This window comes from Bacteroides congonensis, from assembly GCF_900130125.1.
GTDB classification, from domain to species: Bacteria; Bacteroidota; Bacteroidia; order Bacteroidales; family Bacteroidaceae; genus Bacteroides; species Bacteroides congonensis.
The window spans coordinates 922,745-1,038,087 of record NZ_FQXY01000009.1 but is presented as its reverse complement, the minus strand read 5'-3'; the positions used below and the strand labels follow the sequence as shown (position 1 = coordinate 1,038,087).

General features: G+C 40.6%; 98 protein-coding genes and 2 pseudogenes (2 of these 100 running past the window's edge). 64 read left to right on the top strand and 36 right to left on the bottom strand.

What is annotated here, in order from left to right:
- Positions 1 to 447, bottom strand: partial view of an anthranilate synthase component I family protein gene (locus BQ7997_RS10995; RefSeq protein WP_073346233.1) — the 5' portion only. The gene continues 960 nt to the left of window position 1, outside the view; 447 of the gene's 1,407 nt are visible here — the first part of the coding sequence; the start codon lies at positions 445 to 447; the stop codon falls past the left edge of the window.
- A 48-nt stretch (positions 448 to 495) separates the two neighbouring features.
- A complete protein-coding gene (trpB, locus tag BQ7997_RS10990) occupies positions 496 to 1,683 on the bottom strand; it encodes a tryptophan synthase subunit beta (protein WP_073346231.1) in 1,188 nt (395 codons plus the stop codon).
- Between the two features lie 360 nt (positions 1,684 to 2,043).
- On the opposite strand from trpB, the gene BQ7997_RS25725 reads away from it, so the two are divergent.
- Positions 2,044 to 2,184: a hypothetical protein gene (locus tag BQ7997_RS25725; RefSeq protein WP_022137877.1), complete on the top strand. Its 141-nt coding sequence runs from the start codon at positions 2,044 to 2,046 to the stop codon at positions 2,182 to 2,184.
- 79 nt (positions 2,185 to 2,263) lie between these two features.
- Entirely contained in the window at positions 2,264 to 3,409 is a 1,146-nt protein-coding gene (locus tag BQ7997_RS10980) for an iron-containing alcohol dehydrogenase (RefSeq protein WP_073346228.1), read from the top strand.
- Between the two features lie 73 nt (positions 3,410 to 3,482).
- On the opposite strand, the gene BQ7997_RS10975 is transcribed toward BQ7997_RS10980, so the two are convergent.
- Positions 3,483 to 5,108, bottom strand: coding sequence for a sensor histidine kinase (locus BQ7997_RS10975; protein ID WP_073346227.1), 1,626 nt, complete (start codon positions 5,106 to 5,108; stop codon positions 3,483 to 3,485).
- Between the two features lie 273 nt (positions 5,109 to 5,381).
- Between BQ7997_RS10975 and BQ7997_RS10970 the strand changes: the two genes are divergently transcribed.
- Together BQ7997_RS10970 and BQ7997_RS10965 are read left to right on the top strand one after the other, a co-directional pair.
- Complete coding sequence (locus BQ7997_RS10970; RefSeq protein WP_073346224.1) at positions 5,382 to 7,241, top strand: SLC13 family permease; 1,860 nt, start codon at positions 5,382 to 5,384, stop codon at positions 7,239 to 7,241.
- 156 nt (positions 7,242 to 7,397) lie between these two features.
- Complete coding sequence (locus tag BQ7997_RS10965) at positions 7,398 to 9,758, top strand: LruC domain-containing protein (protein WP_073346222.1); 2,361 nt, start codon at positions 7,398 to 7,400, stop codon at positions 9,756 to 9,758.
- Positions 9,759 to 9,987: 229 nt separating this feature from the next.
- On the opposite strand, the gene BQ7997_RS10960 is transcribed toward BQ7997_RS10965, so the two are convergent.
- Together BQ7997_RS10960 and BQ7997_RS10955 are read right to left on the bottom strand one after the other, a co-directional pair.
- Positions 9,988 to 10,929: a Ppx/GppA phosphatase family protein gene (locus tag BQ7997_RS10960; protein WP_073346219.1), complete on the bottom strand. Its 942-nt coding sequence runs from the start codon at positions 10,927 to 10,929 to the stop codon at positions 9,988 to 9,990.
- The gene (locus BQ7997_RS10955) at positions 10,926 to 13,016 is read right to left on the bottom strand and encodes an RNA degradosome polyphosphate kinase (protein WP_073346216.1); all 2,091 of its coding nucleotides are present in this window, start codon (positions 13,014 to 13,016) and stop codon (positions 10,926 to 10,928) included. The genes BQ7997_RS10960 and BQ7997_RS10955 overlap by 4 nt, the downstream gene beginning before the upstream one ends.
- A 171-nt stretch (positions 13,017 to 13,187) precedes the next feature.
- Here BQ7997_RS10955 and BQ7997_RS10950 point away from each other — a divergent pair, with 171 nt between their 5' ends.
- Positions 13,188 to 13,763, top strand: coding sequence for an HdeD family acid-resistance protein (locus BQ7997_RS10950; protein WP_022139217.1), 576 nt, complete (start codon positions 13,188 to 13,190; stop codon positions 13,761 to 13,763).
- A gap of 103 nt (positions 13,764 to 13,866) precedes the next feature.
- Here the strand turns inward: BQ7997_RS10950 and BQ7997_RS10945 are convergent, their stop codons facing one another.
- From BQ7997_RS10945 to BQ7997_RS10925, 5 genes are read right to left on the bottom strand one after another with little or no spacing between them, the layout of a single operon-like run.
- Positions 13,867 to 16,845 (bottom strand): M60 family metallopeptidase, encoded by a 2,979-nt coding sequence (locus BQ7997_RS10945; protein ID WP_073346552.1) that lies wholly within the window; start codon positions 16,843 to 16,845, stop codon positions 13,867 to 13,869.
- A 37-nt stretch (positions 16,846 to 16,882) separates the two neighbouring features.
- On the bottom strand, positions 16,883 to 18,151 hold the full coding sequence (locus tag BQ7997_RS10940) for a discoidin domain-containing protein (protein WP_073346214.1): 1,269 nt from the start codon (positions 18,149 to 18,151) through the stop codon (positions 16,883 to 16,885).
- A gap of 34 nt (positions 18,152 to 18,185) precedes the next feature.
- The gene (locus BQ7997_RS10935; protein WP_073346211.1) at positions 18,186 to 20,138 is read right to left on the bottom strand and encodes a RagB/SusD family nutrient uptake outer membrane protein; all 1,953 of its coding nucleotides are present in this window, start codon (positions 20,136 to 20,138) and stop codon (positions 18,186 to 18,188) included.
- 41 nt (positions 20,139 to 20,179) lie between these two features.
- Complete coding sequence (locus BQ7997_RS10930; RefSeq protein WP_073346209.1) at positions 20,180 to 23,560, bottom strand: TonB-dependent receptor; 3,381 nt, start codon at positions 23,558 to 23,560, stop codon at positions 20,180 to 20,182.
- 43 nt (positions 23,561 to 23,603) lie between these two features.
- Complete coding sequence (locus BQ7997_RS10925) at positions 23,604 to 24,539, bottom strand: FecR family protein (protein WP_083589210.1); 936 nt, start codon at positions 24,537 to 24,539, stop codon at positions 23,604 to 23,606.
- 215 nt (positions 24,540 to 24,754) lie between these two features.
- Here BQ7997_RS10925 and BQ7997_RS10920 point away from each other — a divergent pair, with 215 nt between their 5' ends.
- Positions 24,755 to 25,315, top strand: coding sequence for an RNA polymerase sigma-70 factor (locus BQ7997_RS10920; protein WP_022139223.1), 561 nt, complete (start codon positions 24,755 to 24,757; stop codon positions 25,313 to 25,315).
- A 125-nt stretch (positions 25,316 to 25,440) separates the two neighbouring features.
- On the opposite strand, the gene BQ7997_RS10915 is transcribed toward BQ7997_RS10920, so the two are convergent.
- The 6 genes from BQ7997_RS10915 to dapF form a co-directional block, all read right to left on the bottom strand.
- Complete coding sequence (locus tag BQ7997_RS10915; protein WP_073346207.1) at positions 25,441 to 27,630, bottom strand: glutamine synthetase III family protein; 2,190 nt, start codon at positions 27,628 to 27,630, stop codon at positions 25,441 to 25,443.
- A gap of 153 nt (positions 27,631 to 27,783) precedes the next feature.
- Positions 27,784 to 29,223: an ammonium transporter gene (locus tag BQ7997_RS10910; RefSeq protein ID WP_073346204.1), complete on the bottom strand. Its 1,440-nt coding sequence runs from the start codon at positions 29,221 to 29,223 to the stop codon at positions 27,784 to 27,786.
- A 73-nt stretch (positions 29,224 to 29,296) separates the two neighbouring features.
- The gene (locus BQ7997_RS10905) at positions 29,297 to 29,653 is read right to left on the bottom strand and encodes a P-II family nitrogen regulator (RefSeq protein ID WP_010538423.1); all 357 of its coding nucleotides are present in this window, start codon (positions 29,651 to 29,653) and stop codon (positions 29,297 to 29,299) included.
- A 148-nt stretch (positions 29,654 to 29,801) separates the two neighbouring features.
- Positions 29,802 to 30,563 carry a hypothetical protein gene (locus BQ7997_RS10900; protein WP_073346202.1) on the bottom strand — a complete coding sequence of 254 codons (762 nt, stop codon included), beginning with the start codon at positions 30,561 to 30,563 and terminating at the stop codon, positions 29,802 to 29,804.
- Between the two features lie 129 nt (positions 30,564 to 30,692).
- Complete coding sequence (locus BQ7997_RS10895; protein WP_073346199.1) at positions 30,693 to 31,925, bottom strand: LL-diaminopimelate aminotransferase; 1,233 nt, start codon at positions 31,923 to 31,925, stop codon at positions 30,693 to 30,695.
- Positions 31,926 to 31,989: 64 nt separating this feature from the next.
- Complete coding sequence (dapF, locus tag BQ7997_RS10890; RefSeq protein WP_073346197.1) at positions 31,990 to 32,802, bottom strand: diaminopimelate epimerase; 813 nt, start codon at positions 32,800 to 32,802, stop codon at positions 31,990 to 31,992.
- Between the two features lie 315 nt (positions 32,803 to 33,117).
- Between dapF and BQ7997_RS10885 the strand changes: the two genes are divergently transcribed.
- Positions 33,118 to 33,414: a thioredoxin family protein gene (locus BQ7997_RS10885; protein ID WP_073346194.1), complete on the top strand. Its 297-nt coding sequence runs from the start codon at positions 33,118 to 33,120 to the stop codon at positions 33,412 to 33,414.
- A gap of 239 nt (positions 33,415 to 33,653) precedes the next feature.
- Here the strand turns inward: BQ7997_RS10885 and BQ7997_RS10880 are convergent, their stop codons facing one another.
- From BQ7997_RS10880 to gltB, 4 genes are all read right to left on the bottom strand, one after another.
- Entirely contained in the window at positions 33,654 to 34,418 is a 765-nt protein-coding gene (locus tag BQ7997_RS10880; RefSeq protein ID WP_044656260.1) for a glycerophosphodiester phosphodiesterase family protein, read from the bottom strand.
- A 173-nt stretch (positions 34,419 to 34,591) separates the two neighbouring features.
- On the bottom strand, positions 34,592 to 36,259 hold the full coding sequence (asnB, locus tag BQ7997_RS10875; RefSeq protein ID WP_073346192.1) for an asparagine synthase B: 1,668 nt from the start codon (positions 36,257 to 36,259) through the stop codon (positions 34,592 to 34,594).
- Between the two features lie 4 nt (positions 36,260 to 36,263).
- Positions 36,264 to 37,610, bottom strand: coding sequence for a glutamate synthase subunit beta (locus tag BQ7997_RS10870; protein WP_073346189.1), 1,347 nt, complete (start codon positions 37,608 to 37,610; stop codon positions 36,264 to 36,266).
- 141 nt (positions 37,611 to 37,751) lie between these two features.
- Positions 37,752 to 42,344 carry a glutamate synthase large subunit gene (gene gltB, locus BQ7997_RS10865; protein ID WP_073346187.1) on the bottom strand — a complete coding sequence of 1,531 codons (4,593 nt, stop codon included), beginning with the start codon at positions 42,342 to 42,344 and terminating at the stop codon, positions 37,752 to 37,754.
- A 362-nt stretch (positions 42,345 to 42,706) separates the two neighbouring features.
- Between gltB and glmS the strand changes: the two genes are divergently transcribed.
- The 25 genes from glmS to BQ7997_RS10745 all read left to right on the top strand — a co-directional run bounded on the left by glmS (position 42,707) and on the right by BQ7997_RS10745 (position 72,313).
- The gene (gene glmS, locus BQ7997_RS10860) at positions 42,707 to 44,551 is read left to right on the top strand and encodes a glutamine--fructose-6-phosphate transaminase (isomerizing) (protein ID WP_073346184.1); all 1,845 of its coding nucleotides are present in this window, start codon (positions 42,707 to 42,709) and stop codon (positions 44,549 to 44,551) included.
- A 60-nt stretch (positions 44,552 to 44,611) separates the two neighbouring features.
- Entirely contained in the window at positions 44,612 to 46,495 is a 1,884-nt protein-coding gene (locus BQ7997_RS10855) for an amidophosphoribosyltransferase (RefSeq protein WP_073346181.1), read from the top strand.
- A 27-nt stretch (positions 46,496 to 46,522) separates the two neighbouring features.
- Entirely contained in the window at positions 46,523 to 47,602 is a 1,080-nt protein-coding gene (carA, locus tag BQ7997_RS10850) for a glutamine-hydrolyzing carbamoyl-phosphate synthase small subunit (RefSeq protein WP_073346179.1), read from the top strand.
- Positions 47,603 to 47,611: 9 nt separating this feature from the next.
- Complete coding sequence (gene carB, locus BQ7997_RS10845; RefSeq protein ID WP_073346177.1) at positions 47,612 to 50,839, top strand: carbamoyl-phosphate synthase (glutamine-hydrolyzing) large subunit; 3,228 nt, start codon at positions 47,612 to 47,614, stop codon at positions 50,837 to 50,839.
- Positions 50,840 to 51,086: 247 nt separating this feature from the next.
- Entirely contained in the window at positions 51,087 to 52,034 is a 948-nt protein-coding gene (locus BQ7997_RS10840; protein ID WP_073346175.1) for a tyrosine-type recombinase/integrase, read from the top strand.
- Between the two features lie 352 nt (positions 52,035 to 52,386).
- Positions 52,387 to 52,965 (top strand): UpxY family transcription antiterminator, encoded by a 579-nt coding sequence (locus tag BQ7997_RS10835; protein WP_044657167.1) that lies wholly within the window; start codon positions 52,387 to 52,389, stop codon positions 52,963 to 52,965.
- Positions 52,966 to 52,987: 22 nt separating this feature from the next.
- Positions 52,988 to 54,121: an MraY family glycosyltransferase gene (locus BQ7997_RS10830; RefSeq protein ID WP_073346172.1), complete on the top strand. Its 1,134-nt coding sequence runs from the start codon at positions 52,988 to 52,990 to the stop codon at positions 54,119 to 54,121.
- Between the two features lie 42 nt (positions 54,122 to 54,163).
- Positions 54,164 to 55,132 carry an SDR family oxidoreductase gene (locus tag BQ7997_RS10825; RefSeq protein ID WP_073346170.1) on the top strand — a complete coding sequence of 323 codons (969 nt, stop codon included), beginning with the start codon at positions 54,164 to 54,166 and terminating at the stop codon, positions 55,130 to 55,132.
- Between the two features lie 26 nt (positions 55,133 to 55,158).
- Positions 55,159 to 56,424, top strand: a complete 1,266-nt coding sequence (locus BQ7997_RS10820; RefSeq protein WP_073346167.1) for a nucleotide sugar dehydrogenase — start codon at positions 55,159 to 55,161, stop codon at positions 56,422 to 56,424.
- Positions 56,425 to 56,563: 139 nt separating this feature from the next.
- On the top strand, positions 56,564 to 57,907 hold the full coding sequence (locus tag BQ7997_RS10815) for a lipopolysaccharide biosynthesis protein (RefSeq protein WP_159436759.1): 1,344 nt from the start codon (positions 56,564 to 56,566) through the stop codon (positions 57,905 to 57,907).
- Positions 57,895 to 59,106, top strand: a complete 1,212-nt coding sequence (locus BQ7997_RS10810; RefSeq protein ID WP_073346162.1) for a hypothetical protein — start codon at positions 57,895 to 57,897, stop codon at positions 59,104 to 59,106. Before BQ7997_RS10815 ends, BQ7997_RS10810 begins: the two co-directional genes overlap by 13 nt.
- A complete protein-coding gene (locus BQ7997_RS10805; RefSeq protein ID WP_073346160.1) occupies positions 59,084 to 60,286 on the top strand; it encodes a glycosyltransferase family 4 protein in 1,203 nt (400 codons plus the stop codon). Before BQ7997_RS10810 ends, BQ7997_RS10805 begins: the two co-directional genes overlap by 23 nt.
- A 7-nt stretch (positions 60,287 to 60,293) precedes the next feature.
- Entirely contained in the window at positions 60,294 to 61,367 is a 1,074-nt protein-coding gene (locus BQ7997_RS10800) for a polysaccharide biosynthesis protein (RefSeq protein ID WP_073346154.1), read from the top strand.
- Positions 61,368 to 61,396: 29 nt separating this feature from the next.
- On the top strand, positions 61,397 to 62,557 hold the full coding sequence (locus BQ7997_RS10795; RefSeq protein WP_073346151.1) for a capsular polysaccharide biosynthesis protein CapF: 1,161 nt from the start codon (positions 61,397 to 61,399) through the stop codon (positions 62,555 to 62,557).
- A gap of 7 nt (positions 62,558 to 62,564) precedes the next feature.
- Entirely contained in the window at positions 62,565 to 62,963 is a 399-nt protein-coding gene (locus BQ7997_RS10790; RefSeq protein WP_073346149.1) for a WbuC family cupin fold metalloprotein, read from the top strand.
- A gap of 15 nt (positions 62,964 to 62,978) precedes the next feature.
- On the top strand, positions 62,979 to 64,163 hold the full coding sequence (locus BQ7997_RS10785; protein WP_073346146.1) for a UDP-N-acetyl glucosamine 2-epimerase: 1,185 nt from the start codon (positions 62,979 to 62,981) through the stop codon (positions 64,161 to 64,163).
- Between the two features lie 72 nt (positions 64,164 to 64,235).
- Complete coding sequence (locus tag BQ7997_RS10780) at positions 64,236 to 64,793, top strand: acyltransferase (RefSeq protein WP_073346144.1); 558 nt, start codon at positions 64,236 to 64,238, stop codon at positions 64,791 to 64,793.
- Between the two features lie 58 nt (positions 64,794 to 64,851).
- Positions 64,852 to 66,018, top strand: coding sequence for a glycosyltransferase (locus BQ7997_RS10775; protein ID WP_073346142.1), 1,167 nt, complete (start codon positions 64,852 to 64,854; stop codon positions 66,016 to 66,018).
- 11 nt (positions 66,019 to 66,029) lie between these two features.
- Positions 66,030 to 66,365, top strand: a complete 336-nt coding sequence (locus BQ7997_RS25785; RefSeq protein WP_210436303.1) for an LbetaH domain-containing protein — start codon at positions 66,030 to 66,032, stop codon at positions 66,363 to 66,365.
- The gene (locus tag BQ7997_RS25780) at positions 66,331 to 66,483 is read left to right on the top strand and encodes an LbetaH domain-containing protein (RefSeq protein ID WP_317045012.1); all 153 of its coding nucleotides are present in this window, start codon (positions 66,331 to 66,333) and stop codon (positions 66,481 to 66,483) included. The genes BQ7997_RS25785 and BQ7997_RS25780 overlap by 35 nt, the downstream gene beginning before the upstream one ends.
- A gap of 1 nt (position 66,484) precedes the next feature.
- Entirely contained in the window at positions 66,485 to 67,543 is a 1,059-nt protein-coding gene (locus BQ7997_RS10765) for a glycosyltransferase family 4 protein (protein ID WP_073346140.1), read from the top strand.
- 45 nt (positions 67,544 to 67,588) lie between these two features.
- Entirely contained in the window at positions 67,589 to 68,707 is a 1,119-nt protein-coding gene (locus BQ7997_RS10760; protein ID WP_073346138.1) for a glycosyltransferase family 4 protein, read from the top strand.
- Between the two features lie 55 nt (positions 68,708 to 68,762).
- Entirely contained in the window at positions 68,763 to 69,566 is an 804-nt protein-coding gene (locus BQ7997_RS10755) for a polysaccharide biosynthesis/export family protein (protein ID WP_073346136.1), read from the top strand.
- 7 nt (positions 69,567 to 69,573) lie between these two features.
- Positions 69,574 to 71,994 (top strand): GumC family protein, encoded by a 2,421-nt coding sequence (locus BQ7997_RS10750; RefSeq protein ID WP_073346133.1) that lies wholly within the window; start codon positions 69,574 to 69,576, stop codon positions 71,992 to 71,994.
- Between the two features lie 85 nt (positions 71,995 to 72,079).
- Positions 72,080 to 72,313, top strand: coding sequence for a DUF4248 domain-containing protein (locus BQ7997_RS10745; RefSeq protein WP_073346131.1), 234 nt, complete (start codon positions 72,080 to 72,082; stop codon positions 72,311 to 72,313).
- A 295-nt stretch (positions 72,314 to 72,608) separates the two neighbouring features.
- On the opposite strand, the gene BQ7997_RS10740 is transcribed toward BQ7997_RS10745, so the two are convergent.
- The 4 genes and pseudogenes from BQ7997_RS10740 to BQ7997_RS10730 all read right to left on the bottom strand — a co-directional run bounded on the left by BQ7997_RS10740 (position 72,609) and on the right by BQ7997_RS10730 (position 76,099).
- Positions 72,609 to 73,055 (bottom strand): N-acetylmuramoyl-L-alanine amidase, encoded by a 447-nt coding sequence (locus tag BQ7997_RS10740; RefSeq protein ID WP_044655627.1) that lies wholly within the window; start codon positions 73,053 to 73,055, stop codon positions 72,609 to 72,611.
- 12 nt (positions 73,056 to 73,067) lie between these two features.
- A complete protein-coding gene (locus BQ7997_RS25500; protein WP_156150088.1) occupies positions 73,068 to 73,166 on the bottom strand; it encodes a smalltalk protein in 99 nt (32 codons plus the stop codon).
- A 46-nt stretch (positions 73,167 to 73,212) separates the two neighbouring features.
- Positions 73,213 to 73,698 carry an HU family DNA-binding protein gene (locus BQ7997_RS10735; RefSeq protein ID WP_394333728.1) on the bottom strand — a complete coding sequence of 162 codons (486 nt, stop codon included), beginning with the start codon at positions 73,696 to 73,698 and terminating at the stop codon, positions 73,213 to 73,215.
- Positions 73,699 to 73,956: 258 nt separating this feature from the next.
- Positions 73,957 to 76,099, bottom strand: a pseudogene (locus BQ7997_RS10730) (DUF3987 domain-containing protein).
- Between the two features lie 175 nt (positions 76,100 to 76,274).
- Between BQ7997_RS10730 and BQ7997_RS10725 the strand changes: the two are divergent.
- From BQ7997_RS10725 to BQ7997_RS10695, 7 genes are all read left to right on the top strand, one after another.
- Positions 76,275 to 76,622, top strand: coding sequence for a hypothetical protein (locus BQ7997_RS10725; RefSeq protein ID WP_073346126.1), 348 nt, complete (start codon positions 76,275 to 76,277; stop codon positions 76,620 to 76,622).
- A 78-nt stretch (positions 76,623 to 76,700) separates the two neighbouring features.
- Positions 76,701 to 77,747 (top strand): mannose-1-phosphate guanylyltransferase, encoded by a 1,047-nt coding sequence (locus BQ7997_RS10720; RefSeq protein WP_073346123.1) that lies wholly within the window; start codon positions 76,701 to 76,703, stop codon positions 77,745 to 77,747.
- 107 nt (positions 77,748 to 77,854) lie between these two features.
- Positions 77,855 to 79,114 carry a TolC family protein gene (locus BQ7997_RS10715; protein WP_073346120.1) on the top strand — a complete coding sequence of 420 codons (1,260 nt, stop codon included), beginning with the start codon at positions 77,855 to 77,857 and terminating at the stop codon, positions 79,112 to 79,114.
- Positions 79,115 to 79,130: 16 nt separating this feature from the next.
- Positions 79,131 to 80,042, top strand: a complete 912-nt coding sequence (locus BQ7997_RS10710; protein ID WP_073346118.1) for an HlyD family secretion protein — start codon at positions 79,131 to 79,133, stop codon at positions 80,040 to 80,042.
- Positions 80,043 to 80,057: 15 nt separating this feature from the next.
- A complete protein-coding gene (locus tag BQ7997_RS10705) occupies positions 80,058 to 81,536 on the top strand; it encodes an ATP-binding cassette domain-containing protein (protein WP_073346115.1) in 1,479 nt (492 codons plus the stop codon).
- A gap of 2 nt (positions 81,537 to 81,538) precedes the next feature.
- Positions 81,539 to 82,642, top strand: coding sequence for an ABC transporter permease (locus tag BQ7997_RS10700; protein ID WP_073346111.1), 1,104 nt, complete (start codon positions 81,539 to 81,541; stop codon positions 82,640 to 82,642).
- A 25-nt stretch (positions 82,643 to 82,667) separates the two neighbouring features.
- Complete coding sequence (locus BQ7997_RS10695) at positions 82,668 to 83,783, top strand: ABC transporter permease (RefSeq protein ID WP_073346109.1); 1,116 nt, start codon at positions 82,668 to 82,670, stop codon at positions 83,781 to 83,783.
- A gap of 106 nt (positions 83,784 to 83,889) precedes the next feature.
- Here the strand turns inward: BQ7997_RS10695 and BQ7997_RS10690 are convergent, their stop codons facing one another.
- The 5 genes and pseudogenes from BQ7997_RS10690 to BQ7997_RS10670 form a co-directional block, all read right to left on the bottom strand.
- Positions 83,890 to 84,318: an Hsp20/alpha crystallin family protein gene (locus BQ7997_RS10690; protein ID WP_052662111.1), complete on the bottom strand. Its 429-nt coding sequence runs from the start codon at positions 84,316 to 84,318 to the stop codon at positions 83,890 to 83,892.
- Between the two features lie 272 nt (positions 84,319 to 84,590).
- Positions 84,591 to 85,067 carry an alanyl-tRNA editing protein gene (locus tag BQ7997_RS10685; protein ID WP_073346547.1) on the bottom strand — a complete coding sequence of 159 codons (477 nt, stop codon included), beginning with the start codon at positions 85,065 to 85,067 and terminating at the stop codon, positions 84,591 to 84,593.
- A gap of 54 nt (positions 85,068 to 85,121) precedes the next feature.
- Positions 85,122 to 85,508, bottom strand: coding sequence for a GxxExxY protein (locus BQ7997_RS10680; protein ID WP_010538400.1), 387 nt, complete (start codon positions 85,506 to 85,508; stop codon positions 85,122 to 85,124).
- 61 nt (positions 85,509 to 85,569) lie between these two features.
- Positions 85,570 to 85,872 (bottom strand): annotated as a pseudogene (locus BQ7997_RS10675) (KilA-N domain-containing protein); the annotation flags it as partial.
- A gap of 50 nt (positions 85,873 to 85,922) precedes the next feature.
- Positions 85,923 to 86,570, bottom strand: coding sequence for a SanA/YdcF family protein (locus tag BQ7997_RS10670; protein ID WP_073346108.1), 648 nt, complete (start codon positions 86,568 to 86,570; stop codon positions 85,923 to 85,925).
- A gap of 301 nt (positions 86,571 to 86,871) precedes the next feature.
- On the opposite strand from BQ7997_RS10670, the gene BQ7997_RS10665 reads away from it, so the two are divergent.
- Positions 86,872 to 87,576, top strand: a complete 705-nt coding sequence (locus BQ7997_RS10665; protein WP_073346106.1) for an SGNH/GDSL hydrolase family protein — start codon at positions 86,872 to 86,874, stop codon at positions 87,574 to 87,576.
- A 323-nt stretch (positions 87,577 to 87,899) separates the two neighbouring features.
- Here the strand turns inward: BQ7997_RS10665 and uvrB are convergent, their stop codons facing one another.
- Positions 87,900 to 89,933, bottom strand: coding sequence for an excinuclease ABC subunit UvrB (uvrB, locus tag BQ7997_RS10660; protein ID WP_073346544.1), 2,034 nt, complete (start codon positions 89,931 to 89,933; stop codon positions 87,900 to 87,902).
- Positions 89,934 to 90,067: 134 nt separating this feature from the next.
- Between uvrB and BQ7997_RS10655 the strand changes: the two genes are divergently transcribed.
- From BQ7997_RS10655 to BQ7997_RS10635, 5 genes are all read left to right on the top strand, one after another.
- A complete protein-coding gene (locus tag BQ7997_RS10655; protein WP_073346105.1) occupies positions 90,068 to 91,366 on the top strand; it encodes a phenylacetate--CoA ligase family protein in 1,299 nt (432 codons plus the stop codon).
- A gap of 31 nt (positions 91,367 to 91,397) precedes the next feature.
- Entirely contained in the window at positions 91,398 to 91,823 is a 426-nt protein-coding gene (locus BQ7997_RS10650; protein ID WP_022139273.1) for a hypothetical protein, read from the top strand.
- A gap of 250 nt (positions 91,824 to 92,073) precedes the next feature.
- A complete protein-coding gene (locus BQ7997_RS10645; protein ID WP_022139274.1) occupies positions 92,074 to 92,877 on the top strand; it encodes an outer membrane protein assembly factor BamD in 804 nt (267 codons plus the stop codon).
- A 14-nt stretch (positions 92,878 to 92,891) separates the two neighbouring features.
- Positions 92,892 to 93,227 carry a DNA-directed RNA polymerase subunit omega gene (locus tag BQ7997_RS10640; RefSeq protein WP_022139275.1) on the top strand — a complete coding sequence of 112 codons (336 nt, stop codon included), beginning with the start codon at positions 92,892 to 92,894 and terminating at the stop codon, positions 93,225 to 93,227.
- 107 nt (positions 93,228 to 93,334) lie between these two features.
- Positions 93,335 to 93,778, top strand: coding sequence for a DUF4293 domain-containing protein (locus tag BQ7997_RS10635; RefSeq protein ID WP_073346103.1), 444 nt, complete (start codon positions 93,335 to 93,337; stop codon positions 93,776 to 93,778).
- Between the two features lie 79 nt (positions 93,779 to 93,857).
- Here the strand turns inward: BQ7997_RS10635 and BQ7997_RS10630 are convergent, their stop codons facing one another.
- Together BQ7997_RS10630 and BQ7997_RS10625 are read right to left on the bottom strand one after the other, a co-directional pair.
- Entirely contained in the window at positions 93,858 to 94,592 is a 735-nt protein-coding gene (locus tag BQ7997_RS10630) for a porin family protein (protein ID WP_044655033.1), read from the bottom strand.
- A 7-nt stretch (positions 94,593 to 94,599) separates the two neighbouring features.
- A complete protein-coding gene (locus tag BQ7997_RS10625) occupies positions 94,600 to 96,363 on the bottom strand; it encodes a LysM peptidoglycan-binding domain-containing protein (protein ID WP_073346102.1) in 1,764 nt (587 codons plus the stop codon).
- A gap of 157 nt (positions 96,364 to 96,520) precedes the next feature.
- Between BQ7997_RS10625 and uvrA the strand changes: the two genes are divergently transcribed.
- From uvrA to BQ7997_RS10610, 3 genes are all read left to right on the top strand, one after another.
- Entirely contained in the window at positions 96,521 to 99,346 is a 2,826-nt protein-coding gene (gene uvrA, locus BQ7997_RS10620) for an excinuclease ABC subunit UvrA (RefSeq protein ID WP_073346541.1), read from the top strand.
- Between the two features lie 82 nt (positions 99,347 to 99,428).
- The gene (gene ybaK / locus BQ7997_RS10615) at positions 99,429 to 99,908 is read left to right on the top strand and encodes a Cys-tRNA(Pro) deacylase (RefSeq protein WP_073346101.1); all 480 of its coding nucleotides are present in this window, start codon (positions 99,429 to 99,431) and stop codon (positions 99,906 to 99,908) included.
- 107 nt (positions 99,909 to 100,015) lie between these two features.
- On the top strand, positions 100,016 to 101,683 hold the full coding sequence (locus tag BQ7997_RS10610) for a peptide MFS transporter (RefSeq protein ID WP_022139281.1): 1,668 nt from the start codon (positions 100,016 to 100,018) through the stop codon (positions 101,681 to 101,683).
- A 75-nt stretch (positions 101,684 to 101,758) separates the two neighbouring features.
- On the opposite strand, the gene BQ7997_RS10605 is transcribed toward BQ7997_RS10610, so the two are convergent.
- The 4 genes from BQ7997_RS10605 to BQ7997_RS10590 all read right to left on the bottom strand — a co-directional run bounded on the left by BQ7997_RS10605 (position 101,759) and on the right by BQ7997_RS10590 (position 104,521).
- Positions 101,759 to 102,256: a GNAT family N-acetyltransferase gene (locus BQ7997_RS10605; RefSeq protein WP_044653893.1), complete on the bottom strand. Its 498-nt coding sequence runs from the start codon at positions 102,254 to 102,256 to the stop codon at positions 101,759 to 101,761.
- Positions 102,257 to 102,547: 291 nt separating this feature from the next.
- Entirely contained in the window at positions 102,548 to 103,042 is a 495-nt protein-coding gene (locus BQ7997_RS10600; RefSeq protein WP_073346099.1) for a DNA-deoxyinosine glycosylase, read from the bottom strand.
- A 46-nt stretch (positions 103,043 to 103,088) separates the two neighbouring features.
- On the bottom strand, positions 103,089 to 103,547 hold the full coding sequence (locus tag BQ7997_RS10595) for a DUF6808 domain-containing protein (RefSeq protein ID WP_073346098.1): 459 nt from the start codon (positions 103,545 to 103,547) through the stop codon (positions 103,089 to 103,091).
- A gap of 47 nt (positions 103,548 to 103,594) precedes the next feature.
- Positions 103,595 to 104,521, bottom strand: coding sequence for a hypothetical protein (locus tag BQ7997_RS10590; RefSeq protein ID WP_073346096.1), 927 nt, complete (start codon positions 104,519 to 104,521; stop codon positions 103,595 to 103,597).
- A 189-nt stretch (positions 104,522 to 104,710) separates the two neighbouring features.
- On the opposite strand from BQ7997_RS10590, the gene BQ7997_RS10585 reads away from it, so the two are divergent.
- The 16 genes from BQ7997_RS10585 to BQ7997_RS10510 all read left to right on the top strand — a co-directional run.
- Positions 104,711 to 105,322: a hypothetical protein gene (locus tag BQ7997_RS10585; RefSeq protein ID WP_073346095.1), complete on the top strand. Its 612-nt coding sequence runs from the start codon at positions 104,711 to 104,713 to the stop codon at positions 105,320 to 105,322.
- A 1,037-nt stretch (positions 105,323 to 106,359) separates the two neighbouring features.
- Positions 106,360 to 106,866, top strand: a complete 507-nt coding sequence (locus tag BQ7997_RS10580; RefSeq protein WP_073346094.1) for a hypothetical protein — start codon at positions 106,360 to 106,362, stop codon at positions 106,864 to 106,866.
- A gap of 20 nt (positions 106,867 to 106,886) precedes the next feature.
- Positions 106,887 to 107,057, top strand: a complete 171-nt coding sequence (locus tag BQ7997_RS25490) for a hypothetical protein (RefSeq protein ID WP_159436757.1) — start codon at positions 106,887 to 106,889, stop codon at positions 107,055 to 107,057.
- A gap of 45 nt (positions 107,058 to 107,102) precedes the next feature.
- Positions 107,103 to 108,131 carry a hypothetical protein gene (locus BQ7997_RS10575; RefSeq protein WP_073346092.1) on the top strand — a complete coding sequence of 343 codons (1,029 nt, stop codon included), beginning with the start codon at positions 107,103 to 107,105 and terminating at the stop codon, positions 108,129 to 108,131.
- A 474-nt stretch (positions 108,132 to 108,605) separates the two neighbouring features.
- On the top strand, positions 108,606 to 108,941 hold the full coding sequence (locus BQ7997_RS10570) for a hypothetical protein (RefSeq protein ID WP_139260899.1): 336 nt from the start codon (positions 108,606 to 108,608) through the stop codon (positions 108,939 to 108,941).
- Positions 108,934 to 109,638, top strand: a complete 705-nt coding sequence (locus BQ7997_RS10565; RefSeq protein WP_073346089.1) for a BspA family leucine-rich repeat surface protein — start codon at positions 108,934 to 108,936, stop codon at positions 109,636 to 109,638. Before BQ7997_RS10570 ends, BQ7997_RS10565 begins: the two co-directional genes overlap by 8 nt.
- Positions 109,639 to 109,661: 23 nt before the next feature.
- Positions 109,662 to 109,919: a hypothetical protein gene (locus tag BQ7997_RS10560; protein ID WP_073346087.1), complete on the top strand. Its 258-nt coding sequence runs from the start codon at positions 109,662 to 109,664 to the stop codon at positions 109,917 to 109,919.
- Positions 109,920 to 109,951: 32 nt separating this feature from the next.
- A complete protein-coding gene (locus BQ7997_RS10555; protein ID WP_139260898.1) occupies positions 109,952 to 110,287 on the top strand; it encodes a hypothetical protein in 336 nt (111 codons plus the stop codon).
- On the top strand, positions 110,287 to 111,315 hold the full coding sequence (locus tag BQ7997_RS10550; RefSeq protein WP_073346084.1) for a BspA family leucine-rich repeat surface protein: 1,029 nt from the start codon (positions 110,287 to 110,289) through the stop codon (positions 111,313 to 111,315). Before BQ7997_RS10555 ends, BQ7997_RS10550 begins: the two co-directional genes overlap by 1 nt.
- Positions 111,316 to 111,342: 27 nt before the next feature.
- The gene (locus BQ7997_RS10545) at positions 111,343 to 111,564 is read left to right on the top strand and encodes a hypothetical protein (RefSeq protein ID WP_073346082.1); all 222 of its coding nucleotides are present in this window, start codon (positions 111,343 to 111,345) and stop codon (positions 111,562 to 111,564) included.
- 112 nt (positions 111,565 to 111,676) lie between these two features.
- Complete coding sequence (locus tag BQ7997_RS10540; protein ID WP_073346081.1) at positions 111,677 to 111,988, top strand: hypothetical protein; 312 nt, start codon at positions 111,677 to 111,679, stop codon at positions 111,986 to 111,988.
- A 416-nt stretch (positions 111,989 to 112,404) separates the two neighbouring features.
- Positions 112,405 to 112,722: an HNH endonuclease gene (locus BQ7997_RS10530; RefSeq protein ID WP_073346078.1), complete on the top strand. Its 318-nt coding sequence runs from the start codon at positions 112,405 to 112,407 to the stop codon at positions 112,720 to 112,722.
- 27 nt (positions 112,723 to 112,749) lie between these two features.
- The gene (locus BQ7997_RS10525) at positions 112,750 to 113,133 is read left to right on the top strand and encodes a hypothetical protein (RefSeq protein WP_073346076.1); all 384 of its coding nucleotides are present in this window, start codon (positions 112,750 to 112,752) and stop codon (positions 113,131 to 113,133) included.
- Between the two features lie 6 nt (positions 113,134 to 113,139).
- Positions 113,140 to 114,822: a terminase large subunit gene (locus BQ7997_RS10520; protein WP_073346074.1), complete on the top strand. Its 1,683-nt coding sequence runs from the start codon at positions 113,140 to 113,142 to the stop codon at positions 114,820 to 114,822.
- Between the two features lie 42 nt (positions 114,823 to 114,864).
- Positions 114,865 to 115,287, top strand: coding sequence for a DUF5675 family protein (locus BQ7997_RS10515; protein ID WP_073346073.1), 423 nt, complete (start codon positions 114,865 to 114,867; stop codon positions 115,285 to 115,287).
- 25 nt (positions 115,288 to 115,312) lie between these two features.
- Positions 115,313 to 115,343: the beginning of a phage portal protein gene (locus BQ7997_RS10510; protein ID WP_073346071.1), read on the top strand. It continues 1,226 nt past the right edge of the window; only the first 31 of its 1,257 coding nucleotides appear in the window; the start codon lies at positions 115,313 to 115,315; the stop codon falls past the right edge of the window.

Sequence of the window (115,343 nt, the reverse complement as noted above, 5' to 3'; positions counted from 1 at the left end):
GATGATATACTTATATAATATGTATAGCAAATCCGGTGCGTCGTTCTCTTCATCGTGACTTTCTTTCACCGGGATATGCTCGAAATACTTCACGGCGTTGAAAGTGGTATATCCATAAAGCCCGCATACATTTTTGTTTTCTCCACTCACTTGGAACTGGCTGATAAAGCGGTTCATGGCTTTTTCCACGGTGAATGTTTTAGTCAGCGGCTCTTCTGTACGGCTGCCGTCCGGGTAATTAGCTGTAACGATACCGCAATTCACGCCGATATTTGCCAATGGACAAAGGGCGATAAATGATAGAGAGTTCTCTCCGGCATGATAATCGGAACTTTCCATTAATGCAGATTGCGGATACATATCGCGCACTTTCAGGTAGATGCTGACGGGAGTATGCATATCTCCGAGCACCTGTTTGCTATGGGTAGTATAATTAAATGTTTTCATCTCTGCTTTTATTAATTACAAGTTATAAATTCGATTTGGCTGGTTCTCCTATTGCTCTTCGTTGAAAGATAAATACGTCTCGATATCCTTATCACCTCGTCCCGAAACCGTGAGTACGACTACATCTTCCGGTTTGAACTTCAGCTTTTTCAAGGCACCCAGTGCATGAGCCGATTCGAGTGCAGGGATAATCCCTTCCAGTCTGGTCAACTCGTAGGCGGCTTCTATGGCTTCGTCATCGTTGATGGCCAACACGTTGGCGCGTCTTTGTGCGGCGAGATTGGCATGTATCGGGCCAATTCCCGGATAATCCAGTCCGGCAGAAATAGAGTAGGGCTCTTCAATCTGTCCATCCTCGTTTTGAATGACGTAAGTACGTGCACCGTGGATGATTCCCATTTTTCCGAGTTGGATGGTGGCGGCAGTCATTCCTGTCTCTATCCCCTTACCCCCGGCTTCCGCTAGGATGATGCCTACCCGTTCGTCATTGATATAGTGATAGATCGTTCCGGCAGCATTGCTTCCGCCGCCTACACAGGCTATCAGATAGTCGGGAAAATCGCGTCCTTCCTTTTCTTGCAGTTGCTTTTTGATTTCTTTGCTGATGACGGATTGCAGACGTGCCACCATATCAGGATAAGGATGAGGACCGACGGTAGAGCCGATGATGTAATAAGTGTCAGCGGGATGGCAGCACCAGTCGCGGATAGCTTCGTTTGTGGCATCTTTCAGAGTCATGTTTCCTGAAGTGACGGGAATCACGGTTGCTCCCAACATCTTCATTTTCTCTACGTTGACGTGCTGGCGTTCTATGTCCAGTTTTCCCATATAAACGATACATTCCATATCCATTAGCGCACATACGGTAGCGGTTGCCACACCATGTTGCCCGGCTCCTGTTTCGGCGATGATACGTTTCTTTCCCATGCGACGCGCCAACAGAATCTGCCCGATTGTATTGTTGATTTTGTGAGCGCCCGTATGGTTCAGGTCTTCCCGTTTCAGATACAGTTTGCAACCATATTTTTCAGAAAGGCGTTTCGCCGGATAGAGTGGGGAAGGGCGTCCTACGTAGTCACGCAGCAACTGGTCGAATTCTTTCTTGAAGTCTTCACTTTCAATTACTTCGAGGTACTTATTCTTCAGTTCCTCTACACATTTGTGGAGAATCTCCGGTACGTAAGCACCACCGAATTCTCCGTAATAGCCATCCTGGTCAACTAAAAAACTTTTCATAATCCTATCTATTTTTATGTTACTATTTGATTTTGTTCGAAGACGGGCAAATAAAAAGAGCCCTGTCGCAAGCTGCGACAGGGCTCTTTCAAATCTGTTATATCTTTAATGAGGTATATACATACGAGCACTGCTCCCTTACGACTGTCGGAGTTGTAACGGGCGCCACCACCAATATGTATTTACTAACATTGTTCTCATTGTCTTTTGTTATTTTATGGGGACAAATATAGACACTTTGTTTGAAACTGCAAACAAAATATTACTTTTTTTCTCTTTTGCCTTCATTTTTCTGATTATAGAAACAATTTCAAGCCTGAACTGTTCTTATAAATATTGAATTTTTAAACAAAAACAAGTATGAAACAGAGAAAAGTCTTAGTAGGCATCGCTATTGCCATTTTTGTTATATTATTGCTTTATTGGTTACTAGTGGCAGAGGATATGAAACCTTGGCTGTCGGCTATGGTTCCTTCCATTGCGCAACAATTTGTAGCTTGATTCTGAAAGGTTTCGGATAATTCGAGTATCTTTGCAAGGATAGTAACTGATAAAACCAAATAAGAACAAGAGACAAGATATGGAAAATTTTATTTTTCAAAATCCCGTGAAACTGATGGTGGGTCATGGGATGATTGCCCGGTTGGCTAAAGAAATTCCGTCCGACAAACGTATTATGATTACTTTCGGTGGCGGAAGCGTGAAGAAAAATGGTGTGTACGACCAGGTAAAGGAAGCATTGAAGAATCATTTTACCGTAGAGTTTTGGGGGATTGAACCCAATCCTGCCATTGAAACGCTCCGTAAGGCGATTGCTTTGGGCAAAGAAGAGAAAGTAGATTATTTATTGGCTGTTGGCGGCGGTTCCGTGATTGACGGTACGAAATTGATTTCCGCAGGTATCCTGTATGACGGTGATGCCTGGGACTTGGTGCTTGCCGGACGTCCTGCCACTCATACAGTGCCGCTTGCTACTGTATTGACTCTTCCTGCTACCGGCTCCGAAATGAATAACGGAGCAGTGATTTCCCGTCGTGAAACAAAGGAGAAATATCCTTTCTATGCCAATTACCCGGTATTCTCCATCCTTGACCCGGAAGTAACTTTTACGCTGCCACCCCATCAGGTAGCATGCGGACTGTCAGACACCTTTGTTCATGTGATGGAACAATATATGACTACTCCCGGACAGAGCCGTATCATGGATCGCTGGGCGGAAGGAATTCTGCAAACATTGGTGGAAATAGCCCCCAAAATCCGTGAGAATCAGCATGATTATCAACTGATGGCAGACTTTATGCTTTCGGCTACAATGGCACTGAATGGATTTATTGCCATGGGAGTATCCGAGGATTGGGCGACTCATATGATTGGTCACGAAATCACCGCATTGCACGGACTGACACATGGTCATACACTGGCAATCGTTCTTCCTGCTACCCTGCAAGTGCTTCGTGAAGCAAAAGGCGATAAGTTGGTACAATACGGTGAAAGAGTATGGGGAATCACTTCCGGCACGAGAGAAGAACGTATTGACAAAGCGATTTGTTGTACGGAAGACTTTTTCCGTTCACTGGGGCTGACTACCCGCCTGCATGAAGAAAACATAGGGCAGGAGACTATCCTCGAAATTGAACGCCGCTTCAATGAACGTGGCGTTAAATATGGAGAGAATGGAACTGTGACGGGAACTGTTGCCCGTGAGATATTGGAGACTGCACTTTAATCGCCTTCCCTGTCTGTTAAGAGAATAAATGACTGTCCTGCAAGTTTCATAAGAAAAGTGCAGGACAGTTTTATTATTTCACAATAATCTCCCGTATCGGAATCCTGAACCAAAAACAAGAACCTTCCCCTTCTTTGGAATCTACGCCGATCACTCCGCCCAATCGTTCCACAATAATACGGCAGATAGCCAATCCGAGTCCCGTTCCTTTTATGAAAGAGTTCAATTTGACAAAGCGTTCAAATACCTTGTCTGTCTTATCAGCAGGAATTCCGATTCCTGTATCTTTTACATAAAAATATATATCACCTTTTTCCTCTTCAATCCGGTATCCCATTTGGATACTTCCCTTCGGGGTAAACTTCATGGCATTGTTGGTGAAGTTTATAATCACTTGCGATAAGCGAACGCGGTCAGTGTTGAGAATGCACTGCTCTGCCTTTTCCGTAAACATGATTTGTACGTCCGGCGAGGGATTCTTTTCCTGCATTTGCCGGCAGATACCGTCCATCAATTCATTGATATCAGTCGGGGCTAATGTAAACTCCATAGTACCCGCTTCAATTTTCGACAGGTCGAGAATATCATCAATCAACTGCAATAGCAATATATTGTTACTGGAGATGATTTTCATGAATTCCTGTTTTTCTTCCTCTTCCTGCGACTGGCAAATCATTTCAGAGAATCCGACGATAGCGTTCAGTGGTGTACGTATTTCATGGCTCATGTTGGCAAGGAAAGCTGATTTCAGCCGATTGGATTCCTCTGCTTTTTCCTTTGCCTCTTGTAGCATCCTGTCTATTTTTAATTTCTCGGTGATATTTTCGAAACGGAGTAATCCGCCGATGATTTCAGTATTGTTTTTATCATTGAATACGGGAGTTGCCGTTACCTCAAAGTCTACATTGTCCACTCTGATTGTATGCCGGATAATTTTTCCTTGTTCAATTGCCTTTTTGAAAGCACATTGCCCGCAAGGTTCATTTCGGAGCGCACTGGTCTGGTAGCAGATTTTTCCCGGAATATATCGTCTTCCTTTTACCAGACTGGTGATTTGTGTTGTCTCTTCCCATTGCACACGGTAATTTTTGTCAATATAGATAAGCCCGAAGTCGATACTTTTCAGAGCAAGTTTCTGCTTTCTCAATGCTTTCTCCAATTGCTCTTTGGCAGCCTCCAGTTCTCTTTCGTAATTCTTGAGTTGGGTAATGTCCCAACGGATTGCCAACAACCATTTTTTCTCCCCTTCCCACGAGATGACTGATTTCACGACAATAGTGTCGTGTACTATCCCGTCCGGAGTGAGATATTTCTCTTCTCCGCGATAAATTTTACCTTCTTTTACTAGCTCATTGTCAATGTTGCGGTATCTTTCTCCCTGTTCTTCTCCGTATATTTCATAGTCAGTACGCCCTATAGCGTCTTCACTGCTGATTCCTGATTCGATACTCGACTCTTTGTTCCAATAGTAGTATCGAAAATCATTTGTAATGTCTTTTACTATGATAGGAAAGGGAAGATTATCGAGAATGTCGAATGAGAAGCGATAAGAGTGATTTGTTTTTTCTATAGCTTTGCGTAGTTTGTAAATTCTGTGTAACAAGATGCAGATAATAAGGAGTAAAATTATTATCAGTAAATAATTAAGACCCCAATGGGAACCGCTAATCCAGTAAACTAATAAACTATTGTTTGCCATAAAATGTTTGTTATAAATAGGCTGTAAAGATATGAATTCTTACGTAATTCTCAAAATATTATACATAAATATATTATGGTTCAGCGATATATTGTATGGCTGTAATAATATAATATCAGCAATTCCGTTACTTATGGTGTTGTTTTTTTCTTGTTTGGTATTACGAACTAAAAACTTATCTAATTTGTTTTCATCGAGTGGAAGTATTTTCTATTTTTGTCTATCCAAATTGATTTTTGATAAAGTCAGAATAAAACAATCATTTAATTACTTATGTTAATAACCATTATTATTCTCGTTCTTTCGGCTATCTTTTTCGTGAATGGCAAGATTCGTTCGGATATTGTGGCACTTTGTGCGTTGGTGGCCTTACTTATTTTTCAGATATTAACCCCTGATGAAGCCCTTTCCGGTTTTTCCAATTCGGTAGTCATTATGATGATCGGATTGTTTGTGGTAGGCGGGGCTATTTTCCAGACAGGGCTGGCAAAAATGATAAGTTCCCGTATTCTTAAACTTGCGGGAACGAGTGAAACCCGCCTGTTTCTACTGGTGATGTTGGTGACTTCTGCCATCGGTGCGTTTGTCAGTAATACCGGAACGGTGGCGTTGATGCTTCCTATTGTAGTCAGTTTAGCAATGAGCGCCGGAATGAATCCGAGCCGGCTGTTGATGCCGTTGGCTTTTGCAAGCAGCATGGGTGGTATGATGACCTTAATCGGTACTCCCCCGAACCTTGTGATACAAAACACACTGACTTCGGCAGGACTCGAACCGCTCTCTTTCTTTTCATTCTTGCCGGTAGGTCTTGTTTGTGTAGCTGTCGGTACGTTGGTACTGATGCCGCTTAGCAAATGGTTTCTTTCTAAGAAAGGAAAGAAAAACGACAATTCACGCTTAGGCAAATCCCTGAAGCAATTGGTAAATGAATATGGGCTTTCGAGCAATTTGTTCCGTTTGCAGGTGATAGGAGATTCCCGCCTTTTAGGAAAAACAATCATTGATTTGGATATCCGACGCAAATATGGGCTGAATATTATAGAAGTCCGTCGTGGGGATGCATCGCAACATCGCTTTCTGAAAACGATTACACAGAAGTTTGCGGCGCCGGATACAGTACTCCAGGCAGAAGATATTCTATATATAACAGGCGATTTTGAGAAGGTTCAACTGTTTGCCGAAGAATACCTGCTGGAAATATTGGGCGACCATGCAACGGAGGAAACGAAGAACTCTGCTAATTCTCTTGAATTTTATGATATCGGAATTGCGGAAATAGTCTTGATGCCGGCGTCCAATCTGATAAATCAGACTATTAAAGAAGCGGGATTCCGTGATTTGTATAATGTAAATGTATTGGGTATTCGTCGTAAGAAAGAATATTTATTGCAGGATTTAGGCAATGAACGGATTCATAGCGGTGATGTTCTTTTAGTGCAGGGCACATGGAACAACATAGCCCGCCTTAGCAAAGAAGATTCCGATTGGGTTGTTTTAGGACAGCCTTTGGCAGAAGCGGCTAAAGTTACTTTAGACTATAAGGCTCCGGTAGCTGCCTCTATCATGGTGTTGATGGTGGCAATGATGGTATTCGACTTTATTCCTGTTGCTCCGGTCACTGCGGTTATGATAGCAGGCATATTGATGGTACTGACCGGATGCTTCCGTAATGTAGAAGCCGCTTATAAAACAATTAATTGGGAAAGTATCGTGCTGATTGCCGCCATGCTTCCCATGTCCTTGGCTTTGGAGAAAACAGGGGCTTCGGAGTATATATCCAATACGTTAGTCAGTGGTTTGGGTTCTTATGGGCCTCTAGCGTTAATGGCAGGTATCTATTTTACAACCTCATTGATGACTATGTTTATCAGTAATACCGCTACGGCAGTACTGCTTGCGCCGATTGCTTTGCAAAGTGCCCTACAGATAGGGGTTAGTCCGCTTCCTTTCCTGTTTGCTGTGACGGTGGGAGCAAGTATGTGCTTTGCTTCTCCGTTCTCTACACCACCTAACGCGTTAGTGATGCCTGCCGGGCAATATACCTTTATGGATTATGTCAAAGTAGGATTGCCGTTACAGATTATTATGGGAATTGTGATGATTTTCGTTTTACCTTTACTTTTCCCTTTTTGATGCGAACGTGAAAAAAAGATGGAGGCTGTATTGAAAAATACAGCCTTTTTTTATTTAATATCTGCAAATACGACTATCTTTGCAAGCAGATTACCAGCGTATTAAGGGTAATAGATTTTTTCGCATAAATAAAACGAACTAAAGAATTAAGGGATTATGAAACAAAACATTGCAAAAGCACTAACTTTTTCGTTATTGGCAACCTCTGCCGTTTTTACCAGTTGTGTGGATAATGAGAAAAACTTGTTTAACGCAGACCAACTGAGACAGATTTACGAAGAAACTTTTCCTGTAAAGAATATCGATCCTGACGGAGACTGGACTATGTCCCGCAGTGTAACTGCACACGTGGCGGTGGACGCTGACTTGGGAAAAGATTATCCGATACGGATATTTGATGCAAATCCGTTAAATCCGGAAAGCAATGCCAAACTGTTAGCGGAAGGTAGCGTGAATCAAAGTACCTCTTTTGATGTTGTGATGGACTGTGCGACTGCACTCGATAAAGTATTTGTTGCGCGTGTAGATACGGAAGGACATTATCTTGTGCAGCCGGTAACCATTCAAAATGGAGAGGTAAGAGCATATTTTGGAGATAAGGATATATCTGCACGTTCTGCGTCTCGCGGTGTAATAATGGGGACAATACCTACTATGGAAGCTCCTTATATAGCAGAGTTTATTAGTAGTAAAAAGGAAACTGCCACTGAAATTCAATCAGGGTGGGATCTTGGTGCAAGCTCCGGATGGGGTGATAACTATAAGCAACACCCTGTTTTCGGGCAGAGTGAGCGTTGGTTTAAGATTGAGGAAGAGAAAACTTTCAAGGCAGGATTTAAGAATAGCGGAACTAGCGGGGGAGCTCAGGCCGTGAAAGTAATTATTCCCAATGGCAGTACATGGGTAATTAATAATTCTGTTCAGTTTGATAATATCACAGAGATTATAGTAGAAGATGGAGGAAAAATAGAAATAGATAATGATGCAAGTTTAATATTAACTGCCGCTTCATATATAACTGTGTTGAAAGGTGGAAGTATCAAAGGTGATGGAGATATTCGAATAACAAACGGATCTGCCGGATGCAAGAACTACAATGCGGGAAAGATTGATTGTTCGGTTTTAGATTTTAATGGAGGGGTAGGTGAATTTTATAATTATGGAGAACTTGAACTAGATAAGTATATGGCTTCTACCAATGGCATGGTGCTGGTGAATCATGGAACTATTGAAGCTGAAGACATAGAGGGTAACAATAATACATCTATCAAAAATGGCTGTCACATCAAAGTCGAAAATAGATTCCAGTTTGGAGAACTTCTGATGGGACATACTTCTGAGGCTATCTGCGGGGAACTGAGCAGAAATGGGAGTAATGGCAAGATTGAGATGGAAGCACAATCCATGTTGGTTTGTGAGAAGGCTGATTTATGCAAATATATCTTTGGCCCTACTGTTGGGAAGGCTTTATTGAAGATTGATGAAATAATAGGTAATGTTTCAGAATTGCCATATTCAGATTTTAAAATAACGAATAATATTATTTGCGAAATAAAAGACCAGACCTCTCATGGAACGGCACCGTGGGAATGGTCTGCTTTTGATTGGCTGGTGTATAAGGGACTGCAAAACTCCGCTACCTATTGCAATCCGGGAAAAGCGGATTTTCTGCTTCCTGCTGATGAGGATGAAAATGGATGCATAAAAGAAGGTTATGGCTCTGATGATAATCCCGACGATGTGGAGATTAGAAAAGCCGTATATTCATATGCTTTTGAAGATAACTACCCCAAAGCAGGTGACTATGACTTCAATGATATTGTATTGAATGTGGCTTTACCCGCTGCCGGCAATGAGGTGAAAGAATTAAAATATACAGTTGACCTTCGTGCTGTGGGTGCCGTGAAGCAATTGGGAGCCGGATTAAGAATACTGGGAATAAATAAGAGCAATGTGGAAGCGGTGGACTTTGGTGCAGGCGCAACTCAACGGGCCGGCTCTTTGTCTGCTTCACGTATATTTGAAAATGCGTCTTATGAAACGAATGGCAGTGAACTTGTCATACCTTTGTTTGGAGATGCGCATTATGTCTATGGATATACAGGTGCACAACGTCCTATGTTGAATACAGGAAATGCAAGTACGTCTCTTACAGATATATATACCCTTGAAGTGACGGTAAAACTTAAAAATGCCGTATCCATTCCCAGTGTAACAAATAATTTGGATTTCTTCATAGCTTATCAGGGGATTGGTGAAAAAAGAACGGAGGTTCATTTGAACCAATTTAATTCGGCAACAGCGAATGGTCAGTTGGCAGATAGTAATGTACTTGAGGTTATCAAGGCAGTCAATAACACGTGGGCTCTTTGTGTCCCCGATAAATTTGCTTATCCGATGGAAAGAACTGTGATAACGGACGCCTATGCTAAGTTTGCGGACTGGGCACATGATCAGAGTACCAATGCCGATTGGTATAGTACGCCTTCGAGCAGTGATAAGGTAATAAAATACTAATCTTCTTTTTTAATATGAGTCGACAGCCGGAGAATGAACTATTTTCCGGCTGTTTTCTCTATGAACTAATCCTTAGGTTGCGAAGAATTAATATTCATTATGCAAGACTTTATTCGTCTGACAGTTGTATTTTTTTCGTCTAACAGCTGTCAGACGAAAGAAACACAACTGTCAGACGGAAGTTTGACAACTGTCAGACGAATAAGAGTATGTAATATAAGGGATAAATTCATTTAATCGGAGACGTAGAATTATGCGAAGCAGGTGGTAAATTCATATGTTGTGTGTATAGGCTGTCAATGATACCATCGGACAATCCGATAGTAGGTACAATGATATCGGTAGCTTTTACATAAGTCGCTACTTCAAGAAATATCTCTGCTGCCGGAACAATTACATCTGCCCGATCCGGTTTCAGTTTGTATTGCTTGATGCGCTGCTCGGTAGGGAGGGCTTGTAAAGCCATATAAACTTTACGCAGCGATTCAACGGGCAGGAGAGAAGCCTTTTTGTCCTTTTTTTCAGCGAGACGGAAGAGTTTATTGATATTTCCGCCCGAACCGATAATGCTGACTGGCGCATATTCCGTGGCAATACCAATCAGGTCGGTACGTAGCGCTTCCTTTTCCTCTTCTTTCACCATGCCGCTAAGCATACGGACTGTACCTATATTATATGAACGGGAGTTTTTCAATTCTCCGTTACTGATAAGGTTAATTTCCGTACTACCGCCGCCAACATCTACATATAGATAATTCTGTCCGGATGCAAACAGTTGTTCGATGTGATTGTCATATACAATATGCGCTTCTTCCTGTCCGTCGATAATGTTCACGCGAATTCCTGTTTTCCTCGCTATCTGTCGGACGATATCCTTGCCGTTTCGGGCGTCGCGCATAGCGGATGTGGCGCAGGCGCGGTAATCCACTACATCATATATTTTCATCAATTGCTTGTAGGCTTTCATCAGCCGTACCAGCTTCTTCTCTTTTTCTGCCGAAATAACACCTGTTGTGAAAGCGTCTTCTCCCAGTCGCAACGGGATACGGATGAGTTGTACCTTACTCATAAGTTCGGGCGCATTTTCTTCGTTTACGCATTTTATCAATAATCGTACAGCGTTGGAACCGATGTCGATTGCTGCATAATTAACTTTCTTCATATTTATCATAATGTGTTCTTGTATTCGTTATATAATTTTTCTTGTGAACGGAAAGGTGATATCGTTTTCTCGTCTAGTGGAGGAGTGAACGGAAAATTCCATGCCTGGTTGGTTCCCATCCCGTCTACTATGCGTCCTTTGGCTGTATCCTGAAATCCGTAACAGACGATTCGTTTTAAATCCGCCTGTATCTCTTTATCATACACAGGAGCCAGCACTTCAATGCGGTTGTCCAAGTTTCGTGGCATCCAGTCTGCCGAACCGATATAATATTTCTCTTCTCCGCCATTGGCGAAAATGAAAATGCGTGAGTGTTCAAGATAACGGTCTATAATTCCATTGATATGTATATTCTCACTGACGCCCGGAACAGCCGGTACCAAAGAACAGTTGCCGCGTACAACCAATTCTATCTTAACTCCTGCTGCTGAGGCTTCGTATAACTTTTCGATGAGTGCGCGGTCCGTTATGTGATTTACTTTGGCAAGGATATAGGCATCTTTTCCCTGTTCCTTGTTCTTTATCTCCTTATTGATAAGAGTAATCAGCCGTTTACGCATATCATTGGGAGAAACGAGCAACTCTTTGAAATTAACGGGCGTGTATGGCTTCTCGATAAAGTCAAATACGGCATTTACTTCCCGGACAATGGGACGGTGGGCGGTCATAATGGTATAATCGGTGTACATGCATGCGTTTCCTTCGTGGAAGTTCCCCGTACTGATGCAGGCAATGTCTCCGTGGCGCGTTTCGATGTGTACGAGTTTGGAGTGAATTTTCAGCCCTTCCACTCCGAAGATTACATGGATTCCTGCATCCTGCATCCTTTTGCTCCAATTGATATTCGAAGCTTCGTCAAAACGTGCCAGTAATTCGATGACTACCGTCACCTTCTTGCCGTTCTTTGCTGCACAAATCAATGCCTTAATTACTTTGGAGTCTTTAGCCAGCCGATAAAGTGTTGTCTTGATGCTTTTCACTTCTTTGCTGATAGCAGCTTCGCGCAGTACGCGGATGAAGGTATCAAAACTATGATAAGGATAATGCAGCGAGCGGTCTTTCTGACGAATCAGAGTCAGCAGGCTTTCCGCACCATTAAGCTCGGGCTTGAAAATAGGTTCCCAAACAGGGTATTTCAGATGATTGTGACCACAGACCGGAAATTTCATTAAATCTTTGAAATTATGATAACGCCCACCCGCTACACGGGTATCGTTCTTGCCTATATTCAGACGGTCAGTCAGCCTTTTTAGCAAGTCCCTGGGCATTTGCTCGTCATACACAAAACGGAGAGGTTCACCTTTCTTGCGACTTTTCACTCCTTTGGAGATTTTCTGAAGTACGCCCGTCCGCAAATCACTGTCTATTTCCATTTCGGCATCTTTGGTGAACTTAAAGGTGTATGCTTCATAATCGGTATATTTCATTCCGACAAAAATCATAGGCAGGCAGTAGCGGATGACGTCATCGAGAAACATAAGATAAGTCTTTCCTTCCGATTCGGGCAGTTGGATGAAGCGCCCGAATTCTCCGACCGGCAACTGGATGACTGCATAATCCTTCTCTTTTATTTTTCCTGTCTCATCTTTGCGCAGCAAGCGGATGGCGAGATAAATATCCTCATCTGTCTGGTCGTCCAGTTGGCGGGGACCGTTAAGGAAAAGCGGGGTGGTGGAACCATTCAGCTTGTTGCGATAGAAAGAAGTGATGAAGGTTTTCTGTTCATCGTTCATTTCCGTTTCTTTGATAACGTAAATATTTTCTTTTTTCAGTTCTTCCATGATAGAGGCGAACGTTTCTTCAAACTGTTCGTAGTAACGGTTGTGCAGTTTGCCTATCTGTTTCAGGGTGTGTGCGGCGATTTCCTGTTCTTTCTGTATATTCTTATCGTTGTACTCTATAATCCGGTTTAAGGTAGCGACACGGACACGGAAGAACTCGTCGAGATTGTTTGAATAGATGCCAAGAAAAGTCAGCCGTTCCAGTAAAGGAACTTCCGTACGGGCAGCTTCGAGTAAGATACGTTGGTTGAAATACATCCAACTGATGTCACGCTCAACATAAGGACACTTCTTTTTTGTTTCGCTTGATTTCATGATGAAGAATCTGTTTTTAATTTTCTGCAAAAATATCTAAGTGAGATGTAATAGCTATAACGGATTTGTTACGAACTTATTACAATGTTTATTTGTTATTTTTATATATCAGTAGAAACACTTATATTCGCAAAAGTATTGGAACTGACTTGGTTAAAAAATATAGAATTTATGAAAACAATGAATTATTCCCTTATTCGCATTCTCTTTGCACTCGTGATAGGTTTGGTCTTGGTGATTTGGCCGAATGCGGCTGCCAGTTATATCGTTATCACGGTAGGAGTCGCTTTTTTGATTCCCGGTGTTATCAGTCTTTTCAGCTTTTTCGGGCGGAAAAGGACGAAAGATGAAATCGCCCCCCGTTTCCCGATTGAAGGAATCGGTAGTTTATTGTTCGGGCTTTGGCTGATTATGATGCCGGAGTTCTTTGCGGATGTGCTGATGTTCCTGTTAGGATTTATCTTGATTATGGGTGGTGTGCAACAGATTGCTTCTCTGTCTGCCGCTCGTCGTTGGATGCCTGTTCCGGGAGCATTTTATCTGATTCCTTCCCTGATTCTTATTGCGGGTATCGTTGCTTTGTTCAATCCGACGGGAGCACGTAATACTGCTTTTATTATTATCGGTATCAGCAGTTTGGTTTATTCGCTTTCCGAGTTGATAAACTGGTTTAAGTTTGCACGTCGCCGTCCACAGACTCCGATATCACATGATGACGATATTGAGGATGCAAAGATTATCGAATGATTTTGATATTATTCTAAAGAGGCTTAAAAACAAAGGACTATTCCATCTTTTAAATGGAGTAGTCCTTTGTTTATATAATAGTGTCTTGTGTTAGTCGGGTATTCTAATTCACTTTAATACTCTTTCGGGCACCATCCGCCTGAACAGCCCATAGTCTCACTTCACTCGTTTTAATATTGTCGGGGAGAGTGAACTTGAAGTCATTGGAGAAATAAACGAGTTCCCCATCACTGCTGTTTCCTTTTCTGGCCTCAAATGCCACAGCTTTGCTTCCTACATTTGAAGCTACGGTGATTTCCTTTCCTGATATAGTAGCGGTTACCTCATCGTTATTGAATGTAGCGCTTGTTCCCTGGAACTGCGTATAATAACCGACATCACCAGATTCCTTATCACGATATTCGTTAGGACCCGGTTCGAACCACTCTTTCTTCCGGTCTTCGATATACTGGATGGGAGCCGCTTTCTTATACTTGGAAATGCTCGATTTCGTTGTACTTATCATACTTTCTGTAACCGTGTAGGTGAATGTACCGTACTGCTCGATTTTTAGATCATCTACTGGTGTGAAGAATCCCCAAAAGTCAAAGAAATCGGTTAGGTCTTCCTTAGCTGTTTCACATACGGCTTCTACAAACATCATTTGTGATTTACCCGGATTACTTTCCGTATAAACTCCGGCATATTTCTCGCGCATCTTGGCAAATACCTCAGGCCAGAAGTTTTTATTGTCTTTGCATAGATGATAATAGATGAATAATTGCCAGTACATACGCATATGTATTTCCGTATCCTCATTTTGATGCGTAGCTTCTCCGAATGTAACCCATGGAGCATTGTCTACGAATCGTGTCTTTGCGACACGGCAAAGTCCGTACCCCCGTGAATGATATTGACCCATTTTGTGGATGACATAATTGGAGAATAAGTTGTTGGATGATTCGGAACATCCCGGCCAGTTAATTGCTTTTTGATGGATATGTCCGATTTCATGCGCAGGTCCCCAGGCATTGTCTTCTTTTGCTTTTACGTTTTCAGGTAACAGAATGTTTTCGAGATAGGTATATACAAATCCTACCCTGTATTCAGACTGCCACATATAGCTGCCTTCGGGTGAAATGGCAAAGATATGATTATTATATCTTTTGCGTAAGTCACCGTTAAAGCCCATAATCTCATGCTCCCAGCCGACAATATCGTCCCATAGGTTAATAGCTGCCACAATATTGTTAGGTGCTACTTTCCTTAGTTCTGATGTATGGAAGTAGAATATGATTTCTTTTCCTCGTACACCGAAGTATTTGTAATCTGCCTTATCAAGTAGTTCTGTATATTTAGCGTCTGTTTTATCCGTATCCAAATCGAAGAATCCACTGACCTTTCCACTTGCATAAGGGATATGTACACGGATAGGTTGGTTTTGTACATTGGTAGGATCGGCTGTATATAAGATAAAGAGCATACCTGCTTTATCTATTGCGACCTTATTGACTCCTTTGGTCAGTTGAATTGTTTGAGCCGATGTTGGCGATTCTGTCTGTACATACGCTCCGTTATCACTATTGACGGTTTCTTCTCCAAGTACCTGAAGAGAGATTTCATTATTATGTGTATCGCCTACCAATACAATGATGTTGTCTCCCGCCTCTACATGTATACCTGTAATGTTATCCTGGTTACCATATTTTTTTATTAACATGGCATCGGCTGTTTGGAATACATCGCTGTATGGACTGTAATCCTGGATGCGGAATTTCTTTTCCCAGTCGGTATAAGTTCCTTCCTTGATTTGGAAAGCCAGTTGTGCAAAGTATCCGGGCAGGCTGTTGATGTCATCGTCTGTAACATTGTCATTCAACTCGCAACAAGTGATGTCTTTGAAAACGGCCAATAGTTGTGCATCAAGGAATGAGGCGTTGCTACGACAGAATTCCATTTCATTACAAGCAGCTTTATCACCACTGTATGTAGAATTTACGACAAATCGGATACCAAGTACATTTGTCAGTCGTTCGGGAAACATTATTTTTTGCTCACTTGATATGTTTTGGAGCTTATATGACTTGATTTTCACCCAGGTTCTGCCTGTTGACGGACAGGTTTCAGGCCGAGAATCTTGATTGAAAGTGATAGGTGAACCACCATCAAGGTAATATAAATCTATATTTTCGAATTTGCCATTTCCGTTAGGGTAAAATAGGGCGTAGTCCATATCCTGTGTCCCATCAAAATAGAATTCCAGATTTAAAGGGAAGATATTTTCAGCGTTTGCACCCCATTGGGTATGGTAGCAATGATTGTCGTCTGTATAGCCATCGAAAGCATGTGAGATTGCTTGAGGGTCCGTCTGTTCCGAACTTGCCCATCCATTGTTTGGCTTGATTTTAATATCTTCTCCAACTTCAACGTCGCCCGCATCTGTAGAACGTTTCTTTTGAGTAATGGGAAGCTCTGCCGTAGGATGTTCCTCTTCATTTCCTGTACCTGTGAATATGATGGTAGAAGAACGTTTTTTCATTTCGATATTACTTTGTACAGTAAGTATGTACTTGCTGTCTATCATGGCACGTGTAAGGTCTTCCACCGGTGCTTCACTTATTGAAAGCCAGGTTTTGTCTTCTTCAGGAATATCCCATTTGAAACTGGATACATTGGTAGTGATTACCAATTCATAATTATTTTTTGTGTCGGATAGATTGTCCAGTTTTTCGGGGCTCACGAGGATAGCCGGTTGGGTTCCGAGTTGCTTCACTGTAATCGTTTCCGTAATTCCGCTTGCTTTCAGGGTAAGTTTGGCTTCACGCAGGTTCAGTTCATTGTTTTCGTCCAATGCCAAACGGAACATCTGCGGGTTACTGCTGATACGGTGCGCATCGCACCAGTCTTTATCAGATGTGATAGTCCAGTCTTCACAGTTCGTTTCTATTTTTATGTTTTCCCTTTGAACGTCTTTCAAGTAATGTAGCGATTGCGCTATCTCCGGTATTCGGAGATAGGGGGCTGCTTCACTTCTTTCATCGTCATCGGAGCAGGCGGTGAAAAGAAAGAGGGAGCATAAAAGAGTGAATAAAATTTTCTTCATTGTGTTTTGATTAATTAGTTTATTATAATATTCAAGGTTACTCATCGTTTTTAGCAGGGTCTTTTATGAGGATACCAAATTCGCCCATGCAAAGATTTTGTGGATTTTCTGTAAATTCCCTGTTCAGCGGATCCCATAGGCATAAACGAATTTGTCTGGTGCGGTAAATCTGTTCAAGATCGAAGTTCTGTTTTGCCAGATAAGCAGTTCCTAAATTATCTTTATCTGTTGCTCCTTCATTCGTTAAAGTTCCTTCCGGAATGACCATTGTATATTCTTCGGAACCTTCTGTTTTCACTTCAATAGAAAAGTGCTGAACCAAGCGCCAATAACCCATAGAATTGCTTTGTCTTTGTTGTAGGATTACTCCTACCATATCTTGCTCTTCCGGTAGTGTGATGTCAATTATGTATTTATCGAGGAAGATTGCGGGATTCCAGCTACATGCCCAGAAAGTATTAATATTCCCGTCTATCAATGAGCTGACAGGACCTTCACTTTCTTGTACGGATTCGCAAGTGGCTGTCCAGCCCTCTTTATCCTTGGCTTCCCACAACTCCTGAGTGTAGAACTTGACCACATTGAGAGTACCGTTATACTTTTTCACCCATTCTTTTCCGATAACTGATACCGTACCATATTCTACGGTACATTCACCGGAATTTTCCAAGATAAATTCTGCATGACGTATTCCCAAATCAATGTTTTGGGTTTCCACAATATCCTCTCCGAATTTGAATCTGAAAAAGACCTTGTCGGAAGTGGAACTGGTTTTGACCTGAGGCTCTTTCCATTCCAGTATCACTTTACGTCCACCTTTTGCAGATATGCTCACTGCAAAAATAGAATCGGGAGTACATTGCTTGTAATCCAATGGAGTAATTGAACGGCTTCCCAGATCAATGCGGTTATTGTCATTATTGTAAGCATAGAAATGCAATGTATATTCCTGGTTTACTAAATCTTTGATAACCATCTTTACCGATTCGCCATTTTCGTTGAGAACCGGGTTTCCGTCTTCGTCTTTTACGAATGGAGTAACCAGTTCGCTTCCGTAACGGCTGACGTTGTAAGAACGGGGTTTGTTATCATGGTCTGTAAACTCTATGTGCAGGAAGACAAAGTTATTGTCTTCCGGGTCAGGGGTCCATTCCAATTCGCATCCGCCGTTGATAGGAGTGAGTGCGATGTCGTTGATGTCGATTGTCTGAGGTTTGTTTTTGAAATCATCGTCAGAACAGCTGGCTATTGACAATATTCCCAGACAGGATAAAGCCAAAGCGGTCATATAAATGTATTTTTTCATAACTGATTTTCTTTTCATCTAAATCGTTTAAAGATTAATATCCCGGTGCTTGTATCAGGTTCTCGCTTTTATCCGCTTCTTCATAATAAAGAGGCATTAGGTACAAACGGTCGTCCCATGATACTTCTGTGTATTCGGGCATTATTGTCTCTTGGTTGAATTGTGTAAAAGTCGGCCCTACATAGCCTACCATATTCAATCCGTGAAGTCCCTTGCCCATAATTTCCTTGCCTTTCAACCAGCGTCTCATATCGTAGAAACGGATACCTTCGCCATAGAACTCAACGAATCGTTCCCTGCGTACCCACTCTGTCATGTCGTCTTTGCCCTTGGTTACATCACTTGTTTTTAAGGCATTGATACCTGCGCGGGTACGTACCGGATTGATTGCTTCTAAGAATTTATCTTCTTCTCCTAAGGCTGCATAACACTCTGCCAGGTTCAGATATAGCTCTGCCATACGGATAATGGGACGTGGGGCAGTTAACGAACCGTTGTTGTCCGAGCCGTTTTCGCTATATGCAAGTCCGGGATGAGCCCATTTTTGGCAAAGGAAACCTGTACGGCAATAATCTCTGCTTGAGATGCTGGGATTATATCCTTGTGCTTCCGAATCTCTCATTTTCAGTATGATTGGCGCGTTCTTTACAAGTTTGGTTCCGTATTCTCCGCCGCTGAAAGCCATCCAGGCGTAGAAACGTGGTTCGCGATGGGTATTTAACTTAATGATTTCATTGGCATTGAGTTCTCCTGAGTAAGAGGGTTCACTGTTTATAATGCTTTGTCCGGCAACGTCGTACCATTCGTCCTGAGGATAGAAGCGGCTCTCGTCGGTAATGGGATACCCATCTTTGGTATAGAATTGTTTGATAGCCTCAAGTGTCGGAGATACTCCTGACCATCCGTCCTGCCATGTGTTATCTGTCTTTTTAAACATCCGGCGTGGAAGACAACCATTGACAATGCTGCTTTGGTCGGCAAGCCCCCAGACAACTTCCTGGCATTTGCCGGTAGCATTGGCACGTGATAGCAAGGCATAACGCATGCGGAATACGTATTTCATAAAGTCCTTTTGGCTGGCATCTACATTTTTCAGTTCGTCGAAATTGGATTCCTGGTAGAGTTCGAGATTCTGGCGCAGGGCGAAATCCAATGCTTCCTTGCAAGCGTCTCTGGCGTCTATCCATTTTTGCTCGCTGTATACAGGGCTGACAAGCTGTTTCCCATACCCAGGAGTTTCCCAACGGGTGTTTTCCCATTTTAACCGTCCTGATTCGTACAGTGTGTTTCCGTTCCATTGAGGGGATGCTGCATAAAGAAGTACCCGTGCTTTGATTGCTTTTGCCACCACTTTATCTACACGTCCCCAGTCTCCACCTGTCCAGCGGTCGGGCAGGTTAGGGATTGCCTTATCTATCTGGTCGGTAATGAACTTCGTCACAGCGTCATAGTGCGAGCGTCCCGGCATATCGTCACCCGTCACGTCTGACGGATATGCATGATCCATGATGGGGCAGGGGCCATATTTGCGTAATACCATAAAATGGTAGTAACCTATAAGGAATTCCGCTTCCGCTCTCCATGTGGTTCGTTGTTCGTCTGTCAGGTTGGGGGCTTTGTCCACTATTTCTAAAAATAAGTGGCATGTACGGATAGGGTCATATCCGCAATAACGCCAGGTCCAACCGCCGCCGGTAGCTGACGAGCGTTGGTTGGTTTGTATATTATAGGCGTCTCCGTTCCAGTTGGGCGGAAGTACATATTCGTCGGTGGATGCTACATCTTCGTTGTAGTAGTCCACCGGATTCCATTTTTTCAATCCGCTATAACAAGAATATAGGTAGGCTAATGTAAGTTCCGGCTTTTTGTAAGCGTCGTCAAGGGTAGCTTGTTCTACAGGCACTACATCCAGGTAATTACATGATGTAAGGCTGGTTGTCACTACGGCTGCTCCGATAATGAATTTATAAAGTATATTTGATTTCATATATAGATTACTTATATTTTATACTATTTGAAAAACTTTTCTTAGAAATTGAGTTGCATGCCTATGCTGAAGGTACGTGACAGCGGGTAAGCGTTCCAGCTCAATTCCGGATCCCATAATTTGAATTTACTGAATGTCAGCAGGTTATTCCCAATCAGATAGATACGTCCGTACTTGAAATTATAACCGAGTTCGGCATTTTTAAGGCGCATATATGAGCCGTCGCGCAACCAGTAGCTGCTGTTTTGGCGGTTATTGTTTGCGTCGTCACGGTATTCGAGACGGGGATAAGCTGCATCGGGATTGGGATTGGATTCACTCCAATAATCATCCGCTATAAATTGCAGGACATTCTTGCGGGTGTTTCCGAACGGGTGGATACCGCTGATCATGATTTTCCGCTGTGCCGCCCCCTGGAAGAAGAAACCGAGGTCGAATTTTTTGTAGCGTATGGTGGAACCGAAGCCATACATGATGCCCGGAGTAGAACCATAAGGAGAAAGTTCGCATTGGTCGGAACCGTCTATCATTCCATCTCCATTCATGTCCTTATATTTAATATCACCCGGCATTGGTGAGTTACCGAATTTTTGTGTCGGGCTGTTATCAATATCTGCCTGGTCAACGAAAAGGCGTTCGGCAACGTATCCCCATGTGCCGTTCAGAGATTTTCCGTCATGGCGGCGATATTCTTCTGCACGATATGCTTCGTCAGAATATATCTGGGTGGCACGGTTATATGTAAACGTACCCCTCAAGTCGAAACTCCAGTTTTTACCAATTTCTTGTACATAATTCATGGCAAGTTCCAATCCTTTGTTTTCCACTTTACCGATAGATGCCCATGGTTTGGCGTTTTCGTATCCCAGATATTCAGGAAAACGTTCACGACGGAGCAGGATATTGCTTCTGTTATCTTTAAAGATATCGACAGTCAAAGATAGTTTGCTGAATAATTCGAGGTCAACCCCTAAGTTTAGTTTTTCCGCCCGTTCCCAGGTTGCATTCGTTACGCCATATTGTGTAACGGCAGGACCTTTGTAAGTAACATTCATATCTACTCCAGTAGTGTATTGGTGATTGTCATCATTCAGATTTACATTAGTCAGATAAATGAAGTGGGGACCTTCAGCTCCGGTACGTATATCTTTCGTTCCCGTTTCATCGTTACCAACCAATCCCCACGAACCTCTGATTTTAAGGTTTGTGATAATTCTATTTATTGGTTCAAAGAATTTTTCATTGCTGATGACCCAGCCTGCTGCAAAGGAAGGGAACATCTCGAAGCGGTGACCGGAAGCCAAACGTTCCGTTCCGTTATAACCGAAATTAGCCTCGAACAAGTAACGCTGGTCATAAGCATAGGTGAAACGACCGGATATTCCCTGATTACGGGTTGGCAATGGATTGACGCGGTATTCACGTTGTAGGTAGAGTAACATCGCTGATAAGTCGTGGATGCCTTTGAAATTGCGTGACCACTCCAAGGCTGCCTGAAACTGGAAAGTACGGTCGGCAGATTTCTCTGGATCCGATTGAGTGATGAAATCCTTTCCGCTAGTACCTACACGTTCCAGGGTATAGTTTGCTGCTTCAGAGTCATATGGATCATAAGAACCTGGTTTTGCCATGTAATAATAAGGTTCGATCGTACGGGTGAAGTAAGACTTCGACCAGTTTTTAAAACTAATTAATCCGGTCAGCTTAAGTCCTTTGGTGATAAAGTCCAACTCCTGTTCTGCTTTGACTGTGGTTAGGATGGTTGATTGAAAATCTTCTCCATAAGTGGTCATTAAGTCTGCATATGGATTTTTGTATAACAAGTCACCTGTATAGAATGCATTACCGAATAACATATGATCAACTCCGGAAGGAGCGACACTACTTGGATAGTAAGCGGGGAAGTTAACAGGATTGGCCGATAACATTTCTGCAAATAAATCGGTTGTACTGGTTTTCGGACCGCCGCTATTGCGGAGTTGAGCATTCATTCGTAATTGTATTTTTGTAGTAGGAGTGAGTTTATAATCCACGTTACTTTGGAAAGTATAACTCCATACGTTTACGTTATTGTCAAATGAATAAAGTTTCTTGTTATTCAAGACACCGGAGTCGTGGTTTGCTTGCAAACTCAAGTAGTAGTTTGCCTTTGAACCACCGCCGCTGACATTGATGTTTGCCCGTTGGCTCATAGACATATTCTTGAACATCAGGTCTTTCCAGTTGACATTGGGATATACGTACGGATTCTTGTTGGCACGGGTGTTGTTGATCTGCTCCTGTGTGTAAAGCAGGCCGTCATAAGTTCCGGTACGGGTATAACGTGCTTCGTTGGCCATTTCCATGTAGGTGACTCCGTCTACAAAGTCAGGGAAGCTCATAGGCACATTGAATGAGTTTTCCACACTGACATTGATACGGGTCTTTTCGTTTTCCTTTCCGGATTTTGTCGTCACCAGCATTACACCGTTTGCACCGCGTGCACCATAGATTGCCGTGGCGGAAGCATCTTTCAGAATAGAAAAGCTTTCAATGTTTTCGGCAGGAATATAATTCAGGTCTGTGGAACTGATTTCCACTCCATCTAGCATAATTAATGGAGTGGCACGTCCGCCAAATGTTCCGATACCGCGAATATAGAACTGTGAAGCGTCTTTGCCAGGTTCACCACTGGAAGTAGTGGCGATTACACCTGCCAGACGTCCGCCGAAAGAGTTGGTTAGCGAAGATGTAGGAACTTTCAGCGAAGCGGCCTTGATGTTAGTGATAGAGCCTACTACAGATACCTTTTTCTGCGTTCCGAATCCTACGACCACTACTTCATTCAGTAACTCGCTGTCGGATGGTAATTCGATTTTTATGACTCCCATGTCCTCAACGGCTTGTTCTACTGTCTTATACCCCATATATGATACTACCAACACATCTTTACTGCTGTTGACGCTGATACTGAAATTACCGTCCAGGTCAGTGATAGTACCGACATCGGTTCCTTTTATTTTTACGTTTGCGCCGACTAAGGTTTCTTTTGTGTTCGCATCAAATACTGTGCCCGTCACAGTACGCTTCTTTTGTTTGGTTTGCTGAGGTGTTACCGGAGCGCTTTTTACTTTTAAAACGACTTCATTGCCATTAATCATATATTCTACATTCGTATTCTTGAATATTTCATTCAAGACTTTCTCAATAGAACCCTTACAATCAATGTTCTTTTTACTCATTTCTTTGAGCAATGTCGCGTTGTAGAAAAAGACGTAATTACTGTGTCTTTCAATTTGTTGAATTGCTTCTTTGACACTGAGGGATTCTCCTTTCACTGCTATTTGCCCATAAGCGGCAAACAAAGTAATCGGATAAAGCAACAGTGCCAAGATGATACATTTTACGTACCGTTGCTTGGTTGAGAATGTTTTGTTCTCCATGCTTTTAGATTTTTAGTTATTTAAATGATTAATAAAAAAGATATTAGTAAATGAGAATTTCTTCTCCTTTTTTCTCGACTTTCAAGCTCATGCTGTAACATAGTTTCTTGATTACATTTTCTAAAGGCTCATCATGGTAGAGGCTTCCCGAATATTTATATTTCTTATTTACATTTTTACCAAGAATGATTTGCGAATCATATCTGTCGTTGATAATTTCTATTAATTGCGCCAGTGTGATGTCCGTAAACAGATACCGTCCGTTCTCCCAATTCATATGTTCTACTTTTTCCATTGTTATGTCTGCAGTCTCCGGGTCATAGATTATTTTATCCAACGGATTCATGGCGATACATTGGTTGGTGGACTGGATATTGAATTCTACTTCTCCTTCAAACAGGGTTATTTCATTTTTATTGTACTTGTTCTTTTTGATTTGGAAGGAAGTGCCTTTTACTTCGATAAATGCTTTAGGAATATGTACTATAAAATGTTGTTTCTTTCCTTTGGTCACATCGAATAATGCTTCGCCTTCCAACCAAACTTCCCTTTGGCTTCCGAAGTTTTGTGCGTAGCGTATATTGCTGCCTGTTTTCATCCATACTTTCGAACTGTCAGGAAGCATATACATCAGGGCTTTGTCGGCAGTGAAACTGATATATTCGGTTGTACTTTCCCAATTTTGTTTTAAAAGCCATAAACTTCCCGCCATAACAAACAAGATGATGGAAGCGGCAGCAACAAAGCGTTGGAAGGAGAGTTGATAGCGGGGTGGTTTTGCCGGCTTTCTACATTCTTCCAGACGTTTCCATACCCGTTCTCCCATTTCCCGGTCTTCGGGATTTTCCGCGGCGTGTCTCCATTGCCGTTTCATCCTTTCTTCTACCGATTTGTGTCGGGACAACTTTTCTTTTTCTTCCCAACTGAGTTGGTCAGTCAGTAAGCCTTTAATTAATCTGTTTACCTCTTTTTTTTCCATTCTTTTTCTGCTTATCTACATTAAATACTCGCAACTATATTTTAACCCTCCCTTAAAAAGAACTTTTTTTTCGGAAGGGTGAATTTTATGTTTGAATTGGGGACTTTTGGTATGGTATAGAGGAATAATTGGGGATGAGCGTATAATAATTTTAGCGTTTATATACTCATATTTAATATTAGTACTTATATTTGCGCCTGTAATTAATAAATCTTATGACAGACCGTGAATTGATAGCTGCACTGAAAAAAGGTGATAATGATGCGTTTTCCATTATTTATAAAAGGTATTGGGGGAAGGTTTGTAACTTTTCACGGCTTTATATTACTTCGGATGCCGATATTGAAGATATTGTCCAACAGGTATTTCTGAAACTCTGGAATTATCGTGAATCTTTAAAAGAAAATGAAAGTTTTGAGGGATTTCTTTTTATAGCCACCCGCAATCTTATCTTTAGCCATATGCGGAAAAGCTTTAATGAGAACGCTTATAAACTTACCGTTTTGGATACTATCACTGAAAATGATAATGATTGGCATGGGATTCAAGAGGAGATAGAGGCGCATGAATTGGGAGAATACATTGAACAATTGTTGAAGGAGCTTTCTCCCCGCCAACAGGAAATATTCCGATTGAGCCGTAAGGAAGGGTGCACCAACCGTGAAATCGCAGAGAAACTCGCTATTTCAGAAAAGACGGTGGAAAAGAATATGACTATCACTCTGCGTTTCTTAAAAGAGAACATACGCTTGTTGATTATCTTCTTGAGTGTATAGGGTATAAAAAGAAGAGGACTGCCTCACGGCACCCCTCCACTGCAAACTTAAAACAACCAACAAAAGAAATAGATAATCTCTATTCCATGCCCGATGATTTTTTCTTCATCGGGCATTTTCTTTTTTTATCTTACGAATAATAGTTCCCTGTATTTCGGAAGCGTCCACATTTGATTGTCGACAATGAGTTCCAACTTGTCGATGTGGTAACGGATTTCTTCCAGTGCCGGAGCGATGGTGTCATGGTAGGCAATGGCTTTCTCACGTTCGCTTTCAATTTTGTTCGCCACTTTACGAGCTTCCACCATGGCGTCCACATGCTCTTTGATGAAGGCTGTACGGTCGGCAATCTCTTCGATAAGTTCCAAGTTCTTGGCAGATAACCTGGCTGCCTTTTCTGCCGGGAACAGGGATTGCATCTTATAGACGTTATTAATCAAATCCGTTTGATACTGAGTTGCTACCGGGATGATATGGTTCATTGCCAGGTCACCCAATACACGGGCTTCAATCTGAATCTTTTTCGTGTAAGTTTCCCATTTCACTTCGTTACGGGCTTCCAGTTCTTTCTTTGTCATTACACCGGTAGCTTCGAACATGGCAATCGTTTCCGGTTTCAGATAGTTGTCGAAGATGACAGGAACACTCGTTTCACAATCCAGACCGCGGCGGGCAGCTTCTTCTTTCCATTCGTCACTGTAACCGTTGCCGTCAAAGTGGATGGCTTTACACTCTTTGATGTATCCGCGGATAATCTCAAGGATGGCGGATATTTTCGGTTCTCCTTTTTCAATCAGGGCGTCTACATCTTTCTTGAATTTCGTCAACTGATGAGCTACGGCAGAGTTCAATGCAATCATGGCGGAAGCACAGTTTGCTTCGGAACCTACGGCACGGAACTCGAAACGGTTGCCGGTGAAGGCGAAAGGAGAGGTGCGGTTACGGTCGGTATTGTCAATCAGCAATTCGGGTATCTGCGGAATATCCAGCTTCATGCCTTGCTTGCCGCTGAGGCTGATTAGGTCATCCTTTGTACTGTTTTCTATATGATCCAATACCTGAGACAACTGTTTGCCCAGGAAAGAGGAAATGATTGCCGGCGGCGCTTCATTCGCTCCCAGACGGTGGGCGTTGGTGGCACTGGAGATGGATGCTTTCAGTAATCCGTTATGATGATAAACTGCCATCAATGTGTTTACTACAAACGTAACGAAACGCAGATTGTCTTCAGGGGTCTTGCCCGGTCCCATTAATAAGATGCCTGTGTCAGTTCCCAATGACCAGTTATTGTGCTTACCGGAACCGTTGACGCCTTTGAACGGCTTCTCATGAAGCAGTACACGGAAACCATGACGACGGCTTACTTTGCGCATCAACGACATAATCAATAAGTTATGGTCATTGGCTAAGTTACATTCTTCGAAGATAGGAGCCAGTTCAAACTGGTTGGGTGCAACCTCGTTGTGACGGGTCTTTACAGGGATACCCAATTTCAAGGCTTCAATTTCGAGGTCTTTCATAAATGCTGCTACACGGGTAGGAATAGCACCGAAATAATGGTCTTCCAACTGCTGGTTCTTGGCGCTGTCGTGCCCCATTAATGTACGGCCTGTCATTAATAAGTCCGGGCGTGCGGCGTATAAACCTTCGTCCACTAAGAAATATTCCTGTTCCCAACCCAGGTAGGCGACTACTTTCTTCACTTCCGGATTGAAATAGTGGCAAACGTCTACGGCTGCCTTATCTACGGCACGAAGTGCTTTCAATAGGGGAGCTTTGTAGTCGAGGGCTTCACCGGTATATGCGATGAATACGGTCGGGATACAAAGAGTGTCGTCGACGATAAATGCAGGAGATGAAGGATCCCAGGCACTGTATCCACGGGCTTCGAACGTATTGCGGATACCGCCGTTCGGGAAAGAGGAAGCATCCGGCTCCTGCTGTACAAGCAGCTTGCCTGTGAATTCTTCCATCATACCGCCTTTGCCGTCATGTTCAACAAAGGCGTCATGCTTTTCTGCCGTGCCTTCGGTCAGCGGTGCAAACCAGTGTGTGTAATGAGTGACACCCATTTCGATGGCCCATTTCTTCATACCGGCCGCTACCTCATCGGCAATGCTGCGGTCTAGCGGAGCACCATTGTCAATAGCGTCAATCAGTGCATTGTACACCTTACTCGGAAGGTACTTGAACATCTTTTCCTTGTTGAATACGTACTTGGCGAAATACTCCGACGGACGTTCTGCAGGGGTTGCTACCTCAACCGCTTTCTTCTTGAAAGCAGTTTCTACTACTCTGAATCTTAGTTTTGACATAATACCTAATTTGATTTGTTGTTAAATATGTTAGAGCAAATAATCTTTCTCTGTATGGTTCCCGGGAAGGCGACCAAACCCGCCCGGGATAGAAATCTGTTTTTAAATCTATATAGTCTGTGTCATTCGTATGTGAACAGACGTTCTTTGTTTTTAGTTGTAAGCGGATTCTCCGTGTTCGTAAATATCCAGACCTTCTTCCTCGATACGTGCCGGAACGCGCAGACCGTGAATTTTATCGAGAGCCTTGAAGATGATGAATCCCATACCTGCCGCCCAAGCTCCGACTACAAGCGCTCCGAAGACTTGCGCTCCGAGGAATCCGAAACCATATCCATAGAACAACCCTTCGCTGGTGGAGAATAAGCCTGTGAGAATGGTTCCTAAGAAACCGCATACACCATGTACGGAGGAGGCGCCTACCGGGTCGTCGATTTTCAGGACTTTATCAATAAAGTCTACCGAGAATATCATCACAATGCCACAGATAGCACCAATCAGCACGGCTCCTGCGGGAGATACGACATCGCATCCGGCGGTGATACCTACCAAGCCTGCCAATACACCATTCAGTGTCAATGACAAAGAGGGCTTTCCATATTTCATCCAACTGATTACCAAGGCGAAGAAACCACCCGCACAAGCTGCAAGATTGGTTGTCAGGAATACATGTGAGATTGCGTTTGCATCTGCTTCGGTACTTGCTGCCAACTGGGAACCGGGGTTGAATCCGAACCATCCGAACCAAAGGATAAATACACCCAATGCGGCAATAGTCAGGTTATGTCCCGGAATAGCTCTGGATTTACCGTCTTTTCCATATTTGCCGATACGTGGGCCTAGAATGGCGGCACCTACCAAAGCAATCCATCCACCTACCGAGTGAACAACAGTGGAACCTGCAAAATCATGGAAGGTCGTTCCGAAAAGGTTCATCATAAAAGAACCTGCTTCACTGTTCATCAGCCAACCGCCGCCCCAAGTCCAATGACCGGAAATCGGGTAAATCAGTACACTGATGAAGATTGTATAAATCAAATACATGGAGAATTTGGTGCGTTCTGCCATTGCTCCTGATACGATGGTAGCGGCAGTGGCACAGAATACGGTCTGGAAAATAAGGAATCCTTCTTTAGGCAGCCCGTTATCCATGAAAGACAGGTCGAAGAAGTGGGGCATCCCGATGAATCCGCCTGCGCCGAACATCAGTCCGAAACCGATAAACCAGTAAAGCAAAGAACCGAACATGAAATCTACAAAGTTCTTCATCAGAATATTGGCAGTATTCTTCACTCTGGTGAAACCTGCTTCTACTAAGGCAAATCCCGGCTGCATGAAGAATACGAGCATAGCTGCAAGTAACATCCAAACCGTATTTAATCCTAAAGCCAGTTCACCGATAGTATCCGGGGCTTCTGCCGTAGATTCAGCTGGGAGTGCTGAAAGTTCAGTTATTGTCTCTGTTATTGCTGCAACAGTATCGGTAGCGGCTGTGTCTTGCGCTGACAAATCCATAGCAAAACAGCATACCATGAACATAGTAGTGGCTATCCATGGCTTTACGAAGCCATGACTTTTATATTTTGTATCCATAATAATTATCTTATTTAATACCTTTATAAATTAGTTATAATCCACAAGGAAACCTGGGTGCGGCACCTTGTCGCTAGCGTTCTTGTTCGGCGTTATAGAGCGCTATGTCGCCCCGTTCGGCAGTGCGGATGCGGATGGCATCCTCGATGGGGATGACGAAGATACGTCCATCGCCGATTTCTCCGGTTTGTGCAGCCTTGATAATGGCTTGTACCGTCTTTTCTGCATTTTTGTCGCGTACGACAATAGAGATAAGTATTCGTTCGATGGTGCTGGTGTCATAGACTACGCCACGATAGATACGTCCCTGGCGAGCTTTCCCAATACCTCTTACGTCATAGTAAGAGAACCATTCGATGTCCGCTTCGAGAAGGGCGTCTTTCACGTCCTCGAATTTGGTTTTACGGATAATAGCTTCAATCTTTTTCATATACCTTAAATTATTAGTGTTGACCAGTAAAAGAAAGAGGTATAGGGCAGTGGCAGCCATAGCAGGTTACCATACAACAAACCGATAAAATCTAAACTCTAACTACCTTCCCTATACACTCCTTTTGATATTTTAAATTCTCTCTCTCTTAAAAACTTAGTCCGAATGTGAAATAAGCTCCTTCCGTGCGTGGATTGACTGATACCTTGGCGAATACCGGTACGGAGAAGGAATCGGTAATCTTGATGTCCTTGGAAGCTCCGAGGCTGACATCGGAAACACAGAACCCGCTTGTATAGCCATTATAGAAAGTCGTTTCCCAAGGTACCACGCCCAAATCTACTGTCCAGTCAAGACCACCCAATTTGAACGGTGCGCTGAGTGCGAGATAGGAAGAATAAGCTCTTTTGCCGTTTTCTTTCACACCGTCAGCACCAGTAAAGTTCGTGTACCAGTTGACGGACAGCAGACCGAAATCATATCCCACTTGTGCTTCAAATACATGAGCCGTAGAATGGGCTCCATACTTAAAATACTTGTTGGTTGAATAAACCGTTTCTCCCTCATCGTCTATACCTGTCGCTACCTGGGTATTAAACCAATAATCTGTTACCGAAACGCTAAAACCACCTATTGAGTAACCGAGAGTCAAATCAAACTCTTTCGTGTCTGCCGGTTCGAACCCTACAGAACCCCATGCTCCGAGTGAGAAACCTTTGTAAGTAATCCCCAGTGAAGGTTGGATGCTGACTCCGCCCAAATCCTGGCCACGCCAGATGTAACCGCTTACCAAGTCTGCTCCTACCGAAGCTTCTAGTTTGTCTTGTGCCATCGTTGCGGATGGTACGAGCCCTGACAGTAATAATGCTACTGTTATTACCCCCTTGTTTTTGTTAATCGTCGTTTTCATCGTCTTTTTACCTTTAAAAGTTAGAAAAATGTGGATGTACGGTCCATGTATATAGTAGCGCGCGAAATACTATCAAATAAATTAAGAATTACTGGTTGTGAATGAGCCGGGGGAAGTCATTCCGAATTCTTAAAGCCAGTTTTTTATTCTTCTCATAGCTTCAATGCAGTCGTTGCGTTCGCCGAAAGCGGTCAGACGGATATATCCCTCGCCACTTGGCCCGAAGCCCACACCGGGAGTACCGACAACATTGGCTTCATACAACATCTGTTCAAAGAATCGCCATGAGGATAGGCCATTCGGAGTTTTCACCCATAAATAGGGAGCGTTCACTCCGCCGTAAACTTTCAATCCGGTAGCTTCCAGCCCTTCCTTCATGATTTTTGCGTTGGTCATATAATAATTTATCGTTTCTTTAATCTGTGCCTTGCCTTCCGCACTGTAAACAGCTTCCGCAGCCCGTTGGGTGATGTAGGAAGTGCCGTTGAACTTGGTGCATTGGCGGCGGTTCCATAATCTGTTGAGCGGGATGCGGTCACCTTCCAACGTTGCGGCAGTAAGCTCTTTCGGTACTACCGTGTATCCACAACGTACTCCGGTGAATCCTGCTGTCTTTGAGAAACTACGGAATTCAATGGCGCATTTCTTCGCCCCTTTAATTTCGTAAATAGAGTGGGGGACGTTTTCGTCCTGGATATACGCTTCGTATGCGGCATCAAACAGGATTAACGTGTCGTTAGCCAAAGCATAGTCCACCCATTTCTTCAGTTCCGGTTTGGTCAGTGTTGTGCCGGTCGGGTTGTTCGGATAGCAGAGATAAACAATATCTATCCGTTTGTCCGGGATTTCAGGAATGAAGTTGTTTTCACTCGTACAGGGCATATATGTGACATTGCTCCATTTACCCGTTTCCTCTTCCAGTACTCCGGCACGTCCGCACATGACGTTACTGTCAATATATACCGGATAAATAGGGTCTGTAACGCCTACGCTATTGTCATGGCGAAGAATATCACCTATATTCCCGGTATCGCTTTTAGCTCCGTCGCTGACAAATATTTCGGAAGCGGAAAAGTGAATCCCGCGTGGGGCGAAATCATTCTTTATAATTGCTTCAATCAAAAAATCATATCCCTGTTCAGGACCATATCCGCGGAATGTATCTTTATTGGCAAGTTCTTCTACCGCTTTGTGCATTGCTTCGGTACAGGCTTTGGGAAGCGGCTGAGTAACATCGCCGATACCTAGCCGGATGATGTCCTGTTTGGGATGCGTTATCCTGAAAGTATTTACCTTTTTCGCTATATCCGAGAACAAGTAACTTCCCGGCAATTTCAAAAAATGTTCGTTTACTAATGCCATATTGTGATTGTTTTAAGTTTCTATCCGTATTCATTCTCAATTCGCTGTTCTCATCTCTCCATTCTCACCTCTCAACTTCTTCAATTTCCCCATCGAAAACTTTGGTTGCCGGTCCTGTCATCCATATATGTCCTGAGGCTTCGTTCCATTCAATGATGACTGTGCCGCCGTCCATTATTATATTGCTTTTTCTTCCTGCAAGTCCGTTGATGAAGGCAGCTACTGCTGTAGCGCAAGCACCTGTTCCGCAAGCTTGGGTAATTCCCGAACCTCTTTCCCAGACTCTCATCCGTATGGTATCTTTGCCGACAATTTGTGCAAACTCCACATTTGTTCTGTCAGGAAAAAGAGGGTCGTTTTCTAATTCAGGACCGATTTCCGGTAAGTTAATCCGGGTTATATCATCCACAAAAGTAACTAGATGAGGATTTCCCATGGATACTTTAGTTGACCGGAAAGGATATTTCCCTTCCCAATGTACTTCTTCCGTTTCCAGCGGACTGCCCATATCTACTGTCACTGCTGTAACTGTTTTTCCTTCTACGTGAAGTTTCAGTATTTTAATACCTGACAGCGTTTCCAGTGTGATTTCAGTTTTATCGGTCAAACCGTATTCATATACGTATTTGCCTACGCAACGGCTACCGTTTCCGCACATCATCGCTTCCGAACCGTCAGCATTGAAAATACGCATGCTGAAATCAGCCTTATCAGAACTTCCAATCAATATAAGTCCGTCACTCCCAATTCCTGTATGAAACTTGCTCCATTCGATTGCTTTCTTTTCAGGCTCTTCTATCGGATATTGGGTAGTGTCTACATATATGTAGTCATTTCCCGCTCCATGCATTTTGGTGAACTTAATTCTGTTTGTCATTTTGACTTATATTTATTGGTTGTTGTATCCTTTTGTTTTATTACGATGCAAAGGTATGACTTTTTGTTTTATGTTTTGTTGAAAAGTATATCTAATATCTATTTATTTTTAATGAACTTTCAATCGCTTAGTATGTAGCTATATATGCTTATAAATTGAAATTATACACATCTGTATATTGATAAATTGTTATTTGGGTGAGCGGTTTTGCATATTCTTTCATAATATATAAAGAATATTTAGCCTGGATAATCCGAAGAACCTTTTCCTATATCCGTTGTTTTAGCACTATACTTAACATAAAAATGCAGAAATATGAATATAGAAAAACAATTAGAAACGGCAGTAAGGACCAATCATTTGGTGTTGCTTGTGTTTTATGCCGACTGGTCGCCTCATTACGAATGGATAGGACCGATACTTCGTACTTATGAAAAGAGGACGATTGAATTAGTAAAGGTAAATGTTGGAGAGAATAAAGCAATCGCCGATGCGCACAATATAGATACTGTTCCGGCATTCCTCTTATTGCATAAAAGAAATGAACTTTGGCGGCAAGTAGGAGAATTGACGGTGGAAGAGTTGAAAGAGGTGCTGGATGATTTCAGATGAATTGGCTGTAATATTTTATTGGTGTTTGTGGAAATACGGATGTTCTCTCCAATGTCAAATGAATGATTTGGTAAATATTTGATTATTAATGTATTATGAATAGCTGTTTTTTCTTTTAAAGCAACGGGTGGTTCCTTTAAAAGGAACCACCCGTTGCACACCGAGGAATGCCCTCTTCCTTTAAAAGGAATGCTCCGTTGCTTTAAGCTCGGATACTAAATGATTAAATATGTCTTGATTTATTGTTGCTTAAGCTCTTTCTGCAATATAACCGGCTCATTGGTAGTAATAAAGTCTGCTTTATTCTCAATCAGCCATTTCATGTCTTCTGCCTCATCCACTGTCCACACATTGACTTTCAAGCCAAGGTCATGCGCTTCCTTAATCCATTCGGGATGTTTTTTTATTACGCCGAAGTGATAGTCAAGTCCCGCAGCACCGAGCTCTTTTAATTCTTTCGGAGATAAGTCGCCATTCAGATAGAATACCGGGGTTCCGGCTGGTGCCAGGCGGATAAATTCTTTCATGGCGTGCAGAGAGAAAGTGATATATTCCATGCGGCTTTCCAATCCCATACTTTTTACCATAGCCACAATTTCCTGCACAGCTTTTGTCTCACGCTTCTTGGTACTGTGTGCTTTGAGTTCGAGTATTAATTGGGCATTGCATTTTTTTCCTGCTTCCAAATATTGTTTTAAACTAGGCAGGTTTTCTCCGTTGGAGAGTTTCAGCCCGGTCAGTGCATCCCCTTTGGAATATTCCATCGGTCGCATTTTATAAACGGGATCATGATTGACAACCAGTTTGTTATCTTTGGCAATCCATACATCAAATTCTGAACCGTAGCACCCGATGGAATCTGCTTTTTGAAGCGCGGTAATACTGTTTTGTGATGAACCCGGGGTTTTCCAATAACCACGGTGGGCAATTACTTTTGTCTGTGCCTGCATACAGCAAGCAGTTACTAAAAGGGCAGAAGCCATCATCATTTTCTTTAAATTCATTTGTCTGGTCTTTAAAAGGTTTAATAGATTTAATTGGGTTTGGCTTCAAAAGTATAAAAAAGAAAACGCAAATCAGACAATAATATGCTAATCTGCGTTAATCTTAGGGATTTTAGAATAGAAATGCTACAAAAGAATAACAGAAATAATCCATTCTATTACTTTTCGACAAATTAAGTATAGGCTTCTTCATGTATTCCTTTTACTGCGCGTCCGCTTGGTTCGTTCAGGTTTCTGAAAGAAATATCCCATGCCAGCGCTTCTGCCGTAGAGCAGGCTACGCTGGGAACACTCGGTACGCTGCGAGCCGCACTTTCACTGGGGAAATGTTCTTCAAAGATGCTGCGGTAATAATATTCTTCCTTGTTTTGCGGAATATTGATGGGGAAACGTTCGGCTGCATGTGCCATTTGTTCGTCACTTACGGCAGCGGTTGTTATTTCTTTCAATGTATCAATCCAGGAATATCCCACACCGTCACTGAACTGCTCTTTCTGTCTCCATGCCACGCTTTCCGGCAGCATATCGGCGAAAGCCTCACGTACGATTCTTTTTTCAATATCCTTTCCGGGGCACATTTTGGCTTTCGGATTCAGCGTCATTGCCACATCAAGAAACTCTTTATCAAGGAAGGGGACACGTCCTTCTACTCCCCAGGCAGATAAACTCTTATTAGCCCGGAGACAGTCATACATATGTAATTTTGAAAGTTTGCGTACTGTTTCTTCGTGGAACGCCTGCGGAGTAGGGGCTTTGTGAAAATAGAGATAACCGCCGAAAACTTCATCAGCACCTTCACCGCTCAACACCATTTTGATACCCATGGACTTGATGACACGTGCCAGCAAATACATGGGAGTGGAAGCCCGCACAGTAGTTACATCATACGTCTCGATGAAATAGATAACGTCACGAATCGCATCCAGTCCTTCCTGCACGGTGTAGTTTATTTCATGATGCACCGTTCCGATATATTCGGCAACCTCACGAGCCTTTATCAAATCGGGCGCACCCTTCAGACCGATGGCAAAAGAGTGAAGCTGCGGCCACCAGGCATCGCTTGCTCCGTCTGTTTCTATACGTTTGGCTGCATATTTCTTGGCGATAGCGGAAATGACGGAACTGTCCAGGCCACCGGAAAGAAGTACTCCGTAAGGTACATCACTCATCAACTGGCGATGAACGGCATCTTCTAACGCTGTTTTTACATCAGCGGTACGGGCATTGTTATCTTTTACAGTTTCATATTCTGTCCAGTCACGCGAATACCAGCGTTTCATCTTTCCTTCTTTACTGTAATAGTAATGTCCGGGAAGGAATACTTCGTATTCGTCACAAAATCCTTCAAGCGCTTTCAGTTCGCTGCCGAAGTAGACTTTTCCCTCTTTGTCCTTACCTATATATAAAGGTATAACGCCGATAGGGTCACGGGCAATCAGGAACTCATCTTTCTCTTCGTCATAAAGGACAAAGGCAAAGATACCACTGATGTCTTCCAGAAAATGAATACCTTTATCTTTATAAAGGGCAAGAATAATCTCACAATCACTGCCTGTCTGAAAATCATATCTCCCAGCGTACTTTGCACGAATATCACGGTGGTTGTAGATTTCACCGTTTACGGCGAGCACCTGTTTCCGGTCGGGCGAATATAAGGGTTGACCGCCACTTTGCGGGTCGACAATGGAAAGACGTTCGTGTGCCAGGATGGCACTTCCGCCTACATAGATTCCGCTCCAGTCCGGTCCGCGATGACGGATTTTCTGGGCCATTTTCAGTGCTTTATCCCTTAGCTCTTTGGTCTGAACTTTTATATTGAGTATACCTGCTATTCCACACATAACTTTAATTTTTGGTTGTTAAATAAGCATCTATTTCCGCAGCCGCTTTCCGTCCGCCTGCCATGGCACGTACTACCAAACTGGCTCCGGTAGCTGCATCTCCGGCAAGGAATACATTATCGGCAAATTGCGGTTGTTCCGGTTTCAAGAATCCCATAGCCAGCAATACCATATCCGCCTCAATTACCTCTTTTTTTCCGGTAGGTTTCATTGTCGGGCGCCCGCCATCCGCTGCCGGAATCCATTCTACTTCTTCCACCTCAACACCTGTCACTTTACCATTTTTACCGAGGAATTGATTGGAAGCCAGGCACCAATGGCGTGTGCAACCTTCTTCATGGCTTGAAGTCGTCTTGAAGACTACCGGCCATTGCGGCCACGGGGTAGCGGGATTGTAGCCAACGGGTGGTTTCGGCATGATTTCAATTTGAGTGACACTGGCAGCTCCTTGACGCACACTGGTTCCGATACAGTCAGAACCGGTATCACCACCGCCAATCACAAGTACTTTCTTTCCTTTGGCATTCACTAACTTGTCTTTAGGGAAAGTCTGACCTTCCAAAATCCTGTTTTGTTGAGCCAACATTTCTAGGGCGAAGTGAATGCCTTTCAGTTCCCGTCCCGGAATACTCAAATCCCGTGCTGTCGGTGTTCCCGTACAGATGCAGTAAGCGTCGAAACCTTCCGGCAAATGATTGACATCTATTTCCACACCCATCTCAAATTGAATACCCTCTGCCGCCAATATTTTCATGCGCCGGTCGATTACGTTTTTATCCAGTTTGAAGTTGGGAATACCGAAGCGCAGCAATCCGCCGGGTGCTTCGTCTTTATCAAATAATGTAACACCGTATCCTTTCAGGTTCAACTGGTTGGCTACGACCAATCCGGCAGGGCCTGCACCAATTACTGCAACTTTCTTTCCATTTCTTTCGGGAGTTTGTATATGTATATATCCTTCACGGAAAGCAGCTTCCACAATCGCCGCTTCATTCTCACGGATAGTCACCGGTTGGTCACACGAAAGTTTCAACACGCATGATTTCTCGCAAAGAGCCGGGCAGATACGCCCCGTAAATTCCGGAAAATCGCAAGTAGACGATAACACTTCATACGCTTCCCTCCATTTGCCCCTGTACAACGCATCCTGCCATTCAGGTTGTTTATTCCCTATCGGACACGCCCAGTGACAGAAAGGTACACCGCAATCCATGCAGCGCGAAGCCTGCAACTTACGGCTATTCGTATTCAATGTCTGTTCCACCTGACTATAGTCAGTGATTCGCTCGCTCACAGGACGGTATCCCGCCTCTTGTCGAGGTATATTTAGAAATGCTTTAGGATCTCCCATAATTTTAGTGATTAGTGATTAGTGATTAGTGATTAGTGATTAATGATTAGTGATTAACGGTTGGTGATTAATGTTTAGTGATTAGTGCATCTTTATAGCTTCCCTTCATTAATCACTAATCACTAAACCGTTAATCACTACCTAATAGTCTCTTTGCATGTCTGCGATTTTTTGTTGTAGCTTTCTCATTTGTTCTTCCTGCAATACCTTTTTGTATTCGATGGGTACTACTTGGATGAATTGGTCTACGTAGTGATTCCAGTCATCGAGCATGGTTCGTGCCAGTTTGGAACCTGTGTACAGGTAGTGTTGGCGAATCAGTTCGTGTAATTCTTTCCGGTAGCCGGCTTCTTCGATAAGAGATAATTCTACCATTTCCATATTACAGAAATAATCGAAGTTCCCGTCTTTGTTCCATACATACGCTACACCACCACTCATGCCGGCTGCGAAGTTACGTCCGGTTTGTCCGAGAACTACTACACGGCCACCGGTCATGTATTCGCAACAGTGGTCGCCTACACCTTCTACTACGGCGACAGCACCCGAGTTGCGCACGGCAAAACGTTCACCTACACGGCCATTGATATATACTTCCCCGCTTGTAGCGCCGTAAAGCAAGGTGTTACCTGCTATTGTGTTCTTGTCAGCTTCGAAGTTACTGCGGATCGGGGGCAGTACGGCGATACGTCCGCCACTCAAACCTTTACCCAGATAATCGTTCGCTTCACCTTCCAGTTTAAAGTTGACACCCGGCACAAGGAACGCACCGAAAGACTGACCTGCCGAACCTTTGAACTTCACGTTTAGCGTATGTTCCGGTAATCCCCTGGCGCCCTGCTTTTTCGCAATCACTCCTGAAAGCATAGCACCTATGGCCCGGTCTGTATTCGCAATCGTATATTCCAACGAAATTTCTTTCTCGTGTTCGATGGCATCCCGGGCAGCATCAATGATAGCTACATCTTTAACAGTAGAAATTCCATGATCCTGGTCGATGACGTGACGGATAGCGGCACTGTTGTCAATGCGTGCCAGCATCTTCGTGAAATCAATTAACGTATGTTTTGGATTCGGAATATGGGCTTCGGATTTATGCTCAACGGACATATGTTCAACGGATTTAAGTTCAACAGACTTACGTTCAATCAAATCCGTACGCCCGATAATATCATCCATTCGGGTGAATCCCATTTCAGCCAAATGCTCACGGACTTCCTGTGCGAGGAACGTGAAAAAGTTGACTAAATATTCGCTGCGTCCGTGGAAACGTTTGCGCAATTCCTCATCCTGTGTGGCAACTCCCACCGGACAAGTATTCTGATGACATTTGCGCATCATCACGCAACCCAATACAATCAGTGCAGAGGTAGCAAAACCATATTCTTCTGCTCCCATCAATGCCATTAAGATAATGTCCCGTCCGGTTTTCAATTGTCCGTCAACTTGCAGAACTACCTGGCCGCGAAGCCCGTTTAGAACCAATGTCTGTTGTGTCTCGCTCAAGCCCAGTTCGGGAGAGATACCCGCATAGCGGATAGAAGAAGCGGGAGAAGCCCCCGTGCCGCCTTCGGCACCGGAAATAACAATCAAGTCCGCCTTCGCCTTTGCCACACCTGCGGCAATCGTACCTACGCCACTTTCCGCAACTAACTTCACACTGATTTTAGCCTGCGGATTCACATTCTTCAAATCGAAAATCAATTGAGCCAAATCCTCTATCGAATAAATATCGTGATGGGGCGGGGGAGAAATCAGAGAAATTCCCGGAATGGAATGACGTGTCTTGGCAATCACATCGTTCACCTTGAATCCCGGAAGTTGTCCCCCTTCACCCGGTTTCGCACCCTGCGCTATCTTAATCTGAATCTCATCCGCATTCACCAAATATTCCGCCGTCACACCAAAACGCCCCGAAGCCACCTGCTTGATGGCACTTCGCAGGGAACTGCCATTCGGCAGCGGTTGAAAACGTGAAGCATCTTCGCCACCCTCACCGGTATTACTGCGCCCGTGAATCTTATTCATAGCGATAGCCATTGCCTCGTGCGCTTCCTTACTGATGGAACCGAAAGACATGGCGCCCGTAACAAACCGATGCAGAATATTCTCTACCGGTTCTACCCGGTCAATAGAAATCGGATTGCGACGGAATCCTAAGAAATCACGCAAGAAGATAGGTTTCTCCTTTTCATCTACCAAGTGCGTGTACTCTTTGAATTTCTTATAACTACCCAACCGGGTAGCCAATTGCAGCGTACTGATCGTTTCCGGATTCCACGCGTGTTTTTCTCCGTCTTTCCGGAAAGCATACAACCCTTTGTTCGGCAGTAATCCATCGACTTCCTTTGCAAATCCTTCTTCATGGAAAGCAATGGCATCTCTGGCAATCTCTTCCAGACGGATACCCCCAATCGGTGAACCGAGTCCGCCGAAGTAAGCCTTGCTCAACTCTTCGCTCAAACCGACCGCTTCGAAAATCTTTGCCCCCCGATAGGAACGGATAGTAGAAATACCCATCTTACTCATAATCTTGAACAGACCTTTGCAGATGGACTTCATATAATTCTTCTCTGCCGTAGCATAGTCTAACTGGATATCTCTGTCTTTCACCAATTTGTCAAGAACGGCAAATGCCATATACGGATTCAGTGCACTTGCCCCGAAACCGAGTAATAATGCCGCGTGCATCACTTCGCGTATTTCACCGCTTTCTACTACCAGTGCGGTCTGAACACGTTTGCCTACCGAAATCAAGTGATGATGAACAGCACTTACCGCCAGAAGAGATGGAATTACTGCATGCCCGGCATCCACGTCACGGTCGCTCAGGATGATATAGTTCACACCTTCCGTCACGGATTCTTCCGCCATTTTGCAAAGACTGCCCAATGCTTCCTGCAATCCGGCTTTCCCTTTCGCTACCTCAAAGAGCATCGGAAGTTTGACTGTCTTGAAACCCTTATAACGGATATTACATAAAATATCCAATTGAGTATTGCTTAGAATCGGATGATTCAAACGTACCATTTTGCAATGGCTTTCGCTTGGAGTGAGAATATTCATCCCTACGGCTCCGATATATTCAGTCAGTGACATGACCAGCTCTTCACGCAACGGGTCAATCGGCGGATTGGTAACCTGCGCAAACTGCTGGCGGAAATAATTGTATAGCAATTGCGGTTTGTCTGAAAGAACAGCCAAAGGAGTATCGTTACCCATTGATTGAATCGGTTCTGCGCCGGTACTTGCCATGGGCATAATCAGTCGTTCAATATCTTCTTTCGAGTAACCGAAAGTGCGCAGCATCCGGTCATAATTCTCTATATGATGAGGCACTTTACGTCCGCTTTTCAATTCATCCAGTTCGATGCGGTTGGTAGATAACCACATACGATACGGTTTGGCTTCAGCCAATTGTCTTTTCAATTCGCCGTCATAATAGATTTCACCCTTCTCCGTATCCACCAGTAAAATCTTGCCGGGCTGCAAACGGCCTTTCTCCCTGATATCCCCAGGTTCGAAATCCATCACGCCCACTTCGGATGCCACTACCATCATATCGTTTTTCGTAATCAGATAGCGGGCGGGACGAAGACCGTTACGGTCGAGCATACCACCGGCAAAGCGTCCGTCGCTGAAAAGCAGGGCAGCCGGCCCGTCCCACGGTTCCATCAGGATGGAGTGGTATTCATAAAATGCCTTCAGTTCTTCGCTGATGGGGTTCTTCTCATTAAATGATTCCGGCACAAGCATCGCCATTGCGTGCGGTAAACTCAACCCCGACATTACGAGAAATTCCAGTACATTATCCAATGAAGCGCTGTCACTCATACCCGGTTGTATAATCGGCCGAATCTCCTTGATGTCTCCCAAAGTTGGACTGGAGAGTACGCTTTCACGAGCTTCCATCCATCCGCGGTTGCCACGGATGGTATTGATTTCACCATTATGAGCCAGGAGACGGAAAGGCTGTGCCAATCCCCATGTAGGAAACGTGTTGGTACTGAAACGGGAGTGTACCAGTGCCAGTCCGCTGGTAAAATAACTGTTCGTCAGGTCGGGGTAGTAGTTGCGCAGTTGCAACGACGAAAGCATACCTTTATATATAATACTTTTTGTAGAGAGAGAAACGACATAAAAATCATCTTTTGCCGGAATGGATGACAATCTGACTTTATTCTCAATTCTTTTACGGATGAGATACAATTTCCGGTCAGCCGTTTCCGTCTCCGTAAATCCGGTGATAAACACCTGCTTGATGTCCGGCTCATTGGCTAAGGCAGCTTCTCCCAGAATTTCAGGACAAGTGGGCACGTTGCGCAGATGCATCAATGTAAGTCCTTCTTTTTCAATTTCCTCAATAATGATACTTAAAATAGCTCCTTGGTCTTTATCATTTTTCGGAAGAAAGAGCAGGCCGGTACCATACCGACCCTTTTCCGGGACGGGAATACCTTGCAATAAGATGAACTCATGCGGAATTTGCAGCAGGATACCTGCGCCGTCCCCGGTCTTGTTATCAGCACCTTCAGCACCGCGATGGCGCATGTTTTCCAATACCTTTAAAGCCGACTCAACAACATCGTGTGACTTTTCTCCGTGAATGTTGACCAGCATACCAACACCGCAGGCATCGTGTTCGTATGCCGCATCGTACAAGCCCGCTTGTCGGGGCTGTCGTTGGTAAGGGAATCCTTTTGTTTCGTTGTTAAAAAGTTCTTGTTTTTTCATTCTTACTAGCTTTATTGTATGATAATACCTATTTGATGTGTCAATTTGTTCGGCAAAATTAAATATTTAATTTCATAATGATAGTAAAATATTGCTTTTCTGTGACACGAAATAATAACTAAGTTCTTTCTTCTTTTAATTTGTAAATGAAAACATTGAATTTGCTTTTAATCTGTTATTTGATACGGGATGATTCCATTCTAATTGTAATTTGTTTCTTTTTGAGCTAAAAATAATATATTATTTAACTTTTTGATGTGTTTATAACTTTTTTGTGCTCTTGTGTCAAATAAATATTGTTTTTGTTGTCTTTATGTTATTTCTAATATGTATATTTGCAGCCGAAATAAAAATATCATAATATGTGTGGAATAGTAGGCTATATTGGTAAAAGAAAAGCCTACCCTATCCTTATCAAAGGGCTGAAGCGACTGGAGTATCGTGGATATGACAGCGCAGGGGTAGCATTAATTAGTGATAACCAACAGTTAAATGTGTACAAGACGAAAGGTAAAGTCTCCGAACTCGAAAATTTCGTCACACAGAAAGATATTTCCGGTACAATCGGAATTGCCCATACCCGCTGGGCTACTCACGGGGAACCTTGTTCCGCTAACGCTCATCCTCATTACTCTTCTTCCGAAAAACTCGCTCTCATTCACAACGGTATCATTGAAAACTACGCCGTTCTCAAAGAAAAACTTCAAGCCAAAGGCTACCTCTTCAAAAGCAGTACAGATACCGAAGTTCTCGTTCAATTAATAGAATACATGAAAGTTACCAACCGGGTTAGTCTACTGGCAGCCGTTCAGTTGGCGTTGGGAGAGGTGATTGGTGCTTATGCGATTGCGATTCTTGATAAAGAGCATCCGGATGAGATTATTGCGGCACGCAAAAGCAGTCCGCTGGTAGTGGGGATTGGCGAAGATGAATTCTTCCTGGCTTCGGATGCCACTCCGATTGTAGAATACACGGATAAGGTGGTTTATCTGGAAGACGGTGAGATTGCCGTTATAAACAGGGAGGAAGAATTAAAGGTCGTCGACCTGAATAATGTCGAAACGACTCCCGAAGTGAAGAAGGTGGAATTGAAACTCGGTCAGTTGGAGAAAGGCGGCTATTCCCACTTTATGCTGAAAGAGATTTTCGAGCAGCCGGATTGTATCCATGACTGTATGCGCGGGCGTATTAATGTAGAAGCGGACAATGTGGTGCTTTCGGCTGTGATTGATAATAAGGAAAGACTGCTGAATGCCAAACGGTTTATTATCGTGGCTTGCGGAACTTCCTGGCACGCCGGACTTATCGGCAAACAACTGATTGAAAGTTTCTGCCGCATACCGGTAGAAGTAGAATATGCTTCCGAATTCCGTTACCGCGACCCTGTGATTAACGAAGAAGATGTCGTGATTGCCATCTCGCAAAGCGGTGAGACAGCCGATACGCTGGCTGCCGTGGAATTGGCAAAGAGCCGTGGAGCATTTATATATGGAATTTGTAATGCCATCGGCTCATCCATTCCACGTGCCACTCATACCGGTTCGTATATCCACGTAGGCCCGGAAATCGGCGTGGCTTCCACCAAAGCGTTTACGGGACAGGTCACTGTGCTCGTCATGTTGGCATTGACACTTGCCAAAGCGAAAGGAACCATTGACGAATCCTATTATCTTTCAGTCGTGAGGGAATTAAACCATATTCCGGAGAAGATGAAGGAAGTCCTGAAGCTGAATGATAAACTGGCGGAACTCTCGAAAACATTCACCTATGCGCACAACTTTATATATTTGGGACGTGGATATAGTTATCCCGTAGCTCTCGAAGGTGCGTTGAAATTGAAAGAAATTTCGTATATTCACGCCGAAGGTTATCCGGCTGCGGAGATGAAGCACGGGCCGATTGCCTTGATTGACGCTGAAATGCCGGTAGTGGTGATTGCCACCCAAAACGGTCTGTATGAAAAAGTACTGAGTAATATACAGGAAATCAAGGCGCGGAAAGGACGGGTGATTGCCTTTGTGACAAAAGGCGATACGGTTATCAGCAAGATTGCCGATTGCAGTATCGAGCTTCCCGAAACAATAGAGTGCCTTAATCCGTTAATCACTACGGTACCTCTCCAATTACTTGCGTATCATATTGCCGTATGCAAGGGAATGGATGTAGACCAACCAAGAAACCTGGCAAAGTCGGTGACAGTAGAATAAATTACCAAATGGCAAATTGGCAAATAGTAAAAAGTAAATTGTCAAATAGTAAATAAATAGATGGAACAATTGAAACATGAATGTGGCGTTGCCATGATACGCCTGCTCAAACCGTTGGAGTATTATGAGAAAAAGTACGGGACATGGATGTACGGTCTTAATAAACTCTACCTGTTGATGGAAAAACAACATAACCGCGGACAGGAAGGTGCAGGATTGGCGTGTGTGAAACTGGAAGCGAATCCGGGTGAAGAATATATGTTTCGTGAACGTGCCTTGGGTTCGGGAGCCATCACAGAAATTTTTGAGAATGTCCAGAGCAATTTCAAAGACCTTACTTCCGAACAACTGCATGACGCGGAGTATGCCAAGCGTACTTTGCCTTTTGCCGGCGAAGCATATATGGGACATCTCCGTTATTCAACCACAGGAAAGTCGGGAATCTCCTACGTACATCCGTTCTTGAGAAGGAATAACTGGCGTGCCAAGAATCTGGCTCTCTGCGGAAACTTCAATATGACGAATGTGGACGAGATATTTGCCCGTATCACTGCCATCGGTCAGCATCCCCGTAAATATGCCGATACATATATCATGTTGGAACAAATGGGACATCGTCTCGACCGTGAAGTGGAACGTGTCTTCAATCTTGCCGAAGCGGACGGACTTACAGGCATGGGCATCACTAACTATATAGAAGATCATATTGACCTTGCCAATGTCCTGCGTACTTCCAGTCGCGAATGGGATGGGGGATACGTAATCTGCGGTCTGACCGGAAGCGGTGAATCTTTCGCTATCCGCGACCCGTGGGGGATTCGTCCCGCATTTTGGTACCAGGATGACGAGATAGCCGTATTGGCTTCCGAACGTCCGGTCATCCAGACTGCCTTGAATGTTCCATTCGAAGAAATCAAGGAACTGCAACCGGGGCAAGCGTTACTGATTAGCAAAGAGGGCAAAATCCGCACTTCGCAAATCATCAAACCGCGTGAGAAACACGCTTGCTCTTTCGAGCGTATCTACTTCTCCCGTGGCAGTGATGTTGATATTTATAAGGAAAGGAAACAACTGGGCGGGAAACTAGTCCCGAGAATACTGAAAGCTATCAATAACGACATTGACCATACGGTTTTCTCTTTCATCCCCAACACCGCAGAAGTCGCTTTCTACGGAATGTTGCAGGGACTGGATGATTATCTCAACGAAGAGAAAGTACGGCAAATCGCCGCATTGGGGCATAATCCGAATCTGGAAGAACTGGAAGTGATTCTTTCCCGCCGTATCCGTAGCGAAAAGGTGGCTATCAAGGATATCAAACTCCGTACTTTCATCGCCGAAGGAAATAGCCGCAATGACCTGGCAGCCCATGTGTACGATATTACTTACGGAAGTCTTGTCCCCGGCGTTGACAACCTGGTGATTATCGACGACAGCATTGTGCGTGGCACCACTTTGAAACAAAGCATTATCGGTATTCTCGACCGTCTCGGGCCGAAGAAGATTGTCATCGTATCCTCTTCCCCGCAAGTGCGCTATCCCGATTATTATGGTATAGATATGGCAAAGATGAGCGAATTTATCGCTTTCAGGGCGGCTGTCGAACTTCTGAAAGAACGCGATATGAAAGACGTGATTGCGGCTGCATATCGTAAATCCAAAGATCAGGTGGGACTGCCGAAAGAGCAAATGGTGAACTACGTAAAAGATATCTATGCGCCTTTCACCGACGAAGAAATCTCTGCCAAAATGGTGGAGCTGCTGACACCGAAAGGAACGAAAGCCAAAGTCGAAATCGTCTATCAACCGTTGGAAGGACTTCACGAGGCTTGCCCGAATCATACGGGCGACTGGTACTTTAGCGGCAATTATCCTACACCAGGCGGTGTGAAACTGGTGAATAAGGCATTCATCGACTACATCGAGCAGATGTATCAATTCTAACAACCATACAACGATTCAATAAAAAGAATGAGAAATGTGACATTAATCCTTGACGACGGGAGCCGGTTTTCCGGCAAGTCGTTTGGCTACGAGAAGCCGGTGGCGGGCGAAGTAGTTTTTAATACCGCCATGACTGGGTATCCGGAGAGCCTCACTGACCCTTCATATGCCGGACAGTTGATGACTCTTACCTATCCTTTGGTGGGTAACTACGGTGTTCCTCCTTTTACAATCGAACCGAATGGACTGGCTACTTTCATGGAAAGCGAAAAGATTCATGCGGAAGCGATTATCGTAAGTGACTATTCTTATGAATACAGTCACTGGAATGCAGTGGAAAGCCTGGGCGACTGGTTGAAACGCGAAAAAGTTCCCGGCATCACAGGTATTGATACCCGCGAACTGACAAAAGTACTTCGCGAACATGGAGTGATGATGGGAAAGATTATCTTTGATGATGAACCGGACAATGTGCCCGAAGCAAAGTACGCAGGCATCAACTATGTAGACAAGGTAAGCTGCAAGGAAGTGATTCGTTATAATGAAGGAGTTGATAAGAAGAAAGTAGTCCTGGTGGATTGCGGTGTGAAGACGAATATTATCCGTTGCCTGCTGAAACGTGATGTCGAAGTGATTCGCGTGCCTTGGGATTATGACTATAACGGACTCGAATTTGACGGACTGTTTATTTCCAACGGCCCGGGTGACCCGGACACTTGTGATGCTGCCGTCCAGAATATCCGCAAAGCGATGAAGAGCGAAAAACTCCCTATCTTCGGAATCTGTATGGGTAACCAGCTACTTTCAAAAGCAGGCGGAGCGCGGATTTATAAACTGAAATACGGACACCGCAGCCATAACCAACCGGTACGCATGGTAGGTACGGAACGTTGCTTCATTACTTCACAAAACCACGGTTATGCCGTAGACAACAATACGTTAACAGCAGATTGGGAACCGTTGTTCATCAATATGAATGATGGCTCCAACGAAGGAATCAAACACAAAAAGAATCCTTGGTTCTCTGCGCAGTTCCATCCGGAAGCAGCCAGTGGCCCTACGGATACGGAATTTCTGTTCGACGAATTTGTAAACCTGCTTAAATAACCGACCATTATGAAAGAAAATATAAAGAAAGTATTACTGCTGGGTTCCGGTGCCCTGAAAATCGGTGAAGCCGGCGAGTTCGACTATTCCGGTTCGCAGGCACTCAAAGCCTTGAAAGAAGAAGGGATTGAAACGGTTCTTATCAATCCGAATATTGCTACGGTACAGACTTCAGAGGGAGTGGCAGATCAAATCTACTTCCTTCCCGTGACTCCGTATTTCGTAGAAAAGGTGATTCAGAAAGAGAAGCCCGAAGGTATCATGTTGGCATTTGGCGGTCAGACAGCTCTGAACTGCGGTGTCGCCTTGTATAAGGAAGGCATTCTTGAAAAATATAACGTCAAGGTGCTCGGTACTCCGGTACAGGCTATTATGGATACCGAAGACCGCGAACTTTTCGTTCAGAAACTGAATGAAATCAATGTAAAGACCATCAAAAGCGAAGCCGTAGAAAATGCGGCAGACGCCCGCCGTGCAGCGAAAGAACTGGGCTATCCGGTGATTGTCCGTGCTGCCTACGCATTAGGTGGCCTGGGTTCAGGTTTCTGTGACAATGAAGAGCAACTGGATGTTTTAGTAGAAAAAGCATTCGCTTTCTCCCCTCAGGTGTTGGTCGAGAAATCACTCCGCGGCTGGAAAGAAGTGGAATATGAGGTAGTACGTGACCGCTTCGATAACTGTATCACCGTTTGTAATATGGAAAATTTCGACCCATTGGGTATCCATACGGGTGAGTCTATCGTTATCGCTCCGTCTCAAACACTTACTAACAAGGAATATCATAAACTTCGTGAACTTGCCATCCGTATTATCCGCCATATCGGTATTGTGGGTGAATGTAACGTGCAATATGCATTCGACCCTGAATCCGAAGATTACCGTGTGATTGAAGTAAACGCCCGTCTTTCCCGTTCGTCGGCTCTGGCATCCAAAGCAACCGGTTATCCGTTGGCTTTTGTTGCTGCCAAGTTGGGATTGGGCTACGGACTCTTCGACTTGAAGAACTCTGTAACAAAAACGACTTCCGCTTTCTTCGAACCGGCACTGGACTATGTGGTATGTAAAATACCCCGTTGGGACTTAGGCAAATTCCACGGCGTAGATAAGGAACTCGGTTCTTCCATGAAATCTGTCGGTGAGGTAATGGCTATCGGCCGCACCTTCGAAGAAGCTATCCAAAAAGGTCTTCGTATGATTGGACAGGGAATGCACGGATTTGTGGAAAACAAGGAACTGGTTATTTCTGATATTGATAAAGCTCTGCGCGAACCGACCGATAAACGTATCTTCGTTATCTCAAAGGCTTTCCGTGCCGGATATACTATCGACCAGGTACATGAACTGACGAAGATTGACAAATGGTTTCTTCAGAAGTTGATGAACATTATGAAAACTTCGGAAGAACTGCATAGTTGGGGAAACAATCACAAACAGATTACCGACCTGCCGAACGATTTGCTTCGCAAAGCGAAAGTGCAGGGCTTCTCCGATTTCCAAATTGCCCGTGCCATCGGCTACGAAGGTGATATGGAAGACGGTATCCTCTATGTCCGCAATCATCGTAAGAGCGCGGGTATCCTTCCGGTAGTGAAACAGATTGATACCCTGGCGGCTGAATATCCGGCACAGACCAACTATCTGTACCTCACTTATAGCGGTGTAGCTAATGACGTGCATTATCTGGGCGACCATAAATCCATTGTCGTACTCGGTTCCGGTGCTTATCGTATCGGTTCTTCCGTAGAATTTGACTGGTGCGGTGTTCAGGCATTGAATACCATCCGTAAGGAAGGATGGCGCAGTGTCATGATTAACTATAATCCCGAAACCGTGTCTACGGACTATGACATGTGCGACCGCCTGTACTTCGACGAACTGACTTTCGAACGCGTCATGGATATTCTTGAACTCGAAAATCCGCATGGTGTCATTGTATCTACCGGTGGGCAAATTCCGAATAATCTCGCCTTGCGTCTGGATGCACAGAATATCAATATCCTCGGCACAAGTGCGAAGAGCATTGACAATGCCGAAGACCGCGAAAAGTTCTCTGCCATGCTTGACCGTATCGGTGTAGACCAACCGCGTTGGCGTGAGTTGACGTCTATGGAGGACATCAATGAATTTGTCGATGAAGTAGGCTTCCCTGTACTTGTCCGTCCGTCTTATGTACTTTCAGGTGCTGCAATGAATGTCTGCTCCAATCAGGAAGAACTGGAACGTTTCCTGAAACTGGCAGCCAATGTATCAAAGAAGCATCCGGTAGTGGTAAGCCAGTTTATCGAGCACGCCAAGGAGGTGGAAATGGATGCCGTAGCACAAAATGGCGAGATTGTAGCTTATGCTATCAGTGAGCATATCGAGTTTGCAGGAGTACACTCCGGTGACGCTACTATCCAGTTTCCGCCGCAAAAACTCTATGTGGAAACAGTGCGTCGTATCAAACGTATCAGCCGTGAGATTGCCAAAGCATTAAATATCTCCGGCCCGTTCAATATCCAATACCTGGCAAAAGACAATGATATCAAGGTGATTGAATGTAACCTGCGTGCCAGTCGTTCTTTCCCGTTTGTCAGCAAAGTATTAAAGATAAATTTTATCGAACTGGCGACGAAAGTGATGCTCGGTCTGCCTGTTGAGAAACCGGAGAAGAACCTTTTCGAACTGGATTATGTCGGAATCAAGGCTTCTCAATTCTCCTTCAACCGCTTACAGAAAGCCGACCCTGTCCTGGGCGTAGATATGGCTTCTACCGGTGAAGTAGGGTGTATCGGTATGGATACCTCTTGTGCCGTTCTAAAAGCAATGCTTGCCGTAGGCTATCGCATTCCGAAGAAGAACATCCTGCTTTCAACAGGTACGATGAAGCAGAAAGCCGATATGATGGACGCTGCCCGCATGCTGGTGAACAAAGGATACAAACTCTTTGCAACCGGAGGTACGCATAGTACACTTGCTGAAAATGGTATTGAAAGTACCCATGTCTATTGGCCGAGCGAAGAGGGACATCCGCAAGCATTGGAAATGCTTCACAGTAAGGAGATAGATATGGTAGTCAATATTCCGAAGAACCTGACAGCCGGAGAGTTGGACAACGGCTACAAGATTCGTCGTGCAGCCATTGACCTCAATATCCCGCTGATAACCAATGCCCGTCTTGCCAGTGCTTTTATTAATGCTTTCTGTACGATGAGTATTGATGATATTGCTATCAAGAGTTGGGCGGAATATAAGTAATGTGCTGTCATGCTTTCGATAGTATGACAGCGTTCTGCTGAAATGAAAAAATGAAAAGGTCGTTCTTGTTATTCAGGAGCGACCTTTTTTATTTACTTACTGATTAATGTGCCAATTTTGGTATTAAATCGTATAGGTTATTAAAAACTTCATAAGAAAATCTTAGTAAACAGCTATCTTTATTGGAAATTCGTTCTATTTCTTGTAATATCATGCTGATTTTATAAATTAATAATAATAGTAAATTATGAGAAAAGACGGATTTACTGTATGTGTAAACAATTATGTGGAGTGCTTGCGCCGTGAGGGGCGCTATGCTACGGCACATGTTTATGAGAATGCGCTACGTTCTTTCACTGTGTTTTGTGGAACATCATGTGTGTCATTCAAACAAATTACTCGTGAAAACTTGAAGCGGTATAGTAATTACTTGCTGGCTTGCCGTTTGAAGCTTAACACTGTATCTACTTATATGCGGATGTTGCGCTGCATATACAATAAAGGGGTGGATACACATCAGGCTCCTTATGTGCATCGTTTGTTTCGGGATGTATTTACCGGAGTGGATACTCGCCAGAAAAAAGCCATTCCGGTGAACGAACTGCACACATTGCTTTACAAAGACCCGCAGTCCGAGAAATTGCGCCGGACACAGGCTATAGCCAATTTATTGTTTTTATTCAGTGGAATGCCTTTTGTCGATTTGGCTCATTTGGAAAAGTCAAACCTGGAAGGGAATATTCTGAAATACAATCGTACCAAGACAGGAACTCCTATGAGTGTGGAAGTATTGGAATCAGCGTCCGGTATTGTTTCCCGGCTTCGTAATTTCCACTCTTCGGTTCTTCCCGAATACCCTGATTATCTTTTTTATATATTGAGCGGTAAGAACAAGCGTGATGAAGAAGCGGCTTATAAAGAATATCAATCTACTTTGCGTTGTTTTAATAATGACCTGAAGAGTTTAGCCAAAAAATTGCATATTCATTCGGCTGTTACTTCTTATACATTCAGGCACTCTTGGGCTACTACTGCTAAATATAGGGGAGTTCCTATTGAAATGATAAGTGAATCGTTAGGGCACAAATCTATAAAAACAACACAAATCTATTTAAAAGGCTTTGATTTGAACGAACGAACAAAAGTAAATAAGTTAAATTATTCTTACGTTAAGAATTGTAAGGGGATTGTGTGAATTGTGTATTAAGTATCTGATATTTAGATATGTAATGCTGTTGTTACTTCTTAGGTAACGGAAATTATTCGGTGCAAATATAGACAAAATTGTTAATAGCGTACAAGCAAAATTCCTTTTTTTTCTCTTTTTATTTAAATATATAGCAAAAATGTATTCGAACATGAAATGTTTTTTTTCTCATGTTCAATGATTTCTATTGTCTGCACTGAAAGGAATCCTCTGTATATCAGGCAATATCTCCATAACTTTCCCTTTTTGTATGCATTTCTTCTTTTTTATTGTGCCTTGTTATCAGGTGTCTGTGTTTCCGTTACCTAAGAAGTAACAGAAATATAAGGGGTAAAAAAGTATGATTCTAAGAAAAGAAGGAACTTTAATTGCTGGGCCTAATATTGGGACAGGGGAAGGCGTAGCACACTCTAAACGCTGGTATGTAGCTCTCGTGCGTATGCACCATGAGAAGAAGGTAGCAGAACGTTTGGCAAAGATGGGGATTGAAAATTTCGTACCAGTCCAACAGGAAATACATCAATGGAGCGACCGCCGTAAAGTGGTTGAATCCGTACTACTTCCAATGATGGTATTTGTGCATGCAGATCCGAAAGAACGTAAAGAGGTTCTTTCCTTTTCTACAGTAAGTCGATATATGGTAATGCGTGGTGAGAGTAGTCCGACTGTAATACCTGATGAACAAATGGCTCGTTTTCGTTTTATGCTTGACTATTCGGAAGATGCAATTTGCATGAACAGCGCTCCTTTGGCACGTGGTGAGAAAGTACGTGTTGTCAAAGGGCCTTTGACAGGACTTGTTGGGGAACTTGTAATGGTGGATGGAAAAAGTAAAATAGCTGTCCGGTTAAACATGTTAGGATGTGCTTGTGCGGATATGCCGGCGGGATATGTAGAACCGATTGGAGAAAAGAATTAAGCCTAAAATACGATAATTTATTATGATGTATATTTATATTGGAGGTACTTTTTTACTTTCAGTACTGTTAGCTACTATTGTTATTCCAAGAATAATATTTATTTCTTATAAGAAACGTCTCTTTGACGTTCCTGATGCCCGTAAAGTACATAAGACTCCCGTTCCTCGTTTGGGCGGTCTGGCTTTTCTGCCTGTTATACTAATATCTTTGTGTGTTATTACAGGAATCCGTTATTATATGAATGAACCTGTTGCTCCCGTATGGTCGTCTTGTTTATTCATGCGTTATCTTTTCCTCGTTGCCGGCACAACATTGCTTTATCTTGTTGGAGTGGCGGATGACTTGGTGGGAGTAGGGTATCGGTATAAATTTGTAGTACAGATTCTTTCTGCCTCTTTTCTTCCACTTTCCGGTCTTTGGATTAACGATTTGGGCGGATTATTAGGGCTTCATGCCATCCCTGCATTTATAGGTATGCCTCTGACTGTTTTTCTTGTAGTCTATATTACGAATGCTATTAATTTGATAGACGGAATTGATGGTTTGGCTTCGGGGCTTACTTGTATTGCATTGGGATTGTTAATCATAGTCTGTGCATTTGTAGGGCAGTGGACTCATGCTCTTTTAGCTTCCGCTACTTTGGGAGTGGTCGCTACTTTCTATTATTATAATGTATTCAGCATATCAGGTCGAAAACTCTTTATGGGAGATGCCGGAAGTCTTACTCTCGGTTATATCCTTAGTTTTTTGATTCTTCATTTTTGGACACGGCAAGAGTCTTGGGATCCGTTTGAATTAAATCTGAATATGGTAACTATTTCTACGCTACTTATTCCTTTACTTGATGTAGTGCGTGTATTTTATTCTCGAGCAAAAGATGGTCGCAATCCTTTTTTGCCGGATAAGAATCATATTCATCATAAGTTATTGCGTACTGGAATTAGGGTGCGTACTGTGATGGTTACATTATTATTATTATCGCTCTTTCTAGTAGCAGCTAATTTTATATTGTCTTTTTATATAAATGCAACATTTATGTTGTTGTTTGATTTAGTGTTTTGGTGCGTATTACATATTATTATAAATCGTGCGATTGTAAAACATGAAAAGATAACTGGAAGAAAGTGGTACAAAACTTATCTGCATATTATATGATTGATAAACATATCCAAGTAGGTTAATTAAAATACAATAAACATGAAAGTATTAGTAACGGGTGGAGCCGGATTTATAGGTTCCAATCTGTGTGAGTATTTATTGTCACAAGGGCACAAAGTGCGTTGCTTAGATAATTTTGCTACGGGAAAATCGGAAAATATTTTGCCTTTGTTGGCAAATTATCCATCTACTTTTGAGTTAATGGTAGGTGACATTCGTAAAATGGATGATTGCTGTAAAGCTGTTGATGGTATGGAATACGTATTACATGAAGCCGCCTTAGGTTCTGTTCCGCGTTCTATAAAAGATCCGATAACGACGAATGATGTGAATATCGGTGGTTTTCTCAATATGTTGGTTGCTTCTCGTGATGCAGGGGTAAAGCGTTTTGTATTCGCAGCAAGTTCATCCACCTATGGTGATAGTAAATCTTTACCTAAAGTGGAGGATGTGATTGGTAAGCCATTGTCTCCTTATGCGATCACTAAATATGTAAATGAATTATATGCCGATGTTTTTACTAAGACATATGGTTTGGAATATATCGGATTGCGTTATTTCAATGTGTTTGGTCGTCGTCAAGATCCTTTTGGAGCGTATGCAGCGGTAATTCCTCTGTTTGTGAAGAAATTCATGGCACACGAAAGCCCGGTAATTAATGGTGATGGTGAATATAGTCGCGACTTTACCTATATTGACAATGTGATACAGATGAATTTGCTGGCTATAACTACCACTAATCCTAATGCTGTAAACCAAGTATATAACACTGCTTTTGGTGAACGCACTACATTAAATATGCTTGTAGGTTATTTGAAAGAATTTTTAAGTGAATATGACTCTGATATCTCTAATGTAGAAGTGGTTCACGGACCAAATAGACAGGGAGATATTCCACATTCTTTAGCCTGTATTGATAAGGCTAAGACCCTTCTCAACTATGAACCCCAATATAGTATGCGCGATGGCTTGAGAGAGGCTGTACGTTGGTATTGGAAAAATATTTAATAAATCAACAACAATAACATAAAGTAATGAATGAGATTAAAATTTGCGTAATCGGTCTTGGTTATGTTGGACTTCCTTTAGCCCGCCTTTTTTCGACAAAATATAGAACTGTCGGTTTTGATATGAATCAATCGCGTGTAGATGCTTTAATGGCTGGTCACGATGCTACGCTTGAAGTGTCCGATGAGTTATTACAATCGGCCCTAGCCAATGGCTTTATTTGTACGGCGGATATTGAAAAGATCAGGGATTGTAATTTTTATGTAGTTGCTGTTCCTACACCTGTAGATGAGAACAACAATCCGGATCTGACACCACTTTATAGTGCAAGTACTACAGTTGGTAAGGTTATTTCAAAAGGAGATATTGTTGTCTATGAATCTACAGTCTATCCTGGTGTGACAGAAGACGAGTGTATTCCTGTAGTCGAAAAAGTTTCAGGCTTGAAATTTAATGAGGATTTTTTTGCAGGTTATTCTCCTGAACGAATTAATCCGGGAGATAAATTGCATACGGTAGAGAAAATAAAGAAAGTAACTTCCGGTTCTACTTTAGAAATAGGAAAGAAAGTGAACGAGGTATATGCTTCCGTAATTCTTGCCGGAACACATCTTGCCCCCACAATAAAAGTAGCCGAAGCTGCCAAAGTGATAGAAAATTCACAGCGGGATATCAATATTGCTTTCGTGAACGAACTTTCTAAAATCTTTACCAAGATGAATATTGACACACTTGATGTGTTGGAAGCCGCTTCTACGAAGTGGAATTTTCTTCCATTCAAGCCAGGACTGGTAGGCGGTCATTGTATTGGTGTCGACCCTTACTATTTGGCACAATGTGCACAACGTTATGGCTATAATCCCGAAATAATTTTAGCTGGTCGTCGCATGAATGATGGTATGGGGGAATATGTCGCCACGCAAGTAGTGAAATTGATGTTAAAGAAAGGCATTCAAGTTTTAGATTCAAATATTCTCATTTTAGGCTTCACCTTCAAAGAAAACTGTCCGGACGTTCGTAATACGAAAATAGTTGATATTTACCGTGCATTGCAGGAATATAATGTTCATATCACCGTTTACGATCCGTGGGCCAATCCTGCCGTCGCAAAACGTGAATATGGCATTGAAATCACTAATACTCTTCCCTCTGACAAATTCGATACCGCAATTATGGCTGTTGCTCACCATAAGTTCAACGATTTGGATGTCACTGCTTTGCTTAAGGATAAACATATCATCTTTGATGTTAAAGGTATAATGAAGAAGGATTTAGTTGACGGAAGATTGTAACCTGTTATTGGATGCTACCTTGCACATGTAGGCAATAAGATTGTCGTTAGATTTAATTTAGTAACCTTTTGGTGTAAGAGGCTAATAGAAGTGTATGTTCTAAATGAAATAATAACCAATAGATATATGGATGTATAGAATGGATAATAATCAGAGAGATGTGTTATCGAGAAGCCGTAAGACTAAATTGAACATTATAGCTATGTTGGGAGTTAAAGGGGTTTCAATGCTTATAAGTTTTCTCTATGTACCTTTATTATTGCATAGCATGAGTTCTGAAAATTATGGAGTATGGTTAACTCTTACTTCTTTAGTTTCTTGGATTGTTATCTTTGATATAGGATTAGGAAATGGATTAAGAAACAAATTAGCTGAAGCGTTGGCACACAATGATGAGTTGTTAGGGCGAAAATATATCAGTACTGCTTATATTGTGATTTTTTCAGTGGTAATAGTTCTGATTTTAATATTTATTTTGCTCTATGAATACCTTCCTTGGGCTAGGATATTAAACGCATATGATACAAATGAAAAAGAATTGAATTTTCTAGTTTTAGTGGTTTTTGTATCATTCTGTTTTCAGTTTGTTTTTAGTCTGATTAATTCAATTTTATATGCTTTACAATTGCCGGCATTATCTTCGTTTATTTTTTTATTGGGACAATTGATTTCTTATGTTTTAGTATTTGTATTATCAAAGTTGTATTTAGTATCTTCATTATTTATATTAGGTTCAGTAGTATCAGTTATTCCACCATTAATACAATTAATATCTACATTTATAATATTCAAATTTAAGTTTAAGTCATTAACTCCTTCTTTTAAATACTTTGAATGGAATAAAGTCACGGATATATTGTCATTAGGTGTAAAATTTTTTATTATACAAATAATATCTATATTACTTTTTCAAACAAACAATTTAATCATAACGCACACTCTTGGAAATGATTATGTTGTACAATATAATATTGCATATAAATATATGCATATTATAGTAATGATATTTACTATTATAGCGACACCGTTATGGTCAGCAACAACCGAGGCATACATTAAAGGAGATATTTTATGGATTAAAAAGGTTCTTAAAAAAATGCGTCTTGTTACAATTTTAATGGCAATGGGTGGATTTTTGATGTTTCTTTTTTCTGATGTAGTATATAGAATATGGATTGGAGACTCTTCTGTTGAGATTTCTAGATGGACTACTTTTATATTATATATTTATGCAGTGGCAATGATGTTGTATGGCATGTATGGCTATATAATTAATGGGATTGGAAAACTATGGATTCAGATAATTATGACTGCATCATTGGCAATTCTATATATACCATTTGGGATTTTTGTTAGTCAATATTGGGGATTGAATGGATTGTTGGCTTTGTTCGCTATTATCCCATTGTGCAATTATTGTTGGGCGAGAGTACAATATCACAAATTGATGAAATCTAGCGCTACAGGGATATGGAACAAATAAAAATACGGAATGTTAGATTTCAATATTTTTTATTGGTGTATCTTGTAGCCATAACAGGATTTATGTCTTTCTTTGGATTGGCGAAAGCTATTTATTTATTAACTCCTATTGTTTTATATAAAACTTGGAAAGAGCACAGATATGTGCCCAATAATATATTTCGGATTATAGCTTTTATATTTGTTTGGTTTTTTATTCAGGGTCTTTGTCACCAAGGAGAATGGACTGTGTCGGTAACGCAGTCTATTAGGATGTTTACATTGGCTTTATGTGCGGTTTGGGTAATCAGAGATTTTAGAGTTCTGTTTCCCCGCTTGGTTTATTATATATCATTATGGAGTTTAATTCTTTGGCTGGGATGTATGGTTTTTCCCGGATTTCAAAGTGCATTGATAAATATTGCACATTATTTACCAGAGTTGCGCAGCGAAGAATTTTTGCAATATTCTTCAAATCCTAGTGAAAGTATATATATATATACTATTAATACAGCGGGCTCTATTAGAAATAGCGGGCCTTTTTGGGAACCGGGGATGTTTACGGTTTTTATAACTATTGCTTTGGCTATAAACCTATTTAATAGAGTTTCTTTGTTTAATATTCAAAATGTTATACTGCTTTTAGCGAATATTACAACTTTTTCTACCACAGGATATGTTGCTACTCTTATACTTTTAGCCTTTTATACTTTTATAGGACAACAAGTCACGGCGTTAAAGCTACTTCTTTTTATATGTATTCCTTTGGTGGTTTGGCGAGTTATATCGTTAGAGTTTATACAAGAAAAGATAGTAAATCAGATGAGTCAAACGAATGTTTCTTTTTCTCGTTTTGGAGCTCTTTTTTATCATTGGGAAAAAATCAGGTTATCCCCTTTTATTGGATATGGAGCAAATGAATGGCCTACTACCGCTATGGATGTGATGATGGGTACTGGTCATGTCTCACCAAATGGAATATCAATAATTGCTGTTATATGGGGTATCCCGTTAGCCTTTGGCTACTTTTATTTCCTTTACAAAGGGTTAATGACTATGTTTTCTGAAGAAACAACAATAAAGGGAATTGCGATATTTATTGTTGTGTTAGCATTATCGTTTTCCCAGGATGTTACCAATAGAGATTTCTTTTATTTGTTAGTATTTTTTGGAGTAATATCATTTAGTCAGCAAAAATATGCAAAATGTATCATTAGATAGAATAGGTGTTCTTTGTTATTATACATTCCCAGAAGGAATGGCTGCTACAAATCGTATTATAGCATATAGTAAAGGGCTGAGGGAGAATGGGGTAGATGTTGATATTATCATTTTTCGTCCTAAATTAAAAGAGGCTTGTATTCCTCTCTCCGGTACAATATCTGGCATTAATTTCCATTATATGTATGAACGTGACACTAAATCGTCAACGTTAAAAAAGCTGTTTTACCATCGACCTTTATCTTTGTTTAAAACTGTAAAATATATATATAAACAAAATAAAGAACGGTCATTTGATTATATCTTTTTGAGCTTTGACGCTTTACATTTTATGACGTTTTTTGTATTATCATTGAGGCTCTTCGGAATACGTTTAGCATTTATTGGAGATGAGTATCCAATTCCTATAAGGGAACAATTAAAAGATAAATTACCGAGGTGGAAAATCTATAGTTACAAGATTATATTTTGGGGAATCAAAGTCCGAATTTTGATGACTAAAGCATTGAAAGATTACTTTAATAATGTAATTTCATTAAAACCTACGCACATTCTTCCAACTATAACAGATATTGATAGATTTAAGCGTGTAGATATAAAACGAAAAGACTTGAAAGTGCCCTATTTATGCTATATGGGGAATATGGAATTGGCTAAAGATAATGTTACAAATATTATTAAAGCTTTTAAGCTGGTTTGTGATATTTATCCTTCACTTGAATTGCATTTATATGGGATTCCGAAAAAGAATGATTGGAAAGTGTTAGAGTCTTTGGTAGAAGAATTAGAACTTACACATAAAGTGTTTTTTAAGGGACGTGTTGATTATAATATTGTTCCTGTTGTTCTTTCTCAAGCGAAGATTTTGGTGACATCCCAGCCTATAACTCGACGAGCGGAAGGTGGGTTTCCTACAAAATTAGGAGAATATCTTTTAAGTGGTGTTCCGACAATTGCTACTACTGTTGGTGAAATTGCACAATTTGTTTCTGATAAAAAGCATGTTTATTTGGTGCCTCCATGTGAACCACAAGCATATGCTGATAAAATAGGATATATAATGGAGCATTATGATGAAGCTCTGTCAGTTGCGTGTGAAGGTAGAAAGTTTATTCTAGAAAATTTTTCTAGCAAAAAAGTTGCAGGTGATTTAAAAATATTTTTAGAGAATAATTTATAATAAAACAATGTCAGTATTTAAAGACAAAGTCCTGTTAATTACAGGCGGTACAGGTTCATTTGGAAATGCTGTATTAAGACGTTTTTTGGACTCCGATATTAAAGAAATTCGTATTTTCAGTCGTGACGAGAAGAAGCAAGATGATATGCGTCATCGTTTGCAGAATCCCAAAGTCAAGTTTTATATCGGCAATGTACGTAACAAAGCATCTGTGGATATAGCTATGCGGGGGGTGGATTATGTATTTAGTGCTGCAGCCTTAAAACAAGTTCCTTCTTGTGAATTCTTTCCAATGGAGGCCACACGTACTAATGTGGAGGGTACGGAGAACGTGCTTCTTTCTGCTATTGAGCATGGTGTAAAAAATGTGGTGGTACTCTCTACCGATAAGGCTGCTTATCCTATCAATGCTATGGGTATCAGCAAAGCTCTGATGGAAAAGGTGGCAATAGCCAAAGGGCGCGAATTGGGAGAAGGAGCGCAGACTACTATCTGTTGCACTCGTTATGGCAATGTGATGGCAAGCCGGGGTTCAGTAATTCCATTGTGGGTTGAACAGATGATGGAAGATAAGCCTATTACCATAACTGACCCTAATATGACTCGGTTTATGATGACGTTAGATGATGCGGTAGATCTTGTGATATATGCATTCACTCATGGACATAATGGTGACCTTTTTGTACAGAAAGCTCCGGCTGCTACGCTTTCAACTTTAGCTGAAGCGTTGAAGCAAATCTATGTTAAGGTTGAACCGAAATATGGAGAAACTGAAGTAAAAGTGATTGGTACCCGCCATGGTGAGAAGTTGTACGAAACATTGGTGACTCGTGAAGAAATGGCTAAGGCAATAGACATGGGTAACTATTACCGTATTCCTTGTGATAACCGCGATTTGAACTATGATAAGTTTTTTACCGAAGGTAATGAAGATGTATCTAAGATTGAAGATTATCATAGTCACAATACTCGTCGTCTTGATGTAGAAGGCATGAAAGAGCAGTTGATGCGTCTTCGTTTTATCCAGGAAGATTTGGGTTTGATAGAACATGCTAAGGCAAAAGAAATTCGGAGTGAATAATACTGTCGGGTATAAATACATAAATCAATATGAATATATTAGTAACTGGTGCCAAAGGGTTTGTTGGGCGAAATTTGATATCTCAATTGCATAATATTCAGAGCGGAAAAGCGAAGAATTATCATTTGTCTGGTGAACAACTGAAAGTTTTTGAATATGATATCGATAGTGATCCTGCAGAATTGGAAGTCTATTGCAAGAATGCCGATTTTGTTTTTAATCTTGCCGGGATTAACCGTCCAAAAGACCAATCAGAATTTATGAAAGGGAATTTTGGTTTTGCTTCGGTTTTACTTGAAACTCTGAAAAAGTATAGGAATACATGTCCTGTGATGATTTCTTCATCTACACAGGCAGTCTTGGACAATCCTTACGGAGAGTCAAAACGTGCCGGCGAACAATTAATGTTTGATTATGCTAAAGAGACTGGAGCAAAAGTGTTAGTTTATCGTTTCCCGAACGTGTTTGGAAAATGGTGTAAACCAAACTATAACAGTGCAATAGCTACTTTTTGCAATAATATAGCCAATAATCTTCCCATCACTGTGAATGACCCATCTATCTTGATGCATTTGGTGTATATAGATGATGTAGTGAACGAACTGATAGGTGCATTGAGTGGCAACGAACACCGAAACGCTGATTATTGTCAAGTGCCTATAGTGCATGATATTACTCTTGGCGGTATAGTGGATTTGCTCTATTCATTCAAAGAAATGCCTAATAATCTTAGTATACCTAATATGGCAGATAGTTTTACTAAGAAGTTATATTCCACGTATCTCTCTTATTTGCCTAAAGAAAAATTTAGTTATCCATTGAGAATGAATGTGGATGCTCGTGGTAGTTTTACGGAGTTCATCCGTTCGGAAAGTGCCGGGCAATTCTCTATCAATATCTCCAATCCCGGAGTTACTAAAGGACAACATTGGCATCACACTAAGGTGGAGAAATTTGTAGTTGTAAGCGGACGAGGCTTAATTCAGTTCCGTGCAGTAGGTTCTGGCGAAGTAATCAATTTTGAGGTGAGCGGAGATAAGATGGAAGTGGTGGAGACGATTCCGGGTTATACCCATAACATTATCAATCGTTCGGAAACGGAAGATTTGGTTACATTGATATGGTGTAATGAGTGTTTTGATTCAAATTCTCCCGATACTTATTTCGAGGAGGTAGAACATAAAGCTTGAAAATAAAATGAAGGTTATAGATAAAAGACTATTGGATAATGTAACGGTTGAGGCTAAAGAAAGCCCTCGTTTGCGAATGAACTATAATTTGCATGACTCTCTTGATGCGAAGGCGCAACGTCTACTTAATGCGTTAGAACCGGGAACGGAATTGCCCATTCACCGTCATACACAGACTGCTGAAACCTATATAATTATTCGGGGACGCATGAATGTGCTCTTCTACAGTGATAAAAAGCAGTTGGTGGAAAAACAAGAACTTGATCCTTTGAAAGAGAAATATGGTGTACATATTCCAGCAGGACAATGGCACACATTGGAAGTATTGGAGAGTGGAACAATAATTTTTGAAGTGAAAGACGGTCCTTATGTTCCGTTTGTTCCCGAGAATATGATGGTTATATAAATATAAGTAAGCATCATGGTACTAAAAACTGATTATTCAGATATTCAGTTCGCCAATAACGGTAAACTGAAGTTACTCATTATTGTGGGCACTCGTCCTGAAATTATTCGATTGGCAGCGGTGATAAGTAAATGTCGACAATATTTCGATTGTCTTTTGGCACATACAGGTCAGAATTACGACTATAATTTAAATGGAGTATTCTTTCACGATTTAAAGCTAAAAGAACCGGATATTTATATGGATGCTGTAGGTGATGATCTCGGTTCGACAATGGGCAATATAATCAACGCATCTTACAAATTAATGGTACAGACGCAGCCTGATGCGGTATTGGTGTTGGGAGATACAAATTCTTGTTTATCTGTTATTGGCGCGAAACGTTTGCATATTCCTATTTTTCACATGGAAGCCGGAAACCGTTGCAAGGACGAGAATTTACCTGAAGAAACTAACCGTCGCATCGTTGATATCATAAGCGATGTGAATCTAGCTTATAGTGAACATGCACGTCGATATTTGGCAGATTGTGGTTTACCGAAAGAGCGTACTTATGTGACAGGTTCACCAATGGCAGAAGTCCTTCGTGATAACTTAGCAGAAATTAAGGGAAGCGACATTCATCAACGTCTTAGCTTGGAAAAGGGCAAGTATATCTTACTCTCAGCTCATCGTGAAGAAAACATTGATACAGAAAAGAATTTCATTTCGTTATTCAATGCTATTAATGCTATGGCGCAGAAGTACGATATGCCCGTCCTTTACTCATGCCATCCTCGCAGTCGTAAACGTTTGGCAGCAAGCGGATTTAAACTTGATGTACGTGTTATACAGCATGAACCGTTGGGATTTCATGATTACAACTGTCTTCAGATGAATGCCTTCGCTGTGGTGAGCGATAGCGGTACACTGCCTGAAGAAAGCAGTTTCTTTACCAGTATCGGTCATCCCTTTCCTGCAATCTGTATCCGTACCTCTACTGAACGCCCTGAATCCTTGGATAAAGCAGGGTTTGTATTGGCGGGTATTGAAGAGTACTCATTACTTCAATCAGTGGATACAGCAGTGGAATTGGTTCGGAACGGTGACTTTGGCTTACCCGTCCCCGATTATGCCGATGAGAATGTTAGTACAAAGGTTGTGAAAATTATTCAGAGCTATGTAAATGTAGTAAACAAGATGGTTTGGAGAAAATATTAAAATTCGATTTATGTCAAACTCATGCAGTTAAAGAATAAAATCTTCAATAGCTGCTTATAAGCATTAAACAATATGAACTTCATTAACAAGATTAACGCTCTTTATTGGAGAGTATTTAAAACGCCGGAAGCTTATGCTAAGCATTTAGGGGTTAAAGTTGGAAAAAATACTTTTATCTCTACCTTTCATTGGACTTCAGAACCTTATTTAATTGAAATTGGAGATTACGTGCGTATAGCTAAAGATGTCCGTTTTTTCACTCATGGGGGAATATGGTCGCAGAGAAAAAAGAATCCGGGCAAAGTACTTGAATATTTCGGAAAAATTAAAATAGGTAATTATTCTTATATAGGAGAGAACTGTTTGATAATGCCTGGGGTAACTATTGGTAATGATGTTATTATTGGTGCAGGAAGTGTAGTCACTAAATCTATACCGGACGGCGTAATGGTTGCTGGAAATCCGATACGTATCATAGGTAAAACGAATACTTTTGTGGAGCGCGTTGATTCTAAAAGAGTCATTAATCCTGAGGTCTTCTACAATTTAAAAGGAAATGACAGGCGGAAATATATTGAAAATTTGCCTGCTACTTCTTTTGTGAGAAAAAAAGAGTTGACAGCAGAGTGAACCATTTGTTCAATCAACAATGAATGAAAAATACCTATAATACAAGACTAAGGTACGGATGAAGAATATTGTAATAATCTCTTCGATGGGGTTATACTATGATAATAGTGCAGGTGTAGCTAGGATGAATAGCTATGTTTCGGCATTGTCGGAATGTGAAAATGTGAAATGTTACTTACTGTCAGAGAAATATCTTAATGGAAAAAGCGCTCTAGTGAAGATAGGCAACAATGCATTCACAACAGATAATTTAAATACAAACAATAAAACGGGATTAATTTCGTCTCTACGATTCATGAGATATGTCAAGAATATCACTTCATCATTCGATGGAGAAACTATCTATCTTTATTATCCTAATACCAAATTGATAACAGAAATAGTATTTCTTACGTATTTCAAAGTGTTTCGTAGAACATGTTGTTTTCGTGAAGCTAATGAGGTGAGAAAGTTTGATTCAAACCTAGAACAACTTCATGGTCTAAAAAAAGCTGTTTTTAGATTAAATTATTCATTAGTTGATAGACTTTCTAAGTACTATGATGGATTAGTCTGTATTTCCAAAAATATATCAGAATATTTTAGTCGCTATAATAAGAATAGTATTTTGATTCCTGCTTTGACGGATATTCAAGTTTGTGAGAAAGTGCATGTAGATTCGGATATACATGTATTTGTTTTTACGGGCAGCGTATCTATTGAGAAAGAAAACCTTGAAGAACTTTTCAAGGCTTTTGCTCTCTTTGATAATGTTTATACAAATTGGAAGCTTTTGCTCTATGGTGGAGTTAGTGGTTCTCAAAGAAAGAGATGCCAAAAGATTATTTCGCAACTAGGGATTGAAAATAAAGTAGAAATAAAAGGAACAATTCCACATAGTATGATTCCTTTGATTTTATCAAAAGCTGATTGCTTGTTGTTGTCTAGAAATAATAATCTACAAAACTATTATGGCTTTTCAACCAAATTGTCTGAATATGCATTGTCGGGTACGCCTATACTCATGACAGATACAGGAGTAGTTTCTGAGTATTTTAAGGATGAAGAAAATTGTTTAATGACAGATGGATATACTGCAGAAAATTTTTTTATAAAGTTGTGCCGTTTTGAAAATATGACTATTGAGGAACGCAAGAAAATAGGTGAAAATGCAAGAAATACTGCAATGAATAATTTTTATTGGAAAAATTATTCGGAAGTTTTAAATCATTTCTTATCGAAATAACAGCTAAATTTATGTTTAAGTATTTTACATTAAAACGGCTTTGGCAATATATGTGGTTGCTTTTATCTCATTTGCCAATGAGGGGACATTATCGTTGGTTTTTTCTAAAGATGGCCGGAGTGCAGTTCAAATCGAAAAAGCCAAAAAGAGTTTGTATATATGGCGGTGTGTTAATTGATACAATGCATCCGGAATATGTGCATATCGGTGATGGGGTAGCATTAACCTCTGGAGTAAAAATCCTTACTCATTATCTTGATCCCGGTAAACCGGGACGTCAATTCCGTCTTGGAGAGGTTCATATTGGAGACAATGTTATTTATAGGAATGAATGTGATTATCTGTAATTCAGTGACTATTGGGGAAGGTAGTATAATTGGTGCTGGCTCTGTGGTAACAAAGGATATTCCAGCCAATCAAGTATGGGCCGGTAATCCTGCACGATTTATTAAAGATAGAGTGTAGAATGAAGAAGATTGCAATATTCTCTCCGACTGTTAATGCAGGGGGATCGGAAAAACAAGCTTGTTTGCTGGCCAAGTGTCTTAGCGAACAAGGATGTTTTGTTACTTTTATCTCTTTCTATGGTTTGGAAAGCGCAGAACCTAAAAATATAGATATATTGAAATCCAATTCTTCAATAGAGATTTTTATTCCTACTGGTAGTCAATATGCAAAATTGAAAGCTGTTGTAAGAGTTTTTAAAGAGAGACAAATTGATTCACTATTCAATTATCTAACATTTTGTAATGTATTCGGGGCTATTATAGGAAGGATATGTGGAGTAAAGAAAATCTATGGCGGCATAAGGAGTTCAAGATTACCATTTAAGAAGAGGGTTTTAGAACGATTGATTCACAACTATCTGGCTGATTATACAATTTACAATAGCTATTCGGGGGCGAAATATTTCTCAGAATACGGTTTTAACAAAAAGAAAAATATCGTTATCCATAATTGCTTTGAAAATATATCTCCGCAAATAAGTAGAAAGGTTAAGGATATGCCTACGATAATTTCCGTTGGCAGATTTGTAGAGCCAAAGGATTATCTTACAGCTATAAAATCTGTAAAAAACTTGTCACAAAAAAATATTCCTTTTAGATATGTTATAGTGGGATATGGAAAACTTGAAACGCAAATTAGGGAATGGATTAAAAAATATTCTCTGCAAGATAACGTGGAAATTATCATTGCTCCCGATAATATTCCTGAGCTTTTAGAAAAAGCTGACGTATATCTTTCTACAAGTATATTTGAAGGAACAAGCAATTCTTTGCTTGAAGCATTAAATGCTTGCCTTCCTATCGTTGCCACTGATGTAGGAGATAACAAGCATATTGTCCATGATGGCCAAAATGGCTATTTGCATCATATAGGTGATAGCAATGGTATTGCTAGGTCGTTAGTTAAACTTTTGTCTACTCCATCTCTTAGGACTCAACTAGGCGATTATGGGTATCAACTTTTAGTAGATAGCTTTTCTAAAGAAAAATTTACCGAGAAGTATATGAAACTGCTGTAAAAGCATGTGTGTTTCAAACGGTTTATAGTTAACATTTCAGAAAATATGAAAATTGCATTTATTGGGGGGCGAGATATTCGTAAATTGGGTGGAATAGAATCTTACATGTATAATCTGGCAACAGAATTGGTAAGGAAAGGACATGAACCTATTGTATATTGCGAAAGCGACCATTGTTCGGTTGAGTGGATTAATGGGTTTAAGGTCATTTATCAAAAAGGTCCTAAAAGTATGTTTTTATGCAAACCTTTGCTTGGCTTAAAATCAACTATCAACGCAGTATTCAGGGAAAAACATATTGATGTCATTCATTACAATGCTTGGCCTCCGGCATTGTCAAGTCCCTTAGCATGTGTGTTTGGAATAAAATCTGTTATGCAAGGACATGGGCATGAATGGAAGAATACCAAATACAGCATGAAGCAGAAAAAAATTCTTCGGTTTATGGAATGGCTTTCGGCAAAAATGAATAAAAATGTGATAACGGTAAGTAATGCGCAAAGTGACTATTATAATAGGAATTACCGAAAAAATGTGGTTACAATTCCTACTGCCATTAATCCTCCGGCATTGGTTGAGGACAAAATGCAATTTCTAAATAAATATGGGCTGCTTCCTAAAAAATATTTTCTTGTGGTTGCACGTATTGTCCCCGTTAAGAATATAGATGTTTTGATTAATGCATTTATAAAGTCCAATCATAGTGATTACAAATTAGTGATAGCAGGAAATAATGATGCCAATCCGGAATATGTAAACTCTTTGAAATTATTAGCAAGTCAGTCGAATGATATTATTTTTACGGGAGCTGTATATGGAGAGGAAAAGACAGCTTTGATAGAGAACTCATATACATTTTGTATTCCGTCTACTAGCGAGGGACTGTCTGTTGCATTGTTAGAAGCAATGGGATTATCAGTGCCAATAATTGCATCCGACATTGAAGGTAACAGGGAAGTATTGCAGGATGATAAAGCGGTATGGGTAAGAGCGGAGAATGAACAAGATTTATGCAGTGCAATTGAATATAGTATAACTCATGAGATAGAAATATTCGCTTCTACTGAATTCAATAGAAATCTTATTTTGGAAAATTATACTTGGGAAAAAGTGACTGATAAATATGTTGACTATTTAACAGACCTCTTTTTCCATAGAAAATGATAGAAAATCTTACTGTGAATAAAAAAAGTAAATAGTAATAAATGAGATAAATAATATGAATAGAGTGTATAAACAACTACCGTTTGGGCTGATATTGTCTTTTTTATTGGTCGCATGTCAGTCGTATAAAAAAGTGCCTTATTTTCAAGATACGGAGATAATAGGACAAATAAATCAGCAAGAGACGATGTATGATGCTAAAATTATGCCCAAGGATTTGTTGACTATTGCAGTGTCATGTACCAGTCCGGAACTGGCGATGCCTTTTAACCTTGTTGTGGCTGGGACAACGAATGTCAGTGATGCCAATAGGTATATAACCTCTCAGCCGACTTTACAAACTTATCTGGTAAGTAATGATGGTACAATTGATTTTCCTGTATTAGGCGAATTGAAGCTTGGAGGCTTAACGAAAAAGGAAGCCGAACAAATGATTGTAGAAAAACTGAAACCTTACATTAAAGAGACTCCTATCGTTACTGTTCGCATGGTGAATTATAAAATATCCGTAATCGGAGAGGTAGCCCATCCCGGTACATTCACTATAAACAATGAAAAAGTGAATTTATTAGAAGCATTAGCAATGGCAGGTGATATGACTGTGCACGGACTTCGTGATAACGTGAAATTAATCCGTGAAGATGCCAATGGCAAACAACAGATCATCACCCTCGACCTTAATAAGGCGGAGACGATTCTTTCACCCTATTATTGGCTACAACAAAATGATATAGTCTACGTGACGCCCAATAAGGCAAAAGCCCGTAACTCTGACATTGGCAACAGCACAAGTCTTTGGTTCTCGGCTACTTCTATATTAGTATCATTAGCGAGTTTGTTAGTCACAATATTCAAATAAAAACACTATGATTGAGGAAAAAAACGAAAAACGCATTGAGGCGGACGAAGAACAAATCAATATTCAAGAGATCCTTTTCCGTTATCTGATTCATTGGCCGTGGTTTATTGTTTCGGTAGTGATATGTGTGATTCTTGCATGGATTTATATGTACACCACTACTCCTGTTTATAATATTTCTGCTACCGTTCTTATCAAGGATGAGGAGAAGGGTGGGGGAGCCAGTATGAGCTCCGAACTGGAGAAAATGGGACTCGACGGTTTTATGACCTCTTCGAAAAACATTGATAATGAAATCGAGGTATTGCGTTCCAAGTCTCTCGCCCGTGAGGTAGTAAATCAGTTAAATCTTTTCGTGACCTACAAAGATGAAGATGCTTTTCCTGCTAAAGAATTATATCGCACTTCACCGGTATTGGTCAGCCTGACACCTCAGGAAGCGGAAAAGCTTCCCAAAACGATGGAGGTGGATATGAGTCTTCTTTCTACAGGAGGTATGAATGTTTTGATTTCCATAGGCGATAAAGAGTATCAGAAACAATTCGATAAACTGCCGGCGGTGTTCCCTACTGATGAAGGTACGGTTGCTTTTTTTGAAAACAAGGATACGCTGGCACTGACCCATTTGAACGAAATGCCGAAAGAACGCCATATCAAAGCGTTTATAAACAGACCTTTATCTGTTGCGAGAGGATATACTAATGCCTTATCTATCGCCCCCACCTCCAAAACCACTTCCGTTGCCGTAATCTCATTGAAAAACTCGAATACGCAGCGGGGGAAGGATTTCATCAATAAGTTATTGGAAGTATATAACATCAACACCAATAACGATAAAAACGAAGTTGCCCAGAAAACGGCGGAGTTCATTGACGAGCGTATTAGCATAATTTCTAAAGAGCTTGGCAGCACGGAACAGGATTTGGAGAACTTCAAGCGGAGTGCCGGTATTACGGACCTGAGCAGCGAAGCGCAGATAGCCCTCACCGGTAATGCTGAATATGAGAAGAAACGCGTAGAAAACCAGACGCAGATTAATCTTGTGATGGATTTGCAACGCTATATGAAGGGAAACGAATATGAAGTACTTCCTACTAATGTAGGTTTGCAGGATGTCGGACTGGCGGGTGCAATAGATCGCTATAATGAGATGTTGGTAGAAAGGAAACGCCTGTTGCGCACATCAACGGAAAATAATCCGACGATTATAAACCTGAATACCAGTATTCGTGCGATGCGCAGCAATGTTCAGGCCACGCTTGATGCCACTTTGAAAGGACTACAGATTACGAGGGACGATTTAGCCCGTGAAACGAAGCGTTATACTCGTCGTATCAGTGATGCGCCGACTCAGGAACGTCAGTTTGTAAGCATCGCACGTCAGCAGGAAATCAAGGCGGGACTTTATCTGATGCTCCTTCAGAAACGTGAAGAGAATGCGATAACCTTGGCGGCTACGGCAAACAATGCTAAAACCATTGATGAAGCATTGGCGGACGAAAATCCGGTTTCTCCTAAAAAGATGATGATTTATTTGGCTGCTTTTGTTTTGGGAATGGGGCTTCCGGTAGGTATTATCTATCTGATTGGATTAACTAAGTTCAAGATTGAAGGTCGTGCTGATGTTGAAAAATTGACTTTGCTTCCTGTTGTCGGTGATATTCCATTAGCGGATGAAAAGACTGGTTCCATTGCTGTATTTGAGAATAAGAATAATCTCATGAGCGAGACTTTCCGAAATATCCGTACCAATCTTCAGTTTATGCTTGAGAGTGGTAAAAATGTGATTCTGGTGACTTCTACTATCAGTGGTGAAGGGAAGTCTTTTATATCAGCTAATTTAGCTATCAGCCTTTCTTTATTAGGGAAGAAGGTGGTGATTGTAGGACTTGATATTCGTAAACCGGGATTGAATAAAGTATTCAATATTTCTAAAAAGGATCATGGTATTACTCAGTTCTTGACTAATCCAACTACGAATCTGATGGACTTGGTACAACCTTCTGACATAAACAAGAATTTGTTTATACTTCCCGGTGGAACAGTTCCACCTAATCCGACAGAGTTATTGGCTCGTGACGGATTGGAGAAGGCTATCGAAACATTGAGAAAGAATTTTGATTATGTGATATTGGATACGGCACCGATCGGCATGGTAACCGATACTTTACTGATAGGACGTGCTGCTGATTTATCTGTATATGTATGTCGTGCCGATTACACCCGTAAGGCAGAGTTTACTCTCATTAATGAACTGGCTGAAAATAATAAATTGCCTAATCTCTGTATTGCTATTAATGGCTTGGATTTGAATAGGAGAAAATATGGCTATTACTATGGTTATGGTAAATATGGTAAGTATTATGGATATGGTAAACGTTACGGTTATGGTTACGGTTATGGCGAACAACATAACAGTGATAAATAATAGCTGAATAATAATTACTTTATTCTTTTCTTATTGTCTGTATTTTTTGTATCTTTATAGGATAATAAACAGAATATAAGATACAATGAATCAAACAAATTTTGTGGTGAAATGTTACGATAAGCACGAACTGGCACATATGTACTTTCCTGATTTAGAAATTAGTTTGGCAGTCAATAAACTCCGGCGTTGGATGCGTAGATGCGCGCCATTGATGATTGAAATTCAAGCAATGGATTTTCATCCGAAAACGAAAGCATTCACTGCAAGAGAAGTACGTCTTATCGCATACTACTTAGGAAATCCGGGAGAGTTATAGCCCGAAAAAAGATTAGTACTTTTAATACTTTACACAAAGTGAGATGAAATATGTAGGTCCCTAACTTCATGCTACACACATGAAGAACCCTACATTTTGTAGGTCAGGAAATGTACAGCGGTATGTTCCTGATCCACGCCCTCATGTCGGCGAAAAAGCCGGTGTGATTTCCTTTAATATCAACTGTCTGTGAAGATCGTTGATATTTTAAAATAATAATAATTGAATAAAATATGGAGACAAAAACGGGAGGCGGCATTTACGCTCTCTCCCGTTCCTGTTTCCTATAAATATGCTATATTTTGGAGTACTCTTTGCGGGCATCAAAAACAGGGCATGCTTTATGGATTGTTGCACTGAGCTGATAATGTCCCAGGATTTGCGCTTCCGGATATTGATGTTTGAGAATTGTCAATAAGTCAAGTAGCGCAAACCGTTGTGCCCGGGTTCTAGTGTCTGCCGGTTTGCCATTTTCGTCTAATCCGCCTTCATAGCATATCCCGATGCTGTGCCGGTTGAATCCTCTCACATGCGCACCGATTTCCGCTACCGGGCGACAGTGATGAAGTTCACCATTCCGGGTGATGTAAAAATGGTATCCGATATCTTTGAAACCACGTTGCAAATGACATTGCCGAAGTTGCTCCACAGTGAAGGGAGCATTGCAGCGCGTAGCGCTGCAATGAATCACTAACAATTTAATTTCCCGGGGAAGATAGCTTTCTTCTGTTTTTCCAGTCATAATTCTGCCGGATTAATGTCCCATACAGGACGTTACACCAATAGCTGAAATGATGGAAGTAGCAATAGTCACGATGAACTGAAGGATATTCTTCCAAAGTTGCTTTTTCATATAAATTTAATTTAAAGAATGAATAATGGATAGATTACATAATGGATTAAGCTGCCGGATCCGGAGTTTCACCATCGTCGCCTGAGCCGCCTTGGTTGCCACCACCGTCATCTGGTAACGGTTCATCGCCTGCATCGGGCTTGGCGTCACTTTTATACAGGGTGTAGTCCATTGTTTTACACAATTTGCGAAGGTCGCTTCCCGGATAGAAGAGCACTTTGCCTTTCTCGATACAGGATGCATTGAACTCTTTCACCGTTTCGGTGGGAATGCCGGTCTTGATACTCATACGGAAATTGCCGAGGTCACCCATTTGGACGATATTGCCCTCTTCCAATACGTTGACGATTTCGAGCAGGAATTCACCGATACAACCTTCCAGTTCTCCTTTGGAGTAGGAAGAACGTTCGGAAATACGCTTGCAGACTTCCTTGACGGTTACTTTGCGGCCACTGCGTGCTACGGCATAATACTTGGGAGCTTCGTCCGGTTTCAGCAGATTCTTACGGGGCATGATAATGTACTTTTGCATAATTCTTGATGTTTAAGTTTTTAAATTCAGTTGCTTGTCACTTGTAATCGATTACATTGCAAAGATACTATCTCCGGTTACCGGCAAGACGGGTATTGACGTTCACGGACGTTATGGAAACTGGAAAAATCATCGGGATGTTTGTTGCGAATCATCCCAATGATTGAAAACGAACTATGGGATGATTTTTTCAAACTTCCCATAGATTTTCGAGGCTTTCAAAATGACAAACTGACAAAAATGACAGATGTGACTATCTCACTTTATCTTTTCATAGACACCGTGTGAAACCTTATTGATTTTCACACCATTAAGAGCTTTCAGGAGACGTGCGACTTTACGAATATTGATATCGTATTTTGCGCCGACTCTCATGGCTTCGTCAGTCGTGAAAGTATCCGGCAGTTCTTTGTAGAAATTCCGTGTATTGTCCGGATTCTTTAAAGGTTGGAGTGAAGGAGAACCCATTGAGGATAATAACAGACGGCTATGTTCGTAGCAACACAATACTAGCCTGAGAGAGCGCTTGAAATCAATATCGTTGCAATAAATCTCCGGTGAGAGGTCATTTGCCTCGAACTGGCGGATACGTGTCTGAATCATACTGATACGCATTACCAGAAATGCATAACGTTTCACGACAGCCTGCAAATCATCATTGCCTTCCAGCGTTACTTCTTCCAGTAATCGGGAGAAGGTTTCGTTCAACAGTTTCCACTGGGAACGGCTTAGATGGAAAAGTACAGGATTTTTCAGGCAGAAATTGTAGAGCTCAAAGACCTGATGTGACAAAGGTTTAAAACGGTCTTCGAGAGAGACACAGTCATCACCCATTTCTTTCCAATGAGGAAAGCCACGGAAAGTATAGTAGAGGATACGGCTGGCAAGACCGTTTTCGGAACTGCTCAGCAAACCATTCAACTGTCCGGGAGTTCCGGTGAGGAGCAAGGCGAGCTTGGGATAGCGGATGTAGATTGGTACCAGTCCGTTGGCTTTGTAGGAAGAGTCGATATTCTCGTGCTCGAAAGCTTTGCGGAGCATGTCATCGAAGTTGCCGCAATCCAGGTGGTTGGCGGTGGAAAGCGTTTGTGCTTCGGTGTCGAAAATAATGCTTCCTTGTTCTCCGTTGTCCTGCATTTGAATTTGCATACGGGTATAGCTGGTAGTGGCGGGAATGATGAGCAATTTGAAAGGAGGTGCTGTTGGTTCTTCCGGTCGCGTATCGCCCGTTTTCTGTTTCCGGTTGCATTCGGCTTGCCAGGCGGAACGTTCCTGTTTGTATTTTTTCTGTTGTTGTTCGCTGGTGGTCAGGATATGACTATGTATCTCCTCCAGCAAATAACGTCCGACTTGTGCAATGCTCTTCCCGCTGCCGGCCGGAGAAATAATAATACTGAAGATATGAGTAGAATATTTTTTATGATTATAAATGCCGAATGTCTGCGGCAGGACAGAACTTAATGCCGTGACAATGGACAGGAATGAAATGTCACGTTCACGAATATCTTCGTCTTCGATGATACAGTCGTCCATGAGAGCAGGCAGATTTTCGAACAACTCATCGGGAAAAACCACTGTGTTTTTTCTTAATTCTTCTCCCTGCCAATAAGAATCGTCCGCTTCTTCGTTACTGGCGGGAGTACCATATGGCATTTTTGTCAGTTTGTCATTTTGAACCGGACGGGATGCAGTGGGCTTAGCCTCCGACTGCTGATTAATAACGCGCTCGTAGCCGGAGTGAAATGCGCTTTTTAATTCTCCGATGGGAAAATCTGTAAGCTCTGAATAGGTCGTGAGTTCACGTAATAGCGTTTCTTCCGGATAGTGACGGCGACAGGCTTCACAGGCCATTTTAAAGAGATGCGTGTGACGTTGTCCTTTAGTCAGCGGATAAAGGAAAATATAGGACGAAAGAAACTTTTCTACTTCTCCTTGGGGGAGATTTTGTAGAAATTCATAAGCGGTATCCGGTGTTTTGTTTTCTATCGGAAGAATACTGGCAGGACGGGCTTGCCCGACAGCCGGTTCTAATATGAAAGGTTGATACAGACCGGCAAGATAACCATTCGGCGAGTAGCTGAAGTAGCACAAGCGGCTTTCGTCCTTGCCGGTCGGGGACATGGTCGTAGTCCAGACAAATAATATTGCTGGGAAGGAGAAAATTTCTGATGGCATGTGCGCCGTTGAATGTTCCGGCAGGGGTGAAGCAGGGGAGTCGGCTTTTCAGCTTTTGCGCTGCTTCGTTGTCACCTTCTGTATGGTAACGACGAATGGTGTTGATGGTAGCGGCATAGATCGGATGGATACACATAGTGATAACTTCCAGAAAGGACATGACTTCCGGTCTTTTGGAATACACATTTTCATAAACGGAGACTTTGATTTCTTCAAGTAGTTTCATGAGAATTTAATTATAATGATACACTCTTTTTTATTCCGTTCGTTTGGAATAGCGGGAACAAAAGTAGTGGGAAGAAAGAATAGAAAGGTACCAACTGTTGGTACTCATTGGTGGATTACTTTTGTAATTCATTATTTATAATAGCAAACATTTAAAATAAAATAGGTAAAAAGTCATGGAAAAGGAATGTTACAATTTTGTGAGTAATGTAATGATAGCTTTGTTGGCAACCGACAAATTGAATACTTATGATTTTCTTACGGAAGAACTGGATATCTCCAGGCGCACAGTGAGCGATATGAAACAAGGGAAAGATATACGTATCTATTATTATATAATAACCATCAATTTTCTGATGGATGAAATTCATCTGCATGCTTCGCTGGCGGAGCTTCTTAAACAAATAAGGATCACTTTGGAGGAAAATAAGGATTTAGTGATAGGAACCATACCCCATAAGAGACAAGGGAGAAAGTGTGTACCCGAAGAGTGGGTGGAAGTGTTGAAATGGGAAAATGTATGATTTGTTCTGTTTTCCTTGCGAAATTGGACATTTTGGAGTAAATTGCGCAATTATTTTTAAAATTGGAGAATAACAGGTATGGATAATCATGTCGTAATAATGGCTGGTGGCATTGGCAGCCGTTTTTGGCCGATGAGTACACCGGAATGTCCGAAACAATTTATTGATGTAATGGGGTGTGGACGGTCGCTGATTCAGTTGACTGCCGACCGTTTTGACGGTGTTTGCCCGAAGGAAAATATGTGGGTGGTAACTTCTGAAAAATATATAGATATTGTTCGGGAGCAGTTGCCGGAGATGCCGGAGAGTAATATTTTGGCGGAACCTTGTGCACGGAACACGGCGCCTTGCATTGCTTATGCCTGCTGGAAAATTAAAAAGAAACATCCGAATGCAAATATCGTGGTAACTCCTTCGGATGCACTGGTTATTGATACGGGGGAATTCCGCCGGGTGGTAGAGAAGGCGCTTCGTTTTACGAATGATAGCAGTGCTATTGTTACCCTAGGTATCAGACCGACTCGTCCGGAAACAGGATATGGATATATCGCTGCCGGAGAGCAGATAATGACGGACAAGGAGATTTTTACGGTGGATGCATTCAAGGAAAAACCGGATAAAGAAACTGCGGAGAAGTACTTGGCAGAAGGTAATTTCTTTTGGAATGCCGGAATCTTTGTGTGGAATGTACGTACCATCACTTCAGTGATGCGTGTATATGCTCCGGGCATTGCACAGATTTTCGACCGTATCTTCCCGGATTTCTATACGGAGAAAGAAAGTGAAACGATAAAGAAACTGTTCCCGACTTGCGAAAGCATTTCTATTGACTACGCAGTGATGGAGAAAGCGCAGGAAATCTATGTACTGCCCGCTTCATTCGGTTGGTCGGATTTGGGTACATGGGGAGCTTTGCGCGGGCTCTTGCCACAGGATAAATCGGGAAATGCTACGGTAGGAACTGATATTCGTCTGTATGACAGTAAGAACTGCATTGTGCACGCCAGTGAAGAAAAACGGGTGGTAGTGCAAGGGCTGGACGGATACATCATTGCCGAAAAAGATAATACGTTGCTGATTTGCAAATTGGAAGAGGAACAACGTATCAAGGAATTCTCGAAATAATTTATTATATATTAATTGAGAAACGGAATAAATCAGTGAAATATAACTGGTTTATTCCGTTTTTTTGTATTTTTAGAATTCATATTATTAGTAATAAATAGTTTCGTATGAAAAGAATGATTTTCAGTTTCTCCTTTTTGTTGTTTGTATCGAGTATGTATGCGCAAATTACGTTGGAAGAATGTCAACGGAAAACGCAGGGGAATTATCCGCTGGTACATCAATATGGCTTGGTGGAGAAAACAAAGGAATATAGTCTGGAAAATGCGGCCAGGGGATATTTACCTCAATTGGCTCTTTCGGCGAAAGCTTCTTATCAGAGTGAAGTGACGGAAATCCCCGTGAAAATTCCCGGAGTGGATATAAAAGGTTTACCCAAAGACCAGTATCAGGTTGTGTTGGAATTGCAACAGAAAATCTGGGATGGTGGCGGAATCCGTATGCAGAAGAAGCAGACAACGGCGGAGGCTGAAATAGAGAAGGAAAGACTGAATGTGGATATGTATGCACTGAACAGTCGTGTGAATGATTTGTATTTCGGAATCCTGTTGCTGGATGAGCAGTTGCGACAAAATGCATTGTTGCAGGATGAACTGGAACGGAATTATCGTCAGATTACTGCTTATGTAGAAAATGGAATAGCCAATCTGGCGGATTTGGATGCAGTGAAAGTGGAGCAACTGAATACCCGTCAGAAGAGGGTGGATCTTGTTTCGTCGCGTGTCGCGTATTTGAAAATGCTTTCGCTGTTGGTGGGAGAAGAATTGTCGCAGGAGACTACGTTGGAGAAACCTGTTCCACAGAATGAGGTTTCGGCTGTCAGTGAAATACGCCGGCCGGAATTGTCTTTGTTTGATGCACAGGGAGCCGGATTGCAAGTACAGGAGAAAGCACTCAATGTGCGCCATCTTCCGCAATTCGGATTGTTCGTGCAGGGGGCTTATGGGAATCCGGGGTTGAATATGTTGAAAAACGAATTTTCTCCTTATTATATTGCGGGTGTACGGCTTTCGTGGAATTTCGGTAGCTTGTATACGTTGAAGAATGACCGGCGGGTGATTGAAAACAAGCGTCAGCAATTGGACAATAACCGGGATGTGTTTCTTTTCAATACGCGGTTACAAATGACACAGCAGGATCAGGCAATCCGTTCGTTGGAGAAACAGATGCAGGATGATAATGAAATTATCCGTTTGCGTACCAATATCCGCAAAGCGGCTGAGGCAAAAGTGGCTAATGGTACATTGACCGTGACCGAGATGCTTCGGGAACTGACTAATGAAAGCCTGGCACGTCAGTCGAAAGCCCTGCATGAGATTCAGCGGTTGATGGGTATTTATCAATTGAAATATACTACGAATTATTAAAATAACTTCTCAGGATATGAAAGGAATAACAAAGATAGGAATGTGGGGGATGGCATTGGTAATGTTATCCGCCTGTGGAAACGGAACGCCTGATTATGACGCTACCGGTACGTTTGAAGCAACGGAAGTCATTGTTTCTGCCGAAGCTGCCGGAAAATTGCTGAAACTGGATATAGAGGAAGGGACAAGGTTAAAAGCAGGTGAGGAAGTGGGATTGGTCGATACGGTACAGTTATATCTGAAGAAGTTGCAACTGGAAGCCAGTATGAAATCTGTGGAAAGTCAGCGTCCGGATCTTGCCAAACAGATTGCCGCTACCAAACAGCAGATTGCTACGGCCGAACGTGAAAAGAAGCGGGTGGAGAACTTGCTTGCTGCGGGTGCGGCCAATCAGAAACAGTTGGACGACTGGGATGCACAAGTCAAATTGCTCGAAAGACAGCTTGCAGCACAGGAATCATCATTGCTGAACAGTACGAACAGTCTGACGGAACAGGGAAATTCAGTAGCCATACAAGTGGCGCAGGTGGAAGACCAGTTGGATAAATGCCACATTCAGTCGCCTATTGAAGGTACGGTGCTGGCAAAATATGCGGAAGCCGGTGAACTGGCATCTGTCGGCAGACCGTTGTTTAAGGTGGCGGAAACGGATGGAATGTACCTGCGGGCTTATATCACTTCCGAACAGTTGTCACAGGTGAAGTTGGGAGATAAGGTGACTGTTTATGCCGATTATGGAAATTCGGAGCAGAAGGCCTATCCGGGTGTGATTACTTGGATTTCCGACCGTTCGGAATTTACCCCCAAGACTATTCTGACAAAAAATGAACGTGCTAATTTGGTCTATGCGGTGAAGATAGCTGTGAAGAATGATGGAGCGCTGAAGATAGGCATGTATGGTGGAGTGAAAATGAAAGTTGGGAATTAAAAAGAGGAAATTCAGATGAAAGGGGCGGATGGAAGAGAACCCATAGTGGTGGTGGAAGAAGTCAGCAAAAGTTATGGAAAGGTGGAAGCGCTGAAAGGAGTTTCTTTTGCAGTGGAGCAGGGAGAAATCTTCGGGCTGATTGGGCCTGACGGTGCGGGAAAGAGTACCTTGTTTCGTATCCTGACTACTCTATTGCTGGCTGATAAGGGTACGGCAACTGTCGGCGGACTGGATGTAGATTCAGACTACAAGCAGATTCGTACGCGGGTAGGATATATGCCCGGTCGCTTTTCGCTCTATCAGGATCTCTCGGTGGAAGAAAACCTGGAGTTTTTCGCTACGGTATTCCATACGACTATTCAGGAAAATTATGATTTAATCAAGGATATTTATCAGCAGATAGAACCGTTCAAGAAGAGAAGGGCAGGTGCTTTGTCGGGTGGTATGAAACAGAAACTGGCATTAAGTTGCGCGTTGATTCATAAACCGGATATTTTATTTTTGGATGAACCTACTACCGGTGTAGATCCTGTGTCGCGTAAAGAGTTCTGGCAAATGCTCAGGAATTTAAGGCTGCAGGGAATTACGATTATCGTTTCAACTCCTATTATGGACGAAGCCCGTCAGTGTGACCGGATTGCTTTCATCAATCATGGACAGATTCATGGCATTGACACACCTGAACGTATTCTCCGACGATTCGCTTCTATCCTTTGTCCGCCTTCGTTGGAACGGGAGGAAGTACGGCATGAGGCGACGCCTGTGATTGAAGTAGACCAGCTGACAAAATGTTTCGGGAACTTTATGGCAGTAGACCATATATCCTTTCAGGTGAACCGCGGAGAAATCTTTGGCTTTCTGGGTGCTAACGGAGCAGGGAAGACAACCGCTATGCGTATGCTTTGCGGATTGAGCAAGCCGACATCGGGTGTAGGGAAAATTGCGGGATATGACATTTTCCGGGAAGCTGAACAGGTGAAGAAGCATATCGGATACATGAGTCAGAAGTTCTCTTTATATGAAGATTTGAAAGTCTGGGAGAATATCCGCCTGTTTGCCGGAATCTATGGAATGGAAGAACAGGAGATAGAACGAAAGACGGAAGAACTGTTGGAACGTTTGGGGTTCTCTGACGAACGGGATACTTTAGTGAAAAGCCTGCCTTTGGGGTGGAAACAGAAACTGGCTTTTTCGGTTTCAATCTTTCACGAACCAAGAATCGTCTTTCTGGATGAACCTACCGGTGGAGTGGATCCTGCTACGCGAAGGCAGTTTTGGGAGTTGATTTATCAGGCTGCCGACCAGGGAATCACAGTATTTGTGACTACGCATTATATGGATGAGGCGGAATACTGTAACCGGATTTCTATCATGGTGGACGGGCAGATTAAAGCGCTTGATACACCTGTTCGTCTGAAGCAGCAGTTCGGAGTGGAAACGATGGATGATGTTTTCCAAAAATTAGCCCGCGATGCGGTGCGTAAAGCAGATTGATTATGAGACAGTTTATAGCTTTTGTAAAGAAAGAGTTTTATCATATTTTTCGTGACCGACGAACGATGCTGATTCTGTTGGGGATGCCCGTGATACAGATTATCTTGTTTGGTTTCGCCATCAGCACGGAAGTCAGGAATGTTCGGTTGGCGGTGCTCGATCCTTCGAATGATATGGTGACACGGAAAATCATTGATCGTCTGGATGCCAGTGAGTACTTTACTGTTACCGCCCGTTTTCATTCGCCGCAGGAGATGGAGGCTGCCTTTCTGAAAAGTGAGGTCGATATGGCAATCGTTTTCGGTAAACGTTTTATGGACGGGCTTTATGCGGGCGATGCCCGTGTGCAGTTGATTGTAGATGCGACGGATCCGAATATGTCGACTTCGCAGGTAAATTATGCGACCGGAATTATTTCTATGGTGGGGCAGGAGATGTTGCCACCGAATGTTTCGGCTGCCCGTCTGATTCCTGACATCAAACTGCTGTATAATCCTCAGATGAAGAGCGCTTATAATTTTGTGCCCGGAGTGATGGGACTGATTCTGATGCTGATTTGTGCCATGATGACTTCTATTTCTATTGTTCGCGAGAAAGAAACGGGTACGATGGAGGTGCTGTTGGTTTCGCCCGTGAAGCCATTATTCATTATTTTGGCAAAAGCTGTACCTTATTTTGTTTTGTCATTTGTCAATCTGATAACGATTCTGCTGCTTTCGGTCTTTGTACTTGATGTTCCGGTGATGGGAAGTTTGTTTTGGTTGATAACGGTGTCTTTGTTGTTTATCTTCGTATCCCTGGCTTTGGGATTGCTGATTTCATCGGTCACACAGACACAGGTTGCCGCTATGTTGGTATCGGGTTTGATGCTGATGATGCCCACGATGCTTTTGTCGGGGATGATTTTCCCTGTTGAGAGTATGCCGTTGATACTTCAGTGGATTTCAGATATACTTCCGGCACGTTGGTATATCCAGGCGGTACGGAAGTTGATGATTGAGGGTGTTCCGGTTCTATTTGTAGTGAAGGAGATTGGTATTTTATTGTTGATGGCGACGGTGCTTATAACGGTCAGCTTCAAGAAATTCAAGTACCGGTTGGAATAATAATGGGCTAAATGGAGAATTATTTATGATAAAGTTCCTGATAGAAAAAGAGTTTAAACAGTTGCTCCGCAATTCGTTTCTGCCGAAATTGATTCTTGTGTTTCCATGCATGATTATGCTGCTGATGCCTTGGGCTGTGAACTTGGAAATCAAGAATATCCAGTTGAATATAGTGGATAATGACCATTCGGCTATCTCTCAACGATTAGTAAATAAAATTGCCGCTTCCACTTATTTTCGTTTGGTGGAAGTGCCGGCTTCTTATGAAGAAGGTCTCCGGAATATTGAAACCGGAACGGCGGATATTGTAATGGAGATTCCGGGGCATCTGGAACGGGATTGGATGAATGGTGAAGATGCTCATATCTTAATTGCTGCCAATGCGGTGAATGGGACGAAGGGGGGACTTGGAAGTTCTTACTTGGCTTCTATAGTTAATGATTATGCTGCCGAATTGCGTTCGGAACGTCCTGAAGCTGCTGCTGTTTCCGGTGCTTTTCCTTCTATCCGCATTGATACTCAGGGATTGTTTAATCCGAATTTGAATTATAAGCTATACATGATTCCGGCATTGATGGTTATGTTGCTGACATTGATTTGCGGATTTCTGCCTGCCTTGAATGTGGTTAGCGAAAAGGAGGTGGGGACGATTGAACAAATCAATGTAACACCGGTTCCGAAGTTCATTTTTATTATAGCCAAACTGCTGCCTTACTGGTTGATTGGGTTCATAGTACTGACTTTATGTTTCCTGTTGGCATGGCTGATTTATGGCATAGTGCCTGTCGGGCATTTTGCAGTGATTTACTTCTTTGCGGTTCTTTTTGTATTGGTGATGTCCGGTTTCGGACTTGTTATTTCCAATTATTCAACTACGATGCAGCAGTCGATGTTTGTGATGTGGTTCTGTCTGTTGATTCTGATATTGATGAGCGGGTTGTTCACTCCGATCAGCAGTATGCCGGAATGGGCACAATGGATTACCATGTTGAATCCCTTGCGTTATTTTATGGAAGTGATGCGGATGGTATATCTCAAAGGAAGCGGGTTCTTTGATTTATTGCCACAGTTGGGAATATTGCTGTTCTTTGCAGTTGTGTTTAATAGTTGGGCGGTGGTTAGTTACCGGAAGAATCAATAAAGGATATACCTGTAAGTATATAAAAAGACAGCTCGTTTTCCATCTATCGGAAAGAGCTGTCTTTATTTTTTCTATCACCGTTTCCGGTGATAAGTTGGTTACTGTATTATTTTATTTCAATTTGTCTATTGGGCTTCTTCACTTCTTCTTCAGAGAGTTTGGGAAGTTCAATATTCAGAACGCCATTATCTACGGATGCGGCAATTTTTTCTTTGTCTACATTATCCGGTAGAATCATTGTCTGCTGGAACTTGGAGTATGAGAATTCACGGCGCAGATAGCGACCATCTTTCTTCTCCTCTTTGTTTTCAGTCTTCTTCTCCATGCTGATGACGAGGTTGTTGTCTTCATCAATGCGGACATTGAAATCATCCTTCGTCATGCCCGGAGCAGCCAGTTCTACTTTGTATTCCTTTTCTGTTTCCAAAACATTAATTGCAGGTGCGGTAGCATTTGCTTTTACCATCCAATCGTTATCAAAGAAATCATTAAAGATACTTGGTAACCAACTTTGAGTTCTTCTAACAGGCATCATAATTTTAGTCTCCTATCTTTAAGTTAAACATTCAATTAATTCAATTTTGGACTTCGGAACTTTCACTTCCGGTGACAGGAATTATCCCGATTTTCACCGTCAGTTCTTGAACCGTCATTCACTCTTAAATATGCAAACCTCATGCCATAAGATTTTTGAGACTGAAATTGTCTATTTGTCATTTATATAATGCCAATTTTACTTGTTCGGTGACAAAATGTATCCTGTTTTTATTTATTTTATATAAGATAGATATTAATTTGATAATCTGCTTACTTCTTACCGATTAGTTTGAATCTTAGTCTAAGCGTCTGTCTTTCCTCATCATAATCATAACTGATGATTTTGAAGGTTCCCACTTCTGAAGTGTTGGATACGTGTAGTCCTATACAGGCACAAGCATCGTAATCTCCAATGCGAATGATACGAAGTGTTTCGCTGGCATCAGCAGGCAGTTTACTGAGGTCTACGATGTCTTTTGCCTGCTCATGCGTCATAAATTCAATGGTCACCGGCAAATTCTGACTGATAACTTCATTCACTTTATCTTCAACAGATTGTATCTGCTCCGCTGTAGGGCAAGATGAAAGAATATAATCGCACTTACTCTTTTTTCTTTCTATATGGGCATTACGGGAGCGCGGGCAACCAAAGGTCTTTACCATGGTAGCGTTAAGTAGATGCTCCGCTGTATGCATAGGTGCGATTGACACATCCTGAAATTTGGGGGCTGCTTGATTTATTTCCATAATAGACAAATTTTTATTGCTTTTAGACATAAGAACAAAAGAACATATTTTTTCTTATGCGTTATTTTTATGTTTATATTCTCTGAATTTTCTTTTTATTTCGATACGTTCACCACCAAAGTTTATTAATAAGCCGTGGTCTGTATTGGTAGCGGTTAAGTAATTTACTAATTGGGTTTCGTGTATAGGAAGAAGATGCTGTACCGCTTTAAGTTCAATGATTATTTCTCCTTCTACGATTATGTCTGCTCTGAATTCTCCTACAATTTCATTTTTGTAATATACATTTATAGGAGTTTCTGTATCTGCATGAATACCCTTTTCTTTTAATTCTATCATCAATGCTTTCTGATAAACATTTTCAAGAAAACCTGCTGCAAGGTGTGTTCTTACATTATAAGCACACTGGATAATAGCTTTTATCAAACTTTCTATTTCCATGTTTCTTTTTTGTTCTTATGTTCTTTTGTCTAAAAAATAAGATAATGTGTCTCATCTGTATTCCCGATTTGGATATAATTCCAATAGCACCGGTTGTTTCTATCCATTTTTGAGGTGAAAGAGTAAATGCATTTAGTCCTGCTTCCTTTCTAAACCCCTCGAATTCGAGGGGTTTAAATTTGGGGTTATACAATATCTCCCATAATCCTAAATATTCAATAGTCATTCTATTGCGTAGCCAATTAGCAATAACAGCGTTGGCATCTGTTGTCTTGTATTTAGCTATGTCAGTTAAGGAAATATAATCTGTATCGTTGATTTTTAAGATCGTAACGTCTGTTTTCTGAACTGTAATTTTTGTCATATTCTGATTTTTCAGTAAAGGTAAATCTATCTTTTGGAATAAAGAAACTTTTACATGCTTTTCTTGCCAATTATAATCTTTCCCCCTAAGAAATGGGGCTGTTTGTCTATTGCTAAATCAATAAACATTTTCACTCTTGCAAGTAATTCACGGATATTGGTCTTCAGTCCGGCATAGGCGTTCACGTCTTTGGCATTATAACCGATAGCATTTATTCCATTCTTTTCGGCTAGATAAATAGCACGTTCATTATGGAAGCGCTGGGAAATAATAGTCAGTTGATTTTGTCCGAATACCTCTTTGGCACGTATGACAGAGTCAAGCGTACGGAAGCCGGCATAATCTAAGTAGATAAACTTTTCGGGGATTCCTTTTTGCATGAGTGCCTTTTTCATTTCTTCCGGCTCATTGTAATCTTCTCTGCGATTGTCGCCGCTGATAAGGATATATTTTATTTTTCCTGCTTTGTATAGTTCGACAGCCGCGAGAATACGATAGTCGAAATATAGATTATTATTCCCATTCTTTAGTTTGGGAGAAGTGCCGAGTAGTAGTCCGACTTTATTCGTGGGGATAATGCTTGCTTCTGTATATATCTTGGAAGTTGTATGTTTTTTTATTGTTCTGTTACACACAATGATACAGGTAATACACAGAATAGTGAATATTAAGGCTATATAAAGCAATTTGCGTTTCATCTATTTTTTTTGTTTACAAAAATACCACTCTTTTTTAGGATTCCAAACCTATAGACATAAAAAAAGGAGCAACGCCTTGCTCCAACCTTTGTTAACCTTAAATCTAATACTATGAAAAACACATTGCAAAGATACGGACTTTTGCGATATCTGCAAATAATCCAAGAAAAAACGCATGTTATATAACATAGATTAAGAAAAATGAGTCTTGCCTTAACGGTTATTCGTCATTTAGCCACCTGTTTATAGAGATTTTTTTATCTTTGCACGAAATATCATATTACTAATACTTAATATAAACATGAATAAAAGAAGATTAGGCCAATGGTTATTGTTGGCCATTGTTTGTTTGAGTTTCCCGATAGGAGAAAGTTATGCACAAAAAAAGGATTTTGCAAATTTAGGCCGTTATTCAAAAGAAAATGCAGCTCTTCCGCAAGCGGCAAAGAAAGAGAAGAGAGTTGTTTTTATGGGGAACTCCATTACCGAAGGCTGGGTGCGGACTCATCCGGACTTTTTTAAATCGAACGGCTACATCGGTCGTGGAATCAGTGGACAAACTTCCTATCAGTTCCTGGTACGTTTCCGGGAAGATGTGATTAATCTTTCTCCGGCACTGGTCGTGATTAACGCCGGAACAAATGATGTTGCTGAAAATACGCAAGCTTATAATGAAGATTATACATTCGGGAATATTGTTTCTATGGTAGAGTTGGCCAAAGCAAACAAGATTAAAGTGATTCTGACTTCCGTATTACCTGCCGCCCAATTCAAATGGCGAATGGAAATAAAGGACGCTCCTCAAAAAATCAAATCATTAAATGACCGGATAGAAGCTTATGCAAAGGCTAACAAAATTCCGTATGTGAATTATTACCAGGCATTGGTTGTACCGGAGAATCAGGCTTTAAATCCTCAATATACAAAAGATGGAGTACATCCGACGGGTGAGGGATATGATGTTATGGAACCAATAATAAAGAAAGCGATTGAAAAAGCACTCTAAACGAGTTTGTTGATATTATAATGTAATCTATGAATGCTGCTTGATAATCATCTAAAATCAGGCAGTATTTTTTATGAAGTTATCCGTCGAAGAGTAGGGTAGCAGAGGTATGGACATAAAAAAAGGAGCAACGCCTTGCTCCAACCTTTGTTAACCTTAAATCTAATACTATGAAAAACACGTTGCAAAGATACGGACTTTCCGGATATCTGCAAATAATCAGTCTATGATTGGTGTTTTTATAACACTAATTAATAAAACGGCCGCTCTATTATAGATTTATTGATATTCAAGCTGTGGGATAGAAGAAAAACAGGGATTAGCTATCCCCATTTCTCTTTCATTAAATCTTCCAGTTTCAATAACTCGTCACGATATTGTGCAGCTTCGATAAATTCCAGTTTCTTGGCAGCTTCCTGCATCAGTTTGCGCGTACGTTCGATACTCTTTTCCATTTGCGGTTTGCTCATGTATTGTACTATCGGGTCGGCCGCTATATTGGGTGTAGCAGGTTCGATGTAAGCATGTCTTTCTTTCAGCAATTCATTAGCTTCAGAATTGGCATTGCCGAATACAGCCAGGTTTCTGGCCTTCTTGATCTGTTGCGGAGTAATACCGTTTGCTTCATTATAAGCCAACTGTTTCTCACGGCGACGATTCGTTTCGTCAATGGTCAGTTTCATGCTATCCGTCATCTTGTCGGCATACATGATAACTTTTCCGTTCACATTACGTGCGGCACGTCCTGCAGTCTGTGTCAGGGAGCGATGGGAGCGAAGGAATCCTTCCTTATCGGCGTCAAGAATAGCTACAAGCGATACTTCAGGAAGGTCTAGTCCCTCACGAAGCAGATTCACTCCGATGAGTACATCATAGATTCCTTGCCGGAGATCATCCATGATTTTGACGCGTTCAAGTGTATCGACATCGCTATGGATATAATTACATCTTACATTATTATTAAGAAGATATTCCGTCAACTCTTCCGCCATCCGTTTGGTCAGCGTAGTGACAAGTACACGTTCTTCTTTCTCGATCCGCAGTTGGATTTCTTCCATTAAATCATCAATCTGGTTAAGGCTCGGACGAACTTCAATAATAGGATCCAACAAACCGGTAGGACGAATTACCTGCTCCACAACAATACCTTCGGATTGGATTAATTCATAATCTGCGGGCGTGGCGCTGACGTAAATGACTTGTTTTGCCATCTCCTGAAACTCTTCAAATTTCAGAGGACGGTTATCCATGGCAGCAGGCAGGCGGAACCCATATTCCACAAGATTGATTTTACGCGCACGGTCGCCACCATACATGGCACGGACTTGTGGTATACTGACGTGACTTTCGTCAATTACAATCAGGAAATCATCCGGGAAGAAATCAAGCAGACAGTAAGGACGGGTACCTGCTGTGCGACCGTCGAAATAACGGGAATAATTTTCAATACCGGAACAATGCCCGAGTTCCCGAATCATTTCCATGTCGTAAGTAACCCGCTCATATAATCGTTTAGCTTCATACTCTTTGCCGATAGACTCAAAGAATGCCACTTGTTTGGTCAAGTCATCCTCTATTTCATGGATAGCACGGAGAGTCGCTTCCTTGGTAGTCATAAACAAGTTGGCCGGATAAATTTTATAAGCATCGAAAGGAGCGATAGTGGCACCTGTAACAGGATCTACCTCTTCTATGCCATCAATTTCATCTCCCCAGAAAGTGACGCGGAGCAGATTGTCCGTGTATGCCAGATAAACATCCACCGTATCACCTTTCACGCGGAAATTACCACGATTGAGATCAATATCGTTGCGTACATACAAGCTGTCCACCAAACGGCGGAGAAATACATTACGATCCATCATGCGTCCCCGTTCTATCTCAATTACATTTTTATAGAAGTCCGAAGGGTTTCCCATACCATAAATACAGGAAACGGAAGAAACCACTACCACATCTTTTCTTCCTGAGAGCAGGGCGGAAGTGGCGGCAAGACGAAGTTTGTCGATTTCGTCATTAATCATCAAGTCTTTTTCTATATATGTATCACTACTTGGCAAATAGGCTTCCGGTTGGTAATAGTCATAATAAGAAACGTAATATTCCACCGCATTATTCGGAAAGAAGCCTTTAAACTCGCCATACAACTGTGCAGCCAGCGTTTTGTTATGGCTTAAGATCAATGTCGGTTTATTGATATTGGCAATTACATTGGCAATGGTAAATGTTTTTCCCGAGCCGGTGACTCCCAATAAAGTTTGTGCAGGAACTCCCTGAAGTACCCCTTCAGTAAGTTGCGCAATAGCTTCCGGCTGATCCCCGGTAGGCTTGTAAGCTGATGTTAGTTCAAAATTCATAGTTAATCCTAAAAAGTGGAGCAATATTCGGCAAAATAATCGAGATTACAAATCATTTTTCCAAATAAATCCTTTACTTTGCAACATATTAATATCAAAAAACAGATTCATACAACTAGTAATACCGGAAACACATGATTTGGAATGAGAGCATTGAGTGTATGGACCGCGAAAGTCTTCGCAAGATTCAAAGCATACGACTCAAGAAAATTGTAGATTACGTTTATCATAACACGCCCTTCTATCGGAAGAAGATGCAGGAAATGGGAGTTACTCCCGACGATATCAATAGCATAGATGATATTGTAAAACTGCCGTTTACCACGAAACATGATTTAAGAGATAATTATCCGTTCGGACTTTGTGCCGTGCCGATGAGTCAGATTGTACGCATCCACGCATCTTCCGGTACAACCGGAAAGCCGACGGTCGTTGGATATACCCGCAAGGACTTGTCCTCATGGGCGGAGTGTATATCCCGTGCTTTTACGGCTTACGGTGCAGGCCGTTCCGATATATTCCAGGTGTCTTACGGATACGGGCTTTTCACGGGGGGGCTGGGTGCGCATGCCGGAGCCGAAAATATCGGAGCTTCCGTTATTCCGATGTCCAGTGGCAATACCGAAAAACAGATAACCCTGATGCATGATTTCGGTTCTACGGTACTTTGCTGTACGCCGTCTTATGCACTCTATCTGGCGGATGCCATTAAAGATTCCGGTCTGCCGCGCGAAGATTTCAAACTGAAGGTAGGAGCTTTCGGTGCGGAGCCATGGACGGAACATATGCGCCATGAAATCGAGGAGAAACTCGGTATCAAAGCTTACGATATTTATGGTTTGAGTGAAATAGCCGGCCCCGGTGTCGGTTATGAATGTGAATGCCAACAGGGCACTCACTTGAATGAAGACCATTACTTCCCTGAAATTATTGATCCGAATACGTTGCAACCGGTAGAACCCGGACAAACAGGCGAATTGGTATTTACCCATCTGACGAAGGAAGGAATGCCGTTGCTTCGTTACCGTACGCGTGACTTGACCGCCTTGCATCACGATAAATGTTCCTGTGGCCGTACATTGGTACGTATGGATCGCATTTTGGGACGTAGTGACGATATGTTGATTATCCGCGGTGTGAACGTATTCCCGACACAGATTGAATCCGTTATCCTTGAAATGGCTGAATTCGAACCGCATTATCTGCTGATAGTAGATCGTGCAAACAATACCGACACCATGGAACTTCAGGTGGAAGTACGTCCTGAATTCTATTCTGACGAGATAAACAAGATGCTGGCCTTGAAGAAGAAACTGGCGGGACGTCTGCAAAGTGTGCTCGGACTGGGAGTCAACGTGAAACTGGTAGAGCCGCGCAGCATTGAACGTAGCGTAGGCAAAGCGAAACGAGTGATTGATAACAGAAAAATTTAATACCTGAACTTACATATAATACTTTACGATCATGGTAGCAAAACAACTTTCTATCTTTTTGGAAAATAAGTCAGGCCGTCTGACGGAAGTGACTGAAGTGCTGGCGAAGGAGAATATCAACCTTTCCGCCTTGTGCATCGCAGAAAATGCTGATTTCGGCATTTTGCGTGGAATAGTATCCGACCCGGATAGAGCATATAAAGCTTTGAAAGATAATCATTTTGCAGTGAATGTGACCGATGTGGTCGGCATTAGCTGCCCCAACATACCGGGCGCTTTGGCCAAGGTACTGGGATTTTTATCCGATGAAGGAGTCTTTATCGAATATATGTATTCGTTTGCCAATAACAATATCGCTAACGTAGTGATTCGTCCGAGCAATCTGGATAAATGTATCGAGGTGCTGAAAGACAAGAAAGTCGATCTGCTGGCGGCAAGCGACCTGTATAAACTGTAAATATAGCAACGTGGAAAAAATAGTGACGCTATCCGGTAAGGATACCGTCACTATATGATAACGATACCGTCACTATCCCGGGCATATACCGTCACTATTGTTTATTGACCCCGTTTACGGTTTATCACCCGCAATTCACCGTCATTTTCTCCCCTTTTGTCGATGTTTAACGCCTTTTATGTATTAAAAAACATAGATTAATTGCTAAATTCCCGGCGAATAAGTAACTTTGCGCATTATTTTAAATAGGATGAAGAAAAATATCATTATAACTTTGCTTGCGGCAGCCACTCTTACGTCATGTGGGGAGTATAATAAATTGCTGAAAAGCACCGATTACGAATACAAGTACGAAGCCGCCAAAAACTATTTTGCGAAAGGACAGTATAACCGTTCGGCTACTCTGTTGAATGAGTTAATCACCATTCTGAAAGGAACGGACAAGGCGGAAGAGTCTTTGTATATGCTGGGAATGAGCTACTATAATCAGAAAGATTATCAGACGGCCGCCCAGACATTTATCACCTATTTCAACACCTATCCACGTGGTACTTTCACTGAACTGGCACGTTTCCATGCAGGTAAGGCATTGTTCCTGGATACTCCGGAACCACGTTTGGATCAATCAAGCACTTATCAGGCTATCCAGCAGTTGCAGATGTTCATGGAATACTTTCCGAACAGCACAAAGAAGCAGGAAGCACAGGATATGATTTTCGCTTTGCAGGACAAGCTGGTGCTGAAAGAGCTTTATTCGGCCAGACTATACTATAACTTGGGTAATTACATGGGTAACAACTATGAGTCTTGTGTCATCACGGCACAGAATGCCCTGAAAGATTATCCTTATACAGATTATCGCGAAGAACTATCTATCTTGATTCTGCGTGCAAGACACGAGATGGCTATTTATAGTGTGGAAGACAAGAAGATGGATCGTTACCGTGAAACGGTTGATGAATATTATGCTTTTAAGAATGAATTCCCTGAAAGCAAGTACTTGAAAGAGGCTGAAAGAATATTCAATGAATCACAGAAAGTAATTAAAGACTAAATTTAAATAGATTTATGGACTACAAAAAGACGAATGCTCCTGTTACAACAGTAACTCGTGACATGATGGAACTCTGCTCTGATACAGGGAATGTTTATGAAACTGTTGCCATTATTGGTAAGCGTGCTAATCAGATCAGTGTGGAAATCAAAAGTGATCTTTCTAAGAAATTGGCAGAGTTTGCTTCTTATACCGATAACATGGAAGAGGTATTTGAAAACAGGGAGCAAATCGAAATTTCTCGTTACTATGAGAAATTGCCGAAACCGGACTTGATTGCTACGCAAGAATACATCGAAGGGAAAATATATTATAGGAATCCTGCTAAGGAAAAGGAAAAACTTCAGTAATCTATTTTCTGACGAAAAGATTGATAGTCAAGTAGTAAGTGGGATGATAATCCCTGCTCCTTATTGCTTGGCTATTATTGTTTAACTTAACTACTATAAGAAAACTTATGATTCAACGGATTCAAACAGTTTATTTACTGATTGTTGCAGGATTGCTGATTACGGCAATGTGCTTGCCGATGGGCTATTTTATTGATACAATGGGAGAGCATCCCTTTAAGGCTTTGGGAATGGGTGTAAACGGTGCTTTCCAGTCCACGTGGGGATTGTTTGGTATTTTGATGCTCAGCACCTTGGTGGCTGCCGCTACAATCTTCTTGTTTAAGAACCGTATGTTGCAGATTCGTATGACGATTTTCAATAGCCTGCTGTTGGTGGGTTATTACATCGCCTTCCTTGCTTTTTATTTTGCATTGAAGAATGACGCGAACTTGTTCCGTATTGGTTGGGCGCTATGCTTGCCGCTTATTTCTATTATCCTTAATATATTGGCGATTCGTGCTATCGGACGGGATGAAGTAATGGTAAAAGCCGCAGATAGATTGCGATAATTTGAGCATTCATATTTGATACAAAAAGCACCGCTTTAGTCATGCTAAAGCGGTGCTTTTTGACCTCTAAAGCGGTGCTTTATTTTTTCAAGTCAAATAAGTAAGTGAGCTTTATGGTAATCGTGCCATGTGCCGCACGTGCAAAATAATCTTTTTTCGTAGTGCTATAGAAATCGGACAGGGCAAAGTAATAACGTCCTTCCACAATGAAGCTACCTGCTTTCTTTGTTCTGAGTTCCACGCCGCCACCGCCGGCAATACCATAATCAAATTTATTCTGAATCTTGACGCCATATACTGCTTTCTGGGTATTTGACAAGTTATTCATGTCTATCCCGTCTATTGTTTCGGATTCACTTATCAGAAAGCCGATTTGAGGCCCTGCATGGACGAAGAACTGCAATCCTCTGTCTCGTCCGAAAGCAAGATGGGCGAGAAAGGGAATGTCGACATAAGTCATTTTGCGGGTATATGTCTTGGTGGGGTCTTTGGAAGTCACTTCATATCCGTTGGCATCCAATGATACAGTTTCGAATAACTGATCCCAACCTCGTTGCGAGACGTTCAGTTCGACCTGTGCACCGCAAATCATGGCAAAATACTTTTCGGAAATATATCGTGCTGTCAATCCGCCGGTAATACCCATCAGGCTATTTTGCTTGATGGTCGGAGTGAAAGAAGCGCTGTTCAGATTGACGCCGCCGTTGATACCCACAGAAAAATTATTTCGTGCTTCTCCGATTTGGGCAGTAGCAGGCAGAGTAAAACCTGTAAGCAGGAGTGCTGCGATCAAAAATGGTTTTATCTTTATCATTTTCGTATTATTCGAAGTCTAGTTTTACTAATTCAAAATTCTTAGTGAAACGTATGAAGAACACCTTCTTATTAATAAATCCCCCCCAGTTGTTCACACGCTGGAATTTGAATCCGGTCTGAATAGGAGTCAGATTCATTTTAGGCAGATTATTTTCAAGTTCCGAGCCATAGCGTGACAATCCTTTCAGGAAGAAGAAACCGGTATCAAATCCAAGCATAGCATAGTTTGGAAATTTACTTGTTAAATCCTTGCTGTACCATTTATGGTAGTTGTTGGTGAATTGCACAGCCGCCGGGAATAATGTATTTGTATAGAACGAAGAGTAGAAATATACATCCAGTTCAAAGAAACTATCTAAATGGTCTTTAGTGTAAATTTGCCATTCCGGATAGCCGAATAAGTGAATGTTTTGTTCGGGATTATCTCTGACCAGCAGAGTTAATTGTGGTAGTGCCTTGATCAGTAGCACATTCGTGCTTGATGTTGGAATAAAGATGTTTTCCTTGTCATTACGAAGTGCTGCCTTTAATGTCTCTTTCGTAGCGCTTTCGTTGACTGTCTGCATCGAGACTCCCTTGCTTTTCAGTTCCTGCTTCAAACCGCTGATAAATTCCGCTTTCTCCTTATCGGCAATTGCCGGCTCGATAAAGATAACGTGTGCATTAGGAAATTGACGGGTAAAATGCTCGTAAACTTCCGAATATAAATAGGATTGTGGCGTATTGATCTGATATACGGCAGGATTGTTGAATACTTCTTCACCTTTCTGTGAGAAAGGAATCACCAGACGGATATCATTCTTTTCTGCGAAATCAGATAAAGGTTTAATTTGGTTCTGATGCATCGGGCCAAAGATTACATCCATCTTCTTCATCTCGTTTTTGGCAAGAATCGTATTTAAGGTAGAAACATCTTTACCACTATCATATACATATAAATCGAGCGAAGTACCAGTGCGTTTCAGGCTATCTACTGCCATGAGGAATCCTTCGTAATATTCCACCATACGTTTGTCTTCCTGGAAAGGCAGCACTATTGCAGCTTTAATGGTAGACATCTCTTTGGGAGTCTCTTTGCTCTTACGGAAAAGTTCGCTGTTGCTCGGTGGAATAGCATAAGGATCTTCTTTTTGAGTAGGCTGTACGGTAGTTGCTGCCGGGTAGGGGATACAAAGGAACTGTCCTTTTTTCATTCCCTTTTTCAATTCGGGATTGGCGGCAATCAATTCCTGTTCGCTGATGCCATATTCACGGCTCACGCTGAAAATAGTTTCTTTGCGTTTCACCTTATGCATATCCTTGCATCTGGGAACCACAGGGCCTTGGATATTGCTTTGCTCAACCGGTGGTGTCTGCATGGCAACTTCCTTTTCCTCTTTCTGTGGAATCAGGATTACTTGTCCGATACGGAAATTCTCGGCACTTAAACCGGGATTGGCTTCACAAATATCTTTCGCGGATACATTATACATGGTTGTCAGTTTGTACAAAGTCTCTCCGGCTTGAATCGTATGGAAAGTTTCTCCTTTCTGGCTTTCTTTTCCTTTAGGAATCTTAATCGTTTGTCCGGCATAGATTTTCTCGTCGCAACCGGGATTCAAACGGATAATATCCGATGTAGTGACATTGTACATCTTGGAAATAGAGTATAAACTTTGTCCTTTTTCGATGGTATGCAAGAAATATGACTGGTTTTCCTGTGCATAACTGACGGCGTATGAAACGCTTATAAAAAGCAGAAATAAGAATATTCGGTTTATCGGTTTCATCAAATTATAACTATTGGTTCTTGAAATCAAGGAACAAAGGTACAAATAATGCCCTATATCTTCATAAGATTTGAGTTAAGAAAATAATATTGTGCTTTTTTAGGAGCATATTTCGGGCGGAAACATTAATTTTGCAACATTTATGGAAGATATGAATATGCAGGAAACAGAATATATCAACGTGTACGGTGCGCGCGTACACAATTTGAAGGATATTGATGCCGAGATTCCCCGCAACAGTCTGACTGTCATCACAGGACTAAGCGGAAGTGGTAAATCTTCTCTGGCTTTTGATACAATTTTTGCTGAAGGACAACGCCGCTATATCGAGACCTTTTCAGCGTATGCCCGCAATTTTCTGGGTAACCTGGAACGTCCGGACGTCGATAAGATAACAGGCTTGAGCCCGGTTATTTCCATTGAACAGAAAACAACGAATAAAAATCCCCGTTCTACCGTAGGGACAACGACCGAGATATACGATTATCTCCGTCTGCTCTACGCCCGTGCGGGAGTGGCTTATTCGTACCTGTCCGGTGAGGAAATGGTGAAATATACCGAAGAACAGATTCTGGACTTGATCCTGAAGGATTATAAGGGAAAGAAAATATATCTGCTTGCCCCGCTGGTTCGTGCCCGTAAGGGACATTACCGGGAACTGTTTGAGCAAATACGCAAAAAAGGATACTTATATGTACGTGTAGATGGTGAAGTGCGTGAAATAACGCATGGCATGAAACTCGACCGCTATAAGAACCATGATGTCGAAGTGGTTATCGATAAATTGGTGGTGACTGAAAAGGATGACCGACGCCTGAAACAGAGCGTGGCAACTGCCATGCGCCAAGGTGACGGCCTGATGATGATTCTGGATACCCAGTCGGAAAACATCCGTCATTACAGTAAACGTCTCATGTGTCCGGTCACCGGATTGTCATACCGTGAACCGGCTCCGCATAATTTCTCGTTCAACTCTCCACAAGGAGCGTGTCCGAAGTGTAAAGGACTGGGTGTAGTCAATCAGATTGATGTGGATAAAGTGATTCCCGACCGTGATCTTTCTATTTATGAAGGTGCAATAGCGCCTTTGGGAAAATATAAGAATGCCATGATTTTCTGGCAAATCGGAGCGCTGCTTGATAAGTACGACGCAACATTGAAAACTCCCGTAAAGGAATTACCCGATGATGCGATTGACGAAGTCCTGTATGGCTCTGACGAACGGATTAAAATCAAAAGTTCCCTGATCGGAACTTCCTCTGACTACTTCGTCACTTACGAAGGTGTGGTGAAGTATATCCAAATGTTACAGGAGAAAGACGCCTCTGCTACGGCACAGAAATGGGCGGAACAATTTGCTAAAACAACTGTTTGTCCCGAATGTAAAGGCGCCCGATTGAATAAGGAAGCGTTGCATTTCCGTATTCACGATAAGAATATCAACGAACTGGCCAATATGGACATCAACGAGTTATATGACTGGTTGATGAAAGTCGATGAGTTCCTTTCCGATAAACAGAAGAAAATTGCGGTGGAAATCCTGAAAGAGATCCGTACCCGTTTGAAGTTTCTGTTGGATGTCGGTTTGGACTACCTGGCGTTGAACCGTAGTTCTGTCAGCCTTTCCGGTGGAGAGAGCCAGCGTATCCGTTTGGCAACGCAAATCGGCTCCCAGTTGGTGAATGTACTTTATATTCTTGACGAGCCGAGTATCGGTCTGCATCAACGCGATAACCTGCGTCTTATCAATTCATTGAAAGAACTCCGTGACATGGGAAACTCCGTGATTGTAGTGGAACATGATAAAGATATGATGTTGGCTGCCGATTACGTTATTGATATGGGGCCGAAAGCCGGTCGCCTGGGTGGAGAAGTAGTCTTTGCCGGAACTCCGCAGGAGATGGTAAAGACCGACACAATGACTTCCCAATACCTGAATGGACAAATGAAGATAGAAGTTCCCGCCAAACGCAGAAAAGGAAACGGAAAATCTATTTGGCTGAAAGGGGCGAAAGGCAATAACCTGAAAAATGTTTCTGTCGAATTTCCATTGGGAAAACTGATTTGCGTAACGGGAGTATCGGGAAGTGGAAAGTCTACCTTAATTAATGAGACATTACAACCCATCCTTTCGCAGAAATTCTATCGTTCCTTGCAGGATCCTCTGGAATACGATTCTATTGAAGGATTGGAAAATATAGATAAAGTGGTCAACGTCGACCAGTCTCCACTGGGGCGTACCCCCCGTTCCAATCCTGCCACTTACACCGGTGTATTCTCGGATATCCGTAACCTGTTTGTCGGATTGCCGGAAGCGAAGATTCGCGGTTATAAACCGGGGCGTTTTTCCTTTAATGTTGCGGGTGGTCGTTGCGAAGCATGTACGGGGAATGGCTATAAGACTATTGAAATGAATTTCCTGCCGGATGTCTATGTGCCCTGTGAAGTCTGCCACGGCAAACGTTACAACCGGGAAACACTGGAAGTCCGTTTCAAAGGGAAATCCATAGCCGATGTACTGGATATGACAATCAATCGTGCCGTAGAATTCTTCGAGAACGTACCGCAAATCCTGAATAAAATCAAAGTCATACAGGATGTCGGACTGGGATATATCAAGTTAGGACAATCTTCCACCACTCTTTCCGGCGGCGAGAGTCAACGTGTGAAACTGGCAACGGAACTCTCCAAAAGAGATACTGGCAAGACCCTCTATATCCTGGACGAACCGACTACCGGACTCCATTTTGAAGATATACGTGTATTGATGGGCGTCCTGAACAAACTTGTAGACAAAGGTAACACGGTAATTGTGATCGAGCATAATCTGGACGTGATTAAAATGGCGGATTATATCATCGACATGGGGCCTGAAGGTGGTAAGGGCGGGGGAGAACTCCTTAGCTACGGAACACCCGAAGAAGTTGCGAAGAGCCCTAAAGGATATACACCTAAGTTTCTTCGCGAAGAACTGGGACTTTAATCGGAATCATAAAGTGCCAACTTGCCGGACAGTCTCCGGCGGGTTGGCACTTATCATAGTATACCTTATAAATACAACGAAAATGAAAATCAATAAAACGAATGCCGCACGGCTGCTGGACAAGGCGAAAATAGCTTATGAGCTAATTCCCTATGAAGTAGATGAAAATGACCTGAGCGCCGTTCACGTAGCAGCAAACTTAGGCGAGAACATAGAGCAAGTATTCAAAACGCTCGTTCTTCACGGTGACAAGAGCGGATATTTTGTCTGCGTCATCCCGGGCGAACACGAAGTCGATTTAAAATTGGCAGCCAAAGCTTCCGGTAACAAGAAATGCGATTTGATACCTGTGAAAGAACTTCTTCCACTTACCGGCTATATCCGGGGTGGTTGTTCTCCTATCGGCATGAAGAAACATTTTCCTACCTATATTCATGAAACTTGCCGGCAATTTCCGTATATCTATGTCAGTGCCGGAGTTCGGGGACTTCAGATAAAATTGGCTCCGGCAGATTTGATTCGCGAATCGCGGGCGGAAATTTGTCGTTTATTTGAGGAATAAATCCTATTATTTATAGAGCAAATATGACTGCATATTCTTTGAATGAATTAAAAAAAGTATATATTTGCAGAAAATATCAATTTTATTAATCTAATATTCTAGTTTATATGTTTGAAGGACAACCGAAAGGGCTATACGCTTTAGCCTTGGCTAACACGGGCGAACGTTTTGGCTACTACACGATGCTTGCTATCTTTACACTTTTCTTACAAGCGAAATTTGGTTACACAGCAGCAGAGACTTCTACAATTTTTGGTTCATTTCTGGCAGCAGTTTATTTTATGCCTCTTATTGGCGGTATCTTGGCTGACAAGTGTGGTTATGGTAAGATGGTGACGACCGGTATCGTTGTCATGTTTATCGGTTATCTGTTGCTGGCGATTCCTACGGCAGCGAGTCTCACCGGTAAGATGATGATGTTCGGTTCACTGTTTCTGATTGCTTGCGGAACAGGACTCTTTAAAGGAAACTTGCAGGTAATGGTAGGTAACCTCTATGATTCTCCGGAATATAGTTCAAAGCGCGACACTGCTTTCAGCTTATTCTATATGGCAATCAACGTAGGTGCTTTATTTGCTCCGACGGCTGCAACCAAAGTTACCAACTATATCTTAGGTGGTGCAGGATTTACTTATAACGCTCAAATTCCTTCATTGGCACATCAATTCCTTAACGGAACTATTACTCCGGAAGGAAACGCCGCCCTTAGCGGATTGCAGGCTGCGCAAGGCTTTGCCGGTGATACAGCCGCATTCTGTAATATCTATATTGAGAAACTGTCAGAAGCCTATAACTATGGTTTTGCCGTAGCCTGTATTTCTCTGATTATTTCAATGGCAATCTATGTGTGCTGCCGTTCCATGTTCAAACATGCGGATTATAACTCCAAGCAGGCTAAAGCTGTAAATAACAACAATAATGAACCGGAATTGACTCCGGCACAGACGAAAGAACGTATTGTTGCTTTGTTGCTTGTATTTGCTGTGGTTATCTTCTTCTGGATGGCATTCCATCAGAATGGTTTGACAATGACATTCTTTGCACGTGACTATACGACTCAATCCGTGACTGGACTTGATCGTCTTGGATTCGATGTATGGAATCTGGTTCTTGTCATTATTGCCGTTTATGGTGCATTCTCTCTTTTCCAGTCCAAAACAGGTCGTGGTAAAGCGATTGCAGGTGTTGCTGTGCTAGCTTCATTGGGTATATTGGCGTGGAGCTATTCTTCCATGGATTCAACCGTAGAAATCCTTCCTCAAATATTCCAGCAGTTCAATCCGTTCTTTGTAGTGGCTCTGACTCCGGTTTCTTTGGCTGTCTTTGGTTATTTGGCCAAGAGAAAGAAAGAACCTTCCGCACCCCGTAAAATCGGTATCGGTATGGTGATTGCAGCCTGTGGTTTCTTGATTCTGGCTGTTGGCTCTATGGGATTGCCTACTCCGAAAGAAGTGGAAACAGCAGGTATTAGCCCGGATGTCCTGGTTTCTCCCAACTGGTTGATCTCTACTTATCTCGTATTGACTTTTGCAGAGTTGTTGCTTTCTCCGATGGGTATTTCTTTCGTGTCGAAAGTAGCTCCTCCCAAGTATAAAGGTATGATGATGGGTGGCTGGTTCGTAGCTACGGCTATCGGTAACTATCTGGTTGCCATTATCGGTTATCTGTGGGGTGGCATGCAACTGTGGATGGTATGGAGTGTATTGATCGTATGCTGTCTGTTATCAGCCCTGTTCATCTTCTCTATCATGAAGAAACTTGAAAAAGTAGCTTAAAATAAATCTAGTAAATAATACCGGATTATAATCATAAGAAAAGGCTTGCAGAACACAATCTGCAAGCCTTTTCCATTAAATATCCAGTCCCATTATATAATCATTCATATAATAACCGTTACCAATTGGAAAATCCCCTTCCCGCAGTTTCCTCATTCCCATATGCTCATAAAACTGCAATGCCTTATTGTTACGATTTACATTCAGCTCCATCAGGCAAGGTTCCGGATGCACTTCCTTTATATACTTGACCGCTTCTTTAAACAGGAAACTACCACAGTGCGTTCCCTGAAAGCGGGGAAGGACATAAATCTTCTGAAGATGAAAAACGTCTTTTTCCTGTTGCTGCACAGAAACATATCCGCATAGTTCACCGTCTTTGTGAGCGATGAAATAGACATGCCCTTCTTCTTCCATTTGCTTGAGAATATTTCGGGGGGCATACATCCAGTCCATCATATAATCCAGTTGTTCGGGAGATAAAATCTCATTGTAAGTGGCGGGAAACACTTCCTTTGCCATCTTATTGATAAGTTCGCAATCGTCGGCCGTTGCTTTTCGAATAGTAAACATACGTATTTTCTTTTTTGTGGTTTAACGGGCACAAATATAGACATTATTTCTTTTTATAATAAGGTGTAAGCTCTCTAATGTTTTAATTATTATTAATTTATAGTACTTTGTAATGCAAGGTACTAAAGTAATGCATATATTTGTGCCATACAAAAGAAGAGAATAATGAAAGTAGACAATGTAAATACATTATGTTTATATTATATATAATGCTTGAAATAGAGTTAATTTACTGATAATCAATTTGATATTATTCTGTTGTGTGATTGGTTAAAAAAATATAAACCTAGACTAGAGAGAAAGTAAATCTTGCCAATTAGCTAATTTCTCTTTAAAGTATATCATTCTATTTCCTGACGTTGATTCGGCTATATAAGTTAAAGTGGTAATATTAGGAAACTCTTTCTTAAAGACTTTTGCTGCTTCTTGACCGTTGAATATTATTTTCTTGATATTCGGATGGTTGCCTAATAATTCGTCTAATTTATGATATTCTATATTTTTCTTGTCTATTTTGCTGTCTGAATTTCCCAGTCTTGCAGCCCAACTATATACATCACATAGAGCTATTTTATTTTTCTTCAATACCTCTTTTCTTTTGGGATAATTGTTAGGTACTATATCTTTGTCCTCATATATTTTATAAATTAGTTTCCAAAAACTGTTGTGACTAGTATTAGCATAATACTGTTCGCTGCATATTGATATGCCGCTTGGGAATGTTCCTACAATTAGTATTTCTGAATCATTATCTATAAATGGTTCTAGTCCTTTTTCTTTTTCCATAATATTGTATTTTGATGTTTCACAAAAATAATCAAATAAATTCTACTTAGAGATTATAATTAATTGAAAATCCAATATATACATCAAATTTTTTATTAAATGCTCCATATCCCACACCAACAGCAGGATTAATACTCCACTTCTTTGTCTTGTAGGTTATTTTATTGATGTATTGAATTTGATTTTTATTAAAAATAAAAATGGAATCTAAATTAGCTCTATAACCACTAATGACGGCTCTATAAGTGGTATCTTCATAAACTTTAGTTTCAATTGGTATATCAACCAATACGGGAATAGAATCAATACTATATAAGGTATCTCTTACTATTCTATCTACGTATTGAATAACAGGTTTAGGCTCTATTATCCTGATTGTATCTGTTTTTATAATGGTGATAGTATCTGTTATCCGTATGACTTCTTCTTTTCTATTATTAGAGCAACAACGAATACAGGTAACAACAATGATAATTATAATTAGTAGGTTAGCTTCAATTTTCATAACTCTTTTTCTTATTATGATTTTATAATAAGAAAGGCTATGAGTTGCTAAGTCAATTTGGTAAGTACTTTCTTTTCTGTCTTCAATTCGTTAGGGATTTCAATACCATATCTTTCGAGTTGTTGACAAATATATTCAATCTTCCACTCCTTATCAATTAATAGTGAAGGGCTATGGATATACTTGTAAGCCGCATTATTAGCCCTATTCTGTAAGATGTATTCTTTGTCAATTACATAATTGGCGACCTTAATAAGTAACTCCTGATTATCTTTTAGAACGTCACGGAGCATATAATATAACACTCCAATTCGTTTTATATCATATCCCTTGTATTTGATAATTTCATTTTCTATATCTATATCTTCTTCAATGACATTAATTTTAGGCTTGCTTGAATTAATGAAATACTTGTAATACAGATTTTCATCATAATGTTCTGATTGAGATATATTTACTTTCAATCCTCTTCTAATCATTTCATCATATATGATGTAGGAATCCTCAACGTTTACCCCTTCAAAAATACCTGTCTCTATTTCAATCACTAGATTAAAGAATAAGTCTTCAAGTGATTGAATCGGATAGCAACGGTTGATGTATTCAATGACCTCTATATTTTCAAAATAAGAAGAAAGTAGTTCCATTAATACAGAGCGTGATAACTCAAATGAGTTAATTATCTCGTTTACCTTGTAACCATATATGTTGCAAAATGGTATCGTAACTAAAGCACCATCGAAAGATTGTAACGTTCCAATAATCTTATTAAGTAATTCAATCCATTGTTTGGTCTTGACGGTACGAAGTAATTTGGTTTCTTGCTTTAAACAGAGTATGACGGTTAAGTTATATATGTACTTATCACGAAGTTCACTGTTATGTGTTGAGTGTTGGATTATGCCGTATACTAAACTATATTCGTCACCTTCTAGTAAATCCTTAATAAAATCTGTATCAGTTATATATTTCATAATATCAGTATTTGATTGACAAAAATACACAATTGTTTTTGATTAATCCAATAAGTCTTGGATTATCCTATTGGATTATGTTTGGATAGTCCAAAAGGTAAAACTCTCAATTTTCCTGTTTCTAAACTCTATCTTTGCAAGGTGAAAACGAAAATAAATTGAGTATAAACATTTATAAATAAAAAAGTTATGAAGAAATTTTTATCAGAAAAATTAAACAATGCAAAGTATGAAGCAATCCAAAATGCTAAAACAACTTTCAAATATCTGAAAGAAGTAAGAAACAACAAGCTCATTCAAGCTATTAAAGAAGGTAAGTCTAATGAGCAGCTAAAGAGAATAAGTATTGATGCGATAGTTGATGAGATTAAATTTGTTATTATGTCAAAAGGCTATTCAGGCAAACTTGAAAATTTCGATGTCGATTTATTCATCTTCAGGAACTTCAAGAAAAGTCTCTTTAGTGTTACCTCAACGGATTTAAAAGCGATAAGAGCAGCCGTGAAATCATTTAATAATGTACAACGAATAAGACTTGATGAATTTAATTTCATTAGTGTTGAGTATATTGAATCACCAGTAGTACCTGTTGCTGAAGAACCAGTGAAAGACGAAGCCATTCAAGTTGAAGTCGAACAAGTTCCCATTGAAACACTACCTGTACTTTACAATAAAGTAGTAAATGATGATATAGAAGAAGTAGAATATGAAGAAGTTCCCAATACAGACCGTAAACCTTCCGATTTTATTAGGCAGCAGCAAAGATTCGTTCCTAACTTCAATTGGGGTAGGCTTTTTTAGGGGGTACTATTTTTCAGGGGGGATAGTTTTTTAATAGGGGGTATGTTTTTTGAGGTGATAATTAATTTGATATGTAGATTTTAATTTTGTTATATGAGCGCTCATACTTAATTACTAGTAGTCTGATGAAGATAACTAGTGTATTTAATTTCTCTTTTATTCATCAATATATATCATTAGATAATTGATAATAAGTAGGATAACAACTAAAACATATATGCTTGAAAGAATACCTCAATACCATTATCAAGCATCAACCACACGGCACACTACATACCACAATCTAATCAAAACTAAATTTAATAGATAAATAAAAATAGATATTCAATTACATTTCTATTTATTTGATATAATAGAATAAATCCTATTTGAGAACAGCTATACCTATATATAACAACGTATATCAATACCATAATAACAATGAAGCCTGAATATCATAACAACTATATTAAATACCATCAATTGAATAAAGAACTAGTATTCCAAGCTATCAAAATACCTATATATCCAATCACCATATCATAATCAATCCGACATTCAGTTGAATTGATAAACATCTATGTACCAATATCGTAGATAACATATTTCTATATCTACTAACCAATGTTTAACCACCAATCACCCAAATTTAAATTCCATCTGAACTGAAATAAAAACCAAATCAACAACAAAATTAAATTCAAAATAAATTTTTTGCAAAACAAAATAAAAATAGAATCAAGAAAAAATCAAAATAAAAATTGAAATCCCAAATCCAAGTTAAGGAGAAAATTAAAAAATATTTTTTTTCAAATCGATTAATTTTACCGATTAAATTGAGTTAAAAACCGTTAATGATAAAAATTCGATGAAAAGGCACATTTTTAAAACTACTCAAAATAAAATCAATCAAAAATAGATTCAAGTATTAAAATTCAGAATAGAAATTAATAAAAAAGCGTTTTAACACGTTTAACATCTAACTTTGTCAGCGACAACAGGCGAAAAGGCACTGTTTGAAGTATGTAAAAATATTTTTAATTTAATTTTATAAGCGTATGGAAAAGGATTTTTTAATAATGCAAGTAGACGAGCGTATAAGATTGACAAAAGCCCTTGTACGAGATTTAAACAAAGCTATCGAAGTGATTAATACCTTCAATAATAAGGTATATAATAAGCGATTAGTATCTGCTATCCAGTCGGTTATTAATAATGATATATATCAAGATTCATATTATAAAAATCGATTGGTTTTAACTCAAAAGAAGGGGAACGAACTAATATACAAAGAACGTTCCTTTTATTTAAAAAGGCGAGATGTATATTTATTTATCGCTCTTACTGATAACAGGATTAATTCAGAGAAAACAGTTCTCAATATTAATAATGTGATTAATCAGGAACTCAAAACGGTTGAGGATTTAAAACAGTCTATCCTATTATTTGATAAGGAAAGACAGGAAAGGGACTATATTAAACAGCTAGCAGAAGCCTATGAAAAGAAGTATCCGAAATTCATAAAAGGTGCATTTTCATTTACAAATTATAAATACGAAATATAAATCAATTAATATTTAAAACTATGGCTTATTATAAATCAGATTGGGCGGAACGGGCTATGGAATTGTTAAACAAACAGTTTCCAAATGTCGCTTTAGACATTAAACAGGATTTTCTTTGGGGTTATTGGGAGAACCTAGAAAGTGACGAAACAAATTTACAAAACTTCAAAGAAATACTATCCAACTATTAATTATTAACTGAATATCAATTTATTAATCAATTTAATTTTACAGTTATGAAAACATTAGATTTATTTGCAGCGAACAACGAAGTACAAGTAATTAACAACGAAATTACAGTTGAAAACATTCTTCTTTCTGAAGCCGATGAAAATCAGCTATTAAATGCAATATCAGATAATAATGTATATTTTGAGCCTTTTACAGAAACGGAAAAAACAAAGGGTATTTCATTGCAACAACTTGCCGAAAGTGCTGACATAGTAGACATCAAAGGAACGTTATCTAATGAGATAAACGCCTATCAATTAATCAATCAAGTGACGAGTATTTGCAATGAATATAATTTGATGTATGAGATAAAAGATTTGTTTGTAGCGGATAACAAAAACAAGGCTTTAGGGAACGGTATTTCAATAAATAAACAGTTGTGCGAAGCCTATCAAACAGAGAATCAAACTACTAATATACCTTTTAAAGCCGTTACTTTCAACCGTGTATTTGCCAACATAAACCTAAACGATATGAGTAATAGTACACACATTGCTAATATCGTAGTAGCAAGTAATCAGAAAGGTTTACAGGTGGCGATTGGTGCGAACTGTTACGCTTGCCGTAATCAAACAATATTAGGTGCAAAAAATATGGCAAGCACATACGGAACAAGTGACAAAATAAAGAATATAAGCGACTTTATCACCCGTGTACGTGAAATGATTAGAGATTACTCTTTTGATAGAGACGTAAATATATTAAACAAGATGAAGCAAATAAGAATCGATACGGCTACTATCTACCAAATGATTGGCGAACTTACTGCAATACGGTGTGCATACGATTCTAAAATAAAGACTATCAAAGGATTGATTAATAGCGATGTTTACCCGTTGAATCAATCACAAATTTGTAAGTTCACGGAAAGTTTACTATTGACATTCAAAAATAAGGGTACATTATCCTTGTACGATGTTTATCAGTCGGCAACGGCTTTATATAAAGTTGCAAGTATGGACTTGCCAAACGTTCTACCACAAAACAATGCTTTCGCATCATATCTAAACGAACGCTATAATTTAGATATGTAAGTACTACCTATATATCCTTTGTTTGGGCTAGCTATTAATTTAGCTAGCCTTTTTTTTGTTCCTATATATCTAGTAACTAAATACTTGGTACTGTTTTTCTCATTATATATCGCTATTTGTTAAGAGCTATTTTAAAGCCGTATAAGCCACTCTAATACATTATAGATATATCCCCACACATCAATAAAGAAAATCAAATACAAACCAAATAAACAACCAAATAGAATGAATAAAAAGTAACTTAACAGGTTGATAATCAGATGTATAAAATATCTGATAGTTAATTTTTTTAAATGTTAATTCATAGGTGGGGTAATGTTTTTTAACAAGTGCCACCCCCTGCCAAACCCACCCTTATCCCCTCCGCACACAAATGCCATTTTTTGAGCTTTTTGCCCTTCACGGACATACGGAATTGAAAAAGGAACGTACATACACGTGTGTACATTATCAATTTTCCAAATAAAGACATAAATGAAAAAGATAATAATGAAAACAATACATAAAAATAACGACCTAGTTTTCGAGCTTGAACTCTATGATACCAATAACCAACCAATTAATACCGATGATTTGAAAGGTGTTGATATTGAGGTGTTTACGCTAACTACAACTGAAGAAAACTATATTAAACTAAATAAACAAGACATAACAGATAACACTATACATATAGATAACTCCCAACTTCAAAAACTTAATGAAGGAATATTGTATGTCGTTGTACATCTTGTATTCTATGATAGTGAGTTCCCTGATGGCTCATACGACTACACTACAAAAATAGAAACAAACTACTACATAAATGAATAAGATAAAATTAAAAGATAAAGACATTAAGATAAAAATTCGGTTATCCAATGTTCAGGTTAATAGTGAATTTGATGTAATGGGGTACGATGGTAGTGAACAGCCATTATTCAGTTATCTTGAATATTCAAAGGATATTGTTAGGAACTGGGATGCAGAGCAAGCACTAATGAATCGATTCAGGGGTGATAAGAACCTAGTATTTTGCCCGTTAGTTGATACTAGTAAGGCTAATAATATGCAGTCTATGTTTAGTGGTTGTGCTAACCTGATGCAAGTTCCCCTGTTAGACACTAGTAACGTAGTACATTTTGACGATATGTTTTATAACTGCTATAATTTAGTTAGTGTTCCTCAATTCAACACAAGTAACCTGTATAGCGCAGGTTTAATGCTAGCAGGGTGCGATAAACTAGTGAGAGTACCACTTTTGAATTTTTCTAAAGCAGAACAGATACGAAATATATTACTAGGTTGTAGCGAGTTAGTAGAACTTGGCGGATTCTCAAATCTATCAGTCAGTTTAGACTTGTCCTCTTCAAGAAAGCTAACGGCAGAAAGTATATTGAATGTCATTAATCAAGCAAAAGATTTATCAAATGAAGGTGGTGCAACACTTACACTGGGAACTACCAATGCAGCCAAATTAACCGAAGAACAAATAGCCATAGCCACCATTAAAGGCTGGACTATCGCTTAAATAACGAATAAAAATAAAAACTAATGAAAGAATTAATATTAAATCAAATTGATAATAAATTTGAATCTGTAATCAATTTAAAATCAGAAAAGGTTATGATTCAAATTGAAGGAACAACTTCATTAACCTTGTATGCAAGCGTGGATGGCACGACTTGGATAGAGCATACTTCAGGAATTGCCATCACCGACACAGACATCATCAATATTGTAAACGCTAAATTTATGATGTATCTAAAAATTGAATCTACCAATAATGTACCTATAAAAATATTAGACTGATGATTTACATAGATTTCAAAAATATAGATGTTATGGGAGTTGTCGATAGTGGTGGTACTGGTGGCGGAACTGACCTTTCTAATTACTATACTAAGAATGAGACAGATGCCAAGTTAGCTGCTAAAGCTAATAAGAATGAGATTCCTGATGTTAATACACTAGCTTCCAAAACCGAATTAAATGCTAAGGTAGATAAGGTATCAGGAAAGGGACTATCTACCAATGACTACACCACTGCCGAAAAAACAAAACTAGCAGGATTGACTAATTACGATGATACAGAATTGAGAACCGAAATAACCAACCTTGATAATAAGATAGGTGACATCAATACAGCGTTGGATAATATAAATGGAGAGATTATCTGATGGGAACTACTACTGATAAATTAAATAAGCTATTAGAAACAAAAGAAGCTATCAAGACGGCAATTAAAGCAAAGAATGTAAGTGTATCGGATTCTGACCCTTTTTCTGTTTATGCTGATAAGATTGAATCCATTTCAACAGGTGGTGGAACTGGTAGTACTGGTGGCTTTGATTGGAGTGAAATAGGTTATGATGAACAACCTCAATCCTTAACTGATGGTTACAACTATGCTAAACAGATTTATAACAGTTGGAATATGAATGACACAATATATTATAATAGTGATGCAAATTTGGTGTATTTTCCTTTGGTTGATACTGCGTTAGTTACTAATCTTGATAATTCATTTGCTAATTGTTCTGCTTTACAAGAATTACCCTTGATTAATACGACTAATGTAAATTCAATGAATGGTGCGTTTACTAATTGTTCATCTTTAAAACATATTCCATTATTAGACACTAGCAACGTAACAAATTTTAGTCAAACGTTCGCTTATTGTAAAAATTTGCAGGAAATACCTGAACTAAATACAAGTAATGCAACACAGATGTATATGATGTTTAGTGATTGTTCGTCTTTGACAACGATACCACTCATAGATACCTCAAAAGTTGAGAATATGAACTCAATGTTTAGTAACTGTTACGCATTAGAAACAATTCCTGAATTAGATACTTCAAGTGCGGTTGCCGTAGAATCGATGTTCAGTATGTGTTCAAAAATAAACAATCTTCCGCTTTTAGATTTTACTAATGTGTCGAACGCTACTAACTTTTTGGGCTATGACTGGGACACCAATATGGCTATCACAAATTTAGTGGGCTTTCATAATTTGAACATTAGTTTTAATGTAAGTAATTGTGTAAATTTGACAACAGAAAGTCTGATGAACATAATTAATGAAGCACTTGATTTAACGACTGGTGGTTGGAATTGTACACTTACACTTGGAGCTACCAACATTGAAAAACTAACAGAAGAACAAATAGCCATAGCCACATCAAAGGGCTGGACTTTAGCTTAAAATAAAAATGAATAAAAACAAATACAAATGAAACAATCAACATATACAGTTCAAATCATACAACCAACCGAAGGTCACATTCTGACCCAAGCGTCAACTGATATTGAGTTATCAGACAGAATTTTCTCTGAAAAAATATTTTTAGGAATTAATGATTCTATTGATAATTGGAAAGAAATAACAATTGAAGAATCAGAAGATTTAAAAACAAAACAAAGAGAATTAATTGAAAAAGAAATAAGAAAATAAAATTGATTTATATTTAAAAAGAAGGGGATTGGAATTGATTTTCAATCCCTTTTTTTATTGCTATTTCCTCACTTTTTGAATTTAATTGATATTTATATATAAAAGAGAAATTATGTGTAATACAAACAATGTTCTGTTTAGGGTAGACGATACCTTATATTCTAAACTCACTAAGATAAAGACTAATTATAAGTTCAGGTCTAATGCAGAACTGGCTAAAACTATTGTCAATGTCTTCTGCAATATCTATTCTCAAAAAAAGAGAAAGGAAGAATCAATAGCGGATATATTCAAGGAATTAGAGGATGGCGAAATGATGTTTGAATATGAGAAGCCCAAACGTAGTCCTTCCAAGAGGACACAAATCACTCTAAATGAGTACTTAAATAACGGAGAAATACTATTAAAAGATGATATTGAATAACAAGTTTGTAAACGAGAACTACATCTTTGAAGAGAAATATATACCGTATTCTTCAAATCTGAAAAACAAAAAATATATCGATAACTGGCTATCACGGAACTATAAAGCTCTGTTCTCTAAATTCAGTCGGAATGACGATAAGATAACGAAAAAAGGCTATTCCAAGAGAGATGTTTTACACGAGACAATAATAAGGATATACATCAATAAGGTTAAATACAAGAATCAGGAAGACTGTGATAATCAACTAAATAATTTCTTTCATATAAAAGTAAAATGAAATATCTGTTCCAATATTGGATAACCAAACATATTCAGATTGGTATTACTAAGAATTTTATCAAGTGTATCAATCTCATTAATAATAAGCACTTTATACTATTTAATGTGTTTTACCTAGACATCTTCATAGAAAAATGAGTAAAAATAAAGACTACATTAAATTAATCAATTGCCATAGATGGCGAAAATTGAGAAATGAGCAGTTGAAAAGGAATCCATTATGTAACGTTTGTGGTGACATTGCTACTGAAGTTCATCATTTGAGACCTATCGAAAGCGAAAAAGAATTTGATAGAATGGAAACTTTAGCTTATGACCCGAATAACCTTCAATCGCTTTGCCATAAGTGCCATTCCGCCACTCATATAGCAATGAAAAAACACAAAAAGCAAACAAATCAAATAATAAACAGAAATAAATTGAATGATTTCTTCAATAGATATTTCAATTAAAAACATAAACTAAAAAAGGAATTAAAAATGAATTTACTAAACATATTAAAAATCGATAAAAATATAAAGAAGTTAATCAATTATCTGACAGAACTACTGACAGAAAAAGGACTTTATGATTCTTCATTGGATATACAGATATTCAATGTTGCTTGTCTACTATTCCAATATAATAAGTTGGTGAATACTTTCGTGAATAGCGAAACAATTGTTGCCAATGCCGTAAGGGGACAGCAAGAACGTTCATATAAGAAGAATCCAATCCTCAATGAATTAGTCAATTGCTCTGAATCTCTACGCAAGAACTTAAAGGAACTAGGATTGAGTTTAGATGCCAAAGTAACAGCCGTACAAGATACAGACCCGTTGAGCAATCTAATATCAGCTATGAATAATATTGATAATGAATAACCTTAAATGACTAAAGATGAAGTAATTGAAAGAATAAAAGATTATGAAATATCAACCGAGCAGCTAATTAAAATCGATTCACGATTGCATATCTATGTTGATGAAGTCTTGAATAATCCCAACCGCCATAATAAGTATGAGATATTAGCCGTATTCAGATTTCTTGATTTTCTTCAAAGAGAAGATTTAATCTTCAATACTAAAGAGGTGAAGAAGTTCATTGTGTTTTACGAAAATCTTAAGTTCCCAAGCAATAAGGGGATGCAGAGCTTTGAGTTGACGCCAGTTCAAGTATTTCAGTTTGCTAATATTTTGGGATTTTATAAAAAAGAATCAGGATATAGGCTATGTCGTGAAGCATTACTTTTTGTGCCTAGAAAGTTTAGCAAAACTACTTCTGTTGCTAGTCTAGCCATCTATGATACATTATTTGGGGATTCTGATGCACAGGCTTATGTTGCTTCAAATTCATTTGCCCAATCTAAAATCTGTTTTGACATTATTAGGAATAGCTTGAAGGCACTTGACCCCAAGTTGTCACATTTCAGACTGAACAGAGAAATAATCTATAATTTAATGCCGAATCGAACTTCTTTTGTTAGATGTTTGTCAACTTCTGCTGATAGGCTAGACGGTTTGAACGCTAGTATGGTGATACTTGATGAATACGCTCAAAGTGATACCGCTGATTTGAAGAATGTGCTCACGTCTTCAATGGGTGTTCGCAAAAATCCCCTTACAGTTACAATTACAACAGCTAGCTCAAAACTTGAAACGCCATTCACCACAATGCTTGACAATTATAAAAAGGTACTAGAAAATGAAATAATCAATGATTCAATTTTCGCTTCAATATTTGAACCTGACGAAGAAGATGATTTATCTAGTGTTGATACTTGGTATAAAGTTCAACCACATCTCAATATCACAGTTAATGAAGAGTTCTATCGGACAGAGCATCAAAAGGCGGTAATGTCGGCAGATGATATGATGGAGTTCAAAACCAAATTATTGAATGTCTTCACCAAGAACGCCACAGAAATTTGGATAGATAAAAATATTATTGAACGAAATACAGAACACTTCGATTTTTCAATGTTAAAAGCTCGTCCTCAATGTATGATATCGGTTGACCTATCAGTCAAAGACGATTTTAGTTGTGTTTGTTACGCTCTTTATGATTCAATCAATAAGAGATTTGTGTTTAAAAATCAATATTACATCCCCAAACAGACGGCAGAGAATCATCCCAATCGGGCAATGTACAAGGAACTGATAGACAAGGGATATTTAATAATTTGTGGTAGTGAAGTTATTGATTATAAGCAAATTGCTAGTGATATTATTGCTAATTCCAAATTTGTTAATATTCTTCAGATTGGATATGACGCATACAGAAGCAAAGAGTTCATTAATATTATAAAGACTTCAGGAATCAGGTGTGCCGTTCCTTATTCACAGACATACAGCAATTTTACTTCACCCGTTGAATCATTTGAATTAGCAGTTTATGAAGGTAGATTGAAATTCGATGATAATCCATTGAACGCCTATTGTATATCTAATGTAATGATTGATGAAGATAAGATGCAGAACAAAAAGCCTATCAAACGGAATAGAAATGATAAAATTGATGGTGCTATTTGTATTCTTATGTGTTTGGGAATGTTCCAAAATTATAAAAGGTGATTTTCAATTTAATCAATAAAAACATATCTATTAAAAATAGAAATGGATTTAAAATTAAAAAGAATATTTCGTGGTGATAAATATACGATAGGGCACTTGTACATTGATGGTAATTACTACTGCGATGTGCTCGAAGATACTGATAGAGGTCTGACCGATGATATGTCAGAGGAAGAGATAAAGAGAATAAAGATATACGGCAAAACTGCTGTTCCCAAAGGTCGATATAAGATTGAAGTCACATATAGTCCCAAGTTTAAACGCTATTTACCTATTTTATTGAATGTGAAAGGCTTCACTGGTATCAGAATACATAGCGGAAATAGTGCCGAAGACACTTTAGGTTGCCTTTTGGTAGGCTTCAACAAAGAAAAAGGAAAGGTTTTAAATAGCCGTGTCACTAGTGATAAGCTGACAGCATTGCTACGTAATTGTGAAGAAGAAATTCATATCACTATCGAATAAAAATAAAAACACAAACAAAATAAAAATGAAATTCAATTTTAGAAATATATTTAAAA

Bases quoted from the DNA above. Each gene is read 5' to 3' on its own strand.
- trpB (WP_073346231.1), bottom strand. From the start codon at position 1,683: ATGAAAAGTTTTTTAGTTGACCAGGATGGCTATTACGGAGAATTCGGT.
- BQ7997_RS25725 (WP_022137877.1), top strand. From the start codon at position 2,044: ATGAAACAGAGAAAAGTCTTAGTAGGCATCGCTATTGCCATTTTTGTT.
- BQ7997_RS10980 (WP_073346228.1), top strand. From the start codon at position 2,264: ATGGAAAATTTTATTTTTCAAAATCCCGTGAAACTGATGGTGGGTCAT.
- BQ7997_RS10975 (WP_073346227.1), bottom strand. From the start codon at position 5,108: ATGGCAAACAATAGTTTATTAGTTTACTGGATTAGCGGTTCCCATTGG.
- BQ7997_RS10970 (WP_073346224.1), top strand. From the start codon at position 5,382: ATGTTAATAACCATTATTATTCTCGTTCTTTCGGCTATCTTTTTCGTG.
- BQ7997_RS10965 (WP_073346222.1), top strand. From the start codon at position 7,398: ATGAAACAAAACATTGCAAAAGCACTAACTTTTTCGTTATTGGCAACC.
- BQ7997_RS10960 (WP_073346219.1), bottom strand. From the start codon at position 10,929: ATGATAAATATGAAGAAAGTTAATTATGCAGCAATCGACATCGGTTCC.
- BQ7997_RS10955 (WP_073346216.1), bottom strand. From the start codon at position 13,016: ATGAAATCAAGCGAAACAAAAAAGAAGTGTCCTTATGTTGAGCGTGAC.
- BQ7997_RS10950 (WP_022139217.1), top strand. From the start codon at position 13,188: ATGAAAACAATGAATTATTCCCTTATTCGCATTCTCTTTGCACTCGTG.
- BQ7997_RS10945 (WP_073346552.1), bottom strand. From the start codon at position 16,845: ATGAAGAAAATTTTATTCACTCTTTTATGCTCCCTCTTTCTTTTCACC.
- BQ7997_RS10940 (WP_073346214.1), bottom strand. From the start codon at position 18,151: ATGAAAAAATACATTTATATGACCGCTTTGGCTTTATCCTGTCTGGGA.
- BQ7997_RS10935 (WP_073346211.1), bottom strand. From the start codon at position 20,138: ATGAAATCAAATATACTTTATAAATTCATTATCGGAGCAGCCGTAGTG.
- BQ7997_RS10930 (WP_073346209.1), bottom strand. From the start codon at position 23,560: ATGGAGAACAAAACATTCTCAACCAAGCAACGGTACGTAAAATGTATC.
- BQ7997_RS10925 (WP_083589210.1), bottom strand. From the start codon at position 24,539: ATGGAAAAAAAAGAGGTAAACAGATTAATTAAAGGCTTACTGACTGAC.
- BQ7997_RS10920 (WP_022139223.1), top strand. From the start codon at position 24,755: ATGACAGACCGTGAATTGATAGCTGCACTGAAAAAAGGTGATAATGAT.
- BQ7997_RS10915 (WP_073346207.1), bottom strand. From the start codon at position 27,630: ATGTCAAAACTAAGATTCAGAGTAGTAGAAACTGCTTTCAAGAAGAAA.
- BQ7997_RS10910 (WP_073346204.1), bottom strand. From the start codon at position 29,223: ATGGATACAAAATATAAAAGTCATGGCTTCGTAAAGCCATGGATAGCC.
- BQ7997_RS10905 (WP_010538423.1), bottom strand. From the start codon at position 29,653: ATGAAAAAGATTGAAGCTATTATCCGTAAAACCAAATTCGAGGACGTG.
- BQ7997_RS10900 (WP_073346202.1), bottom strand. From the start codon at position 30,563: ATGAAAACGACGATTAACAAAAACAAGGGGGTAATAACAGTAGCATTA.
- BQ7997_RS10895 (WP_073346199.1), bottom strand. From the start codon at position 31,925: ATGGCATTAGTAAACGAACATTTTTTGAAATTGCCGGGAAGTTACTTG.
- dapF (WP_073346197.1), bottom strand. From the start codon at position 32,802: ATGACAAACAGAATTAAGTTCACCAAAATGCATGGAGCGGGAAATGAC.
- BQ7997_RS10885 (WP_073346194.1), top strand. From the start codon at position 33,118: ATGAATATAGAAAAACAATTAGAAACGGCAGTAAGGACCAATCATTTG.
- BQ7997_RS10880 (WP_044656260.1), bottom strand. From the start codon at position 34,418: ATGAATTTAAAGAAAATGATGATGGCTTCTGCCCTTTTAGTAACTGCT.
- asnB (WP_073346192.1), bottom strand. From the start codon at position 36,259: ATGTGTGGAATAGCAGGTATACTCAATATAAAAGTTCAGACCAAAGAG.
- BQ7997_RS10870 (WP_073346189.1), bottom strand. From the start codon at position 37,610: ATGGGAGATCCTAAAGCATTTCTAAATATACCTCGACAAGAGGCGGGA.
- gltB (WP_073346187.1), bottom strand. From the start codon at position 42,344: ATGAAAAAACAAGAACTTTTTAACAACGAAACAAAAGGATTCCCTTAC.
- glmS (WP_073346184.1), top strand. From the start codon at position 42,707: ATGTGTGGAATAGTAGGCTATATTGGTAAAAGAAAAGCCTACCCTATC.
- BQ7997_RS10855 (WP_073346181.1), top strand. From the start codon at position 44,612: ATGGAACAATTGAAACATGAATGTGGCGTTGCCATGATACGCCTGCTC.
- carA (WP_073346179.1), top strand. From the start codon at position 46,523: ATGAGAAATGTGACATTAATCCTTGACGACGGGAGCCGGTTTTCCGGC.
- carB (WP_073346177.1), top strand. From the start codon at position 47,612: ATGAAAGAAAATATAAAGAAAGTATTACTGCTGGGTTCCGGTGCCCTG.
- BQ7997_RS10840 (WP_073346175.1), top strand. From the start codon at position 51,087: ATGAGAAAAGACGGATTTACTGTATGTGTAAACAATTATGTGGAGTGC.
- BQ7997_RS10835 (WP_044657167.1), top strand. From the start codon at position 52,387: ATGATTCTAAGAAAAGAAGGAACTTTAATTGCTGGGCCTAATATTGGG.
- BQ7997_RS10830 (WP_073346172.1), top strand. From the start codon at position 52,988: ATGATGTATATTTATATTGGAGGTACTTTTTTACTTTCAGTACTGTTA.
- BQ7997_RS10825 (WP_073346170.1), top strand. From the start codon at position 54,164: ATGAAAGTATTAGTAACGGGTGGAGCCGGATTTATAGGTTCCAATCTG.
- BQ7997_RS10820 (WP_073346167.1), top strand. From the start codon at position 55,159: ATGAATGAGATTAAAATTTGCGTAATCGGTCTTGGTTATGTTGGACTT.
- BQ7997_RS10815 (WP_159436759.1), top strand. From the start codon at position 56,564: ATGGATAATAATCAGAGAGATGTGTTATCGAGAAGCCGTAAGACTAAA.
- BQ7997_RS10810 (WP_073346162.1), top strand. From the start codon at position 57,895: ATGGAACAAATAAAAATACGGAATGTTAGATTTCAATATTTTTTATTG.
- BQ7997_RS10805 (WP_073346160.1), top strand. From the start codon at position 59,084: ATGCAAAATGTATCATTAGATAGAATAGGTGTTCTTTGTTATTATACA.
- BQ7997_RS10800 (WP_073346154.1), top strand. From the start codon at position 60,294: ATGTCAGTATTTAAAGACAAAGTCCTGTTAATTACAGGCGGTACAGGT.
- BQ7997_RS10795 (WP_073346151.1), top strand. From the start codon at position 61,397: ATGAATATATTAGTAACTGGTGCCAAAGGGTTTGTTGGGCGAAATTTG.
- BQ7997_RS10790 (WP_073346149.1), top strand. From the start codon at position 62,565: ATGAAGGTTATAGATAAAAGACTATTGGATAATGTAACGGTTGAGGCT.
- BQ7997_RS10785 (WP_073346146.1), top strand. From the start codon at position 62,979: ATGGTACTAAAAACTGATTATTCAGATATTCAGTTCGCCAATAACGGT.
- BQ7997_RS10780 (WP_073346144.1), top strand. From the start codon at position 64,236: ATGAACTTCATTAACAAGATTAACGCTCTTTATTGGAGAGTATTTAAA.
- BQ7997_RS10775 (WP_073346142.1), top strand. From the start codon at position 64,852: ATGAAGAATATTGTAATAATCTCTTCGATGGGGTTATACTATGATAAT.
- BQ7997_RS25785 (WP_210436303.1), top strand. From the start codon at position 66,030: ATGTTTAAGTATTTTACATTAAAACGGCTTTGGCAATATATGTGGTTG.
- BQ7997_RS25780 (WP_317045012.1), top strand. From the start codon at position 66,331: ATGTTATTTATAGGAATGAATGTGATTATCTGTAATTCAGTGACTATT.
- BQ7997_RS10765 (WP_073346140.1), top strand. From the start codon at position 66,485: ATGAAGAAGATTGCAATATTCTCTCCGACTGTTAATGCAGGGGGATCG.
- BQ7997_RS10760 (WP_073346138.1), top strand. From the start codon at position 67,589: ATGAAAATTGCATTTATTGGGGGGCGAGATATTCGTAAATTGGGTGGA.
- BQ7997_RS10755 (WP_073346136.1), top strand. From the start codon at position 68,763: ATGAATAGAGTGTATAAACAACTACCGTTTGGGCTGATATTGTCTTTT.
- BQ7997_RS10750 (WP_073346133.1), top strand. From the start codon at position 69,574: ATGATTGAGGAAAAAAACGAAAAACGCATTGAGGCGGACGAAGAACAA.
- BQ7997_RS10745 (WP_073346131.1), top strand. From the start codon at position 72,080: ATGAATCAAACAAATTTTGTGGTGAAATGTTACGATAAGCACGAACTG.
- BQ7997_RS10740 (WP_044655627.1), bottom strand. From the start codon at position 73,055: ATGACTGGAAAAACAGAAGAAAGCTATCTTCCCCGGGAAATTAAATTG.
- BQ7997_RS25500 (WP_156150088.1), bottom strand. From the start codon at position 73,166: ATGAAAAAGCAACTTTGGAAGAATATCCTTCAGTTCATCGTGACTATT.
- BQ7997_RS10735 (WP_394333728.1), bottom strand. From the start codon at position 73,698: ATGCAAAAGTACATTATCATGCCCCGTAAGAATCTGCTGAAACCGGAC.
- BQ7997_RS10725 (WP_073346126.1), top strand. From the start codon at position 76,275: ATGGAAAAGGAATGTTACAATTTTGTGAGTAATGTAATGATAGCTTTG.
- BQ7997_RS10720 (WP_073346123.1), top strand. From the start codon at position 76,701: ATGGATAATCATGTCGTAATAATGGCTGGTGGCATTGGCAGCCGTTTT.
- BQ7997_RS10715 (WP_073346120.1), top strand. From the start codon at position 77,855: ATGAAAAGAATGATTTTCAGTTTCTCCTTTTTGTTGTTTGTATCGAGT.
- BQ7997_RS10710 (WP_073346118.1), top strand. From the start codon at position 79,131: ATGAAAGGAATAACAAAGATAGGAATGTGGGGGATGGCATTGGTAATG.
- BQ7997_RS10705 (WP_073346115.1), top strand. From the start codon at position 80,058: ATGAAAGGGGCGGATGGAAGAGAACCCATAGTGGTGGTGGAAGAAGTC.
- BQ7997_RS10700 (WP_073346111.1), top strand. From the start codon at position 81,539: ATGAGACAGTTTATAGCTTTTGTAAAGAAAGAGTTTTATCATATTTTT.
- BQ7997_RS10695 (WP_073346109.1), top strand. From the start codon at position 82,668: ATGATAAAGTTCCTGATAGAAAAAGAGTTTAAACAGTTGCTCCGCAAT.
- BQ7997_RS10690 (WP_052662111.1), bottom strand. From the start codon at position 84,318: ATGATGCCTGTTAGAAGAACTCAAAGTTGGTTACCAAGTATCTTTAAT.
- BQ7997_RS10685 (WP_073346547.1), bottom strand. From the start codon at position 85,067: ATGGAAATAAATCAAGCAGCCCCCAAATTTCAGGATGTGTCAATCGCA.
- BQ7997_RS10680 (WP_010538400.1), bottom strand. From the start codon at position 85,508: ATGGAAATAGAAAGTTTGATAAAAGCTATTATCCAGTGTGCTTATAAT.
- BQ7997_RS10670 (WP_073346108.1), bottom strand. From the start codon at position 86,570: ATGAAACGCAAATTGCTTTATATAGCCTTAATATTCACTATTCTGTGT.
- BQ7997_RS10665 (WP_073346106.1), top strand. From the start codon at position 86,872: ATGAATAAAAGAAGATTAGGCCAATGGTTATTGTTGGCCATTGTTTGT.
- uvrB (WP_073346544.1), bottom strand. From the start codon at position 89,933: ATGAATTTTGAACTAACATCAGCTTACAAGCCTACCGGGGATCAGCCG.
- BQ7997_RS10655 (WP_073346105.1), top strand. From the start codon at position 90,068: ATGATTTGGAATGAGAGCATTGAGTGTATGGACCGCGAAAGTCTTCGC.
- BQ7997_RS10650 (WP_022139273.1), top strand. From the start codon at position 91,398: ATGGTAGCAAAACAACTTTCTATCTTTTTGGAAAATAAGTCAGGCCGT.
- BQ7997_RS10645 (WP_022139274.1), top strand. From the start codon at position 92,074: ATGAAGAAAAATATCATTATAACTTTGCTTGCGGCAGCCACTCTTACG.
- BQ7997_RS10640 (WP_022139275.1), top strand. From the start codon at position 92,892: ATGGACTACAAAAAGACGAATGCTCCTGTTACAACAGTAACTCGTGAC.
- BQ7997_RS10635 (WP_073346103.1), top strand. From the start codon at position 93,335: ATGATTCAACGGATTCAAACAGTTTATTTACTGATTGTTGCAGGATTG.
- BQ7997_RS10630 (WP_044655033.1), bottom strand. From the start codon at position 94,592: ATGATAAAGATAAAACCATTTTTGATCGCAGCACTCCTGCTTACAGGT.
- BQ7997_RS10625 (WP_073346102.1), bottom strand. From the start codon at position 96,363: ATGAAACCGATAAACCGAATATTCTTATTTCTGCTTTTTATAAGCGTT.
- uvrA (WP_073346541.1), top strand. From the start codon at position 96,521: ATGCAGGAAACAGAATATATCAACGTGTACGGTGCGCGCGTACACAAT.
- ybaK (WP_073346101.1), top strand. From the start codon at position 99,429: ATGAAAATCAATAAAACGAATGCCGCACGGCTGCTGGACAAGGCGAAA.
- BQ7997_RS10610 (WP_022139281.1), top strand. From the start codon at position 100,016: ATGTTTGAAGGACAACCGAAAGGGCTATACGCTTTAGCCTTGGCTAAC.
- BQ7997_RS10605 (WP_044653893.1), bottom strand. From the start codon at position 102,256: ATGTTTACTATTCGAAAAGCAACGGCCGACGATTGCGAACTTATCAAT.
- BQ7997_RS10600 (WP_073346099.1), bottom strand. From the start codon at position 103,042: ATGGAAAAAGAAAAAGGACTAGAACCATTTATAGATAATGATTCAGAA.
- BQ7997_RS10595 (WP_073346098.1), bottom strand. From the start codon at position 103,547: ATGAAAATTGAAGCTAACCTACTAATTATAATTATCATTGTTGTTACC.
- BQ7997_RS10590 (WP_073346096.1), bottom strand. From the start codon at position 104,521: ATGAAATATATAACTGATACAGATTTTATTAAGGATTTACTAGAAGGT.
- BQ7997_RS10585 (WP_073346095.1), top strand. From the start codon at position 104,711: ATGAAGAAATTTTTATCAGAAAAATTAAACAATGCAAAGTATGAAGCA.
- BQ7997_RS10580 (WP_073346094.1), top strand. From the start codon at position 106,360: ATGGAAAAGGATTTTTTAATAATGCAAGTAGACGAGCGTATAAGATTG.
- BQ7997_RS25490 (WP_159436757.1), top strand. From the start codon at position 106,887: ATGGCTTATTATAAATCAGATTGGGCGGAACGGGCTATGGAATTGTTA.
- BQ7997_RS10575 (WP_073346092.1), top strand. From the start codon at position 107,103: ATGAAAACATTAGATTTATTTGCAGCGAACAACGAAGTACAAGTAATT.
- BQ7997_RS10570 (WP_139260899.1), top strand. From the start codon at position 108,606: ATGAAAAAGATAATAATGAAAACAATACATAAAAATAACGACCTAGTT.
- BQ7997_RS10565 (WP_073346089.1), top strand. From the start codon at position 108,934: ATGAATAAGATAAAATTAAAAGATAAAGACATTAAGATAAAAATTCGG.
- BQ7997_RS10560 (WP_073346087.1), top strand. From the start codon at position 109,662: ATGAAAGAATTAATATTAAATCAAATTGATAATAAATTTGAATCTGTA.
- BQ7997_RS10555 (WP_139260898.1), top strand. From the start codon at position 109,952: ATGGGAGTTGTCGATAGTGGTGGTACTGGTGGCGGAACTGACCTTTCT.
- BQ7997_RS10550 (WP_073346084.1), top strand. From the start codon at position 110,287: ATGGGAACTACTACTGATAAATTAAATAAGCTATTAGAAACAAAAGAA.
- BQ7997_RS10545 (WP_073346082.1), top strand. From the start codon at position 111,343: ATGAAACAATCAACATATACAGTTCAAATCATACAACCAACCGAAGGT.
- BQ7997_RS10540 (WP_073346081.1), top strand. From the start codon at position 111,677: ATGTGTAATACAAACAATGTTCTGTTTAGGGTAGACGATACCTTATAT.
- BQ7997_RS10530 (WP_073346078.1), top strand. From the start codon at position 112,405: ATGAGTAAAAATAAAGACTACATTAAATTAATCAATTGCCATAGATGG.
- BQ7997_RS10525 (WP_073346076.1), top strand. From the start codon at position 112,750: ATGAATTTACTAAACATATTAAAAATCGATAAAAATATAAAGAAGTTA.
- BQ7997_RS10520 (WP_073346074.1), top strand. From the start codon at position 113,140: ATGACTAAAGATGAAGTAATTGAAAGAATAAAAGATTATGAAATATCA.
- BQ7997_RS10515 (WP_073346073.1), top strand. From the start codon at position 114,865: ATGGATTTAAAATTAAAAAGAATATTTCGTGGTGATAAATATACGATA.